Here is an 83,551-nt window from a genome sequence, read left to right on the forward strand (position 1 = left end):
TCCAACCACGGGCTGCTCGTCGCAGGATGGTCAGCCGAACATGACCATGCGCTGCGGGAGACACTGCATCGTGAACACCGACAGTTCTACCCAGCGGGCTGGGTCAGTCCCCACCCCCTCAGCGGAAAGGCTGCATCTATCGCCACAGTGATCGGTGCGACCCTACTGGAAGGGACCGCCGACGACGCCTTCACCCGACTCGCTGACGCGGTGGCAGCAATGCGCGCTCGCGGTGCACGTCAGTCACCCGCTGACACCAGCGGTGGTCGCCGATCGTATCGAGGAAGGGCGGACAGGCCGGGGATCAGAGCTGAACGAGGTCGCTCGGCTGCCAGACGGCGCGCATCGAGGAGATCTTGCCGTCGGCGTCGAAGACCATGATGTCGACCGGGGTGATCTCGAATCGCATCCCGGCGGTTCCGGTGACCAGGGTGAACTCGAAAACAGCAGTGTCGCCTGCGATCTTCTTCCAGGCCAGCGTCGCGATCCGCTCGTCCATGTTGGTGATGACCGAGTAGAACTCGATGAGTTGCTCCCGGGTGTCGCGGATATCGGCGCCGATCGGATCCTCCACGGTGGCGCCTGCGGCGTACAGATCGGCGATCTGTTCGGCGGTCCCCGAGTTCAGGTACTCGATGTAGGCCTCGACGGCAGCATCGATCTTCTCGGCGAGATTCACCTGGTCAACGGTCATGCGCACAATCCCCTCAGAATTAGAACGTGTTCTAATCGAAGGTAACACGTGACTCCCGTCACCCACCAGGGTCAGAGGAGTACCGTGCCCGTGATCGCGGCCGCGCACGCCACACAGACGACACCCAGGGCAACCGCATCGATCCGGCCCGGCCGCGACACATAGGCGGTTAACCGGCCGGTACCACCGCGGGCGGTGATCGCCTCGGCCATCTCCGCGCTGCGCCGCAACGCCGACGACATCGCCGCGGTGATCATGTCCATCAAGCCCATCTCCGCGGACGGATGATCGCTGCGCCCCTTCGTCGTCGGGCGCAGACGGTGAGCCGCCCGCAGCATCCGCAACTCCTCGATGAGCAGTGGCAGACCACGCAGGGTCAGGGCGATCGACACCGCCCATTCATCGACCGGCAGTCGCAGGATGCGCAGCGGTCGCATCAGCGTCGCCAATGCGGGCGCCACCTCGGCCATCGGGGTGGTCCAGATGACCAGGATCGAGCTGGCGACCAAAACCAGACCGAGGACGATCGCGCGCAGGAACACCAACGCCGCAGGCAGTCCGGCGAAGGAGGCGTTGATGGCGGTGCCCAGCACGATCAGGCCCCAGAACCACCACGGCGGACGGGGGATCGCGCCCAGCGGGATCCCCGCGACCAACGCGGTCACCAGCACGATCGCCGCCACCATCCCGAGTGCGGGCCACGACGGCAACGCCCACGTCATCACGCCCAGGATCAACACGATCAACAGTTTGGTGCCGGCCCACAACCGATGGACGTAGGAATTGCCGGGTACCTGCCGCAGCGGAACGGTTCTCATCGTCATCGCACACCCCCGATCAGCTCACCGTCGACGAGCCGGCCGTCGACCAGTTCGACCCGCCGGTCGCAGACCTTGTCCAAGGATTCGAAGTCGTGCGAGATGATCACAATCGTCTGCCCCTGACTGCGCAGTAGTGCGAGCAGGTCGACGATCTCGTCGCGCGCATACGGATCGAGTCCGGCGAGCGGTTCGTCGAGGACCAGGATCTGCGGCCGCCGCGCGATCAGGCCGGCCAGCACCACCCGGCGCATCTGTCCGCCGGACAACGCGTCGACACCGGTCGTGGCCATCGCACGGGACAGCCCGACGAGTTCGAGGACTCGCGCCACCTCGGCGGTACCGACCTTCTCGCCACCGGCCGCCATGATCTCGTCGGCGACCGTCGTCTTCTGCAACTGCAACCGGGCGTGCTGAAAACCGAGACCGACCGCGCCGACCTGCCCGGCCACCGGCGAACCGTCGAGCAGACAAGTCCCCGAACCAGGTTCGATGAGTCCGGCCATGATCCACGCCAGCGTCGTCTTGCCCGACCCGTTGCCACCCACGATCAGCAATCCGTCGCCTCGATGCACCGTCAGCGAGACATCGGTCAGAGCGCGCACCTCCCACGGTGATCCCGGCAGATGGGCGTGGCCGATATGGTCGAGCACCAGGAGCGGCGATCGGCTCGGCACGCGGCGCCCACTGTCACTCGACAGGTCGACAGGCGGGGGATCGGCGAGGGCAGACGATGCCTGCGCGGGCATCCACGACGTCTCCGGCGGCACCACACGACCGTCGGCCAGCGCGATCACCCGGTCCGCCGCCGCGGCCTCGTTGGCCCGATGCGTGATCAGGACGACGGTGATCCCTCGACGTCCCGGCAGTCCGGCCAGCAGATCGAGCAGCTGCCCCCTGCCGTCGGGGTCGACCATCGAGGTCACCTCGTCGGCGATGAGCAGTGCGGGGTCGCGGGCCAGCGCGGCGGCGATCGCCAGCCGCTGCTGCTGACCGCCGGAAAGATCGGAGGTCTCGCGGCCGCCCAGTCCGGCCAGCCCGACTTCGGCGAGCAGCGCCTCGACGTCGACCTCGGCGTCGGCGGGAAGGCCCCACACCACGTCGTCGGCGACACGCGAACCCAGCATCTGGGTCTCCGGTCGCTGCAGGACCAGCGCGGTACCGCCGCGCTGCCCCAACCCGGGAAGCCCCGGTCGAGTCAGGGACCCGACAGTCGGCTCGCGGCCCGCGAGCAACTTGGCCAACGTCGACTTACCCGAACCGTTCGCCCCGACGATCGCGACGAACTCGCCCGCCCCGATGGTCAGGTCGATGTCATGCAAGATCTGCCGCGCACCCGGCCGGTAGGCGAACCCCACACCGACGGCGCGCAACGGCAGCGGCGCGACGTGCGCGTTCTCGTCGACAACCTCCCCGGCAAGAGTGTCCTCACTCGGCACACTCTCCAGCCGGGTGATCACCCCGCCGAGGATCCACCACGCGACATACAGCGACATCACCGTGCCCACTGTCCCCGACACCCAGATCCACGCCCACCAGTAGTCGTTGATGCTGGTGCTCATCGAGTCGAGCAGATTGCCCAGCCCGTTGGCCGGCTCCCACTTGTGCAGCCACTTGGCCACGCCGCCCAGGGTGTTGGTCATCGCCTCGATGGCCAGTTCACGCAGCGGTTTGAGGATCAGCAGCGCGAGTACCGAGATCCCGCCGATGATCGGCGCGGCGACCAGGGTGGCCACGGTGAGTGAGCCCAGGCCACGGTGGCGACGTTTGATGTCCCCGACGATGCCGCCGATCAGCGCGGACCCGATCACCGTCGCCAGCGCACCGGTACCCGCCATCGCGAAGGCGACGGCGGTGGATGCGACCGTCGCGGTGATCAGGGCACGGGGTCGGGTGCGCGCGGCGACCAGGGCCAACGGCACCGGCGCGAGCAGACCGGCCGCCTGAGCGAGCGGGATGACCGCGGCGATCACCACGAGGGCGACCGTCAGACCACCGAAAATGGCGATGGACGCAATCTCCATCGGCCGCAGGGGTGGCGAGTTCTTCACCCGTCCAGTGTGCCTGGTGTCGGCGGCGGGGCCGCTGTCGCGTCGTGCACTCGATCGGGTGAATTACGTCGTGTTAAAGAAGCATCACAACACGGTGTTTCGAGTTGTCGACGTCACCAATGCGGGGCATATTCTGTCCCACACGGGTTTTCGACGATGTCGAGACCGATGGTTGAGAGACCGATGTGTGAAGGGAGTTCGCCATGCAGTCGATCCCGATCGGCCTCACGCCGTTCCATCACGACGGACAGCTCAATGGCATCCTGATCTCCGGCCGCTGGCCCGCCTCGACCCTGGAGTGGACGCAGACCCTGGTGGCGTCGGTGCGTATCGCCTGCCGGCCCGGCTTTCTCCCCACCACGACCATCTTCGGGGTCGTCGAAGATCGCCCCGAGAACGCCGAACCCGATGCGGTGGGCATGATGCTCGCGGTCGGCAACGTCGTCGACGACAGCTTCGTCGAGGCGGGCCGCTTCCTGACCAACCCACCCGCGCTGCTGATGCTGCATCCGCCGTCACAAACCCGGCCGTCGCTCCCCGAATGCGCCGATGTCGCATCGGGCTGTGTGTTGCTGCCCGGACTCCCCGAACTCGGCCTGGAACATCGGGCCGGATGGGCCGAGGCCGAAGCCGACGGAACCGTCGTCAACCTCCGCAACGAGGTCGGCATCGACCCCAACGCCGACCCGGACACCGCGGTGCTCGCCATGCTTCTCGCAGCATAGTGACCCCACACCTGTTTTCAGGGTGCCCTAACTCTAGATTTTGTGCCCCCTACCTGCGGAAATAAGGGTCCGCGACGTGTTGCACGAACAATGAAGGCCTCACTAACCTGGCCATGTGATCGCTGCCCTGCTCCTGAGTTTCGGCGCCATCTTCGTCGCCGAACTCGGCGACAAATCGCAGCTGATGGCCATGACGTACGCCCTGCGCTACCGCTGGTGGATCGTCCTCCTCGCGATCACCGTGGCAACCACCGCAGTGCACGCGGCGTCGGTGTTCTTCGGCCACTTCCTGGGGCTATCCCTCCCCGGTGACGCCATGTCCGTCGTCGCCGGTCTCGCGATGATCGTCTTCGCGCTGTGGACACTGCGTGGCGACGACCTCACCGAGGACGAATCGGCGCGGGCCACCCGGGTCGGCGCGTCGGTGTTCTTCGCGGTGATGTCGTCGTTCTTCCTCGCCGAACTCGGCGACAAGACGATGTTGTTCACCATCACCCTCGCCGCCGACCACGACTGGCTGGGTGTGTGGATCGGTTCGACGCTGGGCATGGTCGCCGCCGATGCGCTGGCCATCGCAGTGGGCGCACTACTCGGCAAACACCTGCCCGAGCGCACCATCGCGATCGGTGCGGCCGTCCTGTTCTTCGGCTTCGCGGCCTGGTTGCTCTACCACGGGCTCGCCGACGCTGCCATCGGCACGATCGTCGCCACCCTCGCCGCCGTCGTCGCCCTGATCGGTATCGGGGCCGTGTACATCCGCCGTACCCGCCAAGGTGCGCGGAGTGTCGATCACCACGAGGACAACCCCCGACCGATCGTTCGGTAATCACGGGGGTCTCCTGCGGTCACCACCCCCGCAGTGTTTATCGTGAAGGAGTTCCGGCACCGCATCCGGTGCCGGGCGCTGCTCCCTCCCCCGAAAGGACGCACAGGACTCATGGACGTTTCCGGCTCATCCGTACTGGTCACCGGCGCCGCCTCCGGCCTCGGCGCGGCCACCGCCCGCCGCTTCGCCGCCGCCGGCGCACAGGTCTACGGCCTCGATCTCCAGCCGTCCATCGACAAGGCCGCCCCGGTTCCCGGCGTCACCCTGCTGCCCGCCGACGTCACCAGCGAGATCGACGTCAAGGCCGCGATCGACACCATCGTCGACGGTGGCGCACCGCTGCGCGTCGCGGTCAACTGCGCCGGTGTCGGCTGGGCCGCCCGCATCCTGGGCAAGAATGGGCCGCATGAGCTGGACCTGTTCCAGAAGGTCATCAGCATCAACCTCGTCGGCACCTTCAACGTGATGCGTCTAGCTGCCGCCCGCATCGCCGAAGAGCCCACCATCGACGGCGACGGACAGCGCGGCGTCATCATCAACACCGCATCGGTCGCAGCCTTCGAGGGCCAGATCGGCCAGATCGCCTACGCCGCGTCCAAGGGTGGCGTCCACGCGATGACCATCTCCGCCGCCCGCGACCTCGCGCGCGTCGGCATCCGGGTCAACACCATCGCACCCGGAACCATCAGCACCCCGATGCTGGCCGGTGTGACCCCCGAGTTCCAGAAGACCCTGGCCGAGGCCATCCCGTTCCCGCAGCGACTCGGCGAGCCCGACGAATACGCCCAGCTCGCGGAGTTCATCGCCACCCACAACTACATCAACGGCGAAACCATCCGCATGGACGGCGCAATCCGCATGGCACCGCGCTGATCCTCGGCTCCGACCCGACGTCGACGCGCCCCAGATGACGAACGGCCTGCCCGGCACCCAAAGCCGGCAGGCCGTTCGTCAGTACACGGGTCGTGTCAGCGCTGGGCCAGGCCGAATTCTTCGGCGGCGACAGCCTGGGAGAGTCGGCGCAACGGTTCGGCGTCCGCTTCGAGCCCGGCCCCATCGTCGGGAACCACATCCCACACGGCACCCTTGATCTCGGCGGCCTCGCGATACTCCTCGACGGCCCGCTTGAGTAGTCGGGCCTGCACGTCGACGTCGGCGTATTCGAACAGCCGCGGCAGGAACGGACTGATCTGGGTGAGTGCGTCACGAGTCTCGACGACCCGCCGGTGCAGCCGGGTGGTGGGTACCAGGATCCCCGGATTCGGCAGCACAACTTCGGGGACCGCCTCGGTGACCAGTCGCCACAGCGGAATCAGGTCGGTGTCCATGCGCCGACGACGACGGTTGGCCATGGCGGCCGCGATCCGGCTGTGCACCATCGGATAGCTGATACCGAACAGGAACGCCACCACGCCGAGGACCGTCAGGATCCGGCTGGTGGTCAGCAGCCACGGCATCCGCGCGAGATCGCCCATCGACACCAGCACGAAGCAGATCTGTGCCAGCGAGCCGACCGCGAGCAGCCCCAATCCCAGCACCAGTAGCCCGAGCGACGTGCGTAGATAGCCGTCGGCGGCCTGGAAGAAGCGATACACGCTGCGCACACAGGCGACGAAGCCGTAACTGAGGTAGCCGCAGGCGATGAGGAAGAACAGCGCGAAACTCCAATTGCGCGCGGTCCACTCGCTGATCGACGCGGTACGTATCTCCACCGGGATGACCAGCATGGTGACCTGCAGCCCGACCAGGGCGACGACCAGCGGCAACGCCTCCAGTCCCGCACGTCTCTCCCGGGACACCTCAGGTCCCGGGAAGAAGAACACCACCACCAGGGCGGCCACCGCGACTGCGAGCAGCGCATAGAACACCACCCGGGAGGCGCCCGTGAACGCGGCCTCCATCGCGTCGGTCACCGAGTCGTCGGCCACCACGAAAGAGAGGGTGAGCGCGGCGATCGCCACGGTCATCGCCAGCGGCTGCAGACCCCACCCATTGCGGCGAATCTGATCCAGCCGCCAGCACAGCGCGATCGCGAACACCACGAGCGCCATCGTGTTGATGATGCCGACACTGACCGTCACCCCTACAACCATCCCCGATGGCCGCCGAGCAGTTTCTGGAGGCCTCGGAGTTCACCGTCGTCGGAAGTGGACCCGACCGCGGTGGTGGCATCTTCTGCCCAGCTCAGGATCATGGAGGCCAGCATCTCGGCTTCCCACTCCCGGTCGTCGGAGTAGCAGGTGCGACGCAGCGCGGCCTCGGATTCATCGTCGCCGGGCCCGCCGGCACCACCCGCGGCCACCGCGGCGGACAGATCACCGATGTCGCCGAGTACCTGGTGCCCGGCGATGAGATGACCGAATTCGTGGATGACTATCTGGTCGCGGTGGAGCTTCGACGTGTTGGCCTGATGAAAGAAGTAGTCGCCGTCCTCGGCCGCCAGCCAGATGCCGTTGGGCACCCCGACGGGAAGCGGGTGGGCGATCAGGCGGATCGGACGGCCTCGACGTTCGCCATAGCGATCACACAGTTGCGTCACGTCGAGCGGAAGATCGAGCTCGAGCCCACGCAAGGTGTCCCGACACAGCGCACGGAGCGCACGTTCACTACGACGACGCATGAAGTATGCGGATCAGTCCCTGCCTCGCTGCGGTCAGCCTTCGTGCGACGGGTTTCCGCCGACGACACGCAGACGGGAATCGGCCTGCTTGTCCTCGGTGCCGAGGCCCGCGGCGACGACGTCCGGCGGATCCGTCGGCAGTCCCTGCTGCACGCGTAGCACCTTGATCAGCTCGTTGACGACGGTCACCGAATCGCTGGACAGCCCGGCGAGGCGGAAGGCAGCCAATTGGACGTTGGTGTCGGCCTGCAAACGCATGAGATCGATCTCGTCGCGGGTGCGCTGGGCCTGGCGATCTTCCAGGAAGTAGTGGACGTCGACTCCGAAGGCGGCGGCAATCCCCTCGACCGTACGGAACGACGGCGACTTGGCCTTCCCGGAGCGCAACTGGCTCAGGTACGACTCGCCGAGCCGGAAGCCGCGCTCGGTGGACCGCTGTGCGATCGCCTTGGCACTGTAGGCACGGCCATTGGGGCCGGGGACGGTACGGAACAGTTCCTCAAGTCGTCGGGCGAACAGACCCGGGTCGACGGTGTCGAGGCGACCGGATCGGTCCGAGTCGGCGGCGCATGCATCACCCATCGGGTTTTCCATTCCTCCAGTGGTCATGACAAAATCTCCGAACCCAGAATTTGATCTTGCAAACATTAAAGCCCGCAATGCATCCCCAATGCAACGCTAGGTACGCTCAGAACGTACCCGACATTCAGGACCAATGCGTGCCACCTGTGGCAATGCTGTAACGATCCGAGGTGTGGCATTGTTCACACTTTTTCAGCTCTTCGGTGAATGACCCGGTTCACGCTGTTTAACAACGGCTGTCGATCCGGTAAATAACTTCAGAACACAGGCCACAACGCACGACCCCCGAGTTCATCCCCCAGCACCTCAGCGTACCCCTAGGGAGACCGATGAAGCACCGCGCGAGCACCCGCACGCGGACCAGCCGACGCCCACGGCTGCTCGCCGCACTCGCGGCGGTGATCGCACTCATCGCGCTCACGCTGGCCGCCGGCATCGGATCGTCTGAACCGGGCGAGTCGGGCGGCGGCGACCACAGCAGCAGCGGCTCGGGTTCCGGTGAGGGCAGCGACCAGGGCGAGGGCAGCGACCAGGGTGACGGCACCAGCCGGGGTGACGGCACCAGCCGGGGTGACGGCAACGGACGCAGCGGTGACCGGGAGGGAACGCGCGATCGCGAAGGAAGACACGGTGACGGTGGCAGCACCGGCGGAACCGGTCGCCAGGGCGACAGCGAGAACGACAGCGACAGCGACAGCGACAGCCAGAACGACGACACGAACACCGACGACAACACCCCCGACACCGACGGCACCGGCCAGAACGACGACGCCGGGTCCGATCCGACCGGTGGGACCGAGCGCCCCGACCCGGGTACCAGCGGCCGTGGGACCGGCCACCACCACGGGGGGCACGGACACGGCGGTCACGGACACGGACACGGCGGACACGGCGGCGGACTCCCCCACTCGCATCCGACGCCCACCGAGCCGACTGTCCCGACCGAACCCACCACCCCGACCGAGACTTCCGAAACTTCCCCGACCAGCGCGAACACTCCGCGCCCGCCGCGGTTCACCTATCGGCCGCCGGTTCACCCGGAGACCACCACGACCACCCCGGACCACGACAGCGACGGCACCGACGACTCCGGCCCCGACTCGTCGCCCGACCGGGTTCCGGCGGTGGCCGCTCCCGGCGGCGGGACCCCCGGCGGCGGGGGCGCACCGGGAACCGGAGGCGCATCACCTTCCGGCGGCGGCACCGGAGGAGCAGGCGCAGGTGGCGGCGCCACGTTGTCGGTACCGCGAGTCCCGGCTGCCACGTCGGCCCCCGAAGCCAACTCTCCGGTAGCGGCACCCGAGGCGGCCGCGGTCATGGCGTTGCCCGCCGCCCATCCGGCCCCGGGCACGTCGACCGACCGGATGGGCGGTCTACGCGACTTCGTCATCGGCATTGCCCCCGGCGGTCTACTGATGCTCGGCGCGGTGGCTCTATTGGGCAGCGGATCATTCCTCGACGCCCTGCGGTCCATGCGCTCCTGATCGATCGGTCGCCGGCGGCACGGCCGATGCCGGTGCCCGATCTCGCGACGCGCGCGGGATCAGGCGTGGGAACCTGTCGGCGGCGGGCCACCGTCGCGGAAGGCGAGCAGATCCCGTTCGTGCGGAACCTGGGTGGCCGCCCCGTCGGTCATCCACTCGCGGAGAACCTTGGTGGCCCGCACATCGTCCTCGTTGTACTCCAGCAGCCGGACTCGCTGGGTGAGGTCCACGGGCTTGTCCGCCAGTCCGACCGCGGAGCTGTACCACTCCATCGAGGCTTCGCCACCCGCGTCGTCGTCACGCCAGGAGAATCCGGCGACCGGGGCAACACGCTTGAGCCCCTTACCTTTCGGGCAGATGAAGTTCTTCCCGACCGCCTCATAGATGTCGACCCACTCTTCCGAGCCGATGAACTTCTCCACCTCGGCACGCGTCGGAATGCCGGGATCGCCGATGAACCGATCCGCCGACCCGAGGAGCCAACGATTCTCCGCTTGCTGTGAATAGCAGTATGCGGCAAAGGTTTTGCCCGACTCGTGGGCTGCGGAACGTTCGGCCATCAGCCAGTCCCAGAACTCGGCAAAGGATCGGGCCTCGTCGCGGGTGGGCAGCGGCGACCAGGTCAGGAACGGCCGATACTCCACCTCTCGGGCCGGATCCGTGACGTCGGTCAGCAAAGTTCCCCACAGGTAGGCGCCGTGCTCGCCGAAGCTCTCCATGTCCACGTCCACCTCGACGTCGGCGCGGCGCACCTGCGGCACGTCGACACGGCGTACGAGTTCGGTGTCGGTCATCCACGCGATCGCGTTGACCACGGCATCGTCGAAGCGCGCATTGCTCGGCCAGCCCTCCGGCGCCGGCCCCCGATGATGAGCGAGCTGATCGATGGTGGTGATCCCGTTCTCGATCAGCACATCGGCCGGGTTTCCCGACGCCACCAGACTGACGTCGCGCCGCTCGACGAGTTCGGGATGGCAGCGCCCCCACCACGGACAGGACCGACATTCGCCGATCTTGCGCGGTTCGGTCGCGATCGCCTGCGCAGCGATCTCCTGCCGACGCCGCAAGATCTCCTGATAGTCGTCGAGCATCGCACCGGTCGCATGGACGACGATGCAGTCCGCGTCCAGGCCGATCGCCCCACCGCGCAGTTCGGCGGCGTCCGGCCCGGCGGCGAGCCCCAACTCGATGAGCATCGCGGTGAGGTGGGCCAGCCGCAGTGCGTCGCGTCGGTTGGGGCGTGAGGTCCGGTGTGGGTCCGGGCTCGGCGACCACGCCCACAGCGGACTCGTCATGAACGTCGCCTGCCGCACCGCATCCGACGATCGCGGCTTCGCCGGTTGGGAAACCCGGTGGTTGACGACGATCACCGGGATGTAGCCGTCGCCGTGGGCGATCAGCAATTCGGCGTGCCCGCGCCGGCCGTGGTCTATGTCGGTCGGCAACGTCGCATTCCAGATCATCCGGGCCCCGTCGGCGCACGCGCGCAATGTCTGGTCGGCTCGCCGGCTCGCACCCTGGTCGGAATCGATGACGACGAAATCGTCCGGGTGGTCGCTGTGAATGCCACGCAACAGATTCCGCACCGCGGCTCGATGGGCGGTGGCGGCTTCCTTGCGCCGCTGCACCCCGGGCGACTCCGGGAAGTCGCCGACCAGCGCGGGATGCGCAAAGTCCAGGGCAACCCGGTGCTCGCACCCGGCGAGATCACGCGGCGTCAACGGCACGGCAGGCACGCCACCTCTTTCTGTCTGCGACGGTCGCCTATCGACCTTATGTAATGCTTGTACCAGCACCACGAGCCGGTAGGGAAAGGTCTTGGCATGGGTTTGTTCTCGTCCGACGGAAAGAGCCGCGCGGAACGTAAGGCGGAGGCGAAGGCGTTGAAAGCCAAAGCCAAGCTCGAGGCGAAGTTCGAGGCGAAGGACCGGCGGCGGGCGGAGAAGGCCCGCCGCAAGGCCGAGACGAAGTTCCACAAGAAGGATCTGAAGGCCGAACGCAAGACCGCGGCCAAGGTCGCGAAGTCGCAGGAAAAGGTCGTCAAGGCCGAGACCAAGAAGATCGCGACGGAAGCCAAGGTCGCCGCCGATGCGCGCCGGTTCAGCCCGGCCAGCGTCAAGCGTTATCTGACGGTCGCCCGGATGGTCGCGCCGATCGTCGGCCCGATCGCCTACCGTGCAGCCGTGGCTGGTCGCGGCCAGCTCAGCGCACTGCAGGCCAACCGTGCCGGAGTGTCCCCCGAGGTCCTGCGGCAGTATTCGGGTCACGGTGCGTCGTTGTCGGCACGCATCGCGACGACCCGTACCGCGCTCGGCAAGGTGACCGCCACCGATCAGAGTGCGGATTCGCCGGAATTCATCGCGGCCATGACCAAGCGGCTCGACAACCTGGATGTCGCGGTGCAGACCGCCGAGACCATGCCGGCCGGCCAGCGTCGTACCGCTCACCAGTCCATCGATGACGAGTTGGGAGCCATCGACGCCGACGTGTTGGCCCGCCTCGGCGTTCGGGCCTGAGCAGCGTTCGGCCCTACTCACCGCCCAGCATCGATGCGAGGAGCGCACCAAAGATGACCGATCCCCAGCAGCCCGCGGCCCCGGAACCCGGCGACACCCCGACCCCGGCCGCCGACGCCGTCACCCCGGCCAAGAAGGCCGCCGCGAAACAGGCTCCGGCGAAGAAGGCACCCGCCAAGAAGGCCGCCGCGAAGAAGGTGCCCGCGAAGAAGGCACCCGCCAAGAAGGCCGCCGCGAAACAGGCGCCGGCGAAGAAGGCACCCGCCAAGAAGGCGCCGGGTGGGCCCGCGGGTCGGGCGTCGACCGCACCCCCGAAGTCTGCACCGCCCACCGACGACGGTCAGCAGGCGCTCCCACTCGAGGAGCCGGAGGTCCCGGCACCGCCGGCCACGCCGGCCACGCCGACCCCGCTGGCCCCGCCGACCCCGCCGTCAGCACCGGCTCCTGACCCGGTGCCGGCCGAACAGGCAACGGTGGATGCCGTCGCGGAGGCCGATTCCCGGCAGGCCAGCTTCCATCAGCTGCGTTCCGGGGCACCTACCGAGTTGCCTACCCCGGACCGGACCGTGCCGATCGCCCTCACCGCCCTCATCGGTGTGCTGGTGGCGCTACTCGTGCTGCGCAGGCGGCGCCGCAGCTGAACCGTCGGCGCGTCAGCTGTCGGTCGGCACCCGGTCGAGGATCGCCTCTGCGACCTCGGCCGGTCTGGTCTCGGGAAGCCAATGGGTGGCACCGGAGATGGTGATGAACTCATAAGGGGCGTCGACCCAGCCAGCGCACAGTTCGGCGCCGGTACGGCCCAACGCGACGTCCCGGTCGCTCCAGACATAGGTGGTCGGTACGCGCACCTTGCGCCCGATACTGTGCCGGTCGGAGAGCGGCATCCCGCGATACCAGTTCAGAGCGCCGGTCAGCGCCCCGTACTCGACGATCTCGGTGGCCAGACGATTCGCGTGCTGTGCGGGCAGCCCGGCCCGTGTGACGAAGTCTGGATTGACCAGTCCCTTGCTCAGCAGCTTCTCGGGCACCACCGGCAGCTGGAAGAAGCCCATGTACCAGGATTTGAGGAGCTGACCACGCGGCATGGCCCGCAGGAACGCACCGGGATGCGGCACCGACAGCGCGGTGAGCGTGCGGACCCGGTCGGGATGGTTGCCTGCCAGGGACCACGCGATCGCCGCACCCCAGTCGTGCCCGACGGCGTCGATCTGATCGACGCCGAGTTCATCGATGAGCGTGAGCACGTCGGCGATGAGTTCGTCCTGACGATAGTCGCGACGTCGGGTGGGACGGGCTCGCGGCGAGTACCCGCGCTGATCGGGTGCCAGGGTCCGCAGCCCCCGGGCGTGCAGGAGCGGTGACACCTGATCCCACGACGATGCGCGTTGGGGAAAGCCGTGCAGCAGAAGCACCGGGGTGCCGTCGAGCGGTCCGTCGTCGATGACGTCGAAGGTCAGCCCCGCGCGCCGGAACTCGGTGACACGCGTCGAGCGGTAACGATCTGCCAGTTCCATCAAGGCCTCCCCGGTGCTGTCACCCGGCCAGGCCCGCGGTCACGGTGGCCGGTGTCCCGCACCGACGATACTGCCGACGCCGAGCGGACCGGAGATCTTTCGATCCCCGGTCCGCCGGAATTGTGTGTCGTCGGTCAGTTCAGCTTGTAGACCGTCATTCCGCCGACCTGCGTCGCGGTGAAGTTCTCCGCCACCCAGGCCGAGATCTCGGAGCTGGACCCGCGTCCGCCTCCGGGACCCCCGGCGCCCGATCCGCCGATGTAGTACGCGATCTTGCCCTGCTTCACGTACCCGATGAACTGGTCCAGCGTCGGCGTCGGATCGCCACTCCATCCGCCCATGGCCATGACCGGCCGCAGGGTCGCGACCTCGATCTGGGAGGCCATCTGAGAGCCGCCGACCGCCGCCGCCCAGGTGGTGTCGGTGTTCTTGAGCAGTTCGGTGAGCTCGGAGTTCAGGCTCATCCCGCCCATACCGCGCGGCTGCCTGCCATCCTGGCCCCCGTCGCCCGGACCGTCGGAGCGGGCACCACCCGGAGCGCCGCTCAGCGGCACACCCATTCCCGGACCGCCCATTCCCGGACCGCCCGGCGCGGAACCACCGTCGCGAGCACCGGGACCACCGGGTCCACCGCCCGGACCACCCATACCGCCGCCGGGCATCGAGGTGTTCACCGCGGTCGGGATCGACCCGGTGTGTTCGGTCGCCGCGGTCGCGATGGTGAAGGCCACCGTCCCGCCGGCCGTCGCGATCGACCCGGCGATGAGGGCCGCGGCCAGGACCCGACGCATGCCCAGTCGGCCACCGGCGACGACGCCGATTGCCGCGATCACGGCCACCACCCCGATCACCCAACGGCACCAGGCCGGACCGAAGTCGTTGCGCTGCAGGAGCACCACCGACCAGGCTGAGCCGCCGACGATCATCGCGGCCATCGTGATCCGACCGTCCCAGTGCTCACGTCGACGCCACGCCTGCACCGCGCCGAAGCCGATCAGCACACCGATCGCGGGCGCGAGCGCCACCGTGTAATACGGGTGGATGGTGCCGCTCATGAAGCTGAAGATCAGACCGGTGACGAGCAACCACCCGCCCCAGGCGATGACCGCACCCACCTCCTTGCGGGTGAGCCGGACCTGGAATTCGCGGTCCCGTAGACCCCGCACCAGCAGGTAGGCGGCGAAGATCAGCGCGATCAGCGCCACCGGCAGCAGCCAGGAGATCTCGTTGCCCATCTCCGACGAGAACAGTCGATGGAGCCCCGTCTCGCCGCCGAAGGAACCACCCGCGGCGCCGCCACCGCCGGGGCCACCACGACCCCCGCCGGGCCCGCCCTCGCCGCCGCTGATGCGGCCGACGCCGTTGTATCCCCAGACCAGATCCATGAAGGAGTTGTCCGCCGAGCCGCCGATATAGGGCCGCGACGAACCGGGTACCAGCATCGTGACGACCACGAACCAGCCCGCCGACACCACCAACGCGGCGGCCGCACCCAGCAGCGCGACGATACGACGACCCCAACCGTTGTTGGCGCACAACAGATATGCGAGTCCGAAGGCAGGTAGGACGAGCAGCCCCTGCAGCATCTTGGTGAGGAACGCGAACCCGAGTGCGACACCTACCAGCGCCAGCCAGCGACCGGAATCGGCGGCGATTGCCCGCGCCAGCGCGTAGCCCGCAGCGACCATCAACAGCACGAGCAGCGCGTCGGGGTTGTTGAAGCGGAACATCAGCGCGGCCGCCGGGGTGAAGGCGAGGACGCCACCGGCGATCAGACCGGCGACGGTGCCCTGCTTCGGGTCGTCGAAGACGCGCCGCATGGTCGCGTAGACGAGGGCGACGGCGGCGACGCCCATCAGCGCCTGCGGAACGAGGACGGCCCAGCTGTTCATCCCGAAGATGCGGACGGACAGCCCGGTGACCCACAGTGACGCAGGCGGCTTGTCGACGGTGATGAAGTTAGACGGGTCGAGAGCACCGAAGAACCAGGCCTTCCAGCTCTCCGACCCGGCCCACGCGGCCGCCGCATAGAAGCTGTTGGCGTACCCGTTGGCCGACAGATTCACCAGATAGAGGAGAGCCGTCGAGACCAGCAGCCCGGCCAGGGCGAACGGACTCCACGACACCGGCCGCGCGGCGAACCATCGCCGGACGCGCGCCGCCGTCCCCGGCGGCTCGGCCGCGCCCGCCGACATGTCCGGTACGGACACCTCGGGATGGTCAAGTGCTGCGGTCATGGTGATGCCTCCTCTGAATCGTTGCGTTCAGAGTGGCCCGCGGGTCTCCCACGACGCTGCGGGGTGGCTGGGAGAAGTCTGTGAACGACCGCCACCGATACGCGGGTATCTGCCCGCCCGCGTATCAGCGGCCGGGCAGGTACTTCAGCGCGCGGACCGCCGCCGGGGTGACCGCACGGTACAGCTTGGTCGGCACGAAGGGCGCACGGTCGATGCCGATGAATCGCTGTTCGGCGATGCTCTGCGGCTCGGTGTATTTGAGCAGTCCCTCGACGCCGTGCCTGCGCCCGACACCGGAGATACCCATGCCGCCCATCGGCGCCGCCGTCGACGCCCACGCGGCCGCATAGCCCTCGTTGATGTTGACCGTGCCTGCCCGCAACTGGTCGGCGATCGCGTTCGCCTCCGCGCTGCTACCCGCGAAGACGCTGGCGTTGAGGCCGTAGTCGGTGGCGTTGGCCAGTTTGATCGCCTCATCGGCGGAGTCGACCGGGTAGATCGACACCACCGGACCGAAGGTCTCATCACGGAAGCAGAGCATCTCGTCGGTGACGTCGGTGAGGACGGTCGGCTCGTAGAAGAACGGGCCGAGGTCGGCGCGGCGCTTGCCACCGGCCAGAACCTTGGCACCCTTGGCCACCGCATCGGCGACATGGGCTTCGGCGGCCTCGACCTGCGTGGCCGACGCCAGCGACCCCATGTCGGCAGTGAAGTCGTAGGCCGCGTTGAGCTTCATGTTGGACACGAATGCCGCAAAGCGATCGGCGAATTCGTCGGCGATGGCCTTGTCGACGTAGATGCGTTCGATCGAGATGCACAGCTGGCCGGAGTTCGAGTAGCAGGCTCGCGCCGCACCCTGCACGGCGTCGGCGAGCTTGGCTCCCTTGGTGATGATCATCGGGTTCTTCCCGCCGAGTTCGGCGGAGAAACTGATGAGCCTGCGTCCGGCCTGCTCGGCGAGCGTGGCCCCGGTCGCCGACGACCCGGTGAACATCACGTAGTCGGTGGTGGCGACGATCGCCTGTCCGACAACACTTCCCGGTCCCGGAACGACGGCGAACAGCTCCCGCGGCAGACCTGCCTGGTAGAGCAGCTCGGCGCAGGCGAGGGCGCAGTAAGGTGTCTGACTGTCGGGTTTGATGACGACCGCGTTGCCGGCGAGCAGCGCGGCGACGGCGTCGGAGACTGCCAGCGTCAACGGGTAGTTCCACGGGCTGATGACGCCGACGACACCCTTCGGCTGATAGCGCACCCGCACACTGGTGGCACCGGGCAGCATGCCCTTGACCTTGTGCTCGGCCAGCGCCTTCGGGCCGGTGGTCGCGTAGTGACGCGCGGTGAGGGCGACGTCGAGGACTTCTTCCTGCGCGTAGATGCGTGCCTTACCGGTCTCGGCCTGCGCGATGTCCATCAACGACGCCGCGTTGGTGTGGACGAGTTCGGCGAATCGGGCCAGGACCTTCGCCCGTTCGGCCGCGGTCCGGGTGGCCCAGCCCTGCTGCGCGACACGCGCCCGCGCCACCGCCGCCTCGAGGTCTGCGGCGGTACCCACCGGGATGGTCGCCATCTCGACCCCGGAGAAGGCCTCCAGCACCGGACGGGTCGGGCGCGCGGACGCGTCGTCGATGGCGACCAGCGCACCGAGTCGGGCGAAGTATTCGGCGGACGGCTTGGGCATGGGGACTCCCTCGGCTGGTTGGGTTTCGGCTGGTGGTGTGGTGCCCGGTGGGGATCAGCCCTGCGGTGCGACGAGGACGATGCCGTCGTCGTCGGAGTACACGAGGTCGCCGGGATTGAAGGTCTCGCCACCGATCGTCAGCGGTACATCGCGTTCGCCTGCGCCGGTCTTGGTGGACTTGCGGGGGTTGGTGCCCAGCGCCTTCACACCGATCGCCATCCCGCCGATGGTCTTGGCATCCCGGATCGCGCCGTGCGCGATGATCCCGACCCAGCCGTTGGACCGGCCGAGTTCGGCGATGATGTCGCCGACGAGGGCGGTGTGCACCGAGGCGTCGCCGTCGATGACCAGCACCCCGCCGGGGTTGGATTCGGACAGAATCGACTTGAGCAGCGCGTTGTCCTGGAAACATTTGACCGTACTGACCCGGCCGACGAACTCCCGGTTGCCGCCGTATTGGGTGAACTGGGTGTCGCAACTACGCACGTCGGCACCGATCTCGTCGACGAGGTCAGCAGTCGGGGTGAAGGTCAGCTCGCTCATGCCGACCAGTTTAGGTGTAACCGCAAGTTCCGGGTTACTTGCGGGTAGGGATCGCGGCATCGGCCTGCCTCCGGTCACCGACCATGCATTTCGTCGATGAGTTCGGCGACCTCTTCGGGAACTTCGAGCACCAGGAAGTGCCGAGCCGCGACCGTACGCAACCGGCCGCCGAGCGCGGCCGCATACCGCCGCTGCTTGGCCAACCAGATCTGCTGCCACACCGGCGATCCCGACAATGCAGCCACCACGACGACCGGCACCGGCGGAAGCGGGGCGTACCGCCGCAGTCGGCGCAGCGTCGCATTGACGGTCGGGAATGCGGCGTTCTCCACCAGGGTGGTGCGCACCATCATCGACCCGCCGAAATAGCGGTCACCCCAGTACCGTTGCGCCGCATCGAACCCTTCCGGCGGCGTCGGTAGGATCCGTGTCCGCAATTGTCCGCGGCCACGCGGCGGCCACCCCAGCCGCCGCGCGATCGGTCCGAACCGGTCCATCAGCCGGTGCGCGTTCCGCGCCCGCCACCGACCGGGCACCACGCGCCACGGCAGCATCACATAGGAGCCGTCGAGCATCACCACACCAGCGGTGCGGCTCGGATGGGTACGGGCGAACCCCTCTACATACAACGACGCCATCGAATGCCCCACCAGCACGGTCGGCTGCCGCACCCCGAGCGCGTCGAGTACCGCCGACATCCGCGCGACCTCACCGGTCAGGGTCGGCAGATGCCCGGCGGGCACCGGTATCGAACGCCCATATCCGGGGCGGTCGTAGCGGATCACCCGCCAACCCCGGGCCACCAGCCGGTTGGCCAGCGGGTCCAGGTCGAACCAGTTGCTCCCCAGCGCGGCCATCAGGAGCAGCGGCGGCCCACGACCCTCGTCGAGGACGTGCAGTCGGTACTCGCCGATCACCCGGGTCACGCCGGGACCGGGCACCCCGTCGGAATCCGCGTCCGATGCCATCGACCCTCCTCCGGTGAGGTCCGGTCAGGATTCCTGCGGCTTGATCAGCGGGAAGGCCAACGACTCGCGGATCGACTGGCCGGTGATGAGCATGACCACCCGATCCACGCCGACGCCGAGCCCACCGGTCGGTGGCATCGCGTACTCCAGCGCCTGCAGGAAGTCCTCGTCGAGCTCCATCGCCTCCGGATCGCCGTCGGCCGCGAGCATCGACTGTGCGGTCAGCCGTTTGCGCTGTTCGACCGGATCGGTCAGCTCGGTGTAGGCGGTGCCGAGTTCGACGCCCCACGCGACCAGATCCCACCGCTCGGCGACCCCCGGGATACTCCGATGGGCGCGGGTCAACGGCGAGGTCGAGGTCGGGAAGTCGATGTAGAAGGTGGGGAGCGTGGTGCGTGCCTCACCGAGGTGTTCGTAGAGTTCCAGAACCAGTTGTCCCGCATCCCAATCCGGCCGGTGGGCAATCGCCAGGCGCTCACAGATCGCGCGCAGCGTCGCCACCGGCGTCTCCGGCGTGACCGGTTCGCCCGCACCTTCGGTGACCACCTCGTGCACGGTGCGCACCGGCCACTCCCCCGAGATGTCGACCCGTTCCTCATTGCCGTCGTCGTCGGTCCGCACGACCACCGGCTCGCCGTGCGCGGCGATCGCGGCGGACTGGATCATCTCCCGGGTGAGGTCCAACATGGTTCGGTAATCACCATGTGCCGCATAGGCTTCCAGGCTAGTGAACTCCGGGTTGTGACTGAAGTCGACACCCTCGTTGCGGAAGTTGCGCCCGATCTCGAAGACCTTCTCCACCCCGCCGACGCACAACCGCTTCAGATAGAGTTCCGGCGCGATCCGCAGATACAGGTCGAGATCATAGGCATTGATATGGGTCTGGAACGGCGTCGCGTTGGCACCACCGTGGATCTGCTGCAAGATCGGCGTCTCGACCTCCAGATAGCCACGCTGTCCGAGAAAGTCGCGCAACGCCTTGACCACCACACTGCGGGTGGCCAGCAACTCACGGCTGCGCGGGTTGATCGCCAGGTCGAGGTAGCGCTGCCGCACCCGCGCCTCCGGGTCGGTCAGTCCCGCCCACTTGTCCGGCAACGGTCGCAGACATTTTCCGTTGAGCCGCCAGGCGTCGATGAGCACCGACAACTCGCCCGATCGGCTGGCCCCGATCTCACCTCGCGCCTCGACCAGGTCCCCCAGATCGACGTCGGTGCCGAAATCAGGTGTGCCCGGGATGATCCGGCTCTCTTCGACGAGCATCTGCACCTCCCCCGACCAGTCATGGATGTCGGCGAAGATCACCTTGCCGAAGTTGCGCAGCCGGGTGATCCGACCGGCGATGGTCACCGTCGTTCCCGGCGGTTCGTCGCGGGCCTCGGCGATCGTGTGGGTGGGCGCGTCGGCGGGCGGATACGGATCGAACCCGGCGTCGACGAGCCGTTCCAGTTTCGCCAGTCGCACCCGCACCTGCTCGGGACGGTGGAGGCGGGGCGTCATGCGATCGCCGTCGGCGGCGAGTTCGGCGATGAGCGCCGGGGCGTCGACCCCGACCGGGATCGCGGGCTGCCCCTCGCGGTAGTGCCGTTTGCGACCCAGATTCGGCAGTGTGAGGAAGCCTTCGGTGACGATGGCGGCGAGCCCGACCCGCGGCAGGATCCGGGTGTCCTCGAAGCAGAGGAATCGCGGCTCCCAGTCCGGCTGATACTTGGCATTCGACTTGTACAACGACTCCATCTGGAAGAACTTCGACCCGAACATCAGCACCGAGTAGCCCAACCGCATGACCGGTCCCGCCCCGATCTGCGGTCCCTGCTCGAAGAACGCCCGGAAGGTGGCGAAGTTGAGTGAGATCTCGGTGATGCCGTAATGCTCGGAGTTGCGGCACAATTCGCTGACCATCGTCTCCACGACACCGTTGATGCCGTTGCGGTCCCGACGCATCACATCCAGCGACACACCCCGCCGACCCCACGGCACGAAGGACAATATCCCGACGACTCGCTCCTCCGGTGTCCCTTCGGCCAGCAGCGCCTCGACCAGCAGGCAGTCACCGTCGGCCTGGTCACCCAGCCGGGACAGGGCCATCGCGAAGCCGCGCTCCTCGTCGGTGTCGCGCCAGGCGTCGGCGCGGCCGATGGTCGCCCGCATCTCGTCGTCGGAGAGCTCGCTGTGCCGCCGGATGCGGACCGTCAAGCCGGCCCGCTTGGTACGGGTGACGGCCTGCCGTACCGCCTTCATCGCCGGGCCGCTGATGCTGTACTCCCGGGGATGCAGGATGGCCTCGTCCCCGATCGACAGCGAACCGAATCCGGCGTCGGCGAAGACCTGCGCACCCCGCGCACTGGAACCCATCGCGGCCGCATGCCATCCGTATCGTTCACAGAGGGTGAGGAATTCGGTGATCGCCTCCGGCCACGACTCCGGATCACCGATCGGATCACCGCCGGCCAGTCCTACGCCCAGCTCGACCCGATAGGTGATCGCGGCACGTCCGTCCGGCGAGAAGACCACCGCCTTGTCCCGACGGGTGGAGAAGTAGGCCAGCGAATCGTCGTCGTTGAACCGTGTGATGAGTGCGCGGATCAGCGCCTCGTCGGCGGCCGTCATCAGCGACTGCAATCGCTGCGATCGGAACAGCACCAGCGCTGCCGCGATCAGCGCCAGCGCGCCGAACAGTCCGAGCAGCGACTCGACGAGAACGTGTGTCTCGTGACCGTCGAAGGTGCGGGGGTCGAAGTTGGCGAAGGCGACCACCCGGTTGAAGGCGTACGGCAGCCGTTCGTCACGGGCCAGGGTGCCCGGCCAGGCCCACACCAGTGCCCAGCCCACCAGCGTGCCCAGAGCCAGGCCGACGATCAGTGTGCCGAACGCCGCGGCGAGCGCGCCGCGACGGACGCGGGTGTAGAACTGCCGATATGTGAGCAGCAGGAAGATCAGGGCCACGGCGTCGACCGTGAACCCGACGATCAGGTTGACGCGTTCGTCGGTGTCCACCCCGAAACTGGTGGCCACCGGATCGAAGAACAGCAGCGCGTTGCCTGCCATGAACAGCAGCAGGTAGATCGTGGCGATCCACCAGGCGATGCGTTTGCGGGCGGACAGCGCGATGGCGAGCAGGGCCAGCACGAACGACCACGCGAAGCTCGTATTCGGCAGCGAGATGATGTAGCTGTCGATGTAGTCGCGCGGCACGTGAATGATGTGCCGGAAGATCGGGAAGATGCTCGAGGCGAGTGCGATCGCCGCGAGGACACCGACGACCATGCCCGCGACGTGCGGCGCGTTGCGCCCGAAACCGCGTGGCCGACGGATCTTCTCGAGTAGATCGCGAGACCGACGATTCGCCTCCACCGGACGGTCGGGTGGGTGCGGGGTGGTCGCCGCGGCCCCTGCCGTGTCGTCGACGGACGGATCTCCGGCTGGGGGCGCCGCGGAGTCGGACTCCGTCTTCGCCGCATCGTGGGCCATTGGACAACCGTAGACCTGCCGTGTCCACCGGACAGTCGTACGACGCCGGTGCCCGCGATTCCCGGCAGGATCCGAGCCGTCGGATGGCCCGCACCCCGGCGGACAGGGCAAGATCAGGGGTTGTGAGCGAAATCTATGACGTCGAGATCCGGGATGAGGGCATTCGCCTCGGGCAGTTCCTCAAGCTGGCCAACCTGATCGAGTCGGGTGCGGAGGCCAAGGAGGTCATCGCGGACGGGCTGGTGGCGGTCAACGGTGAGGTCGAAACTCGCCGAGGACGGCAGCTGAGCGTCGGCGACGTCGTCGAGATCGGCGGGACGGCGGCGCGGGTCAGCTCGACCGACGCCTGACACGCGCTGCGCCGCTCAGGAGGTGAGCTGGCGAAGCTCCGCGGCGGTGACGAGGCGCTCGGCCTCGGCCGGGAACATGCGGGCGGCGCGACTACGGCCGAATCGGCCGCCGGTGAGGCCACGCAAGGCCGCGGTGCCCGGGATGGAACCGCGGCGGGGGCTATGAAGTGTGCCGGCTAACTTCATGTCGATCATTCCCTGTGTCGCTATGATGAACACCGTCTTCGTCACGGTGGATTTACTTTGTCCTACTGTAGAGGCTCGCGGGCTTGTTGTCTGTCCCTTTTTTCGTGGTCTGAGCCACTTTTCCCAGTCCGGTCTGTCCCAGTCCGGTCGCGGCCGCCGTCGTCGGGCCTCTCATCCGGATACATCGATCGTCCCACCGCGACCGTTACCCGACGACGACCGACGCGCGGCGGAAGTCGGGCGGGGAGATCGGCGTCGGCACTCGGTCGCCGGCGGGCGCGACCGCCCCAGAAAGCAGTCACCCCGCCGACCGTCATCGGTTGGCGGGGTGACCGGCTGTCGGGATGTCAGCCGAGGCGGAGATCAGCGCTGGGCGACCTGCGTCGGGTAGATCGGCGTGGGCAGATCCGACGACCCGGTCAGGAACGCGTCGGCGGCCGCGGCAGCCGATCGGCCCTCGGCGATCGCCCACACGATCAGCGACTGACCGCGACCGGCATCACCGGCGACGAAGACGCCGGGCTGCCCGATGGCCGCGAAGTTGTCGTCGCGCTTGATGTTGCCGCGCGGGTCGTACTCGACGCCGAGCTTGTCGAGGAAGTCCTCCCGCTCGGGACCGACGAAGCCCATCGCCAGCAGGACGAGATCGGCTTCCAGCTCGAAGTCGGAGCCGTCGACCTTCTCGAAGCGTCCCTCGCGCATGACGACCTCGTGGGCCTTGAGCGCGGTGACCTTGCCATCGGCGCCGGTGAACTGCTCGGTGTTGACCGAGAAGACACGTTCGCCGCCTTCCTCGTGCGCCGAGGAAACCCGGAACATCAGCGGGTAGGTCGGCCACGGGGTCGACTCGGCGCGTTCCATCGGCGGGCGCGGCATGATCTCGAACTGGTGCACGCTCTCGGCGCCCTGGCGCAGCGAGGTACCCAGGCAGTCGGCGCCGGTGTCGCCGCCGCCGATGATGATGACCTTCTTGCCGGTGGCGGTGATCTGACCGGGGACCTCGTCGCCCAGCTGGATCTTGTTCGCCTGCGGCAGGAACTCCATCGCCTGGTGGATCCCGTCGAGTTCGCGGCCCGGGATGGGCAGGTCACGTCCGATGGTGGAACCGACCGCGATGATGACGGCCTCGAAGTCAGCGCGCAGCTGCTCGACGGTCACGTCGACGCCGACGTTCACGCCGGTCCGGAAGACGGTGCCCTCGGCCTCCATCTGCGCCAGACGACGGTCGATGTGGCGTTTCTCCATCTTGAACTCGGGGATGCCGTAGCGCAGCAGACCGCCGATGCGGTCAGCCCGCTCGAAGACGGTCACGTCGTGACCGGCCCGGGTGAGCTGCTGGGCGGCGGCCAGACCGGCCGGACCCGAACCGATGACCGCGACGCTGCGACCGGTCTTCTCAGCAGGCAGGACCGGGGTGACCCAGCCCTTGTCGAAGGCGTTGTCGATCAACTCGACCTCGACCTGCTTGATGGTGACCGCGGGCTGGTTGATTCCGAGCACGCACGACGCCTCACAGGGGGCCGGGCACAGACGACCGGTGAACTCCGGGAAGTTGTTCGTCGCGTGCAGCCGCTCGATGCCGTCCCGCCACCGGTCCTTGTAGACCAGGTCGTTCCACTCGGGGATCAAGTTCCCCAGTGGGCAGCCGTTGTGGCAGAACGGGATACCGCAGTCCATGCACCGGCTAGCCTGGGTCTGGAGTTCACCCTTGTCGAAGTCGGTGTAGACCTCTTTCCAGTCGAGCAGACGCAGATCGACCGGACGACGGTCGGGCAGTTCCCGCTCGGTGTGCTTGAGAAAACCTCTGGGGTCAGCCACGTGCGGCCTCCATGATCGCTTCGTTCACATCTCGTCCATCTCGCTCGGCCGCGGCAATAGCGAGGAGCACGCGCTTGAAGTCGCGCGGCATCACCTTGACGAATTTACCCTTGGCCGTGTCCCAGTCGGCGCGAATCGCGGCGGCCACCGGGGATTCGGTCTCGGCGCGGTGCTCGTCGATGATCGCCGCCAGGAACTCGAGATCCTCGTCGTCGAATTCCTCGATGTCGACCAGCTCGGTGTTGAGGTTGGCCGGGAAGGTGCCCTCCGGGTCGTAGACGTAGGCGATACCGCCGGACATGCCGGCCGCGAAGTTGCGCCCGGTGCCACCGAGTACGACCACACGACCACCGGTCATGTACTCGCAGGCATGGTCACCGACGCCTTCGACGACGGTCGTCACACCGGAGTTGCGCACGCAGAAGCGTTCGCCGACGACACCGCGCAGGAAGATCTTGCCCGACGTCGCGCCGAAGCCGATGACGTTGCCGGCGATGATGTTGTCTTCGGCGACAAAGCCTTCCGGCGCATTGCGCGCCGGGCGGACCACGATGCGGCCACCGGAGAGGCCCTTGCCGACGAAGTCGTTGGCGTCGCCCTCCAGGCGAAGGGTGATGCCGCGGGGCACGAAGGCGCCGAAGCTGTTACCCGCCGACCCGTTGAAGTCGATCATGATGGTTCCGTCCGGAAGCCCCTGCCCGCCATAGGTCTTGGTGACCTCGTGGCCGAGCATGGTGCCCACGGTGCGGTTGACGTTGGTGATCTTCGAGCTGAACGAGACGCGGGTGCCGTGATCGAGAGCCTCGCGACTCTGTGCGATCAGCTGCTGATCCAGCGCCTTGTCCAGCGCATGGTCCTGCACGCCGGAGCAGTACAGGTCCTGATTCATGAACGGGGACTCCGGAGTCGCCAGGACCGACGACAGGTCGAGCTTGCCCGCCTTCGACGACGACCAGTGCGCGATGGCCTTGGTCGTGTCGAGCGCCTCGACATGCCCGACCGCTTCCTGCAGGGTGCGGAAGCCGAGGCGCGCCAGCAGTTCCCGGACCTCTTCGGCGATGAACATGAAGAAGTTCTCGACGAATTCCGGCTTGCCGGTGAAACGCTCACGCAGCAGCGGGTTCTGGGTGGCCACGCCCACCGGGCAGGTGTCGAGGTGGCAGACGCGCATCATGATGCAGCCCGAGACGACCAGCGGCGCGGTCGCGAAACCGAACTCCTCGCCACCGAGCAGCGCCGCGACGACGACGTCGCGACCGGTCTTGAGCTGGCCGTCCACCTGGACGACGATCCGGTCGCGAAGACCGTTGAGCAGCAACGTCTGCTGGGTTTCGGCCAGACCGATCTCCCACGGTGCACCCGCGTGCTTTTCCGAGGTCAGCGGGGTCGCACCGGTGCCGCCGTCATGGCCGGAGATCAGCACGACGTCGGCGTGTGCCTTGGAGACACCGGCGGCGACGGTACCGACACCGACCTCGGACACCAGCTTCACGTGGATGCGGGCGGCCGGGTTGGCGTTCTTCAGGTCGTGGATCAGCTGAGCGAGATCCTCGATCGAATAGATGTCGTGGTGCGGCGGCGGCGAGATCAGGCCGACGCCGGGCGTCGAACCTCGAACCTCGGCGACCCACGGGTACACCTTGTGCGGCGGCAGCTGGCCACCTTCACCGGGCTTGGCGCCCTGCGCCATCTTGATCTGGATGTCGGTGCAGTTGCTCAGGTAGTGCGAGGTCACACCGAAACGGCCGGACGCGACCTGCTTGATCGAGCTGCGGCGCCAGTCACCGTTCTCGTCGTGATGGAAGCGCCGCGGATCCTCGCCGCCCTCACCGGAATTCGAACGACCGCCGAGACGGTTCATGGCGATGGCCAGGGTCTCGTGGGCCTCGGCCGAGATCGAGCCGAAACTCATCGCACCGGTGGAGAACCGCTTGACGATCTCGCGAGCCGGCTCCACCTTCTCGATCGGGATCGGGTCCCGGTCACCGAAGTTGAAGTCGAACAGACCGCGCAGCGACGCCATCTGGCGTGACTGGTCGTCGACGAGCTTGGTGTACTCCTTGAAGACCTTGTACTGACCGGTCCGGGTGGAGTGCTGCAGCTTGAACACCGTGTCCGGGTTGAACAGGTGGTACTCGCCTTCACGGCGCCACTGGTATTCACCGCCGACCTCGAGTTCGCGGTGTGCGCGCTCGGTCGGACGATCGCTGAAGGCCAGTGCGTGGCGGGTGGCGACGTCGGCGGCGATGTCGTCGAGGTCGATGCCGTCGAGCTGGCTGTTGAGGCCCGAGAAGAACTCGTCGACGGTGCCCTGCGAGATGCCGATGACCTGGAAGAGTTGCGCGCCGGTGTAGGAGGCCAGCGTCGAGATGCCCATCTTGGACATCACCTTGAGCACACCCTTGCCCGCGGCCTTGATGTAGTTGGCCCGCGCCTTCGCGAAGTCGATGTCGCCGAGCGCGCCGCGCTCGACCATGTCCTCGATGGACTCGAAGGCCATATACGGGTTGACCGCGGCCGCGCCGAAGCCGATCAGGGCGGCGACGTGGTGCACCTCGCGGCAGTCGCCGGATTCGACGACCAGGCCGACGCGGGTGCGCTTACGCTCCCGGACCAGGTGGTGGTGCACGGCCGAGGTGAGCAGCAACGACGGGATCGGCGCGAGCGTCTCATCCGACTCACGATCGGACAGGATGACCAGATTCACACCGTCGTCGATGGCGGCGCTGACCTTGGTCCGGATGTCGTCGAGCGCGCGGCGCAGACCCGCACCGCCCTCGGCGACCGGGTACAGGCCGTGGATGTGCAGGCTGCGGAAGTCGTCGAGCGACTTGCCGTCCTGCGTCTTTCCGGAGTCGATCTGCACCAGCTTGGCCAGGGTGTCGTTGTCCAGGACCGGCTGCGGGAGCACGATCTGGCGGCACGATTGTGCGGTCGGATGCAGCAGGTCGGCCTCGGGGCCGATGGTGCCGCCGACGCTGGTCACGACCTCTTCGCGAATCGCGTCCAGCGGCGGGTTGGTGACCTGGGCGAACAGCTGCTGGAAGTAGTCGAACAACATCCGCGGACGCGACGACAGCACCGCGATCGGGGTGTCGGTACCCATCGAGCCGATCGCCTCGGCACCGGTCTTGGCCATCGGCGAGACCAGCAGATTCAGCTCTTCGGTGGTGTAACCGAACATCTGCTGACGCAGCGTGACCCGCTCATGCGACATGTGCACATGCGGCGGAGCGACGATGTGATCGACGTGGACCAGACCGGCGTCGAGCCACTCCTGATAGGGATGCTCGGCGGCGAGTGCGTCCTTGATCTCCTCGTCGTCGACGATGCGTCCGGCCTCGGTGTCGACGAGGAACATGCGGCCCGGCTGCAGGCGCAGCTTCTGGACGACGTCGGCGTGGTCGATGTCGAGGACACCCACCTCCGACGCCATCACGACGAGACCGTCCTTGGTCACCCAGATACGGCTGGGGCGCAGACCGTTGCGGTCCAGCACGGCGCCGACGACCTTGCCGTCGGTGAAGCAGACCGATGCCGGTCCGTCCCACGGCTCCATCATCGACGCGTGGTACTCGTAGAACGCCTTGTGCGCCGGCTTCATGGTCTCGTGACGCTCCCACGCCTCCGGGATCATCATCAGCACGGCGTGCGGCAGGCTTCGGCCGCCGAGGTGCAGCAGTTCCAGCACCTCGTCGAACCGCGCGGTGTCGGACGCACCGGGGGTGCAGGTCGGGAAGATCTTGTCGGCGACGTCGTCGGCGCCGAAGACCGATGCGTCGATGAGCGCCTCACGCGCCCGCATCCAGTTCTCGTTGCCGGTGACCGTGTTGATCTCACCGTTGTGGGCGACGCGGCGGAAGGGATGCGCCAGCGGCCACGACGGGAAGGTGTTGGTGGAGAAGCGCGAGTGCACGAGACCCAACGCACTCTCGACGCGCGAATCCTGCAGATCGATGTAGAACGCCCGCAGCTGCGGGGTGGTCAGCATGCCCTTGTAGACGAAGGTCTGCCCGGACAGGCTCGGGAAGTACACGGTCTCGCGGCCCGGGCCGTCGGCGCCGGCTCCCTTGGTGCCCAGTTCGACCTGGACGCGCTTGCGCACCACGAACGCGCGGCGTTCGAGGTCGATCCCCGCCGCGCCTCCGATGAACACCTGGCGGAAGGTCGGCATCGCGTCACGGGCGAGCGCGCCGAGCGACGAGTCGTCGGTGGGCACATCTCGCCAGCCGAGCAGCGTGAGCCCCTCGGCGGCGATGATCTTCTCCACACCCTCGGCGGCCAGGCGGGCATCCTCGGAGCCCTGCGGCAGGAAGGCGATGCCGGTGGCGTAGTTGCCTTCGGCGGGCAGTTCGAAGTCGACGACCTCGCGCAGGAAACGGTCGGGAACCTGGATCATGATGCCGGCGCCGTCACCGGTGTTCGGCTCGGCACCCGCGGCACCGCGGTGTTCGAGGTTGACCAGGGCAGTGATCGCCTTGTCGACGATGTCGCGGCTACGCCGTCCGTGCATGTCGACGACGAATGCGACACCACACGAATCGTGCTCGTTGCGCGGGTCGTACAGACCCACCGGTCCCGGAGCGTGCTTCATAACTTCTCGCCTCACTTGGTGCGCGCAAACCGGCGCGCACCCATCCACGTGTCTATGTCTGGGGACAGTTGAGTCCCATGACCACGTCGTCACCGACCCAGGGCTGACCAGGACGGATCTGACGGTCACATGGTGGCGTCCGCATCAGCGCCGTTGCTGACGAGTTCGTCCGGTCCGCCGCAGCGAACCGATACCACCCTGCTTCACCGCCCAACGCACACGCAGCCCGATCAGGGCGCGCCTGGCGTTGCCGCAGGAGCATTGTCGGCCATTTTCTCACGGGGGGTGCCAAGTATTGAAATCCGGCTACCACAGAGAAGATGATTCGGCAGGCCAGACGCCATTGTCGGGGCGGGCTGGACGCGTCCGAACTACCCGGAATTCAGTCCACCGAAGTTCGATGCGTACTACCGTGAAGTTCGTGAGTGCAACGACGCCCCCCAATCTGTCTCATCCGGCGGCCGAGCCCGCCGACCGCGGCTCGGCTCGGGCTCGGGCGATGAACGGGTACCTGTCCCGCGTGGCGCGACCGCTGATGTCCGGCGCCGGACTCAGCAGTCCACGAGTGACCGCCCAGATGATCAGGACTATGCGGCCCGGCGTCAACCGCACCCTGGTGGCGCTGTCACCGGTGCCCGCGGGTACCCGCAGTGCCACCGTGCGCACCCGCTACGACGGCGGTGCGATCCGGGGCGAGGTCCGCGGCGAATGGGTACGCGGCCCACGGATCGCCGACACCCCGATCCATCGCGACCAGCAGGTTCTCTATTACCTGCATGGGAGCGGCTTCGTGGTCTGCTCGGCGCGTACGCACCGTGGACTGGTCGCACGGCTGAGTCACCGCGTCGGCATGCCGGCATTCGTCCTCGACTACCGCCTCGGGCCCGAATACGGGTGGCCAAGCGGAGGCGACGACGCGATCCGCGGCTACCACTGGCTGCTGTCGCAGGGTTTCGCCCCCGAACAGATCGTCATCGGCGGTGATTCCGCCGGCGGGCACCTGGCCCTGGATCTCCTCGCCGCCAATCACGCCGCCGGGGTACCGCAGCCTGCGGCGATGGTGCTGTTCTCCCCGCTCTATGACCCCACGTTCCAACTCGCCGTGGACCATCAGCTCAACGGCCACCGGGACCCGATCATCGACGCGGTGGCGGCACAGAAGATCCTGCGCCTCTACACCCGGGACGCCGACCCCGACCACCACCGGATGCGCATCCCGCTCAATACCGCTATGACGTTGCCCGACACCCTGATCCAGTACGGCGGGCTGGAGGTCATGGGTGCCGACGCCCGGGCCATGCATGCCGCGCTCACCGAGGCCGGCGCGCTCAGCCTGCTGCAGGCCTGGCCCGACCAGAGCCACGTCTTCCAGATGTTCCCGCGACTGACCCCCGAATCGCGGCACGCCGTTTCCGCTGCCGCACAGTTCATCTCCTCTACGATGACAGCCGACGAGCGACGCTCTCGCGCGCCGATCCCCCTCCCGAAAGGCAGCTGACATGTCCGACGTCGACGACCTCCTCGCACGTTTACCCATGGGCGACATCGCCGCCCAACTCGGCGTGGACGAGGAGTCCGCCCGCGAAGCGGCCGCCCAGGCCGTCCCCGCGCTGCTGACCGGCCTGCAGGCCCAGACCGGCGATGAGGAATCGGCACAGCGCCTGGTGGGCGCGCTGGCCCAGCACGACAACGACCTCGCCCAGGGCGAGATCAACGTCGGCGACGTCGACACCGCCGACGGCTCCAAGATCGTCGCGAAGATCTTCGGCGACAAGACCGATGCGGTCGCCGACGCCGTCTCCACACAGGTGCCCGCGGCAGCGGTCGATCAGGGACTCATCACCAAGATGCTCCCGATCCTCGCCCCGATCGTGCTCAGCTTCCTCACCAAGAAGATCCTCGGTGGCGGTGCCGCGCAGCCCACCGGCAACGCCGCCGGGGGCGGTGGACTCGGCGACGTCCTCGGCGGAATCCTCGGGGGAGGACAGGGCGGGGGTGGCCTGGGCGGCGGCCTGGGGTCGATTCTCGGCGGCATGCTGGGTGGTGGCTCGGCTGCCCCGGCGAAGAAGGAATCCGGCGGTCTGGGCGATCTCCTGGGATCGATTCTGGGCGGCCGCAAGTAGTTCCGCACCCCTCCGACACCGGTACGACACAACCCGGCCCGGTTCACCCGCCGTCATGCGGATGAACCGGGCCGGGTCGTCTCGATCAGCGCAGTCTCAAGCAGCGCAGTCTCGATCAGCGCCGCGGAGTCACTTCGGCCGGACCGGGCTCGGCTGATCGCCGCCGAATGCGGTCGGGATACCGGTGATCTCGGTGATCGCCCAGTCGCTGTTAGAGTCGACGGTCATCTTGTAGGTCGCGGTGGACTCGATGCCGTCCGGCGCCTGGATGTTCTTGGTGTACACGTTGACGAAGGCGACCACCTGGTAGACGCCGTTCTGGACGGACTCGACCTTCGCGGTGATCCGCTCCGAGGATGAGGTCCACTGCATCGGCTTGATGAGCTGTTCCATCGACGTCGACGCCTTGCGCAGCCGGTCCCCCAGTTCGGGGGTGGTGCCCTTCGTCAGTCGCGCCTGCCATTCGGCCGGGTTCTGATAGTCCATCTGCGCCGCACCGGTCGCATAGTCCAGTGCGATCTGCTCGGCGTGTGTGCGATCACTCTGCTGCTGCTCGATGGCGCTGACGTCGTCGGACTTTCCTGCGAGCATCCAGCCGAGCACCGCGACGGCCACCACGAGGGCGACGACCACGACGCCGGTCAGCAACTGCGACATGGAGATCGAGCGCCCCTTCAGCGCCGACAGCGGTTTGGTGAGCATCGACGAGGACTGGCCAGTTTCGTGGTGTCGGTCAGCGTGTAACGGTCCAGCATGGAGAACTTGACCCGGGCGATCAGCCGATTGTCCTCCTGGACCAGATCCACCGCGGTCACCTTGCCGATCCGCATACCCTTGGTGCGCACGTCACCGTTGACATGCAGACCCGACGCATCGGTGAAGTCGGCGCTGAATTCCCGAGTGTTCCCGTCCACCGGGTTGCGCATCGCGTTCAGCACGAGCGCGAACAGCATCACGGTGACGAGTCGTGCTGGCCGACATCAACATCGAGGGTGCCGAGCGGCTGGCGGCGATCCTCAACGAGCGGCACGGCGAAAAGACCGCGCTCGCCGTCGAAGTCGACCTGCGTGCGGAACAGCAGATCGAGCAGCTGGTTCAGCGCACCGTCGATCACTTCGGCGCACCGGACATCGTGGTCAACATCGCCGGCATCTTCCCGATCGACGACGGCGACATCGCCGGCATGCAGGTCGAGGTGTGGGACAACGTCTTCGCCGTCAACCTGCGCTCGGCAATGCTGTTGACCAAGCACACCCTCCCCTACCTGCGGGAGAAGGGCGGCTCGATCATCAACACCGCATCGACCCATGCTTTCGCCGGCGACAGCAGCCTCAGTGGCTACGGTGCCACCAAGGCCGCGATCATCGCGCTGACCAAGTACACCGCGACGCAGTACGGCAAGGAGGGCGTGCGCGCCAACGTGATCTGCCCGGGCACCACCACCACACCGCCGGCCCAGCAGCTACCCCAGCCCATCAAGGACATCTACCTCGAGCACACGATGGCCAAGGCTCTCAACAGCCCGACCGAACTCGGCAAGGCGTTCCTGTTCCTGGCATCCGATGATTCGCGGGGTATCAACGGCGAGGTCATTCGTGTGGACGGCGGCCTGCTGGCCAACCAGCCGTTCGTGCCGGACATGAACCGACTGGGAATGGCCACCGCGTCCAGCCAGTAGTCGCGAACCGATCGGCACACCAACGGGCCCATCGTCACTCCGGTGACGATGGGCCCGTGACCGTTCGCCGTCCGGGGTGATCCCGCATTTCCTGGTCACCGTCGGTGACCAGGTCATATCCTGGGCGAATGGATCGGCTCGTCACCGCGGTCGTCGTCGACGACCACCCCTTCTTCCGCGACGGGGTGTCCCGCGGCCTCGCGCAGAGCGGGCGGGTCCGGATCGTCGGCGAGGCGGCCGATGGTGTGTCCGGTCTCGAAATGATCCGGAGCGCGGCACCCGACGTCGCCGTCGTCGACTATCAGATGCCCGGGATGACCGGCATCGACGTCGTGCGCGCCGCGGTCCGCGACGATCTGACGACCCGGATCCTGCTGCTGTCGGCGATCACCGACGGACCGATAGTCTTCGACGCCCTCCAGTCCGGCGCGGCCGGCTATCTTGCCAAAGACGTCGGCCGCGACGAGATCGTGGCCGCGGTGACCCGGGTCGCCAAGGGCGAGACGGTGGTTCCGGCCGAGCTGGCAGCCGGGCTGGCCGGGGAGATCCGGATGCGCGCGCGGCCCGACGCCCCGGTGCTGTCCGAGCGGGAACGGCAGGTGCTGGCCGGTTTCGCCCAGGGCAAGTCGATCCCGCAGGTGGCATCCGAGCTGTACATCGGCGCTTCGACGGTGAAGACCCACACCCAGCGTCTCTACGAGAAGCTCGGCGTGTCCGATCGTGCCGCGGCGGTCGCCGAGGCCATGCGCCGTGGCCTCCTCGAATGAGCCGGGGGCGCGGGTACCCGATCCCGCCCCGCTGCTGAAGCCGACCGAACTCGCCGACACCGAACCCATCCGCGCCATCCTGCTCGACACCGCGCTCGACGGGGTTCGGATCCAGTCGGTCCTGCGGGTGCTCCTGGCAGTCTTTGCCCTCGGTGCCATTACGCTGGAACCACCTGCGCGGTCGGGCATCTGGTGTCTGGTGATCGCGGCCGTGTACCTGGTCTGGTGCGTGGTGGGCGTCGTACTGCTCCCGCACGGCGGATGGCTCGCCATCCGCTTCGCCTGGACCGCGCTGTTCATCGACATGGCGGCGCTGACACTGCTCACCCTGATCGCCAGCGAATCCGACCAGATCAGCTGGACCGCAGACATTCTCGTCAACGGATTCTTCCTGCTCCCGATGATCGCGGCGATCAGCCTGCGCCCCGCCCTCTGCGCGGTCGTGATGGTCCCGACGGTGATCACCTACTTCGTCGGCAGCGTGCTCGCGAAGGACCCGAACGGCGAACCATGGACCATCATCGGGCTGCGCACCGGGGTGATCGGCGCGCTCGCGCTCGGCGCGGTCTGGTTGTCGCGGTTGCAGCGGACCCGGGTGGTGATGATCGGTTCCCTTGCCGCCCAACGGAGCCGGCTGCTCGATGACATCATGGAGATCGAGGCGCGGGAACGCAGGCAACTCGCCGAACATCTCCACGACGGCGCCCTGCAGTACGTGCTGGCCGCCCGTCAAGAACTCCCCGCGCTCACCCCCGATCCCCCCAACTCTGATCGCACCGCCGCGGCGCGCATCGACGAGGCGCTGCGCGAGTCGGCGCGGCTCCTGCGCTCCACCCTCGCCGAACTGCATCCAGCGGTCCTCGAACGATCTGGCCTGGCCGCGGCCCTCACCGACCTGACCACCTCGGTGGCACACCGCACCTCGCTGACCATCGCGGTGGACACCGCGGGATGGCCGGCGTCGGCGGCCACCACCGTCGACGCGATCCTGTTCACCACGGCGCGCGAGCTGCTCACCAACATCGTCAAACATGCCCGGGCCACCCACGTCGAGGCAACCATCGAATTCGGCCCCCGCGCACGGCTGGTCGTCGTCGACGACGGGATGGGCTTCGACGACACCATGCTCGATCACCGCGTCACCGACGGCCATATCGGACTCCTGTCGCGCCGGGTCCGTCTGGAGAGCCGCGGCGGCACACTGACGATCCGGCGCCGCCCGGCGGGCGGTACCGTCGTCGTCGCCGAGATCCCCACCGATCCTGCTGATCCGGCACGCACCGCCTGAATCGAGGTCCCGCGATCCACCGGGACCGTGGGCTCGCTCGGGAGAGGGAGAGGCGCCTCCCTCCTGCGGGGGATGTGCCCACGCGCTGCGCCGCCCGATGCTGGTCGTCCACGTCACCGTCGCCGCGGTCGCCATGTGTTGCGCCGCGGGTCAGGTCTGGGCGTGGTGGCGTCACCGAAACCCGCAGTGGCACAGGAGGGAAGGCCGACTGTATGTCCTCGCCGTTGCGATTGCGGGACCGAGCGCCTTCGCGATCGGCACCCACAGCCCGTTCGGCCCGGCCGCCCAGGTCTCCGATGTCATCCTGGCCTGCCTGTGGATGGGTTACACCGCATTCGGGGTACGCGCCATCGTCGGCGGACGCGTGGATCTGCACCGACGCTGGATGATCCGCAGCGCCTGCCTCGCCTTCTCGGTGATCCTCAACCGCGTCTACGGCACCCTGTTGGCAACAGTGGGGTCGAACTGGCTGGAGAGCCATGCGGACGGCATCGACGACCCCGTCGCCGTGTGGACACAAACGCTGTCCCCGTGGCTCGGGCTGGTGACCGGCATCCTGCTCGGACTGTTCGTCAGCGACCGGCAGCCGTCGGGTCCCCCGATCGGTGGACCCGCGGGTCAACCGGCACATCCCCCGGTCGGCGGAGTTCCCGAAACCCCTGTTCACGGGAGAGTTCTTGGTGTCAGAACGACAACCGAACAGCCCGGACCGAATCCGACCGGGATCGACATCAAGGAGAAACCATGAACACCACCACCCGCATCGCCACCGCAACCGCCGGCCTCGCCGGGATCGCCGCCATCGGCCTGATCGGAGCTGGTGCCGCCGGCGCAGGCACCATGCCGGTCACCCATGCCGGCGAGCCGTCGGTCGCGATGACCATCACCAACCACACCAACAAGACCGAACATCTGGTGACGTCCACCATCAGCGGCAACGGCGTCTGGGTCAACGGCCCGTCGCGAACGCTGGCTCCCGGGGCGAGCGAGATCATCAAGGTCGTCGCCCCGACCGGGCAGAAACTGGCCGTCAATATCGCCTACCGGGTCGGAACCGGTGGACCCACCGCCACCTACGAAGTGCTGAACTCGCAGACGAATACCAACACCGGGACGACCGGCATGTCGGGTCCGGGTGCCGGACAGCACTCGATCACGCACAACTTCGGCAGCCACTACCCGGCCACCAACATCTCCTTCGATCAGTGGTGATCGATTGAGAGATACCCAGCCCGTCCAGCCCCGACAACGACCACGGCGTCCACGACGATCATCGTCGCGGACGCCGTGGTTCGTGCTACACCGGCCCCGACGCCGGACGCATCTGGTGGCGGCACAACAAGTGCCCGGTGAGGCCCCCTCAGGTCACCGACACCACGATCACCCGAAGACCATGGCGCCCGTCTGTGGCGGATCAGCTGCCAGCGCCGCCTGCTCGCCTGGGGTGAAAGTCCTTGCCCGCGAGAGGAATCGCACGCCTTCGGGGGCCTCCAAACTGAATCCGGCGCCACGACCGGCGACGACGTCGAGGATCAGTTGCGTATGCTTCCACAACTCGAACTGATCACCGTTGATCCAGACCCGCACGGCGGGAATGGGTTCGGGCAACGCGATCTCGCCGACCAACACGTCGCGCTGACCTATCCGGTACTCCCCCACGGGGTAGCACATCGGGGCCGAGCCGTCACAGCATCCACCGGACTGGTGGATCATGAGACCGCCGTGCAGCTCCGACAGTTTCGTCAGGAGCTGCACGGCGGCGTCTGTGGCGACCACCCGATCAGGAATCTGTAGATCTGACACGGGGATCCACCTGCTCTTTCATCGATCGGCTACCGGATCAGAAGAAGCCCTTCGCATTCTGAGCGTATCCGACCAGCAGGTTCTTGGTCTGCTGGTAATGCTCGAGCATCATCAGGTGATTCTCGCGACCGATACCGGACTGCTTGTACCCGCCGAAGGCGGCGTGCGCCGGGTAGTCGTGGTAGGTGTTGGTCCACACCCTGCCGGCCTGGATCTCGCGACCGGCACGGTAGGCGGTGGCACCGTCACGCGTCCACACGCCGGCACCGAGGCCGTAGAGGGTGTCGTTGGCGATCGACATGGCCTCTTCGTAATCCTTGAACGGCGTGACCGCGAGCACCGGACCGAAGATCTCCTCCTGGAAGATCCGCATCTTGTTGTCACCGGCGAAGACGGTCGGCTGGATGTAGAAGCCGCCGGACAGATCGCCGCCGAGGTCGGCGGGCTCGCCGCCGGTGAGGACCTTGGCCCCTTCCTCCTTGCCGATCGCCAGATACGAGGAGATCTTCTCGAACTGATCGTTGGATGCCTGCGCACCCATCATCGTGTCGGTGTCGAGCGGGTTGCCCTGCTTGATCGCCTTGACCCGGTCGATCGCGCGGCCCAGGAATTCCTCGTAGATGTCGGCCTGGATGAGCGAACGGCTCGGGCAGGTGCACACCTCGCCCTGGTTGAGGGCGAACATCGCGAAGCCCTCAAGCGCGCGGTCCAGATAGCCGTCATCCTTCGCGGTGACGTCACCGAAGAAGATGTTCGGGCTCTTGCCGCCCAACTCCAGGGTGACCGGGATCAGGTTCTCCGAGGCGTACTGGCTGATCAGACGGCCGGTGGTGGTCTCACCGGTGAAGGCGATCTTGCGGATGCGGTTGCTCGAGGCCAGCGGCTTACCGGCTTCGACACCGAAGCCGTTGACGATGTTGAGCACGCCGGCGGGCACCAGATCCGAGATCAGCGACATCAGGTAGAGGATCGACGCCGGGGTCTGCTCGGCAGGCTTGAGCACCACCGCGTTGCCGGCCGCCAGCGCGGGAGCCAGCTTCCAGACCGCCATCAGGATCGGGAAGTTCCACGGGATGATCTGGCCGACGACGCCGAGCGGCTCGTGGAAGTGATAGGCGACGGTGTCCTCGTCGATCTCCGAGATGCCACCCTGCTGGGCGCGCAGCGCGCCGGCGAAGTAGCGGAAATGATCGACCGCGAGCGGGATGTCGGCGGCCAGCGTCTCACGCACAGCCTTGCCGTTGTCCCAGGTCTCGGCGACGGCGATCTTCTCCAGGTTCTCCTCGATGCGGTCCGCGATACGCAGCAGCACCAGCGACCGTTCGGCGACCGAGGTCTTGCCCCAGGCCGGCGCGGCCTTGTGTGCAGCGTCCAGCGCGAGGTCGATGTCCTCGGCGGTCGAGCGGGCAACCTCACAGAAGGTCTTGCCGTCCACGGGTGACGGATTCTCGAAGTACTGGCCCTTGACCGGCGGCACCCAGGCCCCGCCGATCCAGTTGTCATAGCGCGATTCGAAGCTCATCACCGAGCCGTCGGTACCCGGCTTTGCATACACGGTCATGGAGGGTCTCCTCTGTGTCGTCCTCGACTCAACGAGGGATCATGTGATCTGTCACACACAGTAGGAGTCTACGCGTTGCAGGTGCGTTGCAGCCTTGTTCGAACCCGCGGAAAAGCTACTCTGAACTGCATCTATATCGCAGCACCGCCGTTTGGTCAGACCCCGTATCGCCGGTCGAGCAACCGGATCCGGCCACCGGCCACCGCGCGGTCGGGATGCCCGACGGGGAGACGATGCTCCAGCCGGCGCCAGGCCACCAGGTCGTCGCGCCCGTGCGCCGACGACGTCCACGTTCGCAGCACCGACACCTCGCCGTCGGCGATCACCCGCGAACGGATGTCCTCGCGCAGTTCTTCGAAGATCTCGACGATGCCCGGTGCCGACGACTCGACGAGCAGGCCGCCGCGTCCCAGCGCCGCGATCGCGGTCCCGAGGCCGGAGCCCCCGGCAGCGACCTGGCCCCGCAGATCGGCGAGGTCAGAACCCAGTTCGACGGTCAGCCGGTACGGACGCGAGCCGACGACATCCGGGCCGAGGTCGCGTCGTAGGCGGGAGATCTCGGCACGCACCGTCACCGGATCGATGCCGTCCTCGGCCAGGTGCAGGGCCAGTTGTTCGGTGTTCAGCCCCTGGGGATGGGCCTGCAGCAACACCAAGATCTCCGCATGACGGCGCGACAGCGACCGGGTACCGACGCCGCTGTCCCAGCGGTAGCCGCCCTCACCGAGCACCGACAACCGCGGTCCGGCCCCCCTGCCGGACGCCGAGAAGACCTTCGGATCCGCAAGATCGATTGCGGTGGAGTGTAATTCGCGCTCCACCGCCGCGACCACAGATCGCACCGCGGCCAGCGCGAAGGGTGCGGCGACCTCGCGCCCACCGGTGACGTCGATGACGCCGATGACGTGTCCGGTGACCGGATCGTGCACGGGTGCGGCAGCACAGCTCCACTCCTGCACCGCACCGGCGAAATGTTCGGGTCCGACAACCTGCACGCCCTGGTCGACAGCCAGCGCCAGTCCGGGAGCGTTGGTGCCGACGACTTCCTCACTCCACACCGAACCCTCGACGAAGTTGATCCGCCCGGCCTTATCCCGCGCGTCGGAATCGCCTTCGATCCAGAGCAGACGGCCGACCTGGTCGGTGAGTGCGACGACCACGCCGGAATCGGCGATGGCGTCGACCATGAGCGATTGGACGAGCGGACGCACCGCGGTGATCGGGTGGGCAGCGCGATACTCGGCGAATTCGGCGTCGCTCATCGCTGGTGGCGCCGCCGGGGCCACGGCGACCGAGTCGGTGATGCCGGGGTCGATCCCGCGTTTGAGCGAGCGCGCCCACGAGTCGCGCACCACCGACCGCACCGTGTCCGTCGGCGGCGTCACCCCGGAGAGAAAGTCCTCGTACGCTCGACGGATGCGTGCGGCCACCGCGGTAGCGTCGCTCATTCCACCTCCGTCGATTGCTGCCGTCCTGCACGATTCTGCCGCGCCAGGTGTGACCTGGGCAACAGGCATCAAATCAGCCCCCGACCCTACCCGCGGCCGACCGAACGCCTGCTGCGGGTGCGAATGCCCAGGGTATGCGGGAATCCCGGCCGTGTCGATGTCGGTCGGCCACTGCCGCCGGGATCCGGTGCCATCAGTCGAAGCGCGCCGAGAAGCCGCGGGGCGTCATCCCGGTGACCGTGCGGAAATCCCGGACGAGGTGCGCCTCGTCGGCATAACCGAGTTCGGCGGCCAGCACCGCGAGGGTGTCGCCGGGTTCGCGGAGCCGCTCGGCGGCCTCATGGAGCCGCCTGCGCTGGATCAGCCACTTTGGGGTGAGCCCGAGCCGCCGACGGGTGATGCGTTGCAGACTGCGTTCGGTGAGGTGGAAGTGATCGCAGATCTGGCCGACCGCAGTCACCTCGGACCGATTCTCGACGTATTCGACGATCTCGTTGATCAGGCGGCCTTCGGCGTCGATGGGTAGGTGCGGCCGCAACCAGTCCTCGACGAGTGCGGTCGCCCGACGTTGGGTGTTCTCGTCGGCGTCGACGCTCATCACCACCCGCACCCGCCGGGCGAGATCGGCGCCTCGGTCGCCGAAGACGGCGTCGAGTTCGTCATGCCGATCGGTCCATTCGTGGACGCCACCACCGATCACGAGTGCGCCGGCCGCCGGTGTCAGCATCACCCCGACCGCCCATCCGTCACCGGTCAGCGTGGTCTCCGACAGCCCGGTGGCCACTCCGTAGAACCGTGCGTAGTCCTCGGTGATCACCAGCAGACACACCGGATATTGCAGGACTCGCTGCGGTGCCGCGTCGGCCGGAACCGACCAGATCGGCACCCAGAAGCGTCGGATCAGATCGGTGAGCTCGGCGGTCGGCGGCCATCGTCCGATCCGATACGAACTGTCTGCGGGGTCGACGAGGTGAGCTCGTTCGATGTCATCGGGTCGCCCGCGGCCGCCACCCGCCACCGCCGACGACGATCTGTCGGGTTTGTTCAAGTGCCGGCCACCTCCTGCGCGGTTGACTCTCATCATGACCTCAACCACCGACAACACCGCAACCACCGACAACACCGCAACCACCACCGCCGACCGATACGCCGAACTCGCCGACGGATTCGGTACTGTCCTCGATGCCGTCGACAGTGCCTCAGCCGCCGACGAGGGCGCATCGCGATGGGAAGCCGCTTCCCCGTGTGCGGGCTGGAGTGCCCGCGACGTCGTCGGGCACGTCATCGACACCCAGCGCAGCTTCCTGGCCGGACAGGGTATCGACCTCGGCGCCGCCCCCGACCTCACCGAACCGGCCATCGCGTGGCGCGCCCATCGGGCCGCTGTCGGGCAGATCCTCGCCGACCCCGACGTCGCCGCGCGCACCTACGACGGGCACTTCGGCCCGACCACGATCGGTGACACGCTGCTGCGCTTCTACGGATTCGACCTCATCGCGCACCGCTGGGACATCGCCACCGCGGCCGGTATCGACCACCGATTCACCGAGGACGAACTGACCAGCCTGGAAACCGGTGCGGACGGCTTCGGCGATGCTCTCTACGCCGACGGTGTCTGCGCACGCATCGACATCCCAGCCGGCGCGGACCGTCAGACGATCCTGCTGGCGCGTCTGGGTCGTCGGGCCTGAATCGACATCGTTCCCACCTTCCGGGCGGGTGCTACCCCAGCAGTCACGGAATCCATCCGTTATGCCGCGGGTATCCCGCCCGCAGGTGGCTGTAGAGATAGGTGCTGACCAGCAACGCGGCGCCGCAGATGATCGACGGCCAAAGGAAGTCGTTGTTCATCGAGTCGCGCACCGAGGCGAGCGCCCAGCCGATGACCAACAGCACCAAGCCGATCGTGGTGAAGATCCGGACCACCAGCACCACGGTGGTGACGAGAGCCCAGACGATCTCGCGGCGTCGTCCGTTGTCGGCGTTCACCGTCCACCCCTGCACACGGGCTCGAGCATATCCAGGCATCAGCGTCGGCAGCAGCGCACAATGACCTCATGAAGACGATTCTGAATGTCATCTGGCTGCTTCTCTGCGGGATCTGGATGGCACTGGGGTATGTGATCGCCGGCATCATCTGCTGCATCCTCATCATCACCATCCCGTTCGGCATCGCCTCCTTCCGGATGGCGAACTACGCGCTGTGGCCGTTCGGGCGCACCACCATCCGCAAACCCACCGCAGGTGCGGCATCGGTGATCGGCAACATCATCTGGATCGTCGTCGCGGGCCTGTGGCTGGCCATCGGCCACATCGCGACCGGCCTGGCGATGTGTGTGACGATCATCGGTATCCCGCTCGGCATCGCCAGCTTCAAGATGGTGCCGATCTCGCTGCTTCCGCTCGGCACCGAGATCGTGTCCACCAACGATCCGCGCGCATCGATGCCCGCCGTCTGACCACCGGGGTTTCCCCGACGGCCGGGCCAGGTCGGTGAAACCCGTCTGCCGGGTGAACCCATCCAGATCGTCGGCGGCGCCGAATACCCGGCATGGACGACCTCGATCGACATCCGCCAGTCCCGCAGGTACCGGTCCCCGTCACCGGTGAACGCCCCGCCTCGGTGGCGGTCATCGGCGGTGGCGTCGCCGGTCTGACCGCCGCACACATCGCCGCCCGGCATGCCCGCATCACGCTCTTCGAAGCCGACGATCGGCTCGGGGGCCACGCCCACACCCAGTACGTCACCCTCGACGACGGTTCGCGGGTCGCCGTCGACACCGGGTTCATCGTCCACAACGATCGCACCTATCCCACGCTGTTGACGTTGTTCGACGAGTTGGGGATCGCCACCACCGACACCGACATGTCGATGTCGGTGCGCTCGGAGATCAGCGGCCTCGAATATGCGGGTGCGTTAGGGCTGTCGGGACTGTTCCCCACCATGCGCACCCTGACGCGTGGCCGCTACCTGCGCATGCTCGTGGAGATCACCCGTTTCCATCGGGCCGCCCGCCGTGTGCTCGACGCCGCGGGCGACGACATCCCGCTGTCGGAGTTCGTCGACCGCGAGGGTTTCAGCGACTACTTCCGCGACAACTTTCTCCTGCCTCTGGTCGCAGCCGTGTGGTCGTGCGAATCACACACCGCCGCAGCCTATCCCGCCCGCTACCTGTTCACCTTTCTCGATCATCACGGCATGCTGACCGTCTTCGGCTCCCCCACCTGGCGAACCGTACGGGGCGGGTCGGTGCAGTACGTCGACGCGGTGGCGGACGGGGTCCGTGCCCGGGGCGGGACGATCCGGTTGTCCGCGCCGGTCCGCCGCATCACCGAGTCCGCCGACGGCGTCACGGTCACCACCGACGACGCTGTCGAGACCTTCGACGCCGTCGTGGTCGCCACCCATCCCCATCAGGCCCTCGCCATGCTCACCGACCCCGGCCCGCTGGTATCGGAAGTCCTCGGCTCGATCCGCTACGCCGCCAAACCCGCTGTCCTGCACACCGACACCTGGCTGCTGCCACGTGCCGAGAAGGCCCGTGCATCGTGGAACTATCAGATCCGCGACGACGGCCGTGGTCCCGGCGAGATCGCCGTCACCTACGACCTCACCAGGCTGATGCGCCTGGCCGTCGCCAAACCCCGGCTGCTGGTCACCATGGGACGAACCGACCTTGTCGATCCGGCGCAGGTCCTGGCCGAGATGACCTACGAACATCCCGTCTACACCGTCGAATCCGTCGCCGCGCAGGCCCGCCTGCCCGAGATCGACTCCAGCCGGGTCGTCTTCGCCGGGGCCTACCACGGATGGGGATTTCACGAGGACGGCGCCGCGTCGGGCGCACGGGCCGCGGCCCGACTGGGACTGAGCTGGACCGACCAGCCCGAGCACGATCGGGTGGCCACGCCATGACCGACGTCGCCGAGGTGATCAGCCCCTCGGCACCGACCCCCTCGCTGGTGCCGACCCGCATCGTCCACACCCGCACCGGCCCGGTGCGGCACAGCTTCGCCTATCGGAGTCAGTCCTGGTTCGTCGACGTCGAGGAACTGCCGCGGCTCCCCCGGATGCTGGCACCGTTCGCCCGGTTCCGCGGCGACGATCACTTCCCCGAGCCGCCTACCCCCGACCAGTCGTTGCGGCAGCGGCTGGACGACCACCTGGTCGGCGCCGGTGTCACCCCACCCGCCGGGCGGGTGACCGCGCTGCTGTCACCCCGGGTGGCCGGCTATGTGTTCAATCCGCTGAGCGTCTTCTGGTGTCATGACGCCGACGAGCGGCTGTGTCTGATCGTCGCCGAGGTGCACAACACCTACGGCGGTCGTCATTGCTATCTGCTGACGCCCGACCGCGACGGTCGCGCACACACCGACAAACGGTTCTATGTCTCACCGTTCAACGACGTCTCCGGCCGCTACGACCTGTCCCTGCCCGAACCCGGTGCCGACGGTCGGGTCGCCCTGTCGGTGACCTTGCGCCGGGACGACGAACAGCCGTTCGTCGCCACCCTGCGCGGCCGGACGGTGCAGGCATCGACGGGCGCGGTCGCGCGGGCGCAGCTTCGGACCCCGCTGGCACCGCTGCTCGTCGCCGGCCGGATACGGCTCCAGGGCATCCGCCTGTGGCTGCGGCGGCTACCCATTCACCCGCGACCCGAAAACCCGCGACGCCATTCACCGCGAACGAGGACCGACTCATGAACGATTCCACCGTCTCCTGCTCACCAGATCCGACGCGTTGGCCCGACGTCGCCGCAGCACCTGCGGGCCGATTGTCGGGGATACGGGCCCGGGCCGCGATGTGGCTGTTCCGCCGCGCGGTCGGCAAGCTCGACATCAGGGTGGAGTATCCCCACGGCGCCGACGCCGGTCCGGCAACCGGACGTATCCAGCCGCGCATGATCATTCGGCGTCCAGACCAGTTCGCCCGACGTGTGGGTTCGACCGGTCTGATCGGGTTCGGTGAGTCTTTCATGGCCGGTGACTGGACCACCGACGATCTCGTCGGCGTGCTGACGCCTTTCGCCGAGCAGGCTTCGACACTCATACCTCCTGCGCTGCAACATCTTCGACGTCTGGTGCTACCGTCGCGCCCGGCTGCCGAAGCAAATACGCAGGCGAACTCCCGTCGACACATCGCCGCACACTACGATCTCTCCGACGAGCTGTTCGCCACCTTCCTGGACGAGACCATGTCCTATTCGAGCGGGCTGTTCGACGGACCGCCGCTGGCCGCGGCCTGGCCAGATCTGGTGGCCGCCCAGCATCGCAAGATCGACCGGCTGCTGGACCTGGCCGGCGTCGGCCCCGGCACTCGACTCCTCGAGATCGGCACCGGCTGGGGTGAACTCTGCCTCCGAGCCGGCGCCCGGGGTGCGATGGTCACCTCGGTCACCCTGTCCGCCCACCAGCGCGACCTGGCCCGTCGACGCGTCGCCGAGGCCGGTCTGTCCGACCGGGTGAGCATCGAACTGCTCGACTACCGCGAGGTGACCGGCACCTATGACGCGGTCGTGTCGGTCGAGATGATCGAGGCCGTCGGCGCACAGTACTGGCCTGCCTACTTCGAGCAACTCGACCATGTCCTCCGTCCGCACGGCCGGGTCGCGATCCAGGCGATCACCATGCCGCATGACCGAATGTCGGTTTCACACAACACATATACCTGGGTGCAGAAGTACATCTTCCCCGGCGGACAGCTGCCGTCGGTCGACGCACTCGCCGAGACCGCGGCCCGACATTCGCACCTTCGGTTGACCTCGTCGATGGCCTTCGGCACCCACTACGCCCAGACCCTGAAGCTCTGGCGGGAACGCTTCGACGCACATCACGACGATGTACGACGGCTCGGTTTCGACCGAACCTTCGAACGGATGTGGCGCTTCTATCTGGCCTACTCCGAAGCCGGGTTCCGCGCCGGCTATCTCGACGTTCATCAACTCGTCTTCACCCGACCGACGGAGGTGACCCGATGACCGGCTGGCTTGGATTCTTCGTGCTGTCCGCGGTGAGCCTCGCGGTACTCGCCGTCATCCAGGCGGTCACCTTCGCCGTCGGGCGCCGAATCGGCCGCTACAACGTCGTCGACGTGGCCTGGGGTGCCGGGTTCGTCGCCGTCGCACTGCTCGCCCTGGTCGTCGGCGGCGGTGACCCGACCCGACGGTGGGTGCTCGCCGCCCTCGTCACGGTGTGGGGACTGCGGCTGTCGTGGCATATGGTCCGCAAGTCGGCCGGCCGCGGCGAGGACCCGCGCTACACCGAACTCCTCGCACGCACCGACGGCAGTATCGGCGCCGTGATCCGCAAGGTCTTCGCCACCCAGGGCATTTCGCAGTGGTTTGTCTCGCTGCCCATACAGGTGTCGGCGGTGGTGGCGGGCGGAACCGGACCGCTCGGACGTTCACTACTCATCGTCGGCACGGTGGTGTGCATCTTCGGGTTCGTATTCGAATCCGTCGGTGACGCCCAGCTCCGGCGGTTCAAGGATGATCCCGGCAGCCGAGGTCAGATCATGGACGGCGGTCTGTGGGCATGGACCCGGCATCCGAACTACTTCGGCGACTCCTGCGTGTGGTGGGGTATCTGGCTGATCGCGGCCGGAGCCTGGCCCGCGGCCCTGACCATCGCCTCCCCTGTCGCGATGACCTACTTCCTGGTGTACGCCACCGGCGCCCGCCTGCTCGAACGATCGATGAGCAGTCGCCCGGGCTATCGCGAGTATCAACTGCGCACCTCCTACTTCCTGCCCCGCCCGCCCCGACGCCTCGCCGATCGACGACCCCAGCCCTGAGTAGCTCCCCACCCCCACGAACCAGCCGGTACTTGCCATGACCGTCAGCCTCCCGCCTGCCTGCGCCTCACCGCCCTCCACCGCTACCGCGACGTTGAAGCGACGCACTCGGCCGATTAGTGTTGCCCTCCATGAGCCGACACCGACCACGACGCCGTGGGGTGCATCGGTGACCGCGACGTCCGATCTCGATGCGTTGCCGGGGTTGCTCGCACGCATCGCCGAGGGGGATACCGCGGCATTCGCCGCGTTCTACGACCTGACCGGCCCACGCGTCTACGGCATGGTGCTGCGGGTTCTGCGCGACCCCGGCTACAGTGAGGAGACCACCCAAGAGGTTTATCTCCAGGTGTGGCGCAATGCGGGCACCTACTCCGCGCAGGCCGGGTCGGCGCTGTCCTGGCTGATCACGCTCGCGCATCGACGCGCGGTCGACCGGGTCCGCAGCGAACAGGCGGCGACCCGCCGCGACGAGCGTTACGGCTCCGCACATCAGCCCACCGATTTCGACGTGGTCAGCGAGGCGGTCGGGGTCGCCGAGACGCGGCGCACCGTCATCGGATGTCTGGAGACGCTCACCGCGACGCAACGTCAGTCGGTTGATCTCGCGTACTACGGCGGCCTGACCTATCGCGAGGTCGCCGAGCGGCTCGACGTCGCGCTGCCGACCATCAAATCCCGAATCCGCGACGGTCTGTCGCGATTGCGCAACTGTCTGGGAGGTGACGATGCCTGATCCGCATCCCCCTGAGGACGGCCATGCCGTGGACCCCGACAGCTTGCTCGATCTGGCACCGCTGGTAGGGCTGGACGCGCTGGCACCCGATGAGCTCGCTCTCGTCGAACAGCATGTCGCCGAGGCTGATCCGGGCGTGGCCGACGCGTTTGCGCACCGGGTCCGCGCCACCCGGGAGACGATGGCGACGGTGAGCGCCTCCACCGCGGTCGAGGTCCCCGACGAACTTCGGCGTCGGCTGTTGGCTGCCGTCGAGGCCGACACCCATCCGCCGGCCCTGCCCGAATCTGAACCGGCACCGGTCGCTTCGGTGACCCCGTTGCATCCCGGTCGGGGCCGCCGCCTGACATATCTGGCCGCGGCGGCAGTGGTCGCGCTGGCGATCGGGGCTGCCGGCTGGATCATCGGCAGTGCGACCAGCACCGAGTCCGGCCCGGCGCGCAGTGCCCCCGAGCAGATCTTCTCCGCACCCGACCTACGTTCCACCACCGCGAGCGTCGGCGACGGCAAGGCCACCGTGTACTACTCGGAGAAGGTGGGCGCCGGGGTGCTGGTGATGACCGATGTGCCACCGCCCGATGCCGCACATGTCTATCAGATGTGGCTGATCGGACCCGACGCTCCGCGCTCGGCGGGCACCATGACGCAAAAGGATGTGTCGCCGGTGACCACCGCCGTGCTGCGTGACATCGGGTCGGCGACCACCCTCGGTTTCACGCTGGAACCGCCCGGCGGGTCGGCGAGTCCGACGTCGCCGCTGCTCAGCCAGATCCCGCTGGGCTGAGTACCCCCGCGCCGTCCGCTATTTGAGCAGGGCGCGCAGGGTGTCGATGGTGTCCGCCTCGTCGGCCGTCTTATCCGGTCGATAACGCAGCACCCTGGCGAACCGCAGCGCGATGCCGCCCGGGTATCGCGAACTCCGTTGCACTCCATCGAGTTCGATCTCGACCACGATCTCCGGATGGAGATGAACCGTGTGCTCGTCCCGATGCGTCTCGTGTGCGGGGAATTCCTCGGTCTGCCAGCGCAGGAGTTCATCGGTGAGCCCCTTGAACGTCTTGCCCACCATCACCGGACGACCGCTCTCGGGATCGCGGGCACCCAGATGCAGATTGGACAGCCACCCGCGACGGCGACCCGATCCCCATTCCGCGGCCAGCACGACGAGGTCGAAGGTGTGTACCGGTTTGACCTTCTGCCAGGTCTTGCCGCGTCGCCCGGCAGCATAGGGGCCGGCCAGCCCCTTCACCATCACACCTTCGTGGCCTGCTGCGATGGCATCGTCGAAATGCTGTTGCGCCGCAGCCGCATCGGGTTCGACGGCGGCGGGGATCCGCAGCCCGGGCGCGATAGCGGTCAGCGCATCGAGTCGCTGGGCGAGCGGCCGGTCGATGAGGTCGACACCGTCGAGGTGCAGACAGTCGAAGAAGAACGGGCGCAGTAGTGCCGACGGATCATCGGCGCCGGCACCCGACGAGCCGAACCGGCTCATCGTGTCCTGGAACGGCCGCGGTCGTCCCGATTCGTCCATCGTGAGCGTCTCACCGTCGAGAATGGTGCTGGCGCACGGTAACTGACGAACCACGTCGACGACGTCGGGGACCGCCGCGGTGATATCCCGCAGCGTGCGGGTGAACACCCACACCTGTTCCCCCCGCCGATGCACCTGGATCCGCGCCCCGTCGAGCTTGTAGTCGACGATGACACCACCGCCGAGCGTCTCGAGCGCCTCGGCGACGGACTCCGCGGGGGTCGCGAGCATCGGCGCGATCGCCCGGCCCACCTGCAGCGCGACCGCCTCCAGTGCGGCGGTGCCACCGCGACGGGCCAGCGCAGCGGTTTCCGGAAGCGATCCGGTCAGCATCAGCGCACGGCGGACGAGGGCCACGGCCTGTCCTGATTCCGCCGCGACAGCCTCCGTCATCACCCCGGCGAGCGCACCCTGGCGCAGTTCACCGGTGAGCAGTGCGAAGAGGAATTTCTGCTCGGATTCGGTTGCGGCACCGAAGAGCCCGACGATGATCTCATTACGCCGCGTCGCCGACCCGGCACCCGGCGCGGTACCGGCCAATGCGGTCAGCGCCGCGTCCACGGCGGTCACGGTCAGCGACTGCGCCGGGGCGGAGGTGGAGACGAGCTTGGACAGCGACCGCCAGCCGACCCCGAGCTTGCCCTGCGGGATCTCGCCGGACAACCAGGCCACCACGACGGGCAACTCCGCGTCGGTGGTCGATCGCAGGACTGTGGCGAGCGCGGCGATCTTGCGGGTGCGCGACCGATCTCGTGCCACCGCCGCCGACACCTCGACCACCTCGGTCAGCCGCACGTCACTCCCTACCCTCGACATTCCTGCCTGATGGGCACGCTACCCCCGTGCACCGACAGCTCGCCTCGGGTGGCGGGAAGGAGATCACGGCGCCCCCGGATATGCCTCACGGTAGGCGCGGACCGCGCTCCCCACTCCGCGATAGACGTGATCGGGGTCGAGGTCGGCCAGCAATCCCTCGGTGACCAATGTCTTCTGCAGTTCGGGATCGATCCCGGCGAGGACGAAATGCGCACCGTGGGAATGCACATAGGCGATGAGATCGGCCATCACGGCCGAAGCCGAGTAGTCGACGTCGCCGATCGCGGTGCAGTCGAGGACCAGCCAGCGCACCGGGTCGGGGGCGTTGCGGATCAGTTCCATCACATCGTCGGCGAATCGACTCGCGTTGGCGTAGAACAGATCCGCGTCATAGCGGAACACGATAAGCCCCGGCAGGGACTGCCGGCCCGGTTCGGCCTTGCGGTAGGTGCGCGTGCCCGCCTCGTCGACGACGATGACGAACCGTTCCGGACGATACTGCCGCCGCACGAGTTCGAGGAGAGAGATCGCCATCGCCGTCACGATGCCGTCCTGCACACCGAGTGCCATCACCACTATCGCGGTGAATATCGCGATGCCGAACTCGACTCGACGCATCCGCCAAATGCGCCGCAAGGCATGGAGATCGATCAGATCGACCGCGACGACGGCGACGATCGCCGACAACACCGCGTGTGGAAGGTCGGCGAGCGCATCGCCGAGAAAGACGACGACCACCAGCGTCACGCCGGCCATGGTCAGGTTCGCGACCTGGGTTCGGGCCCGCTGTTCGTCGAGGATCTGCGTCTTGGTCGGGCTGCCGTTGACCACGAAACTCCCGGAGAATCCGGCGATCGCATTGGCCCCGGCGAGTCCGAGGATGTCGCGGTTGACGTCGGCGGTCTCGCCGTGACGTTGGGCGAATCCGCGTGCGGTGGCAGCACTCTGGGCCAGGATGACGATCGCAGCGCCCACCGCGACGGTCGCCGCCTTCGGGATGTCGGACCAGCTCATCCCGTCGGGTAGGCCGATCGGCGGTAGGCCGCCGTCGATGGCGCCGACCACGGGGATATCCCAATCGGCCACCTTCACGATGACGATGGACACCGCCACCACCATGATGGCCACCGGGAATCGGGGTGTGAATCGCTTCGCGGCCACCAGAACGGCGATCGTCGTCACCGAGATCGCGATCGCCACCGGATCGACCTGCGGCAGTTCTTTGGCGAGATACCACCAGCGCTCGGTGAGTCGGCCCTCGGTGCCTTCGACGCCGAGCATGCCCGGCACCTGCCCGGTCAGCACGGTGATCCCGGTGCCGGTCAGAAAGCCGACCAGTACCGCCGTGGAGAGGAAGTCACCGAGAAAGCCGAGCCGTAACAGCCAGGCACCGAACAGGATCCCCGCCGTCACCAGCGCGATCAATGACGCCCACATCAGCCATTCGCGCGAATCGGGGGCCAGTCCGGCGATACCCAGGCCCGCGATCCCGGAGGCCAGCAGTGCCGCGGTGGCCGAATCCGCCCCCACGACCATGAGTTTCGACGCACCGACGAGTGCGAACACGATCGCGGGCAGGATGATGGTGTACAGCCCCGCCTCGAGCGGTACATGTGCGATCGAGCTGTACCCCATACATTCCGGGATCGCGATCGCGGCCAGGGTCGCGCCGGCCACCATGTCGCCGCGCAGCCACTTCAGCCGGTAGCCGATCAGCGAGGGCGGCAACAGTTGCCGCAGCCCGGACCCGTGTGTCACCGATCAAGGATAGGTCGCGCATGGGCCGGGCGGCGGAGGTCAGGCGACCGCGACCACCGGTGTCGCGGTCGTCGTGTTTCGTCGGGCCACCACCGAATCCAGGGCAAGTCGTCCCGATCCGACGAACACGAGCAGCAGCAGTGCCCAGCAGTAGAGGGCCGACCCCTGACCGCCGTTCTCGATCGGGAACAGACCGTCGGGCTGATGCTTCCAGAAATAGGCGACCGCCATCGCGCCCGAACCGATGAGCGCGGCCGGGCGGGTGGCCAGCCCGACGATCAGCAGCGCGCCGACGACGACCTCGATGAGCCCCGCCCACCACCACGGCCACGCCCCGAGATCGGGGCGTGAGGTGGGGGTTTCGTTCGGCCAGCCCCACAACACCCCGGTGCCGTGGGTGCAGAACAGAATGCCGATCGCGATCCGATAGGCACCGATGGCCCAGGGTGCGTATTTTTCAAGTGAGCTGAGCATTACCTAACAATGCCCAGCCGGACCGCGGTCCGCAAGTGGGACCCGGAGTCAGTGGCCGCGCTTGATCCATTCCTCCAGGTGAGGAGCCTCGGCTCCGACCGTGGTGCCATCGCCGTGGCCGGTGTACACCTTCGTCTCCGGATCTAGCGTGAAGATCTTCTCGGTGATCGAGGCGATGATCGTCGGGAAGCTGGAGAACGAGCGTCCGGTCGCGCCGGGGCCGCCCTGGAAGAGGGTGTCACCCGAGAACAGCACACCGGCCTCGGGTGCGTGGATCACCGACGATCCGGGCGAATGCCCCGGGGTGTTGATCACCGTCAGCGTCGTACCCGCGACCGAGATCTGCTGACCGTCCTCAAGGTCGACGTGCGTCACGTCGGGATGGGTCTCGTTCCACAGCATGTCGTCGCCGGGATGCAGCAGGATCGGCGCCCCGGTGGCCGCGGACAGCTCCGGTGCGACGGTCACGTGATCGTTGTGGCCATGGGTCAGCACGATCGCCTTGACGGTGCGGTTGCCCACCGCGTCCAAGATCGGCTTCGCGGCGTGCGCGGCGTCGATGATCACGACCTCGTTGTCGTCGCCGACCAGCCAGACGTTGTTGTCGACATCCCAGGTTCCGCCGTCGAGCGAAAAGGTGCCCGAGGTGATGACATTGTCGATGCGGAGAGTCACAGCTCGACCACCGACCGCAGCACCTTGCCTGCCTCCATCGCCGAGAACGCGGCCTCGACGTCGTCGATGCCGATCCGCTCGGTGACGAACTTGTCCAGCGGCAACCGCCCCTGCTCGTAGAGGTCGATCAGCATCGGGAAGTCACGCTCGGGCAGGCAGTCGCCGTACCAGGAGGACTTCAGTGCACCGCCGCGGGAGAAGAAGTCGACCAGCGGCATCTCCAGGGTCATCTCCGGCGTCGGCACCCCGACCAGCACGACCACGCCGGCGAGGTCGCGAGCGTAGAACGCCTGCTTGTAGGTTTCCGGGCGGCCGACCGCGTCGACGACGACGTCGACGCCGAACCCGTCGGTCAGATCCTGCACGGCAGTGATCACATCATCGACCTGGGCACCGTTGATGGTGTGGGTCGCACCGAGATCGCGGGCCCACTCGAGCTTATTGTCGTCGCGATCGATGGCGATGATCGTCGTCGCGCCGGCCAGCTTCGCACCGGCGATCGCGGCATCGCCGACGCCACCGCAGCCGATGACCGCGACGGAATCACCACGCCCGACGTTGCCGGTGTTCATCGCGGCACCGAGACCGGCCATCACACCGCAGCCGAGCAGACCCGCAACCGCCGGGTCGGTGTCGGGATTGACCTTGGTGCACTGCAACTCGTGAATGAGCGTCTTCTCGGCGAAGGCTCCGATCCCCAGCGCCGGGGTCAGTTCGGTGCCATCGGTCAGGGTCATCGGCACGCTCGCGTTGAAGGTGTCGAAGCAGTACCACGGACGGCCTCGCTTACACGCCCGGCACTGTCCGCACACCGCGCGCCAGTTGAGCACCACGAAGTCGCCGACCTCGACGTGGGTGACATCGGCGCCCACCGATTCGACGACACCGGCCGCCTCGTGGCCGAGCAGGAACGGATATTCGTCGTTGATACCGCCCTGCTTGTAGGCGAGGTCGGTATGGCAGACGCCGCAGGCCTTGATCGCCACCACGACATCGCGGGTACCCGGCTCGGGGATCACGATGTCGACGACCTCGGTCGGGGCGTTCTTGCTCCGGGAGACGACTCCCTTGACTGTCTGCGGCATTGCGTTCGGTCCTTCCGTGACATGCGCCTGGTTTGTGCGGCGGCGGGTCTAGCCGCTGCGATGACAACCGTGTCCACTGCTAGTGGACGCAGTTAACTGCCATGACCCGATGCTAGCTGCTGCGCCCCGAATGCGCGGGGCGAGCTGGTCACCGTCAGCCTAGACAGGTGTCCAGTCCTGGCGCCAGCGCCCCCGCGAAACCCAAGTCGGTAGCCGGCAAGAGACTGGACCGTCGACGAGCTCAGCCCCCGAGCGAGGTGGGGCAGCCACAGCAGCCGCCCGGTCAGGGCAGCAAACCCGCTCGTCGGGCGCAGATGACGGCTTCGAGGCGGGTCGACGCACCGAGCTTGCGCATCGCGTCCTTCATGTAGCCCTTCACCGTCTGCGCCGTGACCCCCAGACTGTCGGCGATGCGGGCATTGGAATAGCCGAGCGCGGCCAAGGACAGCACGTCCTGCTCGCGGCCGGTCAGCGCGGGAATGTCCACGTCCGCGGCGGCAAAGGTCAGACCCGACCCGATCGCCACGAGTTCGGCGACCATCTCCGGGTCGTCGAGTTCGGCGGCGAGCGCCCGGAGCCGCGCATACGCCTCGGTCGCGCGGTCGCGCAGTGCGTCGGGATCGGCCGCGCCGAGTTCAAGCCGCGCACGGGCGGCGACAATCGACTGCTCCGCGGCCCGCGCCTCGGACGCCAGCACATCGAGCATCCGGCCGCCGATCGGGTGGGGCGCGTGAAACGCGCCGTACAGCACCGCGACCGGACGTCGGTCGACGATGACCGGCGCGGCCGCCATCGCGCGCAGACCCTCGCGGGCGATGATCGTGTTGTAACGGTGGGTGATACGCGGAGTGGCCAGATAGTCGTCGACCACCATCGGCCGACTGGCCGAGACGACCTTTCCGCCCAAACCATGTCCCACATCGACCGACAGCCCGTTGAGCGCTCCGACCGTCGAACCGGCGAATTGGTCGAGGACGACGCTGCGGGCGCCGCCGACAGCGCCGCCGAAGGCGAGCGTGACCCCGGAGTCACGCCGGATGCGGAGCAAGGCATCGGCCAGCGCGCGATTCACGACTTCGGACACACCCACCTCCTCGGTACGGTCCGTCGCAATTACCGCATGGCGTCCGTGCACCCCCACTTCGGGGGGTGGTGATCCAGACCACACCGGATCACACTGTGATCCAGCTTACCCATGCACCCAGGAGGTCACGGTGTCCCCGATGTCCGGAACCGAAGCAGCCATCACGCCCACCGAAGCGGTCACACGCTGGCTGGAGATCTACGGCGCACCCGATGCGAACGCCGCCGACCTTCTCGTCGACCGGCACGACCCGGCCGCGGTCGCCTTCACCACCATCGCGGTCGCCGACGATCAGCGTCCCGACGACGCCGCGGAACTGGTCGTCACCGAGGTGACCTACGGCGAACTCGCGGACGCCTCCAAGCGATTCGCCTCCGCGCTGGCCGACCTCGGCGTCGGGCGCGGCGACCGGGTGGGCGTACTGATGGGCAAGCGCACCGAGCTCGTGGTGTCCCTGCTGGCGCTGGCCCGGCTGGGCGCTGTCTACATCCCGCTGTTCACGGCCTTCGCGACGCCCGCCATCGAGATGCGCCTGCGGTCGGGGGATGCGAGCGTCGTCATCACCGAACCAAGCCAGGCCGGCAAACTCGACGGCATCGACGGTCTCGTGCCGGTGGTCACCGGACGCAGCGGCGACGCCGCCGGTCTCGACCCCGCCATCCGGCGCTTCGGCGATCTCCTCGCCGCCGCCGAGCCGATCGCCGAATCGGTGTCCGTCGGTGGCGACGGCACGCTGATCCTGCTGTTCACCAGCGGGACGACCGGTGCGCCGAAGGGTGTCCCGGTACCGGTGAAGGCTCTCGCCGCCTTCGTGACCTATATGCGCTACGGACTCGACGTCTCGGCCGACGACGTCTTCTGGAATGCCGCCGATCCCGGATGGGCCTACGGCCTCTACTACGGCATCGTCGGCCCGCTGGCCATCGGACGACGAAACCTGTTGCTGCAGTCCGGTTTCTCCCCGGACCTGACCGCACGAATCCTGACCGACCTCGGCGTCACCAACTTCGCCGCGGCGCCCACCGTCTACCGGTCGCTGAGCAAGGATCCGCGTTTCGCCGGCTTCTCGCTGCGCCGCGCCTCGTCGGCGGGGGAACCCCTCACCCCGGACGTCATCGAGTGGGCGGTCGGCGCACTCGGCACCGAGGTCCGCGACCACTACGGGCAGACCGAGCACGGGATGTTCATCAACAATCACTGGCATGAGGATGTGCGCAGGCCGCTGATCCCCGGATCCATGGGTACCCCGATGCCCGGTTTCGCGGCGGGCATCGTCGACGGTCAGATCGCCATCGAGGTGGCGGCCAGCCCCGCGCTGTGGTTCACCGGGTACCTCGACGCCCCCGACAAGACCGCCGCGCGCTTCACCCCCGACGGTCACTGGTACCTCACCGGCGACACCGGCCGCGTGGACGAGACGGACCACTTCTACTTCACCGCCCGCGACGACGACGTGATCATCATGGCCGGCTATCGGATCGGCCCCTTCGACGTGGAAAGCGTCCTGATCACCCACCCCGGCGTCGTCGACGTCGCGGTGGTCGGGCGGCCCGACGAACTTCGCGGTGAGGTGATCGAGGCCTTCGTCGTGCTGGCCGACGGTATCGCGGGCACCGACGACCTGGAACGCGAGCTGCAACAGCTGGTCAAGACCCGCTTCGCCGCGCACGCCTACCCGCGCACGGTGCACTTCGTCGAGGCGCTGCCCAAAACCCCGAGCGGCAAGATCCAGCGGTTCATCCTGCGCCAGGACTGACGCGTCGGCGAGGGAGCACGAACATCTTCGGGTAATGCGGACCGAAGTTGTCCTCGATAGGTCGTAGCTTGGGGTCATCTCGACAACACCCCCTTCCGACGACGAGGAGTCCCCATGTCCACCTACACCGAGATCACGCTGCCCTTTGAGGTCACCGGCGAGAAGAAGGATCTGCTGACGCTGCTCGCCGACCAGCGGGCCCTGGTGCGGATCACGGCCCGCAACCTGACCGACGAGCAGGCCCGACAGCGGACGACGGTGAGCGAGCTGAGCCTCGGCGGGCTCATCAAACATCTCGCCTGGGGTGAGATCAACACACTCAAGGTCCTCACCGAACGCGACGAGAACGCCGAACTCGACATGGCCGCGCTGTCGCACAACTACGAGCTGCTGCCGGAGGAAACCCTGCAGGACTGGCTGGACGAGTACGAGCGGGCGGCCGCCGAACTCGACGCCTATATCGCCGGCCTGGACAACCTCGACGACCTCATCCCGCAGCCGACGGCGCCGTGGGCTCCGGAACGGCAGTGGTACACCGTCCGGACGATGATGCTCGGCAAGCTCCGTGAGACGGCGCACCACTCCGGGCACGCCGACATCATCCGGGAGGCCCTGGACGGACAGTCCACCATGGCCGCGATCTCCGAGGGCCAGTCGTGGGCCGACGACGTCGCGGCGTTGTCGGCGGACTCCTGAATCGAGGTACCGGAGGCCGGGTTCTGTGATCGCGTTCACATTCGCATCGGGTTGATGCATGATGACAGAATCCGGCCCGAAGGCCCGTCGGGGGCAGTCGGGCGCCGCATCCCGATCCGCCGGAGGTCCCGCGTGACCGACGAAATACCGCCGCCCACCCGCGATGCCGAGGAAGCCGGCGCTGCCGACGCGATGCTCGACGTCATCATCATCGGCGCCGGGCTATCCGGCATCGATTGCGCCTACCGGCTGCGGGAGCAGAATCCGGACGCCGACTACCTCATCCTGGAGCGTCGCACGGGTATCGGCGGGACGTGGGATCTGTTCCGCTATCCGGGGGTCCGGTCCGACAGCGACATCTACACACTCAGCTATCCGTTCGAGCCCTGGCGCAAACCGCAGGCGCTGGCCGACGGTACCGATATCCGCCACTACATCGAGCACACCGCCCGCAAGTTTCGTATCGATGAGCGGATCCGCTTCTCCCACAAGGTGATCAGCGCGGACTGGGATTCCGCCACGGACACCTGGACACTGACCGTGGAGGACGGCGGCGAATCCGGCACGGACACCAGCCGCACCCGGACCTACCGCAGCCGGTTCGTCGTGTTCGCGACCGGCTACTACGACTACGACAATCCGCACACCCCACGATTCGCCGGGTCCGACGAGTTCACCGGCCAGATCGTGCATCCGCAGCACTGGCCCGAGAATCTCGACTACGCCGGCAAGAACGTCGTCGTCATCGGCAGCGGCGCAACCGCGGTCAGCCTGATCCCGGCGCTGGCCCGCACCGCCGGGCAGGTGACCATGCTGCAGCGGTCACCGTCGTACATCTTCTCCTCCAAGCAGAAGCAGTACTTCGCACCGATAGCCCGAAAAGTACTCTCCGCCAATGCTGCTCATCAGGTCATCCGGACCCGATACGCACTGCAGACCTCCGCCCTGGTACACCTGACGCACCGCTTCCCCCGGCTGGGACGAAAGTTGCTCCTCAGCAGCGTCACCAGCAACCTGCCCGACGACTACCCCATCGACGTGCATTTCACCCCGACCTACAACCCCTGGGATCAGCGGATGTGCATGGTCCCCGACGCCGACCTTTTCGACGCGATCAACTCCGGTGCGGTGGAGATGGTCACCGACCATATCGACCGCTTCGACGCCGACGGAATCGCACTGACCTCCGGCCGCCACCTCGACGCCGACATCATCGTCACCGCAACCGGTTTGCAGCTACTCGGCTTCGGCGGCACGCGCATTCGCGTCGACGGCGCCGAGGTGAAGCCGCACGACCGGTTCGTGTTCAAGAGCCATCTCCTCGAAGATGTGCCCAACCTCGCGTGGTCAGTTGGCTACACCAACGCCTCGTGGACCCTGCGTGCGGATATGACCGCCCGCTCGGTGTCGGCGCTGATCCGGCACATGCGCGAGCATGGCTACACCCACGCCTATCCGCACTTGGGTTCGGAGACGATGGGATCGCGACCGCTCTGGGATCTCAAGGCTGGATACGTCGAGCGCAGCCCCGACGCGTTGCCCAAGTCGGGTACCCGAGGTCACTGGCAGGTCCGGCACAACTATTACCGCGATGCGATCGACCATCGCTTCGGCGACGTGACCGACTCGCTCGTCTTCGGCCGCGTCTGACGGATCGGCGACCCACCACCGGCCACCGATCGCACGTATCCGGCCGAACGTGTAGTCCGATCGGGTGGATTTGTCCGAATTCCCCCGTGATCGCGTCAATCGGGTTGCTCTGGTGGTGCCCTACGCCGACGATAAGTGCGCCGACGATAAGTGCGACCGCGCCGGTCGGGCAACACCGAGGAGTTGGACCCACCATGACGCAGGACGAGACGAGCGCCGCGATCACCGAGATCATCCCGGGTGCACGCGGACGACGCGCCCTCACCATCGCGCTCGCCACGGTGATCGTCGTGCTGGCACTCCTGCTCGCCGGCGGCGTCGTGCTGGTGACCAAGGCCCGCCAGGGCGAGGTCGAGATACCCGGTATCACCCTCACCGCCGCGGACGACCCGGGCGTCGGCGCTTTCACCGAACCGGTTGTCGCGGGCACACCGTCAGGCCTGTCGACGGTGCAACTGTCAGCTCAACTCGGTGTCCCCGACCAGGGCACCGTACTGGTCAACGGCACCGACGCCGGACTGTATGCGACGACAGGCTCGGCCGCCTGCGACACCCCCGGGCTGGGCCGCCTGCTTACCGCCGATCAGGCGCTCGGCACCGCCTGGGGCGGTGTCTTCGGCATCCGCTCGGAATCGATTCCCTACTACCTCGACACCCTGTCCCCCGTCCTGCTCACCACCGATACGTGGGTCACCGACCACCGGTATCTCGACGGCTCCGCACGGCCGCATCAGGCGATCCTCCAAACGGGCACCGCGGTGCTCGTCGACGCGATCGGTGTACCCCGCGTGCGTTGCATCGGCGGTAGCCCACTCGCACCCCCCGCCGACGCACCCGTCGGCGGCTACGAGGTCAACGGTGACCGCTGGCCGGAGTACAACACCCGCAAGGTCACCCGGGTCACATATCAGGAGCGGCGGGTACCGGCTGCCCCGCGGCCCGCCGGCGGCGTCGTGACACCCGCACCGGCCCCGGCGCCCGCACCAGGATTCCTGCCCACCCTCCAGGTGCTCGACCTACTGCACCACACCCTCGTCCCGCATCGTGTCGGTGGCACGCTCGATCTGCGCAGGCAGCCGCTGCTGCGCGAGCCGCTGCCGACGCCGGCCGCACTCAACCGGCCATATGTGCCCGCCAACGCCGACGATGCCCGCCAGAACGGTCTGGCCCGTCCCGGCAGCCCGGCACCCGCCCCGGACGTCACCAAGCGTGCCGATGAACAGCGGGGCATCCCACGCAATGCGCCCGATGCGGCGGAACGGTCGGCCGAACCGGTGCCCGCCGATCTACTGACTCCGCCGCGCGCTCCGCACCAGCCGCGGCCCGCGGACCGGGGCGGACAGTCGCCGTCGGCGACCTCGACCACCGCCCCTCGGCCGTCGACCCAACAGCCGTCGACCCAACGTCCGGCGGGCCCACCCGCCGAGCCGTCGCCTCCTGCCTCCCCGGCGACCCCTACCGCCACGCCTCCGCAGCGTTCGGTCGCACCTGAGGTCCCGGCGACCACCGGCCGTCCGACACCGCCGCAGGCCTCCCCGACATCGCCGCAGGCTTCCCCGACACCAGAGTCGCCGGCGTCACCGCAGCCGCCGGCGACCGTGGAACCACCGGCTCCTCGGGAACGGCCCGCCGCGCCCCCGACGACGATCACCAAACCCGCGCCGGTGATCCCCAGGGTGATCCCGAAACCACAACCGCAACCTGAGCCCGAGCCCGAGCCGACCACCGTGACCACCACGCCCGCGGCGTGACCACTGGCCCAGGTCGGTCGGTTCGGATGATCAGCGTGCCGCGGTCGCCGACACCTCGGCGTCGTCGCGGGTCGCCCCGCGGCCGAAACGCAGGAAACGGTCGACGATGTCGCCCTTACGCAGGCGTTTGCGGTCCTCGAAGTAGCTCATCGACATCGTCCACGGCCCGTCGACACCCTGCTTGGGCAGATCGGCGAGTGATCGCTGCACGTAACCGGCACCGAAGGCGAGTGCGGGGCGGGTCGCCATGCCGGGGTCGCGCTGCGGTGTCACCGACCGGTACCCGTGCGCATCCATGTGGTCGAGCAGCTTGCAGAAGTATTCGCACAGCAGCCCGACCTTGAGGGTCCACGACGAGTTCGTATAGCCGATCGCCATCGCGAAATTCGGTACACCGTCGAGCATGATCCCGCGGTAGATCACGTGGTCGGGCAGATTCACCGGGTCGCCGTCGACGTCGAGCGCCACGCCGCCGAGGAGCCGCAGGTTGAGTCCGGTGGCGGTGACGATGATGTCGGCCTCGAGCTCCCGACCGCTCTCCAGCAGAAGGCCCTTCTCGGTGAAGGTCGCAATGCGATCGGTGACGACCGACGCTTTGCCGCTCCGGATGGTGCGGAACATGTCACCGTCGGGGACGAAGCAGAGCCGCTGATCCCACGGATCGTACGGCGGGTTGAAATGCTCGTCGACGGGAAAGTCGTCGGACAGGAACTTGGCGTTGACACCCCGGATCATCTTGCGGGCGGCCTTCGGGAAGCGCTGACAGAACTCGAACAGCAAACGCTGCTGAAGGATGTTCTTCCCGCGGGCGAGCACATATCCACGTTCGTCTCCGAGGTACTTGCGGGCCGCGTTAGCCAGTGCATCCTCGCGCGGAATGGGCAACACATAACTGGGCGTCCGCTGCAGCATGGTGACATGTTCGGCCTGTTCGGCGAGCGCCGGCAATAGTGTGACTGCCGTTGCGCCACTACCGATCACGACGATCCTCTGCCCGGCGTAGTCCAGATCCTCGGGCCAATGCTGGGGATGGATGACCGGGCCTGGGAACCGGTCGACGCCGACGAAGTCGGGCGTGTATCCCTCGTCGTAGCGGTAGTAGCCCGACCCGGCGAAGATCCAGCCGGCGAGGATGGTGCTGCGCCGGCCCGTTTCGGTGTGTTCGATCTGCACCGTCCACTGCGATGTCGCCGACGACCAGGACGCCGAGACCACCCGCTGGCGATACCGGATCTGCTCGGTGAGGCCGTTCTCCTCGATGGTCTCGTGGAGGTAGGCGAGGATGCGGTCGGCGTCGGCGATGGCCTGCTCGTCGCGCCACGGTTTGAACTCGTAGCCGAAGGTGAGCAGATCGCTGTCCGAGCGGATCCCGGGATAGCGGAAGAGATCCCAGGTACCGCCGGCCGCGTCCCTGGCCTCGATGATGGTGAACGTCTTCGACGGCAACTCGGTGTGCAGGTATCGCGCCGCGCCGATGCCGGAGATGCCGGCACCGATGATCAGCACGTCCACCGTCGTGGGCGGGGTTTCGTGGGAGGGCAGGTCGCCGATGGTCGACTCTGACGGGGTCACGTGGGTCACGGATCGATCTCCTCACCAACGGTGGTCGTAGTACATCTCCAGGATGTCGCGCGACCCGGTCCTCGCGCCAGCATTCCTCGCCGCTAATTCACGCCGATCGCCGGACTATCTGTCAGTCGAAGGTGAGAATGCACCATTTCCCGGCGTCCTTCTTGAGCGCCACCTTGACCGACGACGCGCGTGGACTCGAGTCCGAACCGCCCAGCGAGACGCGCGTCGTCATCTGGGCTTCGGCACGATCGCCGTTCACGGTCACGTTGTCCACCGTGAGTTCGATCTTCACCTGCGGGGCCGTCCCGGTCCCATCGGTGTCGACGATCTCCTTCTGGAGCTTCTTACTCTCGGCGCACACATGTTTGCTCGCCGACGCGTAGTCCTGATTGGTGACGTCCTTGGCGAAGGCCTCGGCCGTGGCCTTGGCCGAACCGCCTGCCGATTCCTCGTCGTCCCCACCGGTCACCAGCACGACGGTCACCACCACGGCGGCGATCACGACGATGACCGCGAGCACCGACAGCACGATCGCCATCGTCCGCGACTTCCGCGGCGGCGACCCGAACTGTGGGCCACCCGGATACTGTGGGCCACCCGAATACTGGGGACCACCTGAGTACTGGGGACCACCTGAGTACTGGGGACCAGGCTGGTTCTGGCCACCCGAATACTGGGGTCCACCCGAATACTGGGGTCCGGGTCGGTTCTGGGGTCCACCTGGGTATTGGGGTCCGCCCGGGTATTGGGGTCCACCCGGATACTGGCCCGGCCCTCCGGGTGGCTGCTGCCCCCACTGTCCGTTCCGTGGATCCGTCATCGTGCGCTCCCGCTCATCAGTTCCGCTTCGCCGCCGGTAGCAGCGCTGACCCGCATCGTATCGCGCACTGCCACCGATCGACCCTCGTCGGCGGCCGGGCGGTCATTCAGGCAACCGGTCACCGCCATGCACATCCAGCGGCCACTCGCAGTGCGAGCTGACGTCGCGAACATCACAGGGTGATCCCGGGCTGATCTGGCGCGGAACGGTTTACAGCCGCGGCAGCCGCACCCAGAATCAACGCCATGTCACGGAGTCGGGGGACCCGCGAGGTCTCGTCATTGATTGCTGCTGTCGTCGCGCTCAGCGCCGCGGGTCTCATCGGGCTCGGCGCCGGCGTCGCCCACGCCGAAGGTGATTCATCCGGCGGCGGTGGCGGCTCCAGTTCAGCGGACTCGGGATCTGATTCCCGAGAGGGCTCGGATTTGGGCTCGGATTCGGGTTCGGGCTCGGATTCCGACTCTGGCGACAACGGCTCGCCCAGCGGAGATTCCGCAGATTCGGGCGGCTCAGATTCGGGTGGCTCAGATTCGGGTGGCTCGGATTCGGGTGGCACGGGATCGGATTCGACCGGCGGCGATTCCACCGACGGCGATTCCACGGACGGCGGATCCGCGGAATCGGCACCGGACTCGACGGACACCGCAACCGAAGGCACCGATGACGGCTCCACCGGGCCGACACCGGATACCAGCACACCCGATGCCGGCACCACACCGGAACCGGATCCGGCCAGACCGGTGACCGGGACCGACGAGCAGTCACCGGTCGACGTGCGGCCCGGCAACCCAGCGGCCGAGCCAGACCCGACGAACGACCGCCCCGCACCGGCTGACGAATCCGGGTCCGGCGAACCGCACACCGATTCGACCGATACCGATGATGCCCACCCTGTCACGGCACCGTCACCAGCCGCAGCGACCACCGAATCCGACTCCCCCGCCGACGATCTCACCATCTCCGACGGCGCAGCCGACACCGCGAACACGGAAGCGCCCCCCACTGCCCTCGACGAAGTCGCGTCGCTGACGGCGGCCAGTGATGCCGTTGACGCACCTGCGATCGCCACCACCGGCACGGAGGCCGGCGGCTCAGCGGCCACCCTTCTCCTCGCCCAGAACTCGCTGCTCGGCCTGGGCCTGACCCGCACCGCGTCGGCCAGCACGCCCACCCTCTTCGGCAAGGCCATTCCGGTCCTGCCGTCGTTTCCCTGGCGTCTCGACGACGCGGAGTGGGAACAGGAATGGGAGGCGTTCAACTCGTCGATCGTCGTCTGGGTACCCGGCGTCGGCAACACGATGGCCACCATCAGCACGGTCATCGACGTCTATCAGTTCGCGACCGCGATCAACGCGCGCGACCGCGCCGAGATCGCCGACGAGATCGGGGATGTGACCGGCGATCTGGTTGCCACCCAATACACTCCGGCGGTCGGCAATCAGGTCCGGGACCTGGTGCACACTTACGTCGCCGACACCGTCGCCGGATGGATCATCGGGATCATCGGCACCACCGCGAGGGCCGCATAGCCATCCTGGTCATCGGGCGCGGATACGTTCGGCCAGTTCGGCCCGATCCTCGACGTCGAGCTTCATACAGGCGCGATAGACATGTCCCTCGACGGTCCGCGTCGACAACGAGAGCCGTTCGCCGATCTCCCGGTTCGACAGACCGGCGGTGACGAGGTTGGCAATCTCGCGTTCACGTGCGGTGAGCGGCAACGGGTCTGCCATGGCGACGAGTGCGGGGGTGGCGATACCGCCACATTCACTGGCCAGCCGGTGTGCGAGTCCGGCGGTGCGCGTCGCCGACTTCGCGTCACCCGCGGCGCTGTAGCCGCTCGACGCCTGGGCCGCGGCATCGGTTGCCGAGGCCAGCGCCCCGAGGGATTCGAAGTCGTGCGCGCACTCCTCCAGTGCTGACGCGTCGCCGGTGGCCACCGCCCTCGCGTGGCGCACGTAGAGTCCGACGAGTTCACCGTCGAGGCAGGGTTCGAGGTCGACGAGTTCGGCGGCGGCATCGGTGTCGCCGAGACGAGCCGCTGCATGTAACGCCTCGGCCGCGATCATTCGCTGGGACAGGGCGGCGGCCGCCGACGCCGCATCGTGTGCCAGCGAAATCGCCTCCGCTATCTGCCCCTCGGCGGCAGCCACCCAGACCTCACTCGACCGCAGCGGCGGATCGAACAGGGCGATATGGGGTCGAAGATCGCCACGAACCTTATTCGCCAATGCCTTTGCCGCAGCCGCGTCACCCAGTTGTGCGTAGGTGGTGACGAGCGCGATGCGGGCGGGAAAGCTCCACGCGGACATGACATCGGAGGTGAGCGCGGCGACCGCCTCACGCAGACGCACGCGCGCCCCACCGAATCGCCCTTCGGCCACGTCGACGACACCGCGGAAGGTTTGTGCCATCCCCCACGCGAGATACTCACCCGGGGATGAGAATTGGGTGTACTCGTCGGCCAGTGCCCGTGCCGCGGTGAATCGACCCATGAACAGGTGCGCCTGCAACTCACCGAATACCGTCGAGAACTGGATCAGCCCGTCCATGCTCGCCGGAATCCGGACGCGGCGGGCGATGTCGAGGACGGCGGTCCCGTCTCCCATCAGCGCCAGCGATCGTTGCGCGGCGAAGGCCGCCCAGTAGGTCGCCGAGCCGATCGCATGTTCGTCGGCGAACACCTTGCGCGCAGTCTCGACCGCCCCCGGCAGATCGCCGGTATCCATCTTGCGGACCGCCTCGACGCCTTCGACGACCAAGACGAGTTCGGGGGTGGTGATCCGCTCACGCAGCAGGGCGAGGATCTCGTCTCCGCTCTCGCCGTCACCCTTGGCGAAGTAGAAGTTCGCGACTCGGGTGATTCCCCAGCGCAGGACGCCCACCTCGTCGAGGTCGGCGGGATCCAGTGCCGCCATGGTGTCCTCGACTTCGTCCGGTCTGCCCTGCCACAGCAATGCCCGCGACAGCAGGTCCGCACCGTCGATGCCGGCCCCACGCTCGAGAGCGGCACGGGCGAATCGTTCGGCGGCGGAGATGTCGGCCAAGCCGATCGCGCTGCGGGCCGCGTCGACCATGATCGCTCGATCGACCTCATGGTCGGCGTCGATGGCCAGTTCGGCCAACCTGATGCGGCCCGGCCCGGTCGACGGACGACCCCGGTCGGCGATCACCGCGACCAACTGCCCGCGCAACCGTCGCGCGCGCAGCCTCCCGATCCGGCTACGCACCACCTCACCGAGCAGCGGGTGGGCAAACCGCGCGAGTAGGTGGCGACCGTCCTGACCGATCCGGATGAGCCCTCGACGTTCGGCGTCTTCGACTTCGTCGTCACCGGCGATCCGCGTCAGCACGTCGACCTCGATGGGCTCACACACACTCATCAGGCTCAGCACATGCACGACAGAGTCGGGCAACGCGGCAATGCGCCCCTCCAGCAGGGCAGCGAATTCCGTTGTGACCGTGGCATTGCCGCGCAACTGCCAGATGCCTTTCACGAACCGGAGGCTCCCGGCCTCGCGAGCGCCGTCGATCAGGTGATGCAGGAACAGCGCGTTGCCCCCGGATGCCTTCCACATGAGGTCGGCCGACAAACCCTCCACCGGACCACCGAGAGACTGCTCCAGCATCGCAACGCTCTCCGCGCGGGTGAACGCGCCGAGCTCCAGCAGTTCGAGATACCGGTCCTTCCACAACGACACCACCGCGTCGGGAACCGTCTCCCCGCTGCGGCAGGTGGCGATGATCCGCGCGTCGCCGTCGAGTGCTAGTTGGTGAAGAAGCGTGGCCGACAACGGATCCAATAGGTGCGCATCATCGACGCCGAGGATCAGGTCGCCCGATCTGAGCAGCGATTCTCGTGCGGCCGAGAGGTATCCGACGGCGTCACGGGCGGTGGAGGGAGATACTACGGTGGCGAATGCGCCCAGCGGGATGGCGCGGGCGGATTCGCTGCCGACCACCCATCGCACATTGTCCAGTTCCCCGGTGACCGCCCGCGCCAGTGTGGTCTTGCCGACGCCGGCGGGGCCGGTCAGCACGATGCCACGACCGCGACCGTCGGGCTGAGTCAGCGCCCGACGGACAGCCTCGTATTCAACCGGACGCTCGATGATCGGCACGGAGTGCGACACCGGGTAATCGTACGGCCGCAATCCACCTGGTGGACGACCTTCCGGGCACCCGATGCGGTGCTAGATGAGCAGCAGCGGCAGGAACGCGAGGATGAAGATCAGGAAGATGGGGATGACCGTGAGTGCGATCATCGGACCCACACCGTTGTACGGCTGCCGACCAGGACCGATGGCACCCCTGCTGAAGGCGAACAACGGTGCCCGATATTCGAGACCCACAACCTGATTCGGGTTGACGCCGATCATGATGTCGGCCGGACCGACGCGGGTGGGCAGGAAGTAGGGCACGTGTACGTGAACACGGTGTTGCCCGACCGGAAGCGGGATCAGATTGTTCCCCCACTTCGGCGTCGGGAATCGCTGACCGTTGATCTCGATGCGCGGCTTGATGAAGAAGAAGATCCACATCAGTGGGAAGAACTCGGTGGTGAGGGCTAGTCCCTGCGGAGCGCCGACCGCGGGCTGCCCCACCGGATATCGCTGGACCCCGGGATAAGGCGCGGCGGGCGCCTGCGGCCCCGGGTAGCCCTGAGGTGCCGCCGGATATGCGGGAGTATTCGGGTATCCGGGTGCCGGATATGCCGGCCGCCCTGGCTGACTCGCCGGAGCATACGGGGCAGGCTGTCCTTGGCCGAATTGTCCGTAATGCGCCGGTTGTCCCTGCGGCGCGCCATACGGCGATTGTGGTGTGCTCACGGTGTCGGTCCCTCCCCGGAACGAATGTCTCGGGTGCACTGTAGCGGCTCTAAGCCCGGTCGGCCGCACAGGCGTCCGCCCTCCGGTCGATACTCGGTCGACTGAACGGCGGTCATGCGACGATGACCCCGCCGTCGGGGGAAACGGCGAGGTCATCGTCATGGAGCTCCGGCCACGGCAGGCGGCCGGAGGCTTCGGGTCGGCTTACTGCCAGACCCAGGTCCAACGGCGGTTGCGGTGATCCCAACGGCGGACGCGGCGACGGCGCCGATGCGGCTGTCCGGGGTTCTGGCGCTTGGGACCATTCGGCTGCTGCGGTTGACGCGGGGGGTTCGGCATTGGACGCCCTTTCATCACTGTGTGCCATCCGACGGCCGCGTTCGGTGCGGCTCTCGGATGCGCCGGCCATCCGTCTGACGACCAACACCAATGACTTTGCCCGGCAATGCTTCGGGGAATCTCGGGCGTAGCTGCCAGCTTGCTGTACGCCGGTCAGCGAAGCGTCCGCTGGTAGCGGCGCATCCCGCGCAGCCACCGGTCGTAGTCGGCCCCCTTGTTGCGGTACATGTCGAGCACCTCGGGATGCGGCAAGATCAGGAACCGCTCGTCCGCGATGGCCTCGAGGACCACCTCGGCCACCCGCTCCGGGGTCAGCACCTCCCCTGCCGTCTCCACCGCACGCTGCATCAACTGCTGGTCGGCATCTCCGGTACCCCCTTGCGGCCGAAGGAGTTTCGTATCCACTCCCATCGGACACAGGCAACTCACCCGTACGCCTGCGTCGCCGTACGTGATGGCCAGCCATTCGGCGAACCCGACCGCGGCGTGTTTGGTCACCGAGTACGGCGCATTCCCGATCTGCGTCAACAGTCCGGCCGCAGATGCGGTGGACACGAAATAGCCTTCGCCTCGTTCGAGCCAGTCCGGCACAACTCGCCGCGCGGCACGCACGTGGGCTTTGACGTTGATGTCGAAGGCGTTGTCCCACAGCGTTTCATGGGTGTCGAGGCCACCGCCGGAACCGATCCCGGCGTTCGCCACGTAGAGGTCAACCGGCCCGAAGGTGTCTTCGGCCAGCCGGACCGCGGCATCGATGTCGGCGTCGGTCGACGCGTCGCCGGCGATGGCCGCCGCCGTGTCGCCCAGCGCCGCGGCGGTAGCTTGCACAGCGCTCGCGTCCAGGTCGGTGAGGACTACCCGTGCGCCCGCGCGCACCAGCTCCGCCGCAATCGCGGCCCCGATCCCGCCGGCCGCACCGGTGACAACGGCGACCTTGTCTGTGACGTCCATGAATCTCCCTGCCCGCCGGGCACCGTCGGCGACGGCGCATGAATCCGTTGCGATCACCGCGAACCTATCGCACGGCGCTCGCCCCAGACCGCCGACCCGGCGACCCCACTCGGCGTGTGGGACTCAGCCGAGCGGCACGTCGGTCAGCCGCCACGACGCGGTCGCGCTCTGATGGCGCCAGAACCGGGCGAAGGGGCCGTCGAGCACCCGGAGTTCGTCGGGGGTCCCCGCTTCCACAATCCGGCCGCCGTCGAGCACGATCACCCGATCTGCGCGGCGGATGCCGGCCTGGCGGTGGGCGACGATCACCCGGGTGCGATCGACCGCGTCGGCCGACAGTGCGTCGACGACGGCACGTTCGTTCTCGTTGTCGAGGGCGCTTGTGGCCTCGTCGATGAGCAACACCGGCGCCGGTTTGAGCAAGGCTCGCGCGATCGACACGCGTTGCCGCTCGCCCCCGGACAGGACCGATCCCGCCTCGCCGACCTCCGACGACGGCCCGTCGGGCAGCCGGTCGGTGATTTCGTCGACCCTGGCCAGTGCCGTCACCTGCGCGAACCGTTTCGTATCCGCCTCCCGATGGCCGGCCCGGATGTTCTCCTCGACCGTTCCGCCCGGCAGGTAGGGCTGCTGGAAAACGACGCTGGTCAACGCGCGGCGGGTCGGTGCGTCGAAGTCCGCGGCGTCCACGCCGTCGATCAGCACCCGGCCGGACACCGGTTGCTGCAACCCCGCGATCAGGGCCAGGATCGTCGACTTACCCGATCCCGAGGCGCCGATGATGGCGGTGGTGGACCCGGCCTCGAAGACGAGGTCGAGGTCGGCGAGAACGGGCCGGGTGGGATCACCGTAGTGGAAGGTCACCTTCTCGAATTCGATGCGCGGCGCGGCGCTCGGCCCAGCCGTGCAGGTACCCGCTGCGACCACCGGGGCGTCGAGGACCGCCTTGATTCGCCGCAGGGTGAGCTGGCAGGTCTCCAGCCCCCCGGCGAGTTCGCCCAGCGCGCTGAACGGTTCCAAATACCGCACCGCGACGACGATCAGGGCCACTGTCTCCGCGGTAGCCAGCGAACCGTCGACGTGCAGCCAGGCCGCGGTCCCGGCCAGCGCGAACAACGCGAGCTGCCCGGCCACCGCGAACAGGATCTGTCCCGGTACCTGCATGAGCAGCAACCGCAGGGTGGCATTGTGCTGGCGGTCGAGGGCCGCTCGCGCGAGGCTCCGCTCGGGCCCCACCCGGCGCGCCACGCGCAGCGCCTCCTGGGTGCGCGCGAACTCGACGACCCGTTCGGTCAGCTGTGCGTTCGCCGCGTCCGCGACATGATCGGCACGGCGGCTGATGGCATTCGTGGCCCACAGCGCGCCGAGTAGCAACGGAACACCGGCCAGCGCGACGAGCGCCAGCTGCCATGCCACCGCGAACAGGGCGACGCCGATCGCGATCGGCAACAGCACCGCCCCGACGACCGGGACCACGAGATAGATGACGACGCCGACGAGATCGGGGCCGGTGGCCGCGATGGCCTGCCGGGCGTTACTGGTGTTGTCACCACCGAACCAGGTCAGTCGGATCCGGGACAGGCGTTCGGCGACCCCGTGCTGAGCACTGGTCAGCAAACCGAAGCCGAGTTCGTAGGCCAGCCGCGAGGCGCGGGCGTCGACCGCCCACCCGATCACGGTCGCGGCCGTCAGACCACCCAGCCAGACGAGCGCGCGTTGGTGGTCCCCCTCGAGGAGGCCGGAGATCAGCGGCACCAGCGTCACGACCCCGACCGCGCGGGCGAGCACCGAGATCACGGTGAGGCACAGGAAACGGATGGTGGTTGCCCGGCTGCCCGAGGGCAGCAGGGCGAGGATGGTGGTGATCATCGGGCCTCTCCTGACACCGTCACGGTTTCGTCGTCGAGTGTTCGCTCGGCGCTGGCCCACCACAGTTCGCCGTAACGACCGTCGGCGGCGAGTAGTTCGGTGTGCGTGCCGGATTCGACGATCCGACCGGCATCGAGCACGACGATCCGGTCGGCGTCGACCACGGTGTGGAGCCGATGCGCGATGACCAGAACCGTGCGGTTGGCGGCCAGCCGGCTCAGCGACTGCTGGACCAGGAACTCCGATTCGGGATCGGCGAAGGCGGTGGCCTCATCGAGTACCAGTACCGGGGCGTCGGCGAGCAGGGCCCGTGCGATGGTCAGCCGCTGGCGCTCGCCACCGGACAGCGCGGCGTCGGGACCCAGCGGGGTGTCGTAGCCCTGTGGCAGCGCCATGATGCGGTCATGGATGTTGGCCGCACGAGCCGCCGCCTCGATCTGGGCGAGGGTGGCGTCGGGTACCGCGAGCGCGATGTTCTCCCCCACGGTCGCCGTGACCAGCTGGGTTTGTTGCAGCACGAACCCGATTCGGCGGTACAGCTCGTCGGAGTCCATCGAGGTGATGTCGCGGCCGCCGACACTGATCCGGCCATGATCGACGTCGTGGAACCGGGCGAGCAGCGCCGCCAGGGTGGACTTTCCCGATCCCGACGGCCCGACCAGCGCGGTCACCGTACCCGGCGCCAGTCGCAGCGAGATATCGTGCAGCACCGGCAGATCCGGCCGGTACCCGAACCGCACCTGCTCGAAGACGACCTCACCGGCAGGTGCGGTGGTCGACTCGGTGACCTCTCCACGACTCAGCTCGGTCTCGTCGAGGGCGTTCTGGATGTCACGAGCGGCGAGCATGCCGGCCCGCAGTCCGGACAGGCCATAACCGATCCCCAGCAGCCGGGCCCCGAACATGGTGCCCAGCAACAGGAACGGGAGCAGGTCGATCGGCTCGACCCAGCCCCAGATGACGAAGCCGGTGCCGACCGCGGCGATCAGCCACAGGAAGGTGGTCGGCCGGGTCATCAGATCCATCACCGTCTTTGCCTTGATGAACGGTCGTTGCCAGTCCTCGAGGAACTCGATGTAACCCTCGAGATTCCGTCGGAACCGGGAGTCGTTGACCCCGCCGAACACCCGAATGACCGGTTGCGCATCGAGATACGCGGCAGCCTCGGTGTTCATCCGCTCGGCCCAGGTCTGCGACAACGGGATCTTCGATCCGGACTGAATCATCATCCGATACATGGTGATGATGTAGCCGAGCACCGGGATCAGCAGGAACAGCGCGATCCCCCAGTCGACGGTGAACAGGTAGATGAGCACCGCGATCGGCGCCACCACCGCGGCCACCGCGTCGAGCACCGCATGGGTGATCAGGTAGTGCAGGGACAGTGTGTTGTCCTGAATGAGGGTCTTGATGCTGCCCGAAGTGCGAGCGCTGAACCAGCCCAACGGCAGTCGCGCCAGCTTGGTCAGCAGGCGTTGCCGCAGGTCACGGTTGAAGCGTCCGTCCACGGTGTGCAGCCACAACAGCAGCGCCGAGTCGAGCAGGGCGGTGACGCCGAGCAGGATGAGCGCGAGGATGCCGACCGACCACAACTCGTCGGTGCCGGCTCCGGCGAGCAGTCGACGACCGAGCTCGACCAGCAGCAGGTACGGCGCGAAGCCGAGGAGGGTGACGATCGCCTGGAGTACGCCCGCGGTGATGAGCGTCCGTTTCAGCGGTGCCAGCAGACGTCCGGCGGCATCGGCCCGCCATTGGCCGGCGGGCTCGGCGGACGCGGTCGGCTCGGTCGGCTCGGTCGGCTCGACGGCGGGGGTTGCCTCCGGGTCACGTTCCTTACCCATGGCCTTGCCCTGCGCCCAGTACGCCTGGGGGTGGGTTTCGGACTTGGGGAAGCCGAACTCCTTGAGCCGCTTACGCAGTTCCTTCAGTGAGCCCGATTCCGGGCCCACCCACGCGTACCAGTTCGACCAGTCGCGCGCCTCGATCGCGGTGGCCAGCGAGGTCGCGTCGACGCGGGGCACCCACTGGGTCCGCAGCCGCGGATGGGTGTTGAGGTGGAGTTGCCGGTCGGCGGGTTCATGTTCTTCGAGGTACAGCTCGATCGGGAACTCGTCGGGTAGCGCGGCGATGATCCCGTTGATCGCGGGCAGCGACGCCGAGTCCCCGATCAGCAGATACCCATGGGGCGGGTTCTCGGCAGGTACCTCGAAAGGGACCGAACTCATCGACACCATGGCCAGGGCCTCGCCGGGGGCGGCGACGTCTCTCGCCCACGTCGACGCCGGTCCCGCCGGTTCGTGCAGCATGACGTCGAGGGCGAAATCGCCAGTCGTCGGATCCTGCTCGGAGAAGGTGTACGCCCGCTGGAACTCCTTGCCCTCGGCGTCCGGGAACCACACGCGAACCCAGGCCGCCGGACCGGGCAGCGCCTCGCCGAACAGAGTGTCGGAGTGGAACCGAATGCGTACGCAGTGCGGCGTGATGGAGGTGACCTCGCGAACCGTCGCAAGGTGATCACGCGCGCCGAAGGCGCGCATCAGCGCACCGTTGAAACCACGAGCCATCTGTCCGGACCTTCCCCTCGGCACATTCCCCGTCGTAAGGGTAGCCTAAGCGAAGACCTGGACGACGTCTTCCCGCCGATCGACGGACGAACCCGGCGATCCTCAGCTCCGGTTGCTGGTGGCCAGGTACGTCACCGCTGCCGCTGCCGCGGTCACCGCCGCCACCGAGGGCCAGGCCCCGATCTTCTTCGCGAGCGGGTGCGAGCCACCGAAGGCGCCCAGATAGGTGCCGAGCAGACCGGTCGCGACCACCGGGCCCTGCCGTGCCCACTCACGGGTGCACCACGCCCCGGCCGCACCCAGAACCACCCCGCCGAGCTGGCGTTTTCCACTGAATCGTGCAGTGGCATAGCCACCGACCAGACCTACCGCGACCACCGGAACCGTGGGACTCACAGACATGGGGTCCAGCGTAGCCACACCGCCCGGTCGGACCGACGAGGCCACCGACGCCCAGACCTGCGGGCGCGACGTCGGCTCCGGTGTCAGAGGCGTCAGCTACTGTGAATACGTACGTACTCAGATGGGGGACCCGATGACGACCAGCCGGCGTATGACGCGTGTCGAGATGGATCACCTCGACAGCAGCTTCTTCGCAAGGTCACTGCTGTCCATGGGGCACACCATGAGCACCACCAACGTCATCATGCAGCTCGCCAATCCCGGCGTCGGCTACGGCGTGGTGCGCAGCAAGGTCGAGAACGGACGGCTCGACCGTCATCCGCTCAAACGCGCCCGCACCACCGCCACCTACCTGTCGGTGGCGATCCTCGGTAACGCCGACGACCGCCGCCGCTACCGGAGTGCGGTCAACGGCCAGCACGCCCAGGTCCGATCCGATGAGAACAGCCCGGTCGACTACAACGCGATGAACCGCGATCTGCAGCTGTGGGTCGCCGCCTGCCTGTACTTCGGCTGGGAGGACATCTACCAGCGCGTACACGGCCCGCTCACCGGCCTCGACCGGGAGCGGTTCTACCAGCAGGGCAAGGTGTGCGGCACGACCCTGCAGATGCCTGCGGAGCTCTGGCCCGCCGACCGCGACGCCTTCGACGAGTACTGGCACACCCAGACCGCACAATTGCGCATCGACGCCGAGATCCGTGACTTCGTACTCGGCGTCGCGAACTTCGACTACGCGCCGAAGGTCGTCCGGCAGCGATTCGGCCCGGTCAAGTACCGGCGGACCATCGGCTATCTGCCGCAACCCTTCCGGGACGCCCTCGACGTGCCGTGGACCGACGACGACCAGGCCTGGTTCGACGCCTACGTCGCGAAGCTCGTTGACGCCGAACGCCGCAAACCCCTATGGCTGTCCCGGGCGGGATTCCGACTCCTCCTGTGGGACACGCGCATCCGAAGCCGCCTGGGTCGGCCCCTGGTGTAGGGCCAATTCCCCGCGGTGCCGCGTGGCCAACCGATCGCGAAGGGTCGGCTTCTGCACCTTGCCACTCGCGGTGCGGGGCAGGGCGGTAACGACCTCCAGGCGTTCGGGGGTCTTCTGGCACGCGAGTCCCCGGTCGGCGAAGTGACGCCGGATCGAGTCGAGGTCGATGGTCGCGTCAGCCCGCGGGACGATGAAGGCGCAGACCCGTTCGCCGTAGCGTTCGTCGGGGGCGCCGACCGCGGCCGCCTCGGCGACGTCGGGATGGGCCAGGAGCACATCCTCGATCTCCTTGGACGACAAGTTCTCTCCGCCGCGGACGATGATGTCCTTCTTGCGGTCGGTGATGCGCAGATAGCCGTCGTCGTCGATCCGGCCGATGTCGCCGGTGCGGAACCATCCGTCGGCGAACGCCTCCGTGTTCAACGCCGCACTGGTGTAGCCGACGAACTGTTCGGGTCCGCGCGTGAGGATTTCGCCGTCGACGTCGGCGTCGACCTCCCGACCGGTGTCGTCGACGATCCGCACCTGTGTCCCGGGGGTGATCCGCCCGTCCGTGCCGGCGCGCTTGTCGAGCGGATCATCGGTAGTACCCGATGAGATCGTCGGATGTTCGGTCGATCCATAACAGCGGAACGCCCGCACCCCCACCGCATCCGCGCGACGGATCAGGTCCGCGGAGACATTCGCCGCGCCGGTCGTGTACTCCGACAGACAGGTGATGTCCGCGCCCCGCCGCTCGGCGGCATCGAGGATGGCCGCCAGGTGAATCGGGGCCCCGGCCGAGGCCTGAATGCGGTGGGTCTCGATCAGCGTGACGGCCGCCGCGGGATCCCAGGCGTCCATCAGGACGGTCAGCGTTCCGCGAGTCAGCAGCCGCACGATGCCCAACACCCCGGCGACGTGGCCGGACGGAAAGGCTGCCAGGCAACTGACCTCAGGTCCACCCTGACGCATCTGGACCATCGCCGCGATCTCACCGAGCAAGGTGCGGTGGGTGTGCCGGACCCCCTTGGGTTCAGCGGTGGTCCCCGACGTGTAGACCAGCAGGGCGACGTCGTCGGCGTCGGCATCGGCGACATCCGGGACGCCGGGACCGGTCACGCTCAGATCCTCGAAATCCCTTGCACCCGTGATCGGTCCGCCGACGGAGTACCGGAGGTCGAGGCCGGGCACCGCGGCCGCCGTCTCGAACAACCGGCTACCGTCACGGCCCCGCCACGACGCCGCGCCGATGTAGACGCGCGCCCGGGAACTGCGCATGATGAAGTCGAGTTCGGCCGGACCGTAGATCGACACGATCGGCAGAACCGTGGCGCCGAGCAGCCACCCCGCCGAGTGCGCGACTACGCATTCGCGCCAGTTGGGTAGCTGGACGGCGATCACGCTCCCGCGACCGACACCGGCCGCTCGCAGTCCGGCGGCCACCCGCTGGGCGTCAGCGTAGAGCTGTTCGAGGGTGGTGGCCTGCTCCGGTCGGGTATCGCTGGTGAAGATCACCGGAGTTGCCGGGAACCGCCGGGCGGCCGAGGTGATCTGCTCGCCGATTGTCATCGACCTGTGGTCACCGCTTCTTTGCGGCGGCAAGCCAGGCTCGTACCGCAGCCTTGTGCTCGTCGGTCAGCCCGGCCCGGACCATCCGCTCACTCTCGATCGGCAGCGCCTCGGCGAGGGTCATCGAATGCGTCTGGACGACATTGGCTTTCATAGCGGCGTACGCACCGTGCGGCCCGGCCGCTATCTGCGCCGCCCACGCGCGCGCCGCCGCCGGCAGATCGGCATCGTCGACGACCCGGTTGACCAGGCCGCGTTCCAGCGCGGCATCGGCGGTGATGGGCCGATCCTCGACGAGAATCTCCAGTGCTGCCGATGGACCGACCAGGCGGGTCAGGAACCAGGTGCCGCCGAAGTCGCCGGAGAAGGCCAGCTTTGACCAGCCCGGGATGAGCTTCGCCGAACGGGCCGCGATCCGGAAGTCTGCGGCGAGCGCGATGCTCATGCCTGCCCCGACCGCCGCACCCGGCAAGGCCGCGATGGTCACCTTCGGCATTTCGTGCAGGAACCGGACCATCCGCGCATTGTGGGACAGTTCGGCGGTTCGTTCCTCCACCGTCGGGACACGCTCTGCGGCGGCACGCCGTGCTTTCCCGTCCCGGACGTCGCCACCCGCACAGAACGCGGTACCCGCGGCGGTGATGATGACGGCTCCGACCTCGTCGTCGGCCGCGAACCTCTCCAGCACCGCGGGGACCGCGTCGTACATCTCCGGGTGCAGGGCGTTGCGTCGTTCGGGCCGGTTGAGTGTCACGATGCCGACCCCATCGGAGATCTCGGCCAGCACCGTTGGGCTACCGGTTTCGACGTCGATGCCGCGGTCCGTCTTCGAATCCGTGGATGGAGTCGTTTCCGGCTGCGACACAGAAGTATTCATCGGACGAACTCTCCCCTCCCGTCGCGGTGATTCATCACCGCTGTCGCGGCAACATCGTTTACCGAGTTCAACAACTCGGCTTTGGTTAAGAGTACACTCATCCGAATGATTGTCAGCACATCGATCGAGGTTTCCGGCATCCGATCACCCAACGCGGAGGTCCGGCGGTGAGCGTCGCGGGGGCGGATGACCTCACCGCGATCACCTTCGAAACCGGGGACGACCATGTCGCCACCATCTCCCTCAATCGTCCAGAAGCACTCAACTCCTTCGACGACGCCATGGCCCGCGACCTCACCTGGGCTTGGACGACGATCCGCGAGACCGACGACATCCACGCGGTTGTCCTGCAGGCCAACGGCGATCGTGCCTTCTCCACCGGCGCCGACATCAAGGGCGGTGCCTCGTGGTTCCTCCGGGAAAACGTGTGGAACACCTTCGATCCCGGCGTAACCCTGTCCCCCAAACTCCACCATCGCGTGTGGAAACCCGTCATCGCGGCCGTGCATGGCATGGCTGCCGGCGGCGCCCAGTACCTTCTCAATGAATCCGACATCATCATCGCCGGTGAAAGCGCCGTCTTCTTCGACCCACATGCCAACGGCGGCATCGTCTCCGCGCTGGAGCCGATCGGCATGCTCGCCCGCGGGGTTCCCGTCGGCGACGTCCTGCGCTGGGCACTGATGGGCACCGAGGAACGGATCACCGCCGACACCGCACTGCGGTTGGGTCTGGTCACCGAGGTCGTCCCCGACGCCGATCTGCGCTCCCATGCCCACTCGATCGCGGCCCGCATCGCCGCACGCAACCCGGTGGCCATCCAGGGCACGGTCCGTGCGATCTGGGAATCGCTCGACATGACGCGCACCACCGCGCTGCAGAACGGGATGGCCTATACACATATCGGCAATCAACCCGTCGAGGTGCGTCGTGCCATGCCGCGGCACAACGCCCCCCCGACCTATCGCTGATCAGCCCCGAGATGTCAATGGAGACACCATGACCGCCGCTAGCCCGCTTTCCCCCACCGACCCGGCCCGCCCGTTGCGCGGCGTGCGCGTCGTCGAGCTGTCCGGCATCGGACCGAGTAGGTACGCGGGACTCCTGCTCGCCGAGCTCGGTGCCGACGTCGTCCTCGTCGAACGGCCCGGACAGGGTCCCAAGCGGGCGGACTCGGTGGTCGGCCGCGGACGCCGGCAGGTGGTCGCCGATCTGAAGTCCGCCGACGGCATCGCGACGGTCCTCGAGCTGATTGCCGCCGCTGACGTCGTGATCGACCCGTTCCGTCCCGGCGTCGCCGAACGTCTGGGTTTGGGGCCCGACGTCTGCCGGGACCGCAATCGTGGCTTGGTGTACGGCCGGATGACGGGGTGGGGTCAGGACGGTCCGCTGGCCGACGCGGCTGGACACGATATCGATTACATCGCCATCACCGGCATCCTCGACGCGATCGGACCCAACGACGGGCCGCCGCAGGTTCCGCTGAACCTGGTCGGCGACTTCGGGGGCGGCACCATGTTCTTGGTGCTCGGCATCGTCTCGGCACTGTTCGACAGGCAGCGGTCCGGACAGGGTCGGGTTGTCGACGCGGCGATCGTGGACGGGGCACTCTCCCTCGCCGGCTTCATCTTCGGGATGCGCGCCGACGGCCACTGGGTCGATGAGCGCGGCGCCAATGTCCTCGACGGCGGCGCACCGTATTACGGCGTCTACGAGACCGCCGATGGCGGGTGGATGGCGGTCGGTGCCATCGAACCGCAGTTCTACACGCTGTTCACCTCACTACTCGGTCTGGACGATGTTCCGGCGCAGCATGATCGGGACGGTTGGCCGCAGCTACGCAAGGCGATCGCCGAGCGGTTCGCCACCCGTACCCGCGACGAATGGACGGCGGTCTTCGAGGGCACCGACGCCTGCGTCTCGCCGGTATTGAGCTTCCCCGAGGCCGCCGACCATTCGCATATCGCGGCCCGCGGCGCCCTGCGCGAGGTGGACGGTGTGCTGACCCCTGCGCCTGCACCACGGTTCGACGGCATCGTCGGACGGCCGGCAGCCGCACTCACTCACACCGAATCCGCGGCGGTGCTTGCCGACTGGGCGGCACCGGACGTGAGCTGAAATGTGAGAGTGCTACGCACGACTCCACTTGACGAGCGAAGTCCATGACTTCGGGTCGACCGAGATGCGGGTGACGTTGGAGCCGATTGAATAGGTCTGGTCGCCCGCGCGACCGCTGATCAGCGGCTTGCCCTTGACGCTCGCCCCCCAGACACGTTTCCCGGTGCGGTCGTACATATTGATCGTGTACGCCTCATCGCTGGCCCAGCCGTCCACGTTCAACCGGAGGGTGAAACTCGCGTGGCCCGCGCTGTAGTTCAGCGTCGTGATCCCACCGTCGGTTCGGTCAGAGCCGCTGTACTTGTTGGTGAACGAGCTTGCCGAGGCTGTTCCCGGGATTGACGCGGTGATCGCGACCGCAGTCAAGGCACCGGCGATAATCGCCGACGTACGAGTGTTCATCTCTATACTCCTGCTCGATTCTGGGCGATTGGATTCACGCACCTGCGGAGAAACGTAACCCGACAATCCGGGCATGCACCAGCGTCCGTCCGGACGACAGACCAGCAGCGGCGTCTCCTGTCCTAGAAGGGTGGCGGATTCGCCTCACGGTCGGCGTCGATGGCGTTGCGGTAACGACGGGCGCGTAGCTTCCGCCGCCGGTCGAGGTGTGCACGGGCTGGATGGTCTGCGGGGCGGGCCGGGATCAGCCCAGGAAACAGGTCACGTCCGTTGAAGCAGTTGCCGAAGAACATGTGCCCGGTCGGGGACTGGAACCACGCCGCCAGCAGATCGTCTTGGTAGTCCTGCCAATGTCCGAACGTTTTGATGCGGTGATGAAAACGGCACAACGGCTTGAGGTTTCCCGCGATTGTGCGGCCGCCTCGGCAACGGTTGCGGTGGTTGTAAGGAACGGTGTGGTCGACATCGACCCGCCACGCCGGTGCGTTGCAGCCGGGGAAGGTGCAACACAATTCGCCCGCACGGATCAGTTCGGCGAGTTTGCGACTCGGCACGTACGTCGATGACCCGCCATCGTTCGTCGCTGGCGCGGTAGGCGCGGTGACGTAACTGCGGCGAGCCTCGGCAAGCAACGTCCGCACAGTGGCGGCATCGACGAGGCCATGACCATCGAGGAACCCCGGATGATTGTCGAGACCCAGCAGCGTCGACAGATTCACCACGATATGAAACGTCGGACGAGGAGCACACGTGGTGCGGTCGTCGGCGGATTGGTCGGGGGTGGTTTGGTCGCCGTCAGCGGCCTCAGGGTGCTCGACACAGTCCGAGCAACCACAGACGAGCATGTTCTCGCCGCGGGCCAGGGCCACCAACGCATCGGCGCGCCGTTGCGCTGTGGTGCGTGGGTCACCGCGATGAACACCGGCCGCCATCTCGGTGAGCCGGGCGTTCAACACCGCAGCCTCGACCGCCGGCAACGACCCTGACACCCGGGCGTTGCCTGGGGTGAACCGGTCAGGCCGGACACTGACGTTGCGATCCCGAGCGCCGTGTTCGCGCCGCCGCCGCAACGCATCAGGATCGAACCGGTGCACGATCGAATCGATCAACGCGGTGAACCGAGTAGTCGACATCGGCGGACGATCAAAAAGCGCCTCCGCGATATGGGCATCCACATCGACGATGTGTTCGGGCGAGCACAGGTCGGTGTGGCGGATCGCGATCAAAAATCGAGTCAGATCGATCCGCCCGGTCGCGAACACGTGCGCGGAGAACGACAACCGATAGCGGGCCGCGTTACCCGCTTCGATGAGCTCCCGCGCCCGGGCCGGGGTGACGGTCAGGATCGCGCCGACCTCGGCGACGGTGCGTTCCAGACCGTCGGGACCGAACTCCGCACGCGGATCGATCCCGACGGCGACGTTGGCCGCGGTCGTGGCCATCTCAGCGATCGTGGATTCACCACTACGCTTCTCGGCTATCTCGGCCAGGTATTCCTCTTCGCGCTGTTCGTGAATGAGGCTGGCGGCCATCACCATCCGATACTGCGCGGCGGCGGTGATCGATGCGCAGTGAGCCAGCACTTCCACCAACTCGGCGGCCGTCAACGAGTGGTCGCCCGACATCTGCCGCACAACCTCCGGCGGCTCGGGAGCCGGGGAGTCGTCCACCACAAAATCCATGCTTCGAATATACGTTCGGCAGCCGACAATTTTCGTCCGCCACGACCGCCTGTGGACAAGTCGACCGTGAAGTGCGAATTGGGTACGTCAGTTATCGTCCATCATCGTCCTTGCGTCGGTTGCTCAACATAGCCGAGTCCCGCTCGGTTGTTTTTGTAGCCGACGACGGTAGGCACCTCGGTCGAGCGGCTTGGGTGATTCGGGACGAATGCCGTAATTGCCTGTGTACCAATGGGATTAGCAAGCCTTCGCAATCGGGAACCGCGATCTACGGCCATAGTCAGCCGCTACCGTTGTCGGCGGCCGCGAGCCTGTCGCACACGAATTATCGAGACCGAGAATCCGGTATGGTCAATAGACTCCTATTGGCGCAATGCAAAGGCGTGAACATGGTTTCCGCTACTCGGGTCGGTGTTGTGTTCGTCCCGATCAGCGCACTGCTCATCTCGGTCACGGGATGCGCCGGAGACTCCGCATCGCCAAACGCCGGCGCCGGCTCGTCATCGCCGGCCAGTCAGTCACCGATAGATGGCGCCCAACCATCCCAAGAGGCGACAGCCGCATCACCCCCCACCACGCCGGCCTCGCCAAGCCGCGCATCGGTAGGTGTCGTCTGCGACATGCTGACAAATCCGCGGACCGGAATAGCGAGTCCGGTCGCGGTGCTCGAAGGCAGCGTCGACTGCGCGGAAGCACTGGCTGTCGCCCGTGATTATGAGGCCGCGATCGCGCTGGGTACGCCCGAAGGACAGGGGCTCTTCTTGACCGTTCGAGGGTGGGCGTGCAGTTGGCCCTACCTGGCCGGACGCAGCCATGCGGAGTCTTACCTGAAGTGCACCGACCCCACTGGCAACAACGCGATCCGCATTGGCGACTGATTACGGTCCCGCACGAGTCGGCAATGACGTTGGGCCGCTGCGCGTCTGCCAACGACTTCGGTTTGATGGAAACGTCAGCCTTCGGGGTCGCTCAACACCCCCTGAAGCTGTGACACCACCGGCGCGCCGACCTGACCACCAGATTTGACCTGTACCAACACAGTTGGCGAATCCAACCCCAGCGGTCCGCGGCCCGCTGAGATGTCGATGCCCCCATCCGGCCCCGGCGGAGACATGTCGCATCGGAAGCCTTCCGATTCGAGCACCGCAGTCACCAACCGTGCCAACTCGTGACCCGTGAAATCCTCTCCGATTCGGGTGAGGATCTGATCCGTGGCGGCTTGCTCGAACTCGGTGCTCAGCTCGGGCGAGTCGACCGAACCGTCGGAATCCTCACCCGCGGTGACGATTCCGGAAGGATGGGCAGAGCTTCCACCGCACCGGGATCCGTGCCATATTGCAGCAGGTGCTCGAGCCGAGAGACGGCATTGTTCTTACTCGGCGCGAACACGGTGAGTACGCTGCCCAGCGTGTAGAGCAGATCTTGTTTGACCGCCGAGCGGG

The 83,551-nt window shown here is 67.4% G+C and carries 74 protein-coding genes and 1 pseudogene (1 of these 75 running past the window's edge); 32 read left to right on the top strand and 43 right to left on the bottom strand.

Going from position 1 to position 83,551, the window contains the following annotated elements:
• Positions 1 to 381 carry the 3' portion of an SIR2 family protein gene (locus QSJ18_RS20180; RefSeq protein ID WP_353507195.1) on the top strand. The gene continues 228 nt to the left of window position 1, outside the view, so 381 of the gene's 609 nt are visible here — the last part of the coding sequence; its start codon lies off the left edge, out of view; its stop codon occupies positions 379 to 381.
• Here QSJ18_RS20180 and QSJ18_RS01290 read toward each other — a convergent pair.
• The 3 genes from QSJ18_RS01290 to QSJ18_RS01300 all read right to left on the bottom strand — a co-directional run bounded on the left by QSJ18_RS01290 (position 305) and on the right by QSJ18_RS01300 (position 3,536).
• Positions 305 to 694: a nuclear transport factor 2 family protein gene (locus QSJ18_RS01290; protein ID WP_286324367.1), complete on the bottom strand. Its 390-nt coding sequence runs from the start codon at positions 692 to 694 to the stop codon at positions 305 to 307. The genes QSJ18_RS20180 and QSJ18_RS01290 overlap by 77 nt on opposite strands.
• A 71-nt stretch (positions 695 to 765) precedes the next feature.
• On the bottom strand, positions 766 to 1,518 hold the full coding sequence (locus QSJ18_RS01295) for an energy-coupling factor transporter transmembrane component T family protein (RefSeq protein WP_286324368.1): 753 nt from the start codon (positions 1,516 to 1,518) through the stop codon (positions 766 to 768).
• Positions 1,515 to 3,536 carry an ABC transporter ATP-binding protein gene (locus tag QSJ18_RS01300; RefSeq protein WP_286324467.1) on the bottom strand — a complete coding sequence of 674 codons (2,022 nt, stop codon included), beginning with the start codon at positions 3,534 to 3,536 and terminating at the stop codon, positions 1,515 to 1,517. The genes QSJ18_RS01295 and QSJ18_RS01300 overlap by 4 nt, the downstream gene beginning before the upstream one ends.
• Positions 3,537 to 3,766: 230 nt before the next feature.
• Between QSJ18_RS01300 and QSJ18_RS01305 the strand changes: the two genes are divergently transcribed.
• The 3 genes from QSJ18_RS01305 to QSJ18_RS01315 all read left to right on the top strand — a co-directional run bounded on the left by QSJ18_RS01305 (position 3,767) and on the right by QSJ18_RS01315 (position 5,987).
• The gene (locus QSJ18_RS01305; RefSeq protein ID WP_286324369.1) at positions 3,767 to 4,288 is read left to right on the top strand and encodes a peptidase; all 522 of its coding nucleotides are present in this window, start codon (positions 3,767 to 3,769) and stop codon (positions 4,286 to 4,288) included.
• 115 nt (positions 4,289 to 4,403) lie between these two features.
• Positions 4,404 to 5,114: a TMEM165/GDT1 family protein gene (locus QSJ18_RS01310; protein WP_286324370.1), complete on the top strand. Its 711-nt coding sequence runs from the start codon at positions 4,404 to 4,406 to the stop codon at positions 5,112 to 5,114.
• A 111-nt stretch (positions 5,115 to 5,225) separates the two neighbouring features.
• On the top strand, positions 5,226 to 5,987 hold the full coding sequence (locus QSJ18_RS01315; protein WP_286324371.1) for an SDR family oxidoreductase: 762 nt from the start codon (positions 5,226 to 5,228) through the stop codon (positions 5,985 to 5,987).
• Between the two features lie 95 nt (positions 5,988 to 6,082).
• On the opposite strand, the gene QSJ18_RS01320 is transcribed toward QSJ18_RS01315, so the two are convergent.
• The 3 genes from QSJ18_RS01320 to QSJ18_RS01330 are packed head-to-tail and all read right to left on the bottom strand — an operon-like array spanning position 6,083 to position 8,343.
• Positions 6,083 to 7,207 carry an MAB_1171c family putative transporter gene (locus QSJ18_RS01320; RefSeq protein WP_286324372.1) on the bottom strand — a complete coding sequence of 375 codons (1,125 nt, stop codon included), beginning with the start codon at positions 7,205 to 7,207 and terminating at the stop codon, positions 6,083 to 6,085.
• Positions 7,198 to 7,734, bottom strand: a complete 537-nt coding sequence (locus tag QSJ18_RS01325) for a hypothetical protein (RefSeq protein ID WP_286324373.1) — start codon at positions 7,732 to 7,734, stop codon at positions 7,198 to 7,200. Before QSJ18_RS01325 ends, QSJ18_RS01320 begins: the two co-directional genes overlap by 10 nt.
• Positions 7,735 to 7,767: 33 nt before the next feature.
• Positions 7,768 to 8,343: a helix-turn-helix domain-containing protein gene (locus QSJ18_RS01330; RefSeq protein ID WP_286324374.1), complete on the bottom strand. Its 576-nt coding sequence runs from the start codon at positions 8,341 to 8,343 to the stop codon at positions 7,768 to 7,770.
• Positions 8,344 to 8,645: 302 nt separating this feature from the next.
• Between QSJ18_RS01330 and QSJ18_RS01335 the strand changes: the two genes are divergently transcribed.
• Positions 8,646 to 9,800 carry a hypothetical protein gene (locus QSJ18_RS01335; protein ID WP_286324375.1) on the top strand — a complete coding sequence of 385 codons (1,155 nt, stop codon included), beginning with the start codon at positions 8,646 to 8,648 and terminating at the stop codon, positions 9,798 to 9,800.
• Positions 9,801 to 9,859: 59 nt separating this feature from the next.
• Here QSJ18_RS01335 and QSJ18_RS01340 read toward each other — a convergent pair whose 3' ends face one another.
• Positions 9,860 to 11,536, bottom strand: coding sequence for a TM0106 family RecB-like putative nuclease (locus QSJ18_RS01340; protein WP_286324376.1), 1,677 nt, complete (start codon positions 11,534 to 11,536; stop codon positions 9,860 to 9,862).
• Positions 11,537 to 11,623: 87 nt separating this feature from the next.
• Between QSJ18_RS01340 and QSJ18_RS01345 the strand changes: the two genes are divergently transcribed.
• Both QSJ18_RS01345 and QSJ18_RS01350 read left to right on the top strand, forming a co-directional pair.
• Positions 11,624 to 12,316, top strand: coding sequence for a DUF6474 family protein (locus QSJ18_RS01345; RefSeq protein WP_286324377.1), 693 nt, complete (start codon positions 11,624 to 11,626; stop codon positions 12,314 to 12,316).
• A 53-nt stretch (positions 12,317 to 12,369) separates the two neighbouring features.
• The gene (locus QSJ18_RS01350; protein ID WP_286324378.1) at positions 12,370 to 12,957 is read left to right on the top strand and encodes a hypothetical protein; all 588 of its coding nucleotides are present in this window, start codon (positions 12,370 to 12,372) and stop codon (positions 12,955 to 12,957) included.
• 12 nt (positions 12,958 to 12,969) lie between these two features.
• Here QSJ18_RS01350 and QSJ18_RS01355 read toward each other — a convergent pair whose 3' ends face one another.
• From QSJ18_RS01355 to lysX, 6 genes are all read right to left on the bottom strand, one after another.
• On the bottom strand, positions 12,970 to 13,830 hold the full coding sequence (locus tag QSJ18_RS01355; protein ID WP_286324379.1) for an alpha/beta fold hydrolase: 861 nt from the start codon (positions 13,828 to 13,830) through the stop codon (positions 12,970 to 12,972).
• A 134-nt stretch (positions 13,831 to 13,964) separates the two neighbouring features.
• Positions 13,965 to 16,067, bottom strand: coding sequence for a glycosyltransferase family 39 protein (locus tag QSJ18_RS01360; protein WP_286324380.1), 2,103 nt, complete (start codon positions 16,065 to 16,067; stop codon positions 13,965 to 13,967).
• 124 nt (positions 16,068 to 16,191) lie between these two features.
• Positions 16,192 to 17,745, bottom strand: coding sequence for a succinic semialdehyde dehydrogenase (locus tag QSJ18_RS01365; RefSeq protein WP_286324381.1), 1,554 nt, complete (start codon positions 17,743 to 17,745; stop codon positions 16,192 to 16,194).
• A gap of 54 nt (positions 17,746 to 17,799) precedes the next feature.
• On the bottom strand, positions 17,800 to 18,288 hold the full coding sequence (gene rraA, locus QSJ18_RS01370; protein WP_286324382.1) for a ribonuclease E activity regulator RraA: 489 nt from the start codon (positions 18,286 to 18,288) through the stop codon (positions 17,800 to 17,802).
• Positions 18,289 to 18,362: 74 nt separating this feature from the next.
• A complete protein-coding gene (locus tag QSJ18_RS01375; RefSeq protein WP_286324383.1) occupies positions 18,363 to 19,256 on the bottom strand; it encodes an alpha/beta fold hydrolase in 894 nt (297 codons plus the stop codon).
• A gap of 24 nt (positions 19,257 to 19,280) precedes the next feature.
• Entirely contained in the window at positions 19,281 to 22,727 is a 3,447-nt protein-coding gene (lysX, locus tag QSJ18_RS01380) for a bifunctional lysylphosphatidylglycerol synthetase/lysine--tRNA ligase LysX (RefSeq protein ID WP_286324384.1), read from the bottom strand.
• 122 nt (positions 22,728 to 22,849) lie between these two features.
• Here lysX and QSJ18_RS01385 point away from each other — a divergent pair, with 122 nt between their 5' ends.
• Positions 22,850 to 23,077 (top strand): RNA-binding S4 domain-containing protein, encoded by a 228-nt coding sequence (locus tag QSJ18_RS01385; protein ID WP_286324385.1) that lies wholly within the window; start codon positions 22,850 to 22,852, stop codon positions 23,075 to 23,077.
• A 15-nt stretch (positions 23,078 to 23,092) separates the two neighbouring features.
• Here QSJ18_RS01385 and QSJ18_RS01390 read toward each other — a convergent pair whose 3' ends face one another.
• The 3 genes from QSJ18_RS01390 to gltB all read right to left on the bottom strand — a co-directional run bounded on the left by QSJ18_RS01390 (position 23,093) and on the right by gltB (position 29,675).
• The gene (locus QSJ18_RS01390) at positions 23,093 to 23,263 is read right to left on the bottom strand and encodes a hypothetical protein (protein WP_286324386.1); all 171 of its coding nucleotides are present in this window, start codon (positions 23,261 to 23,263) and stop codon (positions 23,093 to 23,095) included.
• A 363-nt stretch (positions 23,264 to 23,626) separates the two neighbouring features.
• The gene (locus QSJ18_RS01395; RefSeq protein ID WP_286324387.1) at positions 23,627 to 25,081 is read right to left on the bottom strand and encodes a glutamate synthase subunit beta; all 1,455 of its coding nucleotides are present in this window, start codon (positions 25,079 to 25,081) and stop codon (positions 23,627 to 23,629) included.
• Positions 25,074 to 29,675 carry a glutamate synthase large subunit gene (gene gltB, locus QSJ18_RS01400; protein ID WP_286324388.1) on the bottom strand — a complete coding sequence of 1,534 codons (4,602 nt, stop codon included), beginning with the start codon at positions 29,673 to 29,675 and terminating at the stop codon, positions 25,074 to 25,076. Before gltB ends, QSJ18_RS01395 begins: the two co-directional genes overlap by 8 nt.
• A 400-nt stretch (positions 29,676 to 30,075) precedes the next feature.
• Between gltB and QSJ18_RS01405 the strand changes: the two genes are divergently transcribed.
• On the top strand, positions 30,076 to 31,173 hold the full coding sequence (locus QSJ18_RS01405; RefSeq protein WP_462475959.1) for an alpha/beta hydrolase: 1,098 nt from the start codon (positions 30,076 to 30,078) through the stop codon (positions 31,171 to 31,173).
• Between the two features lies 1 nt (position 31,174).
• Positions 31,175 to 31,798 (top strand): DUF937 domain-containing protein, encoded by a 624-nt coding sequence (locus tag QSJ18_RS01410; protein WP_286324389.1) that lies wholly within the window; start codon positions 31,175 to 31,177, stop codon positions 31,796 to 31,798.
• Between the two features lie 129 nt (positions 31,799 to 31,927).
• Here the strand turns inward: QSJ18_RS01410 and QSJ18_RS01415 are convergent, their stop codons facing one another.
• Positions 31,928 to 32,500 (bottom strand): hypothetical protein, encoded by a 573-nt coding sequence (locus QSJ18_RS01415; RefSeq protein ID WP_286324390.1) that lies wholly within the window; start codon positions 32,498 to 32,500, stop codon positions 31,928 to 31,930.
• Positions 32,473 to 32,751, bottom strand: coding sequence for an MlaD family protein (locus QSJ18_RS01420; protein ID WP_286324391.1), 279 nt, complete (start codon positions 32,749 to 32,751; stop codon positions 32,473 to 32,475). Before QSJ18_RS01420 ends, QSJ18_RS01415 begins: the two co-directional genes overlap by 28 nt.
• A gap of 14 nt (positions 32,752 to 32,765) precedes the next feature.
• Between QSJ18_RS01420 and QSJ18_RS01425 the strand changes: the two genes are divergently transcribed.
• The 5 genes from QSJ18_RS01425 to QSJ18_RS01445 all read left to right on the top strand — a co-directional run bounded on the left by QSJ18_RS01425 (position 32,766) and on the right by QSJ18_RS01445 (position 36,743).
• Positions 32,766 to 33,476 (top strand): SDR family NAD(P)-dependent oxidoreductase, encoded by a 711-nt coding sequence (locus QSJ18_RS01425; protein ID WP_286324392.1) that lies wholly within the window; start codon positions 32,766 to 32,768, stop codon positions 33,474 to 33,476.
• 128 nt (positions 33,477 to 33,604) lie between these two features.
• Positions 33,605 to 34,243, top strand: a complete 639-nt coding sequence (locus QSJ18_RS01430; protein WP_286324393.1) for a response regulator — start codon at positions 33,605 to 33,607, stop codon at positions 34,241 to 34,243.
• A complete protein-coding gene (locus QSJ18_RS01435; RefSeq protein WP_286324394.1) occupies positions 34,227 to 35,531 on the top strand; it encodes a sensor histidine kinase in 1,305 nt (434 codons plus the stop codon). Before QSJ18_RS01430 ends, QSJ18_RS01435 begins: the two co-directional genes overlap by 17 nt.
• A gap of 97 nt (positions 35,532 to 35,628) precedes the next feature.
• Positions 35,629 to 36,279: a DUF2306 domain-containing protein gene (locus tag QSJ18_RS01440; RefSeq protein WP_286324395.1), complete on the top strand. Its 651-nt coding sequence runs from the start codon at positions 35,629 to 35,631 to the stop codon at positions 36,277 to 36,279.
• Entirely contained in the window at positions 36,276 to 36,743 is a 468-nt protein-coding gene (locus QSJ18_RS01445) for a hypothetical protein (RefSeq protein ID WP_286324396.1), read from the top strand. Before QSJ18_RS01440 ends, QSJ18_RS01445 begins: the two co-directional genes overlap by 4 nt.
• 168 nt (positions 36,744 to 36,911) lie before the next feature.
• Here the strand turns inward: QSJ18_RS01445 and QSJ18_RS01450 are convergent, their stop codons facing one another.
• From QSJ18_RS01450 to QSJ18_RS01465, 4 genes are all read right to left on the bottom strand, one after another.
• Positions 36,912 to 37,334 (bottom strand): DUF779 domain-containing protein, encoded by a 423-nt coding sequence (locus QSJ18_RS01450; protein WP_286324397.1) that lies wholly within the window; start codon positions 37,332 to 37,334, stop codon positions 36,912 to 36,914.
• Between the two features lie 37 nt (positions 37,335 to 37,371).
• On the bottom strand, positions 37,372 to 38,895 hold the full coding sequence (gene exaC, locus QSJ18_RS01455; protein ID WP_286324398.1) for an acetaldehyde dehydrogenase ExaC: 1,524 nt from the start codon (positions 38,893 to 38,895) through the stop codon (positions 37,372 to 37,374).
• A gap of 155 nt (positions 38,896 to 39,050) precedes the next feature.
• Positions 39,051 to 40,343, bottom strand: coding sequence for a helix-turn-helix domain-containing protein (locus tag QSJ18_RS01460; RefSeq protein ID WP_286324399.1), 1,293 nt, complete (start codon positions 40,341 to 40,343; stop codon positions 39,051 to 39,053).
• 193 nt (positions 40,344 to 40,536) lie between these two features.
• Positions 40,537 to 41,391 (bottom strand): helix-turn-helix domain-containing protein, encoded by an 855-nt coding sequence (locus tag QSJ18_RS01465; RefSeq protein ID WP_286324400.1) that lies wholly within the window; start codon positions 41,389 to 41,391, stop codon positions 40,537 to 40,539.
• Positions 41,392 to 41,425: 34 nt separating this feature from the next.
• Here QSJ18_RS01465 and QSJ18_RS01470 point away from each other — a divergent pair, with 34 nt between their 5' ends.
• Positions 41,426 to 42,034 (top strand): maleylpyruvate isomerase family mycothiol-dependent enzyme, encoded by a 609-nt coding sequence (locus QSJ18_RS01470; protein ID WP_286324401.1) that lies wholly within the window; start codon positions 41,426 to 41,428, stop codon positions 42,032 to 42,034.
• Between the two features lie 43 nt (positions 42,035 to 42,077).
• Here QSJ18_RS01470 and QSJ18_RS01475 read toward each other — a convergent pair whose 3' ends face one another.
• Positions 42,078 to 42,332: a hypothetical protein gene (locus QSJ18_RS01475; RefSeq protein ID WP_286324402.1), complete on the bottom strand. Its 255-nt coding sequence runs from the start codon at positions 42,330 to 42,332 to the stop codon at positions 42,078 to 42,080.
• A gap of 68 nt (positions 42,333 to 42,400) precedes the next feature.
• Between QSJ18_RS01475 and QSJ18_RS01480 the strand changes: the two genes are divergently transcribed.
• The 7 genes from QSJ18_RS01480 (at position 42,401) to QSJ18_RS01510 (ending at position 48,656) form a co-directional block, all read left to right on the top strand.
• On the top strand, positions 42,401 to 42,802 hold the full coding sequence (locus QSJ18_RS01480) for a YccF domain-containing protein (protein ID WP_286324403.1): 402 nt from the start codon (positions 42,401 to 42,403) through the stop codon (positions 42,800 to 42,802).
• Positions 42,803 to 42,894: 92 nt separating this feature from the next.
• Positions 42,895 to 44,259, top strand: a complete 1,365-nt coding sequence (locus tag QSJ18_RS01485) for an NAD(P)/FAD-dependent oxidoreductase (protein ID WP_286324404.1) — start codon at positions 42,895 to 42,897, stop codon at positions 44,257 to 44,259.
• Positions 44,256 to 45,047: a DUF1365 domain-containing protein gene (locus QSJ18_RS01490; RefSeq protein WP_286324405.1), complete on the top strand. Its 792-nt coding sequence runs from the start codon at positions 44,256 to 44,258 to the stop codon at positions 45,045 to 45,047. The genes QSJ18_RS01485 and QSJ18_RS01490 overlap by 4 nt, the downstream gene beginning before the upstream one ends.
• Positions 45,044 to 46,321: an SAM-dependent methyltransferase gene (locus QSJ18_RS01495; RefSeq protein ID WP_286324407.1), complete on the top strand. Its 1,278-nt coding sequence runs from the start codon at positions 45,044 to 45,046 to the stop codon at positions 46,319 to 46,321. Before QSJ18_RS01490 ends, QSJ18_RS01495 begins: the two co-directional genes overlap by 4 nt.
• Positions 46,318 to 47,136 carry a DUF1295 domain-containing protein gene (locus tag QSJ18_RS01500; protein ID WP_286324408.1) on the top strand — a complete coding sequence of 273 codons (819 nt, stop codon included), beginning with the start codon at positions 46,318 to 46,320 and terminating at the stop codon, positions 47,134 to 47,136. Before QSJ18_RS01495 ends, QSJ18_RS01500 begins: the two co-directional genes overlap by 4 nt.
• Positions 47,137 to 47,305: 169 nt before the next feature.
• Complete coding sequence (sigK, locus tag QSJ18_RS01505; protein ID WP_286324409.1) at positions 47,306 to 47,872, top strand: ECF RNA polymerase sigma factor SigK; 567 nt, start codon at positions 47,306 to 47,308, stop codon at positions 47,870 to 47,872.
• Complete coding sequence (locus QSJ18_RS01510; RefSeq protein WP_286324410.1) at positions 47,865 to 48,656, top strand: anti-sigma factor; 792 nt, start codon at positions 47,865 to 47,867, stop codon at positions 48,654 to 48,656. Before sigK ends, QSJ18_RS01510 begins: the two co-directional genes overlap by 8 nt.
• An 18-nt stretch (positions 48,657 to 48,674) precedes the next feature.
• Here QSJ18_RS01510 and QSJ18_RS01515 read toward each other — a convergent pair whose 3' ends face one another.
• From QSJ18_RS01515 to QSJ18_RS01540, 6 genes are all read right to left on the bottom strand, one after another.
• Entirely contained in the window at positions 48,675 to 50,198 is a 1,524-nt protein-coding gene (locus QSJ18_RS01515) for an ATP-dependent DNA ligase (protein WP_286324411.1), read from the bottom strand.
• An 84-nt stretch (positions 50,199 to 50,282) separates the two neighbouring features.
• On the bottom strand, positions 50,283 to 51,899 hold the full coding sequence (locus tag QSJ18_RS01520; RefSeq protein ID WP_286324469.1) for a SulP family inorganic anion transporter: 1,617 nt from the start codon (positions 51,897 to 51,899) through the stop codon (positions 50,283 to 50,285).
• Positions 51,900 to 52,016: 117 nt separating this feature from the next.
• Complete coding sequence (locus tag QSJ18_RS01525) at positions 52,017 to 52,451, bottom strand: DoxX family protein (protein ID WP_286324412.1); 435 nt, start codon at positions 52,449 to 52,451, stop codon at positions 52,017 to 52,019.
• Positions 52,452 to 52,499: 48 nt separating this feature from the next.
• Positions 52,500 to 53,126, bottom strand: coding sequence for an MBL fold metallo-hydrolase (locus QSJ18_RS01530; protein WP_286324413.1), 627 nt, complete (start codon positions 53,124 to 53,126; stop codon positions 52,500 to 52,502).
• Positions 53,123 to 54,211, bottom strand: a complete 1,089-nt coding sequence (locus QSJ18_RS01535; protein WP_286324415.1) for an S-(hydroxymethyl)mycothiol dehydrogenase — start codon at positions 54,209 to 54,211, stop codon at positions 53,123 to 53,125. The genes QSJ18_RS01530 and QSJ18_RS01535 overlap by 4 nt, the downstream gene beginning before the upstream one ends.
• A gap of 283 nt (positions 54,212 to 54,494) precedes the next feature.
• A complete protein-coding gene (locus tag QSJ18_RS01540) occupies positions 54,495 to 55,295 on the bottom strand; it encodes a LuxR C-terminal-related transcriptional regulator (protein ID WP_286324417.1) in 801 nt (266 codons plus the stop codon).
• Between the two features lie 139 nt (positions 55,296 to 55,434).
• Between QSJ18_RS01540 and QSJ18_RS01545 the strand changes: the two genes are divergently transcribed.
• The 4 genes from QSJ18_RS01545 to QSJ18_RS01560 all read left to right on the top strand — a co-directional run bounded on the left by QSJ18_RS01545 (position 55,435) and on the right by QSJ18_RS01560 (position 61,148).
• Positions 55,435 to 57,051, top strand: a complete 1,617-nt coding sequence (locus QSJ18_RS01545; protein WP_286324419.1) for an AMP-binding protein — start codon at positions 55,435 to 55,437, stop codon at positions 57,049 to 57,051.
• Between the two features lie 114 nt (positions 57,052 to 57,165).
• Positions 57,166 to 57,747, top strand: coding sequence for a DinB family protein (locus QSJ18_RS01550; protein ID WP_286324420.1), 582 nt, complete (start codon positions 57,166 to 57,168; stop codon positions 57,745 to 57,747).
• A 192-nt stretch (positions 57,748 to 57,939) separates the two neighbouring features.
• Positions 57,940 to 59,397: a flavin-containing monooxygenase gene (locus tag QSJ18_RS01555; protein ID WP_286324470.1), complete on the top strand. Its 1,458-nt coding sequence runs from the start codon at positions 57,940 to 57,942 to the stop codon at positions 59,395 to 59,397.
• Positions 59,398 to 59,591: 194 nt separating this feature from the next.
• Positions 59,592 to 61,148 (top strand): DUF6777 domain-containing protein, encoded by a 1,557-nt coding sequence (locus tag QSJ18_RS01560; protein WP_286324421.1) that lies wholly within the window; start codon positions 59,592 to 59,594, stop codon positions 61,146 to 61,148.
• 30 nt (positions 61,149 to 61,178) lie between these two features.
• Here the strand turns inward: QSJ18_RS01560 and QSJ18_RS01565 are convergent, their stop codons facing one another.
• Together QSJ18_RS01565 and QSJ18_RS01570 are read right to left on the bottom strand one after the other, a co-directional pair.
• The gene (locus QSJ18_RS01565) at positions 61,179 to 62,690 is read right to left on the bottom strand and encodes a flavin-containing monooxygenase (protein ID WP_286324471.1); all 1,512 of its coding nucleotides are present in this window, start codon (positions 62,688 to 62,690) and stop codon (positions 61,179 to 61,181) included.
• 151 nt (positions 62,691 to 62,841) lie between these two features.
• Positions 62,842 to 63,258: an Rv0361 family membrane protein gene (locus QSJ18_RS01570; RefSeq protein ID WP_286324422.1), complete on the bottom strand. Its 417-nt coding sequence runs from the start codon at positions 63,256 to 63,258 to the stop codon at positions 62,842 to 62,844.
• A 527-nt stretch (positions 63,259 to 63,785) separates the two neighbouring features.
• Between QSJ18_RS01570 and QSJ18_RS01575 the strand changes: the two genes are divergently transcribed.
• The gene (locus QSJ18_RS01575; protein WP_286324424.1) at positions 63,786 to 65,069 is read left to right on the top strand and encodes a hypothetical protein; all 1,284 of its coding nucleotides are present in this window, start codon (positions 63,786 to 63,788) and stop codon (positions 65,067 to 65,069) included.
• A 9-nt stretch (positions 65,070 to 65,078) separates the two neighbouring features.
• Here QSJ18_RS01575 and QSJ18_RS01580 read toward each other — a convergent pair whose 3' ends face one another.
• The 6 genes from QSJ18_RS01580 to QSJ18_RS01605 form a co-directional block, all read right to left on the bottom strand.
• Positions 65,079 to 67,673 (bottom strand): LuxR C-terminal-related transcriptional regulator, encoded by a 2,595-nt coding sequence (locus tag QSJ18_RS01580; RefSeq protein ID WP_286324425.1) that lies wholly within the window; start codon positions 67,671 to 67,673, stop codon positions 65,079 to 65,081.
• Between the two features lie 60 nt (positions 67,674 to 67,733).
• Positions 67,734 to 68,369, bottom strand: coding sequence for a hypothetical protein (locus QSJ18_RS01585; protein ID WP_286324426.1), 636 nt, complete (start codon positions 68,367 to 68,369; stop codon positions 67,734 to 67,736).
• A gap of 492 nt (positions 68,370 to 68,861) precedes the next feature.
• Positions 68,862 to 69,659: an SDR family oxidoreductase gene (locus tag QSJ18_RS01590; protein ID WP_286324428.1), complete on the bottom strand. Its 798-nt coding sequence runs from the start codon at positions 69,657 to 69,659 to the stop codon at positions 68,862 to 68,864.
• 123 nt (positions 69,660 to 69,782) lie between these two features.
• Positions 69,783 to 71,528 (bottom strand): ABC transporter ATP-binding protein, encoded by a 1,746-nt coding sequence (locus QSJ18_RS01595; RefSeq protein WP_286324429.1) that lies wholly within the window; start codon positions 71,526 to 71,528, stop codon positions 69,783 to 69,785.
• Complete coding sequence (locus QSJ18_RS01600; RefSeq protein ID WP_286324430.1) at positions 71,525 to 74,092, bottom strand: ABC transporter ATP-binding protein/permease; 2,568 nt, start codon at positions 74,090 to 74,092, stop codon at positions 71,525 to 71,527. The genes QSJ18_RS01595 and QSJ18_RS01600 overlap by 4 nt, the downstream gene beginning before the upstream one ends.
• 102 nt (positions 74,093 to 74,194) lie before the next feature.
• Entirely contained in the window at positions 74,195 to 74,494 is a 300-nt protein-coding gene (locus tag QSJ18_RS01605) for a hypothetical protein (protein WP_286324431.1), read from the bottom strand.
• A 151-nt stretch (positions 74,495 to 74,645) separates the two neighbouring features.
• Between QSJ18_RS01605 and QSJ18_RS01610 the strand changes: the two genes are divergently transcribed.
• The gene (locus QSJ18_RS01610; protein WP_286324432.1) at positions 74,646 to 75,479 is read left to right on the top strand and encodes an oxygenase MpaB family protein; all 834 of its coding nucleotides are present in this window, start codon (positions 74,646 to 74,648) and stop codon (positions 75,477 to 75,479) included.
• Here the strand turns inward: QSJ18_RS01610 and QSJ18_RS01615 are convergent.
• Both QSJ18_RS01615 and QSJ18_RS01620 read right to left on the bottom strand, forming a co-directional pair.
• Entirely contained in the window at positions 75,399 to 77,030 is a 1,632-nt protein-coding gene (locus QSJ18_RS01615; protein ID WP_286324433.1) for a class I adenylate-forming enzyme family protein, read from the bottom strand. The two genes, QSJ18_RS01610 and QSJ18_RS01615, sit on opposite strands and share 81 nt — an antisense overlap.
• A 10-nt stretch (positions 77,031 to 77,040) precedes the next feature.
• On the bottom strand, positions 77,041 to 77,907 hold the full coding sequence (locus tag QSJ18_RS01620) for an enoyl-CoA hydratase/isomerase family protein (RefSeq protein ID WP_286324434.1): 867 nt from the start codon (positions 77,905 to 77,907) through the stop codon (positions 77,041 to 77,043).
• A 167-nt stretch (positions 77,908 to 78,074) separates the two neighbouring features.
• Between QSJ18_RS01620 and QSJ18_RS01625 the strand changes: the two genes are divergently transcribed.
• Together QSJ18_RS01625 and QSJ18_RS01630 are read left to right on the top strand one after the other, a co-directional pair.
• On the top strand, positions 78,075 to 78,878 hold the full coding sequence (locus QSJ18_RS01625; protein WP_286324435.1) for an enoyl-CoA hydratase/isomerase family protein: 804 nt from the start codon (positions 78,075 to 78,077) through the stop codon (positions 78,876 to 78,878).
• A 28-nt stretch (positions 78,879 to 78,906) separates the two neighbouring features.
• Positions 78,907 to 80,025 (top strand): CaiB/BaiF CoA transferase family protein, encoded by a 1,119-nt coding sequence (locus QSJ18_RS01630; RefSeq protein ID WP_286324436.1) that lies wholly within the window; start codon positions 78,907 to 78,909, stop codon positions 80,023 to 80,025.
• Between the two features lie 12 nt (positions 80,026 to 80,037).
• Here QSJ18_RS01630 and QSJ18_RS01635 read toward each other — a convergent pair whose 3' ends face one another.
• Together QSJ18_RS01635 and QSJ18_RS01640 are read right to left on the bottom strand one after the other, a co-directional pair.
• Positions 80,038 to 80,427, bottom strand: a complete 390-nt coding sequence (locus QSJ18_RS01635) for a hypothetical protein (protein ID WP_286324437.1) — start codon at positions 80,425 to 80,427, stop codon at positions 80,038 to 80,040.
• Between the two features lie 122 nt (positions 80,428 to 80,549).
• A complete protein-coding gene (locus QSJ18_RS01640; protein ID WP_286324438.1) occupies positions 80,550 to 82,109 on the bottom strand; it encodes an HNH endonuclease signature motif containing protein in 1,560 nt (519 codons plus the stop codon).
• 620 nt (positions 82,110 to 82,729) lie between these two features.
• Here QSJ18_RS01640 and QSJ18_RS01645 point away from each other — a divergent pair.
• Positions 82,730 to 82,987: a hypothetical protein gene (locus QSJ18_RS01645; RefSeq protein ID WP_286324439.1), complete on the top strand. Its 258-nt coding sequence runs from the start codon at positions 82,730 to 82,732 to the stop codon at positions 82,985 to 82,987.
• Positions 82,988 to 83,061: 74 nt separating this feature from the next.
• On the opposite strand, the gene QSJ18_RS01650 is transcribed toward QSJ18_RS01645, so the two are convergent.
• Both QSJ18_RS01650 and QSJ18_RS01655 read right to left on the bottom strand, forming a co-directional pair.
• The gene (locus QSJ18_RS01650; RefSeq protein ID WP_353507194.1) at positions 83,062 to 83,262 is read right to left on the bottom strand and encodes a restriction endonuclease; all 201 of its coding nucleotides are present in this window, start codon (positions 83,260 to 83,262) and stop codon (positions 83,062 to 83,064) included.
• A gap of 83 nt (positions 83,263 to 83,345) precedes the next feature.
• Positions 83,346 to 83,551: pseudogene (locus QSJ18_RS01655) on the bottom strand (restriction endonuclease); the annotation flags it as partial.

The organism is Gordonia heveisoli (assembly GCF_030315745.1).
Lineage (GTDB): Bacteria > Actinomycetota > Actinomycetes > Mycobacteriales > Mycobacteriaceae > Gordonia.

What these genes read in the sequence shown, in the direction of transcription:
- QSJ18_RS01320 (WP_286324372.1), bottom strand. Translation starts at nt 7,207, where the DNA reads ATGGTTGTAGGGGTGACGGTCAGTGTCGGCATCATCAACACGATGGCG.
- QSJ18_RS01330 (WP_286324374.1), bottom strand. Translation starts at nt 8,343, where the DNA reads ATGACCACTGGAGGAATGGAAAACCCGATGGGTGATGCATGCGCCGCC.
- QSJ18_RS01520 (WP_286324469.1), bottom strand. Translation starts at nt 51,899, where the DNA reads ATGGTGGCCGGCGCGACCCTGGCCGCGATCGCGATCCCGGAATGTATG.
- QSJ18_RS01470 (WP_286324401.1), top strand. Translation starts at nt 41,426, where the DNA reads ATGACCTCAACCACCGACAACACCGCAACCACCGACAACACCGCAACC.
- QSJ18_RS01645 (WP_286324439.1), top strand. Translation starts at nt 82,730, where the DNA reads ATGCTGACAAATCCGCGGACCGGAATAGCGAGTCCGGTCGCGGTGCTC.
- QSJ18_RS01430 (WP_286324393.1), top strand. Translation starts at nt 33,605, where the DNA reads ATGGATCGGCTCGTCACCGCGGTCGTCGTCGACGACCACCCCTTCTTC.
- exaC (WP_286324398.1), bottom strand. Translation starts at nt 38,895, where the DNA reads ATGACCGTGTATGCAAAGCCGGGTACCGACGGCTCGGTGATGAGCTTC.
- QSJ18_RS01595 (WP_286324429.1), bottom strand. Translation starts at nt 71,528, where the DNA reads ATGATCACCACCATCCTCGCCCTGCTGCCCTCGGGCAGCCGGGCAACC.
- gltB (WP_286324388.1), bottom strand. Translation starts at nt 29,675, where the DNA reads ATGAAGCACGCTCCGGGACCGGTGGGTCTGTACGACCCGCGCAACGAG.
- QSJ18_RS01635 (WP_286324437.1), bottom strand. Translation starts at nt 80,427, where the DNA reads ATGAACACTCGTACGTCGGCGATTATCGCCGGTGCCTTGACTGCGGTC.
- QSJ18_RS01590 (WP_286324428.1), bottom strand. Translation starts at nt 69,659, where the DNA reads ATGGACGTCACAGACAAGGTCGCCGTTGTCACCGGTGCGGCCGGCGGG.
- QSJ18_RS01445 (WP_286324396.1), top strand. Translation starts at nt 36,276, where the DNA reads ATGAACACCACCACCCGCATCGCCACCGCAACCGCCGGCCTCGCCGGG.
- QSJ18_RS01575 (WP_286324424.1), top strand. Translation starts at nt 63,786, where the DNA reads ATGTCACGGAGTCGGGGGACCCGCGAGGTCTCGTCATTGATTGCTGCT.
- QSJ18_RS01300 (WP_286324467.1), bottom strand. Translation starts at nt 3,536, where the DNA reads ATGGAGATTGCGTCCATCGCCATTTTCGGTGGTCTGACGGTCGCCCTC.
- QSJ18_RS01555 (WP_286324470.1), top strand. Translation starts at nt 57,940, where the DNA reads ATGCTCGACGTCATCATCATCGGCGCCGGGCTATCCGGCATCGATTGC.
- QSJ18_RS01605 (WP_286324431.1), bottom strand. Translation starts at nt 74,494, where the DNA reads ATGTCTGTGAGTCCCACGGTTCCGGTGGTCGCGGTAGGTCTGGTCGGT.
- QSJ18_RS01350 (WP_286324378.1), top strand. Translation starts at nt 12,370, where the DNA reads ATGACCGATCCCCAGCAGCCCGCGGCCCCGGAACCCGGCGACACCCCG.
- QSJ18_RS01460 (WP_286324399.1), bottom strand. Translation starts at nt 40,343, where the DNA reads ATGAGCGACGCTACCGCGGTGGCCGCACGCATCCGTCGAGCGTACGAG.
- QSJ18_RS01615 (WP_286324433.1), bottom strand. Translation starts at nt 77,030, where the DNA reads ATGACAATCGGCGAGCAGATCACCTCGGCCGCCCGGCGGTTCCCGGCA.
- QSJ18_RS01570 (WP_286324422.1), bottom strand. Translation starts at nt 63,258, where the DNA reads ATGGCGATCGTGCTGTCGGTGCTCGCGGTCATCGTCGTGATCGCCGCC.
- QSJ18_RS01510 (WP_286324410.1), top strand. Translation starts at nt 47,865, where the DNA reads ATGCCTGATCCGCATCCCCCTGAGGACGGCCATGCCGTGGACCCCGAC.
- QSJ18_RS01345 (WP_286324377.1), top strand. Translation starts at nt 11,624, where the DNA reads ATGGGTTTGTTCTCGTCCGACGGAAAGAGCCGCGCGGAACGTAAGGCG.
- QSJ18_RS01525 (WP_286324412.1), bottom strand. Translation starts at nt 52,451, where the DNA reads ATGCTCAGCTCACTTGAAAAATACGCACCCTGGGCCATCGGTGCCTAT.
- QSJ18_RS01630 (WP_286324436.1), top strand. Translation starts at nt 78,907, where the DNA reads ATGACCGCCGCTAGCCCGCTTTCCCCCACCGACCCGGCCCGCCCGTTG.
- QSJ18_RS01360 (WP_286324380.1), bottom strand. Translation starts at nt 16,067, where the DNA reads ATGACCGCAGCACTTGACCATCCCGAGGTGTCCGTACCGGACATGTCG.
- QSJ18_RS01295 (WP_286324368.1), bottom strand. Translation starts at nt 1,518, where the DNA reads ATGACGATGAGAACCGTTCCGCTGCGGCAGGTACCCGGCAATTCCTAC.
- QSJ18_RS01535 (WP_286324415.1), bottom strand. Translation starts at nt 54,211, where the DNA reads ATGCCGCAGACAGTCAAGGGAGTCGTCTCCCGGAGCAAGAACGCCCCG.
- QSJ18_RS01405 (WP_462475959.1), top strand. Translation starts at nt 30,076, where the DNA reads ATGCGTACTACCGTGAAGTTCGTGAGTGCAACGACGCCCCCCAATCTG.
- QSJ18_RS01500 (WP_286324408.1), top strand. Translation starts at nt 46,318, where the DNA reads ATGACCGGCTGGCTTGGATTCTTCGTGCTGTCCGCGGTGAGCCTCGCG.
- QSJ18_RS01290 (WP_286324367.1), bottom strand. Translation starts at nt 694, where the DNA reads ATGACCGTTGACCAGGTGAATCTCGCCGAGAAGATCGATGCTGCCGTC.
- QSJ18_RS01640 (WP_286324438.1), bottom strand. Translation starts at nt 82,109, where the DNA reads ATGGATTTTGTGGTGGACGACTCCCCGGCTCCCGAGCCGCCGGAGGTT.
- QSJ18_RS01600 (WP_286324430.1), bottom strand. Translation starts at nt 74,092, where the DNA reads ATGGCTCGTGGTTTCAACGGTGCGCTGATGCGCGCCTTCGGCGCGCGT.
- QSJ18_RS01355 (WP_286324379.1), bottom strand. Translation starts at nt 13,830, where the DNA reads ATGGAACTGGCAGATCGTTACCGCTCGACGCGTGTCACCGAGTTCCGG.
- QSJ18_RS01305 (WP_286324369.1), top strand. Translation starts at nt 3,767, where the DNA reads ATGCAGTCGATCCCGATCGGCCTCACGCCGTTCCATCACGACGGACAG.
- QSJ18_RS01480 (WP_286324403.1), top strand. Translation starts at nt 42,401, where the DNA reads ATGAAGACGATTCTGAATGTCATCTGGCTGCTTCTCTGCGGGATCTGG.
- QSJ18_RS01485 (WP_286324404.1), top strand. Translation starts at nt 42,895, where the DNA reads ATGGACGACCTCGATCGACATCCGCCAGTCCCGCAGGTACCGGTCCCC.
- QSJ18_RS01325 (WP_286324373.1), bottom strand. Translation starts at nt 7,734, where the DNA reads ATGCGTCGTCGTAGTGAACGTGCGCTCCGTGCGCTGTGTCGGGACACC.
- QSJ18_RS01440 (WP_286324395.1), top strand. Translation starts at nt 35,629, where the DNA reads ATGCTGGTCGTCCACGTCACCGTCGCCGCGGTCGCCATGTGTTGCGCC.
- QSJ18_RS01415 (WP_286324390.1), bottom strand. Translation starts at nt 32,500, where the DNA reads ATGCTCACCAAACCGCTGTCGGCGCTGAAGGGGCGCTCGATCTCCATG.
- QSJ18_RS01315 (WP_286324371.1), top strand. Translation starts at nt 5,226, where the DNA reads ATGGACGTTTCCGGCTCATCCGTACTGGTCACCGGCGCCGCCTCCGGC.
- QSJ18_RS01420 (WP_286324391.1), bottom strand. Translation starts at nt 32,751, where the DNA reads ATGCTGTTCGCGCTCGTGCTGAACGCGATGCGCAACCCGGTGGACGGG.
- QSJ18_RS01495 (WP_286324407.1), top strand. Translation starts at nt 45,044, where the DNA reads ATGAACGATTCCACCGTCTCCTGCTCACCAGATCCGACGCGTTGGCCC.
- QSJ18_RS01545 (WP_286324419.1), top strand. Translation starts at nt 55,435, where the DNA reads ATGTCCGGAACCGAAGCAGCCATCACGCCCACCGAAGCGGTCACACGC.
- QSJ18_RS01620 (WP_286324434.1), bottom strand. Translation starts at nt 77,907, where the DNA reads ATGAATACTTCTGTGTCGCAGCCGGAAACGACTCCATCCACGGATTCG.
- lysX (WP_286324384.1), bottom strand. Translation starts at nt 22,727, where the DNA reads ATGGCCCACGATGCGGCGAAGACGGAGTCCGACTCCGCGGCGCCCCCA.
- QSJ18_RS01560 (WP_286324421.1), top strand. Translation starts at nt 59,592, where the DNA reads ATGACGCAGGACGAGACGAGCGCCGCGATCACCGAGATCATCCCGGGT.
- QSJ18_RS01610 (WP_286324432.1), top strand. Translation starts at nt 74,646, where the DNA reads ATGACGCGTGTCGAGATGGATCACCTCGACAGCAGCTTCTTCGCAAGG.
- QSJ18_RS01550 (WP_286324420.1), top strand. Translation starts at nt 57,166, where the DNA reads ATGTCCACCTACACCGAGATCACGCTGCCCTTTGAGGTCACCGGCGAG.
- QSJ18_RS01490 (WP_286324405.1), top strand. Translation starts at nt 44,256, where the DNA reads ATGACCGACGTCGCCGAGGTGATCAGCCCCTCGGCACCGACCCCCTCG.
- QSJ18_RS01390 (WP_286324386.1), bottom strand. Translation starts at nt 23,263, where the DNA reads ATGAAGTTAGCCGGCACACTTCATAGCCCCCGCCGCGGTTCCATCCCG.
- rraA (WP_286324382.1), bottom strand. Translation starts at nt 18,288, where the DNA reads ATGAGCGAGCTGACCTTCACCCCGACTGCTGACCTCGTCGACGAGATC.
- QSJ18_RS01365 (WP_286324381.1), bottom strand. Translation starts at nt 17,745, where the DNA reads ATGCCCAAGCCGTCCGCCGAATACTTCGCCCGACTCGGTGCGCTGGTC.
- QSJ18_RS01410 (WP_286324389.1), top strand. Translation starts at nt 31,175, where the DNA reads ATGTCCGACGTCGACGACCTCCTCGCACGTTTACCCATGGGCGACATC.
- QSJ18_RS01375 (WP_286324383.1), bottom strand. Translation starts at nt 19,256, where the DNA reads ATGGCATCGGACGCGGATTCCGACGGGGTGCCCGGTCCCGGCGTGACC.
- QSJ18_RS01335 (WP_286324375.1), top strand. Translation starts at nt 8,646, where the DNA reads ATGAAGCACCGCGCGAGCACCCGCACGCGGACCAGCCGACGCCCACGG.